Source organism: Paraflavitalea speifideaquila (assembly GCF_032395985.1).
Taxonomy (GTDB): Bacteria; Bacteroidota; Bacteroidia; order Chitinophagales; family Chitinophagaceae; genus Paraflavitalea; species Paraflavitalea speifideaquila.
The window spans coordinates 1,064,612-1,179,375 of the sequence record NZ_CP135920.1 but is presented as its reverse complement, the minus strand read 5'-3'; the positions used below and the strand labels follow the sequence as shown (position 1 = coordinate 1,179,375).

At 44.7% G+C, this 114,764-nt stretch carries 140 protein-coding genes and 8 pseudogenes (2 of these 148 running past the window's edge); 74 read left to right on the top strand and 74 right to left on the bottom strand.

What is annotated here, in order from left to right; translation table 11 throughout:
- From RS881_RS08300 to RS881_RS08280, 5 genes are all read right to left on the bottom strand, one after another.
- Positions 1-858, bottom strand: partial view of a glucosaminidase domain-containing protein gene (locus RS881_RS08300; RefSeq protein WP_315820647.1) — the 5' portion only. Its footprint begins 378 nt before the window's first position; only the first 858 of its 1,236 coding nucleotides appear in the window; the start codon lies at positions 856-858; its stop codon lies off the left edge, out of view.
- Positions 785-1,438: an O-methyltransferase gene (locus RS881_RS08295; RefSeq protein WP_315820646.1), complete on the bottom strand. Its 654-nt coding sequence runs from the start codon at positions 1,436-1,438 to the stop codon at positions 785-787. The genes RS881_RS08300 and RS881_RS08295 overlap by 74 nt, the downstream gene beginning before the upstream one ends.
- Before the next feature lie 223 nt (positions 1,439-1,661).
- Entirely contained in the window at positions 1,662-2,177 is a 516-nt protein-coding gene (locus RS881_RS08290) for an LOG family protein (protein WP_315820645.1), read from the bottom strand.
- Positions 2,174-2,359: a hypothetical protein gene (locus RS881_RS08285; RefSeq protein ID WP_315820644.1), complete on the bottom strand. Its 186-nt coding sequence runs from the start codon at positions 2,357-2,359 to the stop codon at positions 2,174-2,176. The genes RS881_RS08290 and RS881_RS08285 overlap by 4 nt, the downstream gene beginning before the upstream one ends.
- Positions 2,360-2,497: 138 nt before the next feature.
- Complete coding sequence (locus tag RS881_RS08280) at positions 2,498-3,955, bottom strand: sodium:solute symporter (protein ID WP_315820643.1); 1,458 nt, start codon at positions 3,953-3,955, stop codon at positions 2,498-2,500.
- A 181-nt stretch (positions 3,956-4,136) separates the two neighbouring features.
- Here RS881_RS08280 and RS881_RS08275 point away from each other — a divergent pair, with 181 nt between their 5' ends.
- Together RS881_RS08275 and RS881_RS08270 are read left to right on the top strand one after the other, a co-directional pair.
- Entirely contained in the window at positions 4,137-4,277 is a 141-nt protein-coding gene (locus tag RS881_RS08275; protein ID WP_315820642.1) for a hypothetical protein, read from the top strand.
- A complete protein-coding gene (locus RS881_RS08270; RefSeq protein ID WP_315820641.1) occupies positions 4,277-4,609 on the top strand; it encodes an LOG family protein in 333 nt (110 codons plus the stop codon). Before RS881_RS08275 ends, RS881_RS08270 begins: the two co-directional genes overlap by 1 nt.
- Before the next feature lie 156 nt (positions 4,610-4,765).
- Here the strand turns inward: RS881_RS08270 and RS881_RS08265 are convergent, their stop codons facing one another.
- The 23 genes and pseudogenes from RS881_RS08265 to RS881_RS08155 all read right to left on the bottom strand — a co-directional run bounded on the left by RS881_RS08265 (position 4,766) and on the right by RS881_RS08155 (position 24,537).
- Complete coding sequence (locus tag RS881_RS08265; protein WP_315820640.1) at positions 4,766-5,335, bottom strand: hypothetical protein; 570 nt, start codon at positions 5,333-5,335, stop codon at positions 4,766-4,768.
- Between the two features lie 107 nt (positions 5,336-5,442).
- Positions 5,443-6,671 (bottom strand): annotated as a pseudogene (locus RS881_RS08260) (FAD-binding oxidoreductase).
- Between the two features lie 356 nt (positions 6,672-7,027).
- Positions 7,028-7,537 (bottom strand): hypothetical protein, encoded by a 510-nt coding sequence (locus RS881_RS08255; RefSeq protein WP_315820639.1) that lies wholly within the window; start codon positions 7,535-7,537, stop codon positions 7,028-7,030.
- Positions 7,538-7,764: 227 nt separating this feature from the next.
- Positions 7,765-8,328 (bottom strand): RNA polymerase sigma factor, encoded by a 564-nt coding sequence (locus tag RS881_RS08250; RefSeq protein WP_315820638.1) that lies wholly within the window; start codon positions 8,326-8,328, stop codon positions 7,765-7,767.
- A gap of 244 nt (positions 8,329-8,572) precedes the next feature.
- Entirely contained in the window at positions 8,573-9,004 is a 432-nt protein-coding gene (locus RS881_RS08245) for a hypothetical protein (protein WP_315820637.1), read from the bottom strand.
- Complete coding sequence (locus tag RS881_RS08240) at positions 8,992-9,639, bottom strand: hypothetical protein (protein WP_315820636.1); 648 nt, start codon at positions 9,637-9,639, stop codon at positions 8,992-8,994. The genes RS881_RS08245 and RS881_RS08240 overlap by 13 nt, the downstream gene beginning before the upstream one ends.
- A 616-nt stretch (positions 9,640-10,255) precedes the next feature.
- Positions 10,256-10,987 (bottom strand): acyltransferase family protein, encoded by a 732-nt coding sequence (locus tag RS881_RS08235; RefSeq protein ID WP_315820635.1) that lies wholly within the window; start codon positions 10,985-10,987, stop codon positions 10,256-10,258.
- Positions 10,969-11,220 carry a hypothetical protein gene (locus RS881_RS08230; RefSeq protein ID WP_315820634.1) on the bottom strand — a complete coding sequence of 84 codons (252 nt, stop codon included), beginning with the start codon at positions 11,218-11,220 and terminating at the stop codon, positions 10,969-10,971. The genes RS881_RS08235 and RS881_RS08230 overlap by 19 nt, the downstream gene beginning before the upstream one ends.
- A gap of 239 nt (positions 11,221-11,459) precedes the next feature.
- Positions 11,460-11,702 (bottom strand): TolC family protein, encoded by a 243-nt coding sequence (locus RS881_RS08225; RefSeq protein WP_315820633.1) that lies wholly within the window; start codon positions 11,700-11,702, stop codon positions 11,460-11,462.
- 97 nt (positions 11,703-11,799) lie between these two features.
- Positions 11,800-12,195, bottom strand: coding sequence for a TolC family protein (locus RS881_RS08220; RefSeq protein ID WP_315820632.1), 396 nt, complete (start codon positions 12,193-12,195; stop codon positions 11,800-11,802).
- Positions 12,192-12,716: an O-antigen ligase family protein gene (locus tag RS881_RS08215; RefSeq protein WP_315820631.1), complete on the bottom strand. Its 525-nt coding sequence runs from the start codon at positions 12,714-12,716 to the stop codon at positions 12,192-12,194. Before RS881_RS08215 ends, RS881_RS08220 begins: the two co-directional genes overlap by 4 nt.
- On the bottom strand, positions 12,713-13,165 hold the full coding sequence (locus RS881_RS08210) for a hypothetical protein (RefSeq protein WP_315820630.1): 453 nt from the start codon (positions 13,163-13,165) through the stop codon (positions 12,713-12,715). Before RS881_RS08210 ends, RS881_RS08215 begins: the two co-directional genes overlap by 4 nt.
- Positions 13,162-13,686 carry a hypothetical protein gene (locus RS881_RS08205; RefSeq protein ID WP_315820629.1) on the bottom strand — a complete coding sequence of 175 codons (525 nt, stop codon included), beginning with the start codon at positions 13,684-13,686 and terminating at the stop codon, positions 13,162-13,164. Before RS881_RS08205 ends, RS881_RS08210 begins: the two co-directional genes overlap by 4 nt.
- Positions 13,687-13,823: 137 nt before the next feature.
- Positions 13,824-14,267 carry an OpgC domain-containing protein gene (locus tag RS881_RS08200; protein ID WP_315820628.1) on the bottom strand — a complete coding sequence of 148 codons (444 nt, stop codon included), beginning with the start codon at positions 14,265-14,267 and terminating at the stop codon, positions 13,824-13,826.
- 124 nt (positions 14,268-14,391) lie between these two features.
- Positions 14,392-14,988 (bottom strand): acyltransferase family protein, encoded by a 597-nt coding sequence (locus tag RS881_RS08195; RefSeq protein WP_315820627.1) that lies wholly within the window; start codon positions 14,986-14,988, stop codon positions 14,392-14,394.
- Positions 14,988-15,560: a tyrosine-protein kinase family protein gene (locus RS881_RS08190; RefSeq protein WP_315820626.1), complete on the bottom strand. Its 573-nt coding sequence runs from the start codon at positions 15,558-15,560 to the stop codon at positions 14,988-14,990. The genes RS881_RS08195 and RS881_RS08190 overlap by 1 nt, the downstream gene beginning before the upstream one ends.
- Before the next feature lie 84 nt (positions 15,561-15,644).
- A complete protein-coding gene (locus RS881_RS08185) occupies positions 15,645-15,911 on the bottom strand; it encodes a hypothetical protein (protein WP_315820625.1) in 267 nt (88 codons plus the stop codon).
- Positions 15,912-15,976: 65 nt separating this feature from the next.
- Positions 15,977-16,462: a hypothetical protein gene (locus RS881_RS08180; RefSeq protein WP_315820624.1), complete on the bottom strand. Its 486-nt coding sequence runs from the start codon at positions 16,460-16,462 to the stop codon at positions 15,977-15,979.
- A 91-nt stretch (positions 16,463-16,553) separates the two neighbouring features.
- Positions 16,554-16,751 carry a hypothetical protein gene (locus tag RS881_RS08175; RefSeq protein WP_315820623.1) on the bottom strand — a complete coding sequence of 66 codons (198 nt, stop codon included), beginning with the start codon at positions 16,749-16,751 and terminating at the stop codon, positions 16,554-16,556.
- Entirely contained in the window at positions 16,751-17,203 is a 453-nt protein-coding gene (locus RS881_RS08170) for a Wzz/FepE/Etk N-terminal domain-containing protein (protein ID WP_315820622.1), read from the bottom strand. The genes RS881_RS08175 and RS881_RS08170 overlap by 1 nt, the downstream gene beginning before the upstream one ends.
- 153 nt (positions 17,204-17,356) lie before the next feature.
- Positions 17,357-22,342 (bottom strand): fibronectin type III domain-containing protein, encoded by a 4,986-nt coding sequence (locus tag RS881_RS08165; protein WP_315820621.1) that lies wholly within the window; start codon positions 22,340-22,342, stop codon positions 17,357-17,359.
- A 188-nt stretch (positions 22,343-22,530) separates the two neighbouring features.
- A pseudogene (locus tag RS881_RS08160) lies at positions 22,531-23,637 on the bottom strand (fibronectin type III domain-containing protein); the annotation flags it as partial.
- 546 nt (positions 23,638-24,183) lie between these two features.
- Entirely contained in the window at positions 24,184-24,537 is a 354-nt protein-coding gene (locus tag RS881_RS08155) for a hypothetical protein (RefSeq protein WP_315820620.1), read from the bottom strand.
- Between the two features lie 512 nt (positions 24,538-25,049).
- On the opposite strand from RS881_RS08155, the gene RS881_RS08150 reads away from it, so the two are divergent.
- The 14 genes from RS881_RS08150 to RS881_RS08085 all read left to right on the top strand — a co-directional run bounded on the left by RS881_RS08150 (position 25,050) and on the right by RS881_RS08085 (position 41,512).
- The gene (locus tag RS881_RS08150; RefSeq protein ID WP_315820619.1) at positions 25,050-26,252 is read left to right on the top strand and encodes a glycosyltransferase family 2 protein; all 1,203 of its coding nucleotides are present in this window, start codon (positions 25,050-25,052) and stop codon (positions 26,250-26,252) included.
- Positions 26,253-26,704: 452 nt separating this feature from the next.
- Positions 26,705-27,061: a response regulator gene (locus RS881_RS08145; protein ID WP_315820618.1), complete on the top strand. Its 357-nt coding sequence runs from the start codon at positions 26,705-26,707 to the stop codon at positions 27,059-27,061.
- A gap of 39 nt (positions 27,062-27,100) precedes the next feature.
- Positions 27,101-27,712, top strand: a complete 612-nt coding sequence (locus RS881_RS08140; protein ID WP_315820617.1) for a hypothetical protein — start codon at positions 27,101-27,103, stop codon at positions 27,710-27,712.
- Complete coding sequence (locus RS881_RS08135) at positions 27,658-28,269, top strand: sugar transferase (RefSeq protein ID WP_315824397.1); 612 nt, start codon at positions 27,658-27,660, stop codon at positions 28,267-28,269. The genes RS881_RS08140 and RS881_RS08135 overlap by 55 nt, the downstream gene beginning before the upstream one ends.
- A 116-nt stretch (positions 28,270-28,385) precedes the next feature.
- The gene (locus RS881_RS08130; protein ID WP_315820616.1) at positions 28,386-29,189 is read left to right on the top strand and encodes a glycosyltransferase family 2 protein; all 804 of its coding nucleotides are present in this window, start codon (positions 28,386-28,388) and stop codon (positions 29,187-29,189) included.
- Between the two features lie 300 nt (positions 29,190-29,489).
- On the top strand, positions 29,490-29,867 hold the full coding sequence (locus tag RS881_RS08125) for a glycosyltransferase family 2 protein (RefSeq protein WP_315824396.1): 378 nt from the start codon (positions 29,490-29,492) through the stop codon (positions 29,865-29,867).
- A gap of 18 nt (positions 29,868-29,885) precedes the next feature.
- Complete coding sequence (locus RS881_RS08120) at positions 29,886-30,551, top strand: hypothetical protein (RefSeq protein ID WP_315820615.1); 666 nt, start codon at positions 29,886-29,888, stop codon at positions 30,549-30,551.
- Between the two features lie 782 nt (positions 30,552-31,333).
- Complete coding sequence (locus RS881_RS08115; RefSeq protein ID WP_315820614.1) at positions 31,334-36,739, top strand: PKD domain-containing protein; 5,406 nt, start codon at positions 31,334-31,336, stop codon at positions 36,737-36,739.
- A 518-nt stretch (positions 36,740-37,257) separates the two neighbouring features.
- The gene (locus tag RS881_RS08110; protein WP_315820613.1) at positions 37,258-38,388 is read left to right on the top strand and encodes a carboxylesterase family protein; all 1,131 of its coding nucleotides are present in this window, start codon (positions 37,258-37,260) and stop codon (positions 38,386-38,388) included.
- Positions 38,382-38,981, top strand: a complete 600-nt coding sequence (locus RS881_RS08105; RefSeq protein WP_315820612.1) for a PKD domain-containing protein — start codon at positions 38,382-38,384, stop codon at positions 38,979-38,981. Before RS881_RS08110 ends, RS881_RS08105 begins: the two co-directional genes overlap by 7 nt.
- A 50-nt stretch (positions 38,982-39,031) precedes the next feature.
- The gene (locus RS881_RS08100) at positions 39,032-40,222 is read left to right on the top strand and encodes a T9SS type A sorting domain-containing protein (protein WP_315820611.1); all 1,191 of its coding nucleotides are present in this window, start codon (positions 39,032-39,034) and stop codon (positions 40,220-40,222) included.
- 120 nt (positions 40,223-40,342) lie between these two features.
- Positions 40,343-40,555: an acyltransferase family protein gene (locus RS881_RS08095; protein ID WP_315820610.1), complete on the top strand. Its 213-nt coding sequence runs from the start codon at positions 40,343-40,345 to the stop codon at positions 40,553-40,555.
- Between the two features lie 161 nt (positions 40,556-40,716).
- The gene (locus RS881_RS08090; protein ID WP_315820609.1) at positions 40,717-41,154 is read left to right on the top strand and encodes a hypothetical protein; all 438 of its coding nucleotides are present in this window, start codon (positions 40,717-40,719) and stop codon (positions 41,152-41,154) included.
- The gene (locus RS881_RS08085) at positions 41,108-41,512 is read left to right on the top strand and encodes an acyltransferase family protein (protein WP_315820608.1); all 405 of its coding nucleotides are present in this window, start codon (positions 41,108-41,110) and stop codon (positions 41,510-41,512) included. Before RS881_RS08090 ends, RS881_RS08085 begins: the two co-directional genes overlap by 47 nt.
- Before the next feature lie 64 nt (positions 41,513-41,576).
- Here RS881_RS08085 and RS881_RS08080 read toward each other — a convergent pair whose 3' ends face one another.
- The 5 genes from RS881_RS08080 to RS881_RS61550 form a co-directional block, all read right to left on the bottom strand.
- Complete coding sequence (locus RS881_RS08080) at positions 41,577-41,990, bottom strand: hypothetical protein (RefSeq protein WP_315820607.1); 414 nt, start codon at positions 41,988-41,990, stop codon at positions 41,577-41,579.
- A gap of 369 nt (positions 41,991-42,359) precedes the next feature.
- On the bottom strand, positions 42,360-42,617 hold the full coding sequence (gene atpC / locus RS881_RS08075) for an ATP synthase F1 subunit epsilon (RefSeq protein WP_315820606.1): 258 nt from the start codon (positions 42,615-42,617) through the stop codon (positions 42,360-42,362).
- Positions 42,618-42,717: 100 nt separating this feature from the next.
- The gene (locus RS881_RS61560) at positions 42,718-43,029 is read right to left on the bottom strand and encodes an ATP synthase beta subunit C-terminal domain-containing protein (protein WP_425476375.1); all 312 of its coding nucleotides are present in this window, start codon (positions 43,027-43,029) and stop codon (positions 42,718-42,720) included.
- Between the two features lie 53 nt (positions 43,030-43,082).
- The gene (locus RS881_RS61555) at positions 43,083-43,772 is read right to left on the bottom strand and encodes a F0F1 ATP synthase subunit beta (RefSeq protein WP_315824395.1); all 690 of its coding nucleotides are present in this window, start codon (positions 43,770-43,772) and stop codon (positions 43,083-43,085) included.
- Between the two features lie 41 nt (positions 43,773-43,813).
- Positions 43,814-44,218, bottom strand: a complete 405-nt coding sequence (locus RS881_RS61550; RefSeq protein WP_315820604.1) for a F0F1 ATP synthase subunit beta — start codon at positions 44,216-44,218, stop codon at positions 43,814-43,816.
- A gap of 702 nt (positions 44,219-44,920) precedes the next feature.
- Here RS881_RS61550 and RS881_RS62540 point away from each other — a divergent pair.
- The 5 genes and pseudogenes from RS881_RS62540 (at position 44,921) to RS881_RS08010 (ending at position 50,150) form a co-directional block, all read left to right on the top strand.
- Positions 44,921-48,025: pseudogene (locus RS881_RS62540) on the top strand (DUF2135 domain-containing protein).
- Positions 48,026-48,259: 234 nt separating this feature from the next.
- Complete coding sequence (locus tag RS881_RS08025; protein ID WP_315820597.1) at positions 48,260-49,084, top strand: TolB family protein; 825 nt, start codon at positions 48,260-48,262, stop codon at positions 49,082-49,084.
- Positions 49,081-49,368 carry a hypothetical protein gene (locus tag RS881_RS08020; protein WP_315820596.1) on the top strand — a complete coding sequence of 96 codons (288 nt, stop codon included), beginning with the start codon at positions 49,081-49,083 and terminating at the stop codon, positions 49,366-49,368. Before RS881_RS08025 ends, RS881_RS08020 begins: the two co-directional genes overlap by 4 nt.
- Entirely contained in the window at positions 49,295-49,915 is a 621-nt protein-coding gene (locus tag RS881_RS08015; RefSeq protein ID WP_315820595.1) for an alpha/beta hydrolase family protein, read from the top strand. The genes RS881_RS08020 and RS881_RS08015 overlap by 74 nt, the downstream gene beginning before the upstream one ends.
- 46 nt (positions 49,916-49,961) lie before the next feature.
- Entirely contained in the window at positions 49,962-50,150 is a 189-nt protein-coding gene (locus tag RS881_RS08010) for an alpha/beta hydrolase family protein (protein WP_315820594.1), read from the top strand.
- Between the two features lie 113 nt (positions 50,151-50,263).
- Here RS881_RS08010 and RS881_RS08005 read toward each other — a convergent pair whose 3' ends face one another.
- The 11 genes and pseudogenes from RS881_RS08005 to RS881_RS07955 form a co-directional block, all read right to left on the bottom strand.
- The gene (locus RS881_RS08005; RefSeq protein WP_315820593.1) at positions 50,264-50,668 is read right to left on the bottom strand and encodes a hypothetical protein; all 405 of its coding nucleotides are present in this window, start codon (positions 50,666-50,668) and stop codon (positions 50,264-50,266) included.
- A gap of 159 nt (positions 50,669-50,827) precedes the next feature.
- Positions 50,828-51,376, bottom strand: a complete 549-nt coding sequence (locus RS881_RS08000) for a PDDEXK-like family protein (RefSeq protein WP_315820592.1) — start codon at positions 51,374-51,376, stop codon at positions 50,828-50,830.
- A gap of 599 nt (positions 51,377-51,975) precedes the next feature.
- Positions 51,976-52,889 (bottom strand): annotated as a pseudogene (locus tag RS881_RS07995) (efflux RND transporter permease subunit); the annotation flags it as partial.
- A 50-nt stretch (positions 52,890-52,939) separates the two neighbouring features.
- A pseudogene (locus RS881_RS07990) lies at positions 52,940-54,237 on the bottom strand (efflux RND transporter permease subunit).
- Positions 54,238-54,275: 38 nt separating this feature from the next.
- Positions 54,276-54,824: an efflux RND transporter permease subunit gene (locus tag RS881_RS07985; protein ID WP_315820591.1), complete on the bottom strand. Its 549-nt coding sequence runs from the start codon at positions 54,822-54,824 to the stop codon at positions 54,276-54,278.
- A 209-nt stretch (positions 54,825-55,033) separates the two neighbouring features.
- A complete protein-coding gene (locus RS881_RS07980) occupies positions 55,034-55,570 on the bottom strand; it encodes an efflux RND transporter periplasmic adaptor subunit (protein WP_315820590.1) in 537 nt (178 codons plus the stop codon).
- Complete coding sequence (locus tag RS881_RS07975; RefSeq protein WP_315820589.1) at positions 55,567-55,932, bottom strand: efflux RND transporter periplasmic adaptor subunit; 366 nt, start codon at positions 55,930-55,932, stop codon at positions 55,567-55,569. The genes RS881_RS07980 and RS881_RS07975 overlap by 4 nt, the downstream gene beginning before the upstream one ends.
- A 171-nt stretch (positions 55,933-56,103) precedes the next feature.
- Complete coding sequence (locus RS881_RS07970) at positions 56,104-56,466, bottom strand: TolC family protein (RefSeq protein ID WP_315820588.1); 363 nt, start codon at positions 56,464-56,466, stop codon at positions 56,104-56,106.
- 112 nt (positions 56,467-56,578) lie between these two features.
- Positions 56,579-57,058 (bottom strand): TolC family protein, encoded by a 480-nt coding sequence (locus RS881_RS07965; protein ID WP_484557616.1) that lies wholly within the window; start codon positions 57,056-57,058, stop codon positions 56,579-56,581.
- Positions 57,059-57,168: 110 nt separating this feature from the next.
- A complete protein-coding gene (locus tag RS881_RS07960) occupies positions 57,169-57,456 on the bottom strand; it encodes a TolC family protein (RefSeq protein WP_315820587.1) in 288 nt (95 codons plus the stop codon).
- A 64-nt stretch (positions 57,457-57,520) separates the two neighbouring features.
- Positions 57,521-58,150, bottom strand: a complete 630-nt coding sequence (locus tag RS881_RS07955; RefSeq protein ID WP_315820586.1) for a TetR/AcrR family transcriptional regulator — start codon at positions 58,148-58,150, stop codon at positions 57,521-57,523.
- Positions 58,151-58,368: 218 nt separating this feature from the next.
- Here RS881_RS07955 and dnaX point away from each other — a divergent pair, with 218 nt between their 5' ends.
- From dnaX to RS881_RS07925, 6 genes are all read left to right on the top strand, one after another.
- Positions 58,369-59,031: a DNA polymerase III subunit gamma/tau gene (dnaX, locus tag RS881_RS07950; RefSeq protein WP_315820585.1), complete on the top strand. Its 663-nt coding sequence runs from the start codon at positions 58,369-58,371 to the stop codon at positions 59,029-59,031.
- The gene (locus RS881_RS07945; protein ID WP_425476374.1) at positions 58,962-59,366 is read left to right on the top strand and encodes a hypothetical protein; all 405 of its coding nucleotides are present in this window, start codon (positions 58,962-58,964) and stop codon (positions 59,364-59,366) included. Before dnaX ends, RS881_RS07945 begins: the two co-directional genes overlap by 70 nt.
- A complete protein-coding gene (locus RS881_RS07940) occupies positions 59,336-59,509 on the top strand; it encodes a hypothetical protein (protein WP_315820583.1) in 174 nt (57 codons plus the stop codon). The genes RS881_RS07945 and RS881_RS07940 overlap by 31 nt, the downstream gene beginning before the upstream one ends.
- A 32-nt stretch (positions 59,510-59,541) precedes the next feature.
- Complete coding sequence (locus RS881_RS07935) at positions 59,542-60,273, top strand: DUF8439 domain-containing protein (protein ID WP_315820582.1); 732 nt, start codon at positions 59,542-59,544, stop codon at positions 60,271-60,273.
- A gap of 288 nt (positions 60,274-60,561) precedes the next feature.
- Positions 60,562-61,356: a biotin/lipoyl-containing protein gene (locus RS881_RS07930; protein ID WP_315820581.1), complete on the top strand. Its 795-nt coding sequence runs from the start codon at positions 60,562-60,564 to the stop codon at positions 61,354-61,356.
- A 96-nt stretch (positions 61,357-61,452) separates the two neighbouring features.
- Complete coding sequence (locus tag RS881_RS07925) at positions 61,453-62,208, top strand: dihydrolipoamide acetyltransferase family protein (protein WP_315820580.1); 756 nt, start codon at positions 61,453-61,455, stop codon at positions 62,206-62,208.
- A 299-nt stretch (positions 62,209-62,507) separates the two neighbouring features.
- Here RS881_RS07925 and RS881_RS07920 read toward each other — a convergent pair whose 3' ends face one another.
- The 3 genes from RS881_RS07920 to RS881_RS07910 all read right to left on the bottom strand — a co-directional run bounded on the left by RS881_RS07920 (position 62,508) and on the right by RS881_RS07910 (position 64,284).
- Complete coding sequence (locus RS881_RS07920) at positions 62,508-63,152, bottom strand: BamB-related PQQ repeat family beta-propellar protein (RefSeq protein ID WP_315820579.1); 645 nt, start codon at positions 63,150-63,152, stop codon at positions 62,508-62,510.
- Positions 63,143-63,874 (bottom strand): BamB-related PQQ repeat family beta-propellar protein, encoded by a 732-nt coding sequence (locus RS881_RS07915; RefSeq protein WP_315820578.1) that lies wholly within the window; start codon positions 63,872-63,874, stop codon positions 63,143-63,145. The genes RS881_RS07920 and RS881_RS07915 overlap by 10 nt, the downstream gene beginning before the upstream one ends.
- Positions 63,875-63,963: 89 nt before the next feature.
- Positions 63,964-64,284, bottom strand: a complete 321-nt coding sequence (locus RS881_RS07910) for a metallophosphoesterase family protein (RefSeq protein WP_315820577.1) — start codon at positions 64,282-64,284, stop codon at positions 63,964-63,966.
- Positions 64,285-64,467: 183 nt separating this feature from the next.
- On the opposite strand from RS881_RS07910, the gene yihA reads away from it, so the two are divergent.
- Positions 64,468-65,118 carry a ribosome biogenesis GTP-binding protein YihA/YsxC gene (yihA, locus tag RS881_RS07905; RefSeq protein ID WP_315820576.1) on the top strand — a complete coding sequence of 217 codons (651 nt, stop codon included), beginning with the start codon at positions 64,468-64,470 and terminating at the stop codon, positions 65,116-65,118.
- 196 nt (positions 65,119-65,314) lie between these two features.
- On the opposite strand, the gene RS881_RS07900 is transcribed toward yihA, so the two are convergent.
- The 5 genes from RS881_RS07900 to RS881_RS07880 form a co-directional block, all read right to left on the bottom strand.
- A complete protein-coding gene (locus RS881_RS07900; protein WP_315820575.1) occupies positions 65,315-65,788 on the bottom strand; it encodes a ribonuclease H-like YkuK family protein in 474 nt (157 codons plus the stop codon).
- Positions 65,789-66,338: 550 nt separating this feature from the next.
- Positions 66,339-66,686 carry a CoA-binding protein gene (locus RS881_RS07895; protein WP_315820574.1) on the bottom strand — a complete coding sequence of 116 codons (348 nt, stop codon included), beginning with the start codon at positions 66,684-66,686 and terminating at the stop codon, positions 66,339-66,341.
- Between the two features lie 206 nt (positions 66,687-66,892).
- Positions 66,893-67,345 (bottom strand): DUF1731 domain-containing protein, encoded by a 453-nt coding sequence (locus tag RS881_RS07890; protein WP_315820573.1) that lies wholly within the window; start codon positions 67,343-67,345, stop codon positions 66,893-66,895.
- Positions 67,346-67,463: 118 nt separating this feature from the next.
- Positions 67,464-67,940: an NAD-dependent epimerase/dehydratase family protein gene (locus tag RS881_RS07885; RefSeq protein WP_315820572.1), complete on the bottom strand. Its 477-nt coding sequence runs from the start codon at positions 67,938-67,940 to the stop codon at positions 67,464-67,466.
- 124 nt (positions 67,941-68,064) lie between these two features.
- Complete coding sequence (locus RS881_RS07880) at positions 68,065-68,292, bottom strand: hypothetical protein (protein ID WP_315820571.1); 228 nt, start codon at positions 68,290-68,292, stop codon at positions 68,065-68,067.
- 30 nt (positions 68,293-68,322) lie between these two features.
- Here RS881_RS07880 and RS881_RS07875 point away from each other — a divergent pair, with 30 nt between their 5' ends.
- Positions 68,323-68,529, top strand: a complete 207-nt coding sequence (locus tag RS881_RS07875) for a hypothetical protein (RefSeq protein WP_315820570.1) — start codon at positions 68,323-68,325, stop codon at positions 68,527-68,529.
- 392 nt (positions 68,530-68,921) lie between these two features.
- On the opposite strand, the gene RS881_RS07870 is transcribed toward RS881_RS07875, so the two are convergent.
- Positions 68,922-69,428 (bottom strand): GbsR/MarR family transcriptional regulator, encoded by a 507-nt coding sequence (locus tag RS881_RS07870; protein ID WP_315820569.1) that lies wholly within the window; start codon positions 69,426-69,428, stop codon positions 68,922-68,924.
- Between the two features lie 426 nt (positions 69,429-69,854).
- Here RS881_RS07870 and RS881_RS07865 point away from each other — a divergent pair, with 426 nt between their 5' ends.
- Together RS881_RS07865 and RS881_RS07860 are read left to right on the top strand one after the other, a co-directional pair.
- Entirely contained in the window at positions 69,855-70,034 is a 180-nt protein-coding gene (locus RS881_RS07865; RefSeq protein WP_315820568.1) for a hypothetical protein, read from the top strand.
- Positions 70,035-70,289: 255 nt separating this feature from the next.
- Positions 70,290-70,823: a hypothetical protein gene (locus tag RS881_RS07860; RefSeq protein WP_315820567.1), complete on the top strand. Its 534-nt coding sequence runs from the start codon at positions 70,290-70,292 to the stop codon at positions 70,821-70,823.
- A gap of 169 nt (positions 70,824-70,992) precedes the next feature.
- Here the strand turns inward: RS881_RS07860 and RS881_RS07855 are convergent, their stop codons facing one another.
- From RS881_RS07855 to RS881_RS07800, 12 genes are all read right to left on the bottom strand, one after another.
- On the bottom strand, positions 70,993-71,544 hold the full coding sequence (locus RS881_RS07855) for an energy transducer TonB (RefSeq protein WP_315820566.1): 552 nt from the start codon (positions 71,542-71,544) through the stop codon (positions 70,993-70,995).
- A 245-nt stretch (positions 71,545-71,789) separates the two neighbouring features.
- Complete coding sequence (locus tag RS881_RS07850; protein WP_315820565.1) at positions 71,790-72,503, bottom strand: DUF5723 family protein; 714 nt, start codon at positions 72,501-72,503, stop codon at positions 71,790-71,792.
- The gene (locus tag RS881_RS07845; protein ID WP_315820564.1) at positions 72,488-72,796 is read right to left on the bottom strand and encodes a hypothetical protein; all 309 of its coding nucleotides are present in this window, start codon (positions 72,794-72,796) and stop codon (positions 72,488-72,490) included. The genes RS881_RS07850 and RS881_RS07845 overlap by 16 nt, the downstream gene beginning before the upstream one ends.
- On the bottom strand, positions 72,796-73,212 hold the full coding sequence (locus tag RS881_RS07840) for a hypothetical protein (RefSeq protein WP_315820563.1): 417 nt from the start codon (positions 73,210-73,212) through the stop codon (positions 72,796-72,798). The genes RS881_RS07845 and RS881_RS07840 overlap by 1 nt, the downstream gene beginning before the upstream one ends.
- A 112-nt stretch (positions 73,213-73,324) precedes the next feature.
- Positions 73,325-73,561 (bottom strand): NAD(P)/FAD-dependent oxidoreductase, encoded by a 237-nt coding sequence (locus tag RS881_RS07835; RefSeq protein ID WP_315820562.1) that lies wholly within the window; start codon positions 73,559-73,561, stop codon positions 73,325-73,327.
- Positions 73,562-73,624: 63 nt separating this feature from the next.
- A complete protein-coding gene (locus RS881_RS07830) occupies positions 73,625-73,921 on the bottom strand; it encodes a hypothetical protein (RefSeq protein ID WP_315820561.1) in 297 nt (98 codons plus the stop codon).
- A 1-nt stretch (position 73,922) separates the two neighbouring features.
- The gene (locus RS881_RS07825; protein ID WP_315820560.1) at positions 73,923-74,390 is read right to left on the bottom strand and encodes an NAD(P)/FAD-dependent oxidoreductase; all 468 of its coding nucleotides are present in this window, start codon (positions 74,388-74,390) and stop codon (positions 73,923-73,925) included.
- Between the two features lie 66 nt (positions 74,391-74,456).
- A complete protein-coding gene (locus RS881_RS07820) occupies positions 74,457-74,906 on the bottom strand; it encodes a class I SAM-dependent methyltransferase (RefSeq protein ID WP_315820559.1) in 450 nt (149 codons plus the stop codon).
- Complete coding sequence (locus RS881_RS07815; RefSeq protein ID WP_315820558.1) at positions 74,897-75,112, bottom strand: hypothetical protein; 216 nt, start codon at positions 75,110-75,112, stop codon at positions 74,897-74,899. The genes RS881_RS07820 and RS881_RS07815 overlap by 10 nt, the downstream gene beginning before the upstream one ends.
- A gap of 288 nt (positions 75,113-75,400) precedes the next feature.
- Positions 75,401-76,396, bottom strand: a complete 996-nt coding sequence (locus RS881_RS07810; RefSeq protein WP_315820557.1) for a type III polyketide synthase — start codon at positions 76,394-76,396, stop codon at positions 75,401-75,403.
- Entirely contained in the window at positions 76,389-76,823 is a 435-nt protein-coding gene (locus RS881_RS07805; RefSeq protein WP_315820556.1) for a hypothetical protein, read from the bottom strand. Before RS881_RS07805 ends, RS881_RS07810 begins: the two co-directional genes overlap by 8 nt.
- The gene (locus RS881_RS07800) at positions 76,804-77,139 is read right to left on the bottom strand and encodes a UbiA family prenyltransferase (protein ID WP_315820555.1); all 336 of its coding nucleotides are present in this window, start codon (positions 77,137-77,139) and stop codon (positions 76,804-76,806) included. Before RS881_RS07800 ends, RS881_RS07805 begins: the two co-directional genes overlap by 20 nt.
- Before the next feature lie 472 nt (positions 77,140-77,611).
- Between RS881_RS07800 and ubiE the strand changes: the two genes are divergently transcribed.
- From ubiE to RS881_RS07725, 15 genes are all read left to right on the top strand, one after another.
- Positions 77,612-78,364: a bifunctional demethylmenaquinone methyltransferase/2-methoxy-6-polyprenyl-1,4-benzoquinol methylase UbiE gene (gene ubiE / locus RS881_RS07795; protein WP_315820554.1), complete on the top strand. Its 753-nt coding sequence runs from the start codon at positions 77,612-77,614 to the stop codon at positions 78,362-78,364.
- Positions 78,328-78,666, top strand: a complete 339-nt coding sequence (locus RS881_RS07790) for a hypothetical protein (RefSeq protein ID WP_315820553.1) — start codon at positions 78,328-78,330, stop codon at positions 78,664-78,666. Before ubiE ends, RS881_RS07790 begins: the two co-directional genes overlap by 37 nt.
- 133 nt (positions 78,667-78,799) lie before the next feature.
- Complete coding sequence (locus tag RS881_RS07785) at positions 78,800-79,072, top strand: hypothetical protein (protein WP_315820552.1); 273 nt, start codon at positions 78,800-78,802, stop codon at positions 79,070-79,072.
- 146 nt (positions 79,073-79,218) lie between these two features.
- Complete coding sequence (locus RS881_RS07780) at positions 79,219-80,085, top strand: cytochrome c (protein ID WP_315820551.1); 867 nt, start codon at positions 79,219-79,221, stop codon at positions 80,083-80,085.
- A 5-nt stretch (positions 80,086-80,090) separates the two neighbouring features.
- A complete protein-coding gene (locus RS881_RS07775; protein ID WP_315820550.1) occupies positions 80,091-80,651 on the top strand; it encodes a hypothetical protein in 561 nt (186 codons plus the stop codon).
- On the top strand, positions 80,621-80,812 hold the full coding sequence (locus tag RS881_RS07770) for a hypothetical protein (protein ID WP_315820549.1): 192 nt from the start codon (positions 80,621-80,623) through the stop codon (positions 80,810-80,812). Before RS881_RS07775 ends, RS881_RS07770 begins: the two co-directional genes overlap by 31 nt.
- Positions 80,813-81,081: 269 nt before the next feature.
- Positions 81,082-81,957 carry a helix-turn-helix transcriptional regulator gene (locus RS881_RS07765; protein ID WP_315820548.1) on the top strand — a complete coding sequence of 292 codons (876 nt, stop codon included), beginning with the start codon at positions 81,082-81,084 and terminating at the stop codon, positions 81,955-81,957.
- 54 nt (positions 81,958-82,011) lie between these two features.
- On the top strand, positions 82,012-82,413 hold the full coding sequence (locus tag RS881_RS07760) for a hypothetical protein (protein WP_315820547.1): 402 nt from the start codon (positions 82,012-82,014) through the stop codon (positions 82,411-82,413).
- Positions 82,404-82,685: a hypothetical protein gene (locus tag RS881_RS07755; protein ID WP_315820546.1), complete on the top strand. Its 282-nt coding sequence runs from the start codon at positions 82,404-82,406 to the stop codon at positions 82,683-82,685. Before RS881_RS07760 ends, RS881_RS07755 begins: the two co-directional genes overlap by 10 nt.
- A gap of 20 nt (positions 82,686-82,705) precedes the next feature.
- Positions 82,706-82,930 carry a hypothetical protein gene (locus tag RS881_RS07750; RefSeq protein ID WP_315820545.1) on the top strand — a complete coding sequence of 75 codons (225 nt, stop codon included), beginning with the start codon at positions 82,706-82,708 and terminating at the stop codon, positions 82,928-82,930.
- Between the two features lie 125 nt (positions 82,931-83,055).
- Positions 83,056-83,517, top strand: coding sequence for a hypothetical protein (locus tag RS881_RS07745; protein WP_315820544.1), 462 nt, complete (start codon positions 83,056-83,058; stop codon positions 83,515-83,517).
- Positions 83,433-84,446 (top strand): histidine kinase dimerization/phosphoacceptor domain -containing protein, encoded by a 1,014-nt coding sequence (locus RS881_RS07740; protein ID WP_315820543.1) that lies wholly within the window; start codon positions 83,433-83,435, stop codon positions 84,444-84,446. Before RS881_RS07745 ends, RS881_RS07740 begins: the two co-directional genes overlap by 85 nt.
- A gap of 2 nt (positions 84,447-84,448) precedes the next feature.
- Entirely contained in the window at positions 84,449-84,856 is a 408-nt protein-coding gene (locus RS881_RS07735; RefSeq protein WP_315824393.1) for a sensor histidine kinase, read from the top strand.
- A gap of 8 nt (positions 84,857-84,864) precedes the next feature.
- Positions 84,865-85,233: a response regulator gene (locus tag RS881_RS07730; protein ID WP_315820542.1), complete on the top strand. Its 369-nt coding sequence runs from the start codon at positions 84,865-84,867 to the stop codon at positions 85,231-85,233.
- A 126-nt stretch (positions 85,234-85,359) separates the two neighbouring features.
- On the top strand, positions 85,360-85,917 hold the full coding sequence (locus tag RS881_RS07725; RefSeq protein WP_315820541.1) for a LytR/AlgR family response regulator transcription factor: 558 nt from the start codon (positions 85,360-85,362) through the stop codon (positions 85,915-85,917).
- Here RS881_RS07725 and RS881_RS07720 read toward each other — a convergent pair.
- On the bottom strand, positions 85,914-87,602 hold the full coding sequence (locus tag RS881_RS07720; RefSeq protein WP_315820540.1) for a hypothetical protein: 1,689 nt from the start codon (positions 87,600-87,602) through the stop codon (positions 85,914-85,916). The two genes, RS881_RS07725 and RS881_RS07720, sit on opposite strands and share 4 nt — an antisense overlap.
- Before the next feature lie 113 nt (positions 87,603-87,715).
- Between RS881_RS07720 and RS881_RS07715 the strand changes: the two genes are divergently transcribed.
- The 9 genes and pseudogenes from RS881_RS07715 to RS881_RS59140 all read left to right on the top strand — a co-directional run bounded on the left by RS881_RS07715 (position 87,716) and on the right by RS881_RS59140 (position 93,730).
- On the top strand, positions 87,716-88,156 hold the full coding sequence (locus RS881_RS07715) for an amidohydrolase family protein (RefSeq protein ID WP_315820539.1): 441 nt from the start codon (positions 87,716-87,718) through the stop codon (positions 88,154-88,156).
- 8 nt (positions 88,157-88,164) lie between these two features.
- Positions 88,165-88,326: a hypothetical protein gene (locus tag RS881_RS07710; RefSeq protein WP_315820538.1), complete on the top strand. Its 162-nt coding sequence runs from the start codon at positions 88,165-88,167 to the stop codon at positions 88,324-88,326.
- 132 nt (positions 88,327-88,458) lie between these two features.
- Positions 88,459-89,004: an amidohydrolase family protein gene (locus tag RS881_RS07705; RefSeq protein WP_315820537.1), complete on the top strand. Its 546-nt coding sequence runs from the start codon at positions 88,459-88,461 to the stop codon at positions 89,002-89,004.
- 113 nt (positions 89,005-89,117) lie between these two features.
- Complete coding sequence (locus RS881_RS07700; protein ID WP_315820536.1) at positions 89,118-90,431, top strand: MutS-related protein; 1,314 nt, start codon at positions 89,118-89,120, stop codon at positions 90,429-90,431.
- A 64-nt stretch (positions 90,432-90,495) separates the two neighbouring features.
- On the top strand, positions 90,496-91,008 hold the full coding sequence (locus RS881_RS07695) for a gluzincin family metallopeptidase (RefSeq protein ID WP_315820535.1): 513 nt from the start codon (positions 90,496-90,498) through the stop codon (positions 91,006-91,008).
- The gene (locus RS881_RS07690; RefSeq protein WP_315820534.1) at positions 90,969-91,925 is read left to right on the top strand and encodes a M1 family metallopeptidase; all 957 of its coding nucleotides are present in this window, start codon (positions 90,969-90,971) and stop codon (positions 91,923-91,925) included. Before RS881_RS07695 ends, RS881_RS07690 begins: the two co-directional genes overlap by 40 nt.
- A 265-nt stretch (positions 91,926-92,190) precedes the next feature.
- Positions 92,191-92,784, top strand: coding sequence for a magnesium chelatase domain-containing protein (locus tag RS881_RS07685; protein WP_315820533.1), 594 nt, complete (start codon positions 92,191-92,193; stop codon positions 92,782-92,784).
- A 26-nt stretch (positions 92,785-92,810) separates the two neighbouring features.
- Positions 92,811-93,325, top strand: a pseudogene (locus RS881_RS59145) (ATP-binding protein); the annotation flags it as partial.
- Positions 93,302-93,730 (top strand): magnesium chelatase subunit ChlI family protein, encoded by a 429-nt coding sequence (locus RS881_RS59140; protein ID WP_350340196.1) that lies wholly within the window; start codon positions 93,302-93,304, stop codon positions 93,728-93,730. The pseudogene RS881_RS59145 and the gene RS881_RS59140, both read left to right, overlap by 24 nt.
- A 27-nt stretch (positions 93,731-93,757) precedes the next feature.
- Here the strand turns inward: RS881_RS59140 and RS881_RS07670 are convergent, their stop codons facing one another.
- Positions 93,758-94,564 (bottom strand): sugar transferase, encoded by an 807-nt coding sequence (locus RS881_RS07670; protein WP_315820531.1) that lies wholly within the window; start codon positions 94,562-94,564, stop codon positions 93,758-93,760.
- Between the two features lie 570 nt (positions 94,565-95,134).
- Positions 95,135-95,503, bottom strand: coding sequence for a methyltransferase domain-containing protein (locus RS881_RS07665; protein WP_315820530.1), 369 nt, complete (start codon positions 95,501-95,503; stop codon positions 95,135-95,137).
- A 555-nt stretch (positions 95,504-96,058) separates the two neighbouring features.
- On the opposite strand from RS881_RS07665, the gene RS881_RS07660 reads away from it, so the two are divergent.
- From RS881_RS07660 to RS881_RS07580, 17 genes and pseudogenes are all read left to right on the top strand, one after another.
- A complete protein-coding gene (locus RS881_RS07660; protein ID WP_315820529.1) occupies positions 96,059-96,436 on the top strand; it encodes a hypothetical protein in 378 nt (125 codons plus the stop codon).
- Positions 96,437-97,471: 1,035 nt separating this feature from the next.
- Positions 97,472-98,215 (top strand): annotated as a pseudogene (locus tag RS881_RS07655) (TylF/MycF/NovP-related O-methyltransferase).
- 813 nt (positions 98,216-99,028) lie between these two features.
- Positions 99,029-100,201, top strand: coding sequence for a hypothetical protein (locus tag RS881_RS07650; protein ID WP_315820528.1), 1,173 nt, complete (start codon positions 99,029-99,031; stop codon positions 100,199-100,201).
- 145 nt (positions 100,202-100,346) lie between these two features.
- Positions 100,347-100,604 (top strand): glycosyltransferase, encoded by a 258-nt coding sequence (locus RS881_RS59135; protein ID WP_350340195.1) that lies wholly within the window; start codon positions 100,347-100,349, stop codon positions 100,602-100,604.
- A gap of 244 nt (positions 100,605-100,848) precedes the next feature.
- Positions 100,849-101,337, top strand: a complete 489-nt coding sequence (locus tag RS881_RS07645; protein WP_315820527.1) for a glycosyltransferase — start codon at positions 100,849-100,851, stop codon at positions 101,335-101,337.
- A gap of 37 nt (positions 101,338-101,374) precedes the next feature.
- A pseudogene (locus tag RS881_RS59130) lies at positions 101,375-102,123 on the top strand (WecB/TagA/CpsF family glycosyltransferase).
- Position 102,124: 1 nt separating this feature from the next.
- Positions 102,125-103,315: an O-antigen ligase family protein gene (locus tag RS881_RS07630; RefSeq protein WP_315820524.1), complete on the top strand. Its 1,191-nt coding sequence runs from the start codon at positions 102,125-102,127 to the stop codon at positions 103,313-103,315.
- A 334-nt stretch (positions 103,316-103,649) separates the two neighbouring features.
- Positions 103,650-103,937, top strand: a complete 288-nt coding sequence (locus RS881_RS07625; protein ID WP_315820523.1) for a hypothetical protein — start codon at positions 103,650-103,652, stop codon at positions 103,935-103,937.
- A gap of 602 nt (positions 103,938-104,539) precedes the next feature.
- On the top strand, positions 104,540-104,962 hold the full coding sequence (locus RS881_RS07620; RefSeq protein WP_315820522.1) for a hypothetical protein: 423 nt from the start codon (positions 104,540-104,542) through the stop codon (positions 104,960-104,962).
- Positions 104,947-105,714 (top strand): glycosyltransferase family 4 protein, encoded by a 768-nt coding sequence (locus RS881_RS07615; protein WP_315820521.1) that lies wholly within the window; start codon positions 104,947-104,949, stop codon positions 105,712-105,714. The genes RS881_RS07620 and RS881_RS07615 overlap by 16 nt, the downstream gene beginning before the upstream one ends.
- A 143-nt stretch (positions 105,715-105,857) precedes the next feature.
- Complete coding sequence (locus RS881_RS07610) at positions 105,858-106,427, top strand: DUF1972 domain-containing protein (protein WP_315820520.1); 570 nt, start codon at positions 105,858-105,860, stop codon at positions 106,425-106,427.
- Entirely contained in the window at positions 106,391-106,750 is a 360-nt protein-coding gene (locus tag RS881_RS07605; RefSeq protein WP_315820519.1) for a hypothetical protein, read from the top strand. Before RS881_RS07610 ends, RS881_RS07605 begins: the two co-directional genes overlap by 37 nt.
- A gap of 21 nt (positions 106,751-106,771) precedes the next feature.
- Entirely contained in the window at positions 106,772-107,023 is a 252-nt protein-coding gene (locus RS881_RS07600; RefSeq protein ID WP_315820518.1) for a hypothetical protein, read from the top strand.
- Positions 107,017-107,424 (top strand): ABC transporter transmembrane domain-containing protein, encoded by a 408-nt coding sequence (locus tag RS881_RS07595; RefSeq protein ID WP_315820517.1) that lies wholly within the window; start codon positions 107,017-107,019, stop codon positions 107,422-107,424. The genes RS881_RS07600 and RS881_RS07595 overlap by 7 nt, the downstream gene beginning before the upstream one ends.
- 255 nt (positions 107,425-107,679) lie before the next feature.
- A complete protein-coding gene (locus RS881_RS07590) occupies positions 107,680-108,258 on the top strand; it encodes an ATP-binding cassette domain-containing protein (protein WP_315820516.1) in 579 nt (192 codons plus the stop codon).
- Positions 108,259-108,359: 101 nt separating this feature from the next.
- On the top strand, positions 108,360-108,560 hold the full coding sequence (locus RS881_RS07585; protein ID WP_315820515.1) for a hypothetical protein: 201 nt from the start codon (positions 108,360-108,362) through the stop codon (positions 108,558-108,560).
- A 220-nt stretch (positions 108,561-108,780) separates the two neighbouring features.
- Positions 108,781-109,101, top strand: coding sequence for a hypothetical protein (locus RS881_RS07580; protein WP_315820514.1), 321 nt, complete (start codon positions 108,781-108,783; stop codon positions 109,099-109,101).
- A gap of 1 nt (position 109,102) precedes the next feature.
- On the opposite strand, the gene RS881_RS07575 is transcribed toward RS881_RS07580, so the two are convergent.
- The gene (locus RS881_RS07575; protein WP_315824391.1) at positions 109,103-109,369 is read right to left on the bottom strand and encodes a DUF2721 domain-containing protein; all 267 of its coding nucleotides are present in this window, start codon (positions 109,367-109,369) and stop codon (positions 109,103-109,105) included.
- Positions 109,369-109,500: a DUF2721 domain-containing protein gene (locus RS881_RS59125; RefSeq protein ID WP_350340194.1), complete on the bottom strand. Its 132-nt coding sequence runs from the start codon at positions 109,498-109,500 to the stop codon at positions 109,369-109,371. Before RS881_RS59125 ends, RS881_RS07575 begins: the two co-directional genes overlap by 1 nt.
- Positions 109,501-109,740: 240 nt before the next feature.
- On the opposite strand from RS881_RS59125, the gene RS881_RS07570 reads away from it, so the two are divergent.
- Positions 109,741-110,220: a hypothetical protein gene (locus RS881_RS07570; protein WP_315820513.1), complete on the top strand. Its 480-nt coding sequence runs from the start codon at positions 109,741-109,743 to the stop codon at positions 110,218-110,220.
- A 62-nt stretch (positions 110,221-110,282) separates the two neighbouring features.
- On the top strand, positions 110,283-110,549 hold the full coding sequence (locus tag RS881_RS07565) for a hypothetical protein (protein WP_315820512.1): 267 nt from the start codon (positions 110,283-110,285) through the stop codon (positions 110,547-110,549).
- Positions 110,550-111,177: 628 nt separating this feature from the next.
- Here the strand turns inward: RS881_RS07565 and RS881_RS07560 are convergent.
- From RS881_RS07560 to RS881_RS07545, 4 genes are all read right to left on the bottom strand, one after another.
- On the bottom strand, positions 111,178-112,557 hold the full coding sequence (locus RS881_RS07560; RefSeq protein ID WP_315820511.1) for a TonB-dependent receptor domain-containing protein: 1,380 nt from the start codon (positions 112,555-112,557) through the stop codon (positions 111,178-111,180).
- 103 nt (positions 112,558-112,660) lie between these two features.
- Positions 112,661-113,194 carry a TonB-dependent receptor plug domain-containing protein gene (locus tag RS881_RS07555; RefSeq protein ID WP_315820510.1) on the bottom strand — a complete coding sequence of 178 codons (534 nt, stop codon included), beginning with the start codon at positions 113,192-113,194 and terminating at the stop codon, positions 112,661-112,663.
- Positions 113,195-113,244: 50 nt separating this feature from the next.
- Positions 113,245-113,613 carry a carboxypeptidase-like regulatory domain-containing protein gene (locus RS881_RS07550; protein ID WP_315820509.1) on the bottom strand — a complete coding sequence of 123 codons (369 nt, stop codon included), beginning with the start codon at positions 113,611-113,613 and terminating at the stop codon, positions 113,245-113,247.
- A gap of 559 nt (positions 113,614-114,172) precedes the next feature.
- Positions 114,173-114,764: the 3' portion of a sensor histidine kinase gene (locus tag RS881_RS07545; RefSeq protein ID WP_315820508.1), read on the bottom strand. The gene runs 269 nt beyond the window's last position; 592 of the gene's 861 nt are visible here — the last part of the coding sequence; its start codon lies off the right edge, out of view — the gene reads right to left on this strand; the stop codon is at positions 114,173-114,175.

Here is a 114,764-nt window from a genome sequence, read left to right as displayed (position 1 = left end):
TTTTTCACTGGCGCCCACTTTCCTTTTACGTTGAAGGAACAATAGCTGACCGTCGGTAAGCACATCCTCACGCCGAAGGTCATTAAAATCCATCAGGCGCCTTAAAGCAATATCATATTGTTGAGCCACGGCCAGCAGCGCCGTGCCCGCTTTGGCATACATTACTTTCGTATTGTTAATGGTAAACTGCCCTTCGGGCCAGGTGATCTTAGGTGTTTCTTTTACCGCTTCTTCCACTGCTGCAAATGGAGCGATAACAGCTGGGCCGGCAGCTAAGCTACCTTCCCCTTCCACCGGCCTTTTAGGATTACCGGCCAGTATCTCCTCCTGGGGAGCTATTTTGCCCAGCGCAATCAATGAATATTGCTGCAGGTTATAATCCTCTATGAGCTTGATGATGATTTGCGAGTATTTGATATTGGTAGCATACCCAGCTTTTTTCAATCCGTAGGCCCAGGCTTTATAGTCAGTGGGATCTAACTGAAACAGGAACGCGTACCTGGTACTATTCTTAAGGAAATTGGAATGATCCATATAGGAGTCCTGCGAAGAGGAATAGCTGCGGAAACATTCACCCCTGGCGTCATCATCATGGTACACTTTATCGCCCACCCAGGTATTCTTGCATTTGATGCCAAAATGGTTGTTGGACTTAAGCACCAGGTCCGATTTACCCGCCATGGTTTCATGAATACCTTGTGCCAGTTTAATAGAAGCCGGGACACCCGTGCGCACCATTTCCTGTATGGCCAGCTCCTTGTAGAGATTTATATACCCATAAATGTCATCGCTTTTCTGAGCCTTTAACCACAGGGATGCCAATAATGGGAGTACAATCAATAAACGTTTGAATGGCATGGATTTTATTTTTTCGGATCAACAGTAAACCATCGCGGATGGTAACCAAAACATTATCTACACGTTCGTCCTGCTGCACCCGTTCATTAAATGCCTGAATGGCTTTTGCGTTTTTACTGGTTATGGGCTGGTCAAATACCTGTCCATGGAACAATACATTATCTGCCAATATAACTCCACCTTGTCTTAACCTCGGCATTACCAGCTCATAATAGTCGGTATAGCCCACCTTATCGGCATCAATGAATACCAGGTCCCAGGTTTCTTGGAGGGTAGGAATGATCTCTAACGCATTTCCCGTGTGCAAAAGTATCTTTTCAGGGGCATTTGACCTATCGAAATTTGCCTGGGCAACGGCAGCCTCTTCCTCTCGTAACTCAATGGTATGCAATTGGCCATCTTTTGACAAACCTTTAACAAGACAGAGGGCGCTATACCCTGTAAATGTACCGATTTCGAGGATACGCCGTGGCTGTAACAGCGTGCTGATCATTTCCAGAAACTTGCCCTGCACCTGGCCGCTAAGCATGTGCGCCTGAGGGTGGGAGGCATAGGTTTGTTCGGCTACCTGTTTCAGCAACGCATCTTCCGGGGAGGAAAACGGTCGGCATAGGCTTGAACTAGTGAAGAGATTATGTCCATAACCTACAAAAGTACGGATTGAAGTCCGAAAAGTGGGAGGAGTCCGGAAGTCGGCACAGTCCGAAACTCAGGAAAGACGGAGACTCGGAAAGTCCGGAAGACAGAATGTAGTAGCCCAAGCCAGCACAGGCTTTCGGACTTGCGGACTTTCGGACTTTTTACTAGAAATTAGGTTCCAGGGGATGTTTGGTATAAAACTGCAGCACATGCTCTACTACCTCTTCTGGGGTATCCACCACTTTGAGGAGGTCGAGATCGGCCGCAGAGATATTATTGGACTTCTGCAGCATGGTTTCCTGCATCCAGTCCATCAGGCCGCCCCAATATTGCGACCCCACGAGGATGAGGGGTACGGGCGACATTTTTCCTGTTTGGATCAGGGTAGCCACTTCAAAAAACTCATCCATGGTGCCAAAACCTCCCGGCATCATGACAAAACCCTGTGAGTATTTGGTGAACATGACCTTGCGAACAAAAAAGTATTCAAAATGCAGGTTGGCATCCCGGTCAATAAAGGGATTGGCGTGCTGCTCGAAAGGCAATTCTATATTGAGGCCTACAGACTTGCCTCCACCCAGTTGGGCACCTTTATTGGCAGCCTCCATAATACCGGGGCCACCACCTGAAATGATACCAAAGCCTTCCTCGGCCAGCTTGCGGGCAACATCTACTGTCAATTCATAATAAGCATGGCCTGGCTGGGTCTGGCAGAGCCAAAAACAGAGATGCAAGGGCCTATTTTAGCCAATGTTTCAAAACCATCCACAAATTCGGCCATTATTTTAAAGATCTGCCAGCTAGAGTGGGCTTTGGATTCGGACCAGCGGCGTTGTTTTGAGATCTTAATGGTTCCATTCATACACTAAACGTTTAGAGGTTGGGTTTGTACGTAGCCACAAACCAGGTCTTAAAGACTATGATGCCATCCGTTTCAGCGGATGGCATTAGAGTAGGTCAACTACGTGTAACCTATATGAATAACGGGCGAATGAATAAATTAGTTTACGCCAGTTGCTGTTTTTTTTGAAATTGCTAACAAACCAAGGAAGGTGAGCAAGCCATTGATGATGAGGAGCTCAAGGCCTATTTCAAAGGAACCGAATATTTGTTTCTGGTATTTATCCAGCATGAAGCATATAACCGGTGAAGCCACGCAAATGACAGGTACTAGTTTATCGTTTACCACTCTTTTGGTGAGGATACCGAAACTGAATAATCCCAATAAAGGTCCATACGTATACGCAGCTACCTTTAGGATCACGCCGATCATGCTGGGATTGTTGACCCATTTAAATACCATGACCAACCAAAGGAAAATGGCGGCAAAGGTAAGGTGTACCCGCTGCCGGATCTTTTTCTTCTGTTGGTCATTCCAGCTCGTATTGCGTTGGATACCCAATATATCAATGCAGAAAGAGGAAGTAAGTGCGGTAATAGCCCCATCAGCACTGGGAAACAAGGCCGAAATAAGGGCAATGATAAATATAGCTGAAATGACCGGCGGCATATGCTGCAACGCAACCGTAGGGAATAAAGCATCACCGGTTACAGCTATACCTTTTTGTTCAGCAAACAGGTACAATAAACCACCCAATACCAGGAACAACAGAATTACGCCCAACATGATCAGCGAAAGGGTAACCACATTCTTCTGCGCATCTTTAAGCGTTTTAACAGAGATATTCTTCTGCATCATCTCCTGGTCCATCCCCGTCATGGTAATAGTAATAAAGGCACCCGCCGCTATTTGCTTCAGGAAGAAATACCGGCTACTGGGATCGGTAAAGAAGATCTTTGAGTACCCCTTCTCTCCCATGGCCTGCAGGCTTTGCCCCAAACTAATATCCATCGTCTTTAGAATATATACCACACATATTACCAAACCGGCCAACATACAAGTAGTTTGCAGCGTATCGGTATATACAATGGTTTTAACGCCCCCTTCATAGGTATACAGCAAGATCATGATTAAGATGATGAGCGTAGTGAGCCAGAAAGGCACACCGAAACTGCTGAGTATGGCATCCTGCAGGATCTTAACCACCAGGTAGAGACGTGCAGTAGCACCCAATGTTCTTGACAGAATAAAGAAAGAGGCGCCCGTTTTATACGACCTGAAACCTAAGCGGCTACTTAGGTAATTATAGATAGAGGTAAGGTTCAGCCGGTAATACAGTGGTAATAAAACGTAAGCAATAATCAGGTATCCTATGAGGTATCCCAAGGTGATCTGAAAATAAGCAAATGACTCTCTACCTACTGCTCCGGGTACACTTACAAAGGTTACACCACTCAATGAGGTGCCGATCATGCCAAATGCCACCAGCATCCAGTTAGAATTACGGTTACCAATAAAGAAAGAATCATTATTGGAATTGCGCGAGGTAAAATAAGCAACCACCAGTAAAACCAGGAAATAACCAATAACAAAGGAGAACAGCAATGTGGCAGACATAGATAAATATTAGTTGACAAACATACAGTAGAATCGGGGTTGAAGATAATAAAATTGTGATCAATTGCCGGCATTCCACTTATCTTAGGGGCTGCGAAACCAGCTACAGTGGCCTCTTTCCCTAGGCAAATCCCTATTTAAGGGCCTCCCGAGTATCGCATTAAAATAATAATAAACGTTTATGAAGATAGAAGCGGTAGCGGTTTTCTGCGGATCAAAGACAGGCAAAAACCCGGTATTCAATCAGCATGCGGCAGAACTTGGCAAACTGATTGCCATGCTGGAAATGAAGCTGGTATATGGCGGTGGGAAAAAGGATTGATGGGCACTATTGCAGATGCCGTATTGGCGCAGGGTGGCAAAGTAATGGGAGTGATCCCCAAACTGCTCATAGAATGGGAACATCAGCATGAAGGGCTTACCGAACTGGCCATTGTATCTGACATGCATACCCGCAAGCGTACCATGTATGAAATGTGTGATGCCGCTATCGTATTACCTGGTGGTTTTGGCACGCTGGATGAGTTGTTTGAAATGGTAACCTGGAATCAATTAAAGATACACGATAAAAAAATCTATATCCTCAACTCTGGCGGTTATTATAATCACCTCATCAATCACCTAAAGGTCATGCAAAAGAAGGTTTTTGTATGAGTCAGTAGAGGAGCGCATCATTGTATGCGGCACGCCGGTGGAGATATTTAATACAATTAGCTAATTGGATAATGTGCAAATGTGCTGATTTGAAAATGGAATACAAGTTTGCTATGCATAAGCATTCGCACATTAGTACATTAGCAAATTTTCAAATTAGAATCCGAAGTTATAACCAAAGTTGTAGAAGGCCCTGTTGCCATAGGGCGTCCGGTCGTTTTGCAGCAGGTCATACTGGACCATGATAATAAATGCACCGCCACCGGCAGGAATGGCTGCACCTGCACCTCCCAGTAAAGAAGGTACTATTTTACCATCCAGCTTCTGATCGGGTCGACCATCATAAAATTTGAACTTGCCCCAGTTGTAGTTCATCTCGGGTTGTATTTGCAGAAACAGGTACTCAATGGGGTATACCCGGCCAAAGACATTGAGACCAGCTACTCCATAATTTTCTTTGTATTGGGGATTGGTATACCTGTATTTGTAACTGGAATACAGAAAGGTTACGCCTGCACCGGCAGCCAGGTAAGGATTGAAACGATAACCTATTTGAGGTGATACATTCACCAGGGTACTATTACCGCCAAAGCCCAGACCAAAGTTTCCACCGAAGAATAGTTTATTTCTATCAAACCCCCGCTTGGGTTCATCATCCTGTGCCTGGGTGGCAACGCAAAATGTGGTAAGGAAAACAATAGCGATCAGCAGCGATTTCCTGTTCATATGGATTGAATTTGGTAAATAAAAAGCCCCTGCAAATATACAGGGGCCAAGTCATTGACCATAATTAAGGCTAAGATTTAGGCTTTTTTAGGCCCATAGGGTCCACATTAAGCCATATCAAATATTTTTCCCGCGTTGAGGATATTATTGGGATCGAATGTTTTCTTGATACCCCGCATCAGTTGGAGCTGTGTTTCATCAAAAACAATATCGATATAGTTTTTCTGCAAGAGGCCAATTCCATGCTCTCCGCTAATGGTGCCACCCAGCTCATGGACCAGCTTAAACAATGCACGGATTCCCTGGATCACTTCGGGATCATCATTACTATTGGCAATCCCTTCTTTTTTGATACGGATATGCAGGTTTCCATCACCGGCATGACCATAACATACAGCCTTGAAATTATACTGGATACCCAATTCCTTTACCCCCTGATGAGGGCAGGCAGCTCGGCCCGGGGAACTACAGTATCCTCTTCAATAGTATAACCATCGATCTTTACCGCTTCTGCCGCCCGACGACGTAATTTCCACAATTCCGCTTTCTGTTGGGCATCATCGGCAAAATAGGGCTCCCCGGCATCATAGTCAGCCAGCAGCGTTCCAATGGTTTCCATTTCTATCATCAGCGTATCCAGGTGATTGCCATCTACCTCAATGATGAGGTGGGCGGCGGTACCCTCTGTTACCGGCACTGCCGAACTGTCTACGAATGCGCTCACAATCCTGAGCGCATCTATTTCTATCAGCTCCAGTGCACTGGGTACAAAACCGCCACGGAAAATAGCACTTACTGCCTCCCCGGCTTTTTCCAGCGATTGGAAAGGCACCAGCATCAGCAGGTCGTATTTAGGCAGTGGAATCAGCTTTAAAACAATTTTCGTCACAATACCCAGGGTGCCCTCACTTCCCACTACCAGTTGAGTGAGGTTATAACCAGTAGAATTTTTCAATACATTGGCTCCCGTCCAAATAACCTCACCATTGGGTAACACCAGCTCCAGGTTAAGTACATAGTCTTTTACTACCCCATACTTCACAGCTTTGGGGCCGCCACTGTTCTCGGCAATATTGCCACCAATGAAACAGGATCCGCGGCTACTGGGGTCAGGAGGATAGAATAACCCTTTTTCTTTTACCGCATTCTGCAATACCTCGGTAATAACCCCTGGTTCGGTGATTACCTGCAAATTCCGCTCGTCGATCGTCAAAATGGAATTCATCCGGTCCGTAGAGATCAATACACCACCCAGGTGGGGCAGGGCGCCGCCACTTAACCCTGTACCAGCCCCGCGGGGAGTTACAGGTATTCTGTGTTGGTTACAGATCTTCATAATCGCACTTATTTCTTCGGTAGTACGCGGACGAACCACTACTTCCGGAGGAAATGATAAATGCTCGGTTTCATCATGCCCATAATTAGTAAGGGATTCATCATCGAGAAGAATAAAATCAGCGCCTACAATTTGTCTCAATTGTTCAATGATCGCCGTTGTCAACTTTCCCTGAATAGCCACTGTTTCCATGTTATTGTATTGAAAAGGGCCTCAAAAGTCGGATAAATGCGGGAGATGGAAAAGCAGCAGACAGAAAATATTAGCAGAAGGCAGATAATTGGGTGATTTTGTGGACTAAAGGGACATAGAAGCACTCCTAATATCAATGTTTACAATTGGGTCCGGCTAAATGGTCAAGGCGCTATAAACTCATACAAGGTGTATTGTACCTGATCCTGGGTCTCCGATTTCCTGAATCCGGCTTTCTCGGCCAGTTTTGCATACAGTTTATCTTTCTGGTGGATCTCCCATAGTATTTTGCTGGCTCCCTTATTTGAACGGAGATAAGTAATATATGTGCCGAGCAGACTGTATAATGCCCGCTTATTAAAGAGTAAAGGGTTTAATTGTAATTGTTGAATACTAAATTCATTCTTTTGTAAAACATAGGCTGTTTTTAAACGCGTAAAAGCCGATGCATAAACAGTAAGTAAACTAATACGGGGCTGTTCGTTTATAATACCTGTTATAATAACTATTTCTGAACTGCCCTTTGTTGTTTGCAGTAATAAAGATAAACTGGCATTGGTTTCTTTGACCATCCACAACAGCAGCCATGGAAAATCCTCCTCACACAAAACATGCAAAGAGATATGGTCATCACCTGACCAACCATCCTGCTGATCTTTTACTTCCTGGCCCATAAAAAGGGAGCGCTAAGCAATGCTGTTTACGTATATTATGTGAAGCCTGGTTTTTCAGGAAAATAATAAGGAGAGGGATTATATAAGTTATCACGCGTACGGGGTGATCAAATATACCAATCAATCCATAAAATAAGCAGTCTGCCTGCCCTTGGTTTCGCTGGAGAGGCCAAAAATCGCGCCCTGGCGGGCTAAATGATGCGAAAAGGAAAATATTTTGATTAATCTCAATTAAGGGAGGGGGTTATCGTGAGGCTTTTAGAGAGCGTTGTTCGCAGTATCCTGATTGCTTTAGTCTTGTGGGCCCTAACGGTTTTTACGGGAATGCCCAGCTGTGTAGCCACATCTTCGGTGGTCATTTTATTGTAGAAATAGAGTTTGAATACTTCAGCACAAGGGTCGGTTAACTTGTTTATCCCCTCATACAAGGCCAATAATTGCTCCGTGCTTAGTAAGGCCGTATTGTCGGCTGGTACCAGATCGGTGAGGGAAAGCAATTCCTTTTGAGCGGGTCGTTCCAGGTCCAAACACCTTAAATAATCATAACAACCATTCCGGATAGTAACCAATAAAAAGGTTTTGACATCATCCATCGTCTGAAAATTCCTGCGCATGGCAATCAGCTTTAAAAAAGTATTCACCACCATTTCCGCCGCCTCCTGTTGGTCATTGATCAACTGATAGGCATAGTGAACCATTGAAGTATAATATTCACGGAAAATGGTCTTTATAGCCTGGGGCTCATTTTTGTGAAAGGCGGGGATTAAGGAGCTGTCTGAAGCTGTAGTCATTGTACAGGAATTTATACTGGGTATATGTACCACTAACATTTATAGCCAGCAATTTACCGGCCACTGAAAGCAAACAAAAATACCTAGGATAAAGCCTGGTTTGGCAGGAAGATATTGGGATAACCGGAAGAAATCTTCACTATCAAAGTTACATAGTAAAGTAAGAAAATAATGAACAATTCTATCAACTGTTGAGAATTAACCCCACAGATAATAGCTTGTTTAAACAAAGCCTCGCTACAGGCTATTCTACAACTATTATGGTTGCTGTAGGGTCTGGAAATACCTTCTTCCTTGCTCCATATACATTCAGCAGGGAATCGATATAAATTGTACCCTGGGGCTGGTAATGGGTAGCTTCCGTATAGATATACAACTTCCCGCCATTGATAAGGCAATCCGTAATGGCTTTATTTACAGCTGGCTTTAACGAATCGGTTGCGGGCGCCTCATATACCTGATTTTTAGTAAAATAGTTGAGGAAGTCTTTCAATTGCCAGGCATCCTGGAGTAACACCATATCCTTTTCCCGAACTGTTGCTTTTACCTGTTCTATTTTGGCATAATACTGGTCATTTTCAAGGCTTAATAACCAACGCATGCTACCAAAAAAATTGATGGTGAATAACATGATGCTGATGGCAGCTACTATTACTACCGGCCTCACTGCCCCCACCCTTTAAAAACAGGTATGCCTTGCCCAGCATATTGCAGGGTACCCAGCAGTAATAGCCAAAGTAAGATGGTTTGAAAGATCCAAAACTCCAATATCTCGGGCATCCAGAAACAGAAAAAGACTGAGTACACAATACCAACAATCATCAGTGGGGTTACTACGTTTCCCAGTTTTGAACTGATGGTTTTATAATAACGGGCAAACCGGACTACGAGCCAAAGCATCACCCATCCAAGTAAAACACTGAGCCCGGCCAGGAAAATGGCCATGGAATGGGAAATATGACGGGCCAGGTACATTTCATCGCCCAGGGAATGGGTAGATAGAGAACTACTCAGGTATTGCTCTACGGCTGGTATGCGGAAAACGAAATGCCCTCCAATAAAAGCATGGGAATACCCCGTGGCGATTAACACCGGCATTTTACTGTTTAGCGGCTTCCAGTAATCATTGCTTTGGGTATATCCCTCAAACCAGCTGATCCATTTGGGAACACTATTATACCCCTCTATAACCCAACCTACTATGAAATAAGCGCCACCTACCAGCAGGATACCAGCAACCACATATTGCAAGAGTGAAATGGACAAATTGAGCCTTTTGCGCTGCTGCCACAATTTATATAGTATGGCCACCGCAAAAGTATATGGACCTGGTGGAAAAGGATGGCCATCACATGCAAGAGGATCACCTTCCATAGGTCGGCCTTACCAAAATCATCCTTCGTCATGATATACAAGGCCAACAGCAAAAAGAACATAGGGGGCATACACCTCAATATTTACGCTATAGAACCAAACACCAAAAGAAAAGCCGATAACTGACAAGCTTACTACCGATTGCAATACAGGCAGCCGGAAACGATTACGAAAAAACTATATAGTACAGCCATGGTGCCACTACCCCATAGTGCGGTAAATACCTCGGCCAGGTAATAATCCTTTACCCCGGAAAAATAGGTTGAACAAATACCAACCAATAATGAGTAACAAAGTGGTAGATAAGGTGATGGGGGTGAAATAAATGCTTACCCGTTACCATTCCATTCAGGTAACCGATGGAATCATGGGGGCCAGAGAAATTGGCCGCCAGGGTGCATAGAAAGAATATGAATGATCCGGTAAAAACAACTAGTTGCTCCGGAATTCCAGGACGCCGATTCATTAATGCCGTTTAAAATTGGTTGTAACCGAAAACCTGTTTGCCATACATCTCAAGCGCTTACCACACTGCGCCACAATATACATTGCATTATTTGGTAATGAAAGCGAATTTATCCTTCCATTTCAAAAACCATTTTTCAAACAAATGGTAGGAAGCCAAACTGATGACAATAGAGAGCAAGAGTGCAATAACGGCTGAGGCCACCGCTACCCATAATTTCCCTTCCTGCCAACCCAGTTTTACGACTAGCTTTACCGTTACATACATGCCCAGGAGGTGCAGGCAATAAAGGCCATACGTATAGATACCCAATTTGCTAATGAGCTTAAAGCGGCTCATTTTAAACAGGGAGTTATTGGTAAAGTTCTGTTCTGCAATAATGAGTGCGAAAAAGATCCCAATGACCAGCCTTTCAAATACAATGGGCAATCCATGAGGAAATAGATATTCTTTGCCCAGGGTTACACATAAAGTTCCAATATAAATGAAAGCAATGGCAGGTTTACTTAGCTGGGTAATAAAATCCCTGAATTTATTGGGGAAAGAAACCAGCCAGGCCAACATCGCCCCCAGGGCCATATCTCCAATCAAAGACAATGTGTGAAAATACCGCACGGCATGGTGCGCCTCGGTAGCTTCGGTATAGAATGACCGGAATACGAGTGATAGCAGAATAATGCCTGCAAACACGTATTTATAGAACTTAACTGGAATGAATTTCAGGATCACAGGCCAGGCCAGGTAAAATTGCTCTTCTACGCAAACCGACCATAGGACCGATAAAAGAATGGCATCGGGTTTCACCGGCCAGTTATGCATATAATCAAAATTACCAACGAGGAAAATATAGTACCAGGGATTAGCGCTTTCATGAGGTACTTCACCCCCATTTTCTTCAGGATGGCAAAAACGACAAACCCTATAAACAAACACAGAAAATACAAAGGCCAGATACGCAGTATCCGGCGAATATAAAAATTACCTACATGGATAGTACCCGTTACTTCTTTTTCCCGGATCAACAGGTAAGTAATGAGAAAGCCACTGAGCACAAAGAAAAATTAACCCCCAGGGTGCCATACTTGAACAGGAAAGACTGGATCTTGAAGGCTAGTGGCGACGAACTTTGCAGATAGCTGAAAAATGACAAATAGCAATGATGCAGGAATACAACCAGGAAAGAGATAAACCGCAACCCATCCAGGTTAGGGAAAAATACCTTGGTTCTGGAGGCAGGGTTTGCTGGTGGCAAGGGCTGTATTTGGGGTTGGGTCAGGGTCATTGAATGGTACTATTTTTTACCAAGCACATCATCAACACTTACACCGATCATTTGTTCCAGTTCCAGTTTGGCAATGCTGAAATTACGTTGGTAGTCTACCTTACGCATTTGCTGTTCATAGTAAGCATTTTCAGCTTTCTTGAAAACTTCGGGAGTGATCAAGCCGTCTGAAAAGTCTTTTTCGGCCAGCTTATACTCTGTGTATTCCGACTGCGTCATGCGGGTCATCAATTCCAGCTTCTCCTTGTGCATCAGATAATCTTCATAAGCCGACAGTACTGCCCGTCGAATGGCGCGGTATTGCTCATTTTTAGTGCATTGGCGATATAAATATTTTCCCGGGCAATCTTCACATCATTGGCCCTGCTGGTAAAAAGTCGAGGGGCAGGTTGAGGCTGAAATTGTATTTCGGGTAAAGTGTGGCCTGGTTAGAGGGTGCACTCTTGGGATTGATGGTATACTCATTCACGTTACCGGAAGCAGAGATCACGCCAAACCAGGTGCCTTTGGCCCTGCGTAGTTGGTAAGTTGCCACATTCACATTGCGGTCGGCAATCTCGAAACTGGGGTTCTGCATGGCCAGCTGTACCAGTTTTTCCCGGATATCTGTGATCTGGCTGGTATCCAGGTTGGCATGGTAAGTTGATACATTACGGCCAGTAGGCTGTTGGGCCTTGGCGGTAGCAGCAGTGAGTATCAGTAAGCAAATGCCTGCAATGATTCTTTTCATGGTTCTGAGGTTCATTTTGAGTTGTTTGCTTCAGCGTTTGATGAATCGTAAAGATGTAATTTCAGGAAAATGGCCAGGGCCGAATAAAAATACAACACATTGGGATACTGACCGATGGCCATTTGTGAAAACTGGGCCACCAGGAGGCTGAATACCGATACCAGGTGTGCCGCATATTGTGATTTCAGGTCAGGGTCTCGTACCCGGTAAAAATACTTGATCCCGGTGCGCAGGATAACATAGTAAAAGATCAGTAAGAGCGCCAGCCCAATGGGCCCCTGCTCCATCATGGTTTGCATATAGGCACTATCTGGCGGAATAAATGACAGGTAATGCCCGGGATTATACATTTGTCCCACCAGCCCAGCCGTATTCACCCCACCACCAATAGGATGGCTCCACACATAGGGCTGTACCAGCTTACGGTTCAAGTCCCGCACCATGGCCGAAGGTTCTTTAGAGCCTTCAAAGGTAGAACGCAGGCGGTTAATGACTGCATTGTCATAAATAGGCGCTACCAATAATGCGGTGATCATGAAGGCAAAAATACCCGAAAAATGAGCGTCCTCCGCTCATATAAAGTAAGTATACAATAAAATACAATGGCCGCTATAACCATTAACGTGGCCGTTCGTGTACCGGTATAGCTCGTTGCGAGAAAATGGACAACCGTGAGGGTATAATACAGGATACGTTTCCGCAGGTCTTTTGCCTGTAGGGCAAATACGAGCACCAGTACGGTAGAAGAGGCATACAGGATACCTGCTGTAGCAGGATCGGAAAGTAATCCAAAACGGCGCACCATACCACCATTCACAAACAGGCCCACGCGCTCAGGATCGGCCATCAGCCAACGCTCCTCCCACCCAAAAAGCCCCAGCCACTGTTGCTTACAGGCATATATCGCTTCAATAGAGCTAAGTATTACCCAAAACCTGGTAAAGAATTCAATCGCCTTACGGGAGTTGAAAAAGCAATAACTCATGTAAAAAAGGCGGCAAAGCTCACCTGCTTGCGGAAAAAATTAAACCAGCCGAGTTTACTCGTAGCTGCAGGATTAACGATCTGCAGCAGGTAATAAGCCAGCAAGACCCCAATCCAGATAGTGATCGCATGATTCCAAAACTTACTGGTGATCTCCTTTCTGTATTCCTGCCTGGTTATAACCCCCAATAAGGTAAGATAAGAAAGGTATTCCGGCACCAGCCCAGTAGGTATTACCGCAGCCGAATTTAACAGTCTCGCCGGGAACATGAGAAACAGGGTAATGACATAGGTGGCGTAATAACCTATTTTAGGATACACGATACACAGTAGGAAAATAAAGATGCCGCCCACCCCTGCTACAATACCAATGCTGATCTTTGAATCTACCAGTACAGTGATATACGATAAAGCAATGGCAATAAAGCCTAGTAAGGCTATCCCAAAAGAGGTAGCCATCTTCCTGTCCAGGAAATGATAATGCAGCCAGGGGAGTACTGATGCAGCCGCTTTATTTAGCACATTTTTATCATAGGGACTAAAAGAACAAAAACTTTACAAACATACCAGCCGTAAATGCTACAGCAAATAAGGTGCTGATGATCTCGAAGGCCTTGTATTTATTCTGTTCGTTTTCCATTTCGATCAATTGTAATTAATTAACTGCCCACTACTACACTGCCCCCAGGCTGTTCTTTATTATTCCGTTTCTTTTCTCTGGTAATAGCAGGCTTTTTAAGGGTAAACAGCCACCAGGCCCCCGCACGTTCGGCCATATTGTACAATATTACCGGTAAAATTACACCGACAGTCACACTAACGACCATTAGCATTGGTATATTCTCTATGCCAAATGATTTTGACAGGATATTCCTAATAGCCGAAGTGATCATGAGGTGCATCACATAAATATATAATGAATGGTAGCCTATTACCCGTAAAAAACGCATGATATTGAGCTTTTCCAGCAGGAAAGACACCTGTATTACAAAAGCCCCGCCAATTAGTGCCGTCACGGCAAAAATAGCAGGCTGCTGGAACTGCACATAATAATCATTCTGATGCAATAGGTTAAGGTAGGTGAAATAATGTTGCACCAGCACAAATACAGGCAGGGCAATGACCGTAGTACGCCAGGACGATAGTATCCTATGATTTTTGTATTCAACACCATATCCGAAAACACATGCCCTACTGCAAAAAACAGGTAAAAAAACAATACATCGATCAAAACCCAATATGGATATTGTTTATATGGCAATATCCCGAGATAGTATACAGGATTACCCCTAACACCAGTTGCTGCCAGGGTTTTATCTTACCATACCAGTGTACCAGTGCGTACAAAACACTTACAAAGAATAAGGCATTCAGGTACCAGAACTGCTCAATTTTTCGGGGATCGATGATCAGGTTTAAATAATCCATCGGTTCCCGTTCCGCATTGGCATACCCGGCAAATAAAAGCTGCAGTGTGACCTGTATGCTTCCCCATACCATCAATGGATAAAAGATGGTCTGGAACCTGTTTCCAATATAATCACCAATCCCCTTACGCACTAGGCTGCCACCCACAAAAATGCCCGATACAATAAAGAACAAGGGCATCCGGAAGCTGAAGAAAAAGATATTAAAGTACTTTAACCCATCATAACTTCCGGAACCCACTCCTACATTTCCCAACCCTTCAAATACATGCCGGTAAACAACCAGCAAAATAGTGATACCCCGGGCATAATCTATCCAGGGATACCTACTCCTGTTTAGTATTTTTGAGCATTGAATAAATAATTGAACATGAGCGGTATAAGGTTTATGATGCACTACAAATCCATATTCCTGGACTCCACATTATTCAGAATTGCACCTACAAATTTGTCACCAGTACTATTCAGGTACTGGATCGAATCTTTGTCAACCTGCCCTAAAGATGATTTGGCCGAAAAAACGACAATAATTCCATCTACCCAGGCAGCCAGCTCTTTACTATCCGCATGTTTATTAAGTGAAGCCCCTTCAATAAATACAAAATCATAGCTTTCAGCAATCTTGGGCAGGTTTTCCAACAAGTGGTTCTTAGGCAATACTTCGGATGGGGTATGATTACCTTCTGCACAGCCCACCAGGTTCGTATTGGGGATATTAGTCATGCTGGTAATTCCCCAAAACTTATCCATCACATTACCCTGCCCTGAAAAGGTGAATTGCTCTAGAGTAGGTTTACCTTCAAATTTCCTGGTCAATGAATTGTTAGAAAAATTGGCATCTATTACCAATACTTTCTTCCTGGTAAGGCTCAGGCTATTGGCCAGCGCTTCAATCAAGGTTGTTTTCCCTTCCTGTGGCTTTGTACTGGTAACGAGGAAGATCTTTTTTACCCGTACTGGCCAGTTCAAAACGAAGTTTACGCAGGTTTTCGACAAAAAGCCTTCCCTCTCCTTCCTTTTCTTCATCATTGCTATTGTCCTTGAAGTATTCGTTTAAAGGTTTTTCTTCAGGTTAAGCCTGTTTAAGGAGCTGAGCAACTTCATTTTGGTAGCCCGCTGGAATATGGATGGTGTTTTGAACGAAGAGTCAAAGAACTCCAGCGCCACAATAATAAAAGCCGATAGAAATAACATCAACATGCCACACAGTCCCAATACCAGCGAACGGCGAGATGGTTCAGCCGCAAATGCAGGAACAGCCACCAATATTTGCTTGAAGTTGTTTTGTGGATTGATATCGAGGTCTAGTGAAGATTGCAAACTTCTTTTCAATTGTTCATATTCCTGTGCAGCGATCCGGAGGTCCCTTTCCTGTGCATCTAAAATTACCTGGTCGCCCCCACCCGTTTTAGTGATCGCCTCATAATCTTCTTTTGCCGGCCAAATAACTTCACATTGCTCTCGGCAGCCAAAATCTGCTCTTCCAGGTCCGTTTTACGCGCTACCAACTCTTCCTGGCGTGTTTGTGCCCTCGTTTGTCTTTGTTGTCGGTCAGCACTTGAACCTCCAGTGCTTTTGTACTGGGCAATTTTGCGCACATTAGCGTCGATCTGGTCCGATAGCTTCTTGATCTCCTCTTCCGATTTGCCGTTCTTTTGTATTTCCAGTGTTTGATTTTCTTTTTCCAGGGCCAGTATGGCTGCATTATTATTGACCAAGCTTGTACCTAATCCTTGTGTTCCCAAATCTCTTAGTTGAAACTCTACGGACCGCAATTCTCCCCTCAAATTATTCAGCTTGGCCTGTTCTTGCTGGTAATTACTGGTTACCCCCTGCACAACGGTCATAGCTGCTGAGGCCCTGTCGGCCACATTGGGTGTGCCAATTTTGATCCTGAAAGCTTTCAGTGTTTCTGTAAGGCTATCTACTGTTCTTTTTTAGAGGCTGCCAGGCTATCCAGCTTTACGGCCGACTCCTGGTTACGTACCCCATAAATGCTGTTAAAAAGCGGATAAATTGCTGCCCGATGGTATTGGCAATAAAAGCCGATAATTCCGGATTTTCGGACCGGCAAAGGATCACGAGATAATCTGTACGATCGGCCCGGGAAATAAAAAGTTTGCCTTGCAGGTATTCCGGGGCATACCCGTATAGGTACATCAGGTCAAATACCTTTTTTCTTCAGGATCAAAGGGGTTGAGCAATTCCATTGCCGCCACTTTGCGGCGTAATATCTGTTTGGCCTGTTCAACATTGACCAATTTATAGGTATCGCCCCTTTTTTGTTCCTCATTGAGATTGCGGAAAGGTTTGAGGTCTTCCAGGTCATGCAGCAAAACCTTATAAGCAAGCATACCCATCACCTTGGGCGATTTGAAAGTTTCAATAACGTTATTAAAGCGCAGATCAATTTCGTAGATATTCAGTCCAGCTTCTTCCTTAATACTCACTTTTTGCTCCATCGTAAAACCTGTGGAATACTGAGCAACTGACCCATAGGTTTTAGGCTGGAAAAGCGTAAATACAAAACCCGCTACCAGGCCCAATAAAGTGCAGCCCGCAATGATCCATTTCTTACGTAGCAGCGAGTACAATAGATACAACAAATCCATAAGGTTTCTTTTTTGTGTGTTTCGAGGTGAAAAAGTAGCAAAAAAACCGGGAGACCATAATGGTTTCCCGGTTTTTGATTTAAGATGAAATGCTTTCGGGAGGCGAAGTGGGCCATCCATCGAGGCAGGCTGGCTCACCTTTTATCCATAAGGCTATTGATTAGCCTTTACCATTTTACTTACCTGTACCGGTTTTCCATTTACATTTAAAGTAATCATGTAGATACCAGCGTTCAGGTTGGCACTGCCTGTATTAACACGCAGGGTAGTATAACCTGCCGTCAATTTGCCAAATGCTTTACGGAACACCAGTTTTCCGCTAAGGTCATACACATCCACACTTACATGATTATCAGCAGCAGTATTGTTAAAATCAAGACTGATCTGATCAATGAACGGATTGGGATACATTCTTCCTTCCGATACCTCATGACCAGCTACCTGGGTATTAGCGCGGGCAGCCGCATCATTGGCCACAACTGCAGTAGATGTACCAGTTACAGGATTGGATACACTGCGATTCAGTACAGAACCACCTTCGGGAACATCATCATACGCCTCGATTACCAAACCACCATTGAAGCCATAAACTGCCTCCTGAGTAGTAGAGAAATCCAGCAACAGTTCGCCATTAGAATCGGCCTGCACATCCCCAATGAATACAATCTTGGTTGAGTTCATCCAGGAGTTCAGGTATACTGTTCTTCCATTGATCGTATAAGTACAAGTATAGTTACCTGCAAACCAACCATTGGTGCTCATACTACCAAGGAATCCGATGCGGTAGCGTTTGGCCTGGTTAAGACCCGTCAGCTTCATCTGTGATTCTTGGGTATTATCGATCCAATAGTTAGACTGAAGTACCACATCTGGTGCAATACCTGAATTGTTACCGGTGATCACGCCAAAGTTATTATCGCCATTCATTACTTTCTCTATGCTCAGGGAGATACCAGTAGGTTGATTTGACTGGTTGGGCAGGTTAGAGAAGGTGAAATTCTGAGTAGGCAATGCAGCCAGGTTATACCAGGGTGAAGATGCATTGTACTCGGTAGCGAAATTGAAGTTCACAAAGGTAATAGCTGATGGCGTAATTGTTTTACCAGCATTGCTCCAATCAGTATAGGCAGCACCAATCTTAGCACGTACACGGTACCAATATTTCGTGTTCGGGGTAAGGCCCGCACTGGTATAGGTAGTTGTATTGGCTGGCAGATTAATTTGAACTGCTGATACAAAAGCAGCATCTGTGGCACGCTCTAACTGGAAGGCATTTTCATTGTTAGTCCTGTCTGACCAGCTCAGTATCGCACTGTTTCTGTCTTTAGGTTCTACATACAAGTTAACAGGGTTCAGGTTAAGACCTGGCGTAAACTCTTCCAGTTGAACCGCCGTCATGAACATATAAGTAGCACCAGCCACCCTGCTCATATCTACCGTGATCACACCGCTGCTAGGCGTCAGGTTATTCAGGTTGGCTGTTTGATTGGTATTGTAACGGGCATTGAGTGTATCCACTTCACTACCAGCAACATACCGGGCAGAGGCATCAAGACCTTCGTTCTGGGTACCAACAATTACCACATTGTAGCGCTTGCTGTTATCCAGACCCGTAAACCGGATGGTACGGGCCGTATTGTTATTATCCCACAAACCGCTCTTCATTACCATATCATTGTATACGCCTGAGTTATTACCAGTTTGATGACCGATCGGAGAGATACCTGACCATCCATTTACCAGTTGGAAACCAATAGCTGTAGTAGCATTGTTTTCATCCTTCAGGTTATTGAGCGTCGTCCCTGCATTACCATAACCTATGATATTGTTCCAGGGAGCTGCTGCATCATCACCGTAGTTACCAAAGTTCAGGTATACTGAACGGGTGTTTTTATCAGTTACCGCAATGCTCACCTCAGTGGTCACTTCTGCACCCTTGTCATCCGTTGCTTTCAACGTGAAGGTAACATTACCCAGGTCGCTGGCAGTAGGCGCAGCAGTAAGCCTATAGTTATTACCACCTAATGATTGCAGGGTAACGTAAGAAGGCTTGTTTACAATTGTAACAGTAACAATATCACCAGGGGTATCAGTTACTGTGAAATCATCCTGATTAGTACCGTCTGTTTTCAGCGCCATGCTGGCAGCCAATCCTGCAATTACAGGTTTGTTATTAGCTGTTGTAACAGCTACTGAATCACTGGATGCACCAATACCATGATTGTTAATGGCTGTTACATAATAGTAGTATTGTGTAAATGGCGCCACAGCTTCATCGGTATAAGCGTTGGCATCAACATCCAGTGTGCTCAGTAAGGTATAAGGACCTTCTTTTGTGGCAGCACGATATACTTTATAAGCATACTCATTATAAGACTTATCTGTCCAGTTCAGTTTCACACCCACACCGGCTTCAGCTGCAGCCAACAGGTTGGCTGGTTTGGCTGGTGTTGTACCGTCATCATATTGTGCATCTATTACCAGTGCATTCAGGGTACCACCCACACCCGTATTGGCATCACCGATCATGGTAATGATCACTTCTCCGTTGGTAGCAGGCTGTACCTGATAAATGGTATCTGTAATATTAGCATTCATATAGAAAGGAATGACAGCAGTTTCATTACCGATCTTATAAGTAGTGGTTGAAGTAGGCGTGGTACCGCAGAAAGTACAATTGTTGCTACCCATGAAAATGAAATTGTATTTCTTGGTTACATCCAAACCATACACCCGCAGGCGCAGGGTATCTGCAGCTACACCACCTTGCCAGTAGAAGCCCCAGAAAATACCATCTTTCATTACATTATTGGGGAAGACGCCACCACCTTGTACACCGGCATCTGAAGCACCATAGGTACCGTTAAGCAGGCTAATACCAGCCGTAGTAGTAACACCCTTGGTGTTTTTAAGACTACCCAAATTAAAGGCCCCACCTGATGATGTTTCTACATCATTCCAACCAGCGCCGCCGGCTGTATAGTACTTCATATTCACCTGGATGGTTTCGTTGGGATCCTTCTCGGCCACGTCGATCGTAATGACTTTAGTAGCCCAGCCACCAAATCCATCATCCACCTTCAGTGTCATAGTATAAGAACCACCTGATGCCAGGTTGGGTTGCAGTGCAACAGAAGCACGACCATTTCCACTGTCTACCAGTGTAGCAAAGGAAGGTTTTTCAACGGCAGTCCATACCAGCGTTCCATTGTCGTCATCATCATTAGCAACCAACGCAATTGACCGCGTTTCACCTTCATTCATATTTACATTGGCAATGGGGCTGATCACAGGCAGGTTATTACTGTTCACCTCCATATTATAGATGATGGTGTCTTTTCCACCAAAGGCATCTTGAACATATACGGTAATGGCATAGGCGCCCTGATCGGCAATCGAAGGAACCGACACAATATCTATACTATTAGCGGAGGTTCCTTGTGCAGACACAAATTGAGGCAATGTCCCTACGGTAAATGTCATTGGATCACCATCGGGATCATTTGCTACTACTTTTAAAGTATGCACGGTATTGTACCTGATGGTAAAGTCATTGACATAAGCAAATGCAGGAGCCGTATTGGGCGTAACCACGCTGATCTCATTGCTGAAATCTGATGGTAAGGCGATACCCTTAGCCCGTACCTTGTAATAATAGGTAACATTGGCAAACAGGGTAGTATCAGAGAAACTGGCCTGGGCGCCTGCGCCAGCAGGTATGGTAGCTACCACACGATAGTTGGTATTATTAGAGGTAGACCTATATATTTCATAACCAGTTTCATTGTTTGCATTATCATTCCAGGTAAGATTTACTGTAGTAGCAGAAACCGGAGTTGCTGCTAAAGCAGTGGGGGTTGCAGGAGCCGAAGGTGTAGGCAGGGTAGTGTCGCTGGATGGCGCAAACGTTAAGTCCACCAAATGACCGATCTCCTCTGCCACCATGGCGCCATTCACCACATAGATATCATCGATCTGACCGGCGAAATAGTCATTACTGCCTGCAGCAATATTGAAGGCATTGTCGCCCGCAGCGCCTGAATAACCGATCCGTGAATTATTAGATGCAGCGGCCACAATACTTGTAATATTTATGGCATTATTAGCCGCAACCTCTACTCCATTGAGGAATACTTTCAAAGAGTTCACATTGTAAACAACCGCTACATGATTCCAGCCACCGCTAATCCAATTTGTATTAAACGCTGTATTGCTGGCAGTGGCTAAAGCTCTTACTGCATTACCAGATGTGGTGCCACTGGAAATACCAGCTTGCAAAACACCACCCGTAAAGCGTAGGGCGATACCATTCACATTGTTACCGAAATCAAAGATCACTCTATTGTTGTTGGTAGAGCTTGGTTTGATCCACATAGCAATCGTACGTTGGGTATATCCACCATCGCTGGGGAAACCACCACTACTGCTACCACTTACAGTAGCATATTGGTTATTACCGCTCAGGTTCAGCGTATGGGAACCTTCTTTGGGGCCCGTGATACTATAAGTAGCATTTGTAAGGGTAAGTGTGCGGGTAGCATTACCATTGGCATCCGCATTGCTGTTGTTCAATTTCCAGTTTGCCTCGGTATAATTGCTTTCATATATAGACTCACCGCTAAGACCAATGGCCCTTATTTTATAGAAATACTTGGTATTGGCCAATAAACCCGAATCAGTATAAGAGGTACCAGGTACGGTAGCAACCTGGGCATAGGTGCCGGTTGGGCTGGTTGAGCGTAATATCTCAAAAGCATCCTCATTGTTACTGTTATCAGTCCAGGTAAGGTTGATCTTAGCATGAGATACTGCGGTAGCTACCAGGTTGGAAGGAGCCGCCATGGAAGGAGGCACCAAACCGGGGCTGTACAATACGCTGCTCGGAATGGCTTGCTTGGAAAGACCCGCATTGTTTTGCCAGCTCCATGCTACAGAAGCACCGCTACCTCCCTGGAAGTAAGCCAACGCAATAGGATGCATACCAGCAGTCAGGGCAACACTGGCCGTTTTACAGGTAGCACCATGAGTACCATCATGGCTAATAAGAGGGGTATTTGAAAACCCATAAGCCTGGTCGATGTATAACTTACTACCATCATCCGAACATATTTCAAATGTATAAGTAGCAGTAGTAGGCACATTGATATACCCTTCCCACAGGAATCCATAATTATCATTGCGGTTCTTAAGTGCAATATCAATATTAGGTGAATTGCCAATTTTACAGGCGACAGGGTATTAAAGTTGGGCAAGTTGGTCCAGGTGCCTTCATAATATTTATATCCAATCGTATTAGATACGAGACCTGTATTGATAGTAACCTGGTTGCTTGCTACTGAAAGATTGCCTACTGCATCACGGGCTTTTACAGTAATGGTATATAGCTTATTGCTATCCAGGTTGGCTGCTGTAAAGTCTGTTCCGGTGGTAGTGTAGGTTTTAACTCCATTAAGGAAAATGTCATACTTATCTACACCCACATTATCAGTAGATCCTGTCCAGCTTAAGTTCACATAATTGCTGAAAGTACTGAGTACCCTCAGGTTGGTTGGGGCTGTGGGCGCGGTATTATCCACTTCTGTTTTAACAGCAGCTTCATTACTTACAATAGAGGCTCCGGATGCACCTACAGCACGTACAATAAAGTAGTATTGAGTATTCGCCGTTAATCCTGTATTAATATAGGTAATTACATTCGGAGCGGTTATGGTAACCAGTTGATAAGGTCCGCCTGGATTGGTACTCCGGTAAACTTCAAAACCCGTTTCATTTTCCCCGGCATTGGGGTTATCACTCCAGTCTAACTGAATGCTGGTCAAAGAAACTGCCGCAGCACTTAGGTTCTTAGCAGGTTCTGGTTTGGGGCTACCACCGGCATTGATCACGGTAAATGGATTGGAAGGCAGGGCGCCGCAACCAAATTGTTCTACCACTTTAGCCGTATAAGTTCCTGAGCTGGCCGAATAAGTAGACTCGGTACCTACAACTGTAGCTCCTTGCAACCATTGGTAAGAAACATACCCCTCGGGAAGTTTCAGGGAAACGCTGGTACTACCATCTGGAGCAGGCAATACCTTGCTCTTCACACCATTAACCTGAATATCGGGTGTTTGGGTAACAGGCTTAGAACGAATAACGGCCGGTTTGGGTGACCAAACAGACCAATTGCTTGAAGCAGTTCTTTTGAAACGAACACTGTAAGTACCAAATGAATTTACAGTGATCTCATTTCCCACATAATTTATAATAGAAGTACCATCAACGATATTATCTACTGTTGTATTGGTGGTTGTAGCAATAGTAACACCATCCTTTTGCCATTCGTAGGCATAGAAACCATCAGTAATACCCAGCTTTACACTGATAGGATCGCCCGGACAAAACTCATCACGTCCGAAGAATACCAATGGATTGGCTTTGTGGGCAGCATTCATAAATGGCAGGAAATCGGGCTCATTCCAATGTGTTGTCCAAACGCTGTGACCAAGATCAGGATATAAAGTATACCTGATATTGGCGCCTGCATCTCTCAAACCAATATATACGCTTTGAGCAAAGGCAGGATTGGGATTGGAATCTTTACCGCCAGTGGCAAACCAAATAGGAATGTGTACAAACTTACTATAGTTGGTAGACCCCGTTCCAGCAGCACTGGGAGCTACAGAGGCCACGCGATCAGGATATTCAGCGGTCATTGACCAGGCAGTAGCACCACCATTGGACAACCCGTCAACAAATACCCTGTCATTATCCATACGCGCATATTTCACCAAGGAATCCAAAGTCCTTAAAACAAGGTTATAGTAATTAGAGTAAGGAGCAACACCCCATGTACTGGAGCAGGAAGTGCCCGAGTTAACCTGGGGTAAAATAAAAATCCGTCATAACTATTATTGTCTACTCTGTCTTTAAAGAGCTTACCACCATGGGTTAGCTGCCGTTCGTTGTTATAAACGCCGCCATTAGAAGTACAACCCGGTTCACCGGCACCATGAAAAATACCATGAGGGGTATTTCTTGCTGGCACTATCGGGATTGGTGTAGCTTTTGGGGAATTTCAAACGGAAGCACATCTGAGCACCACCGATATTAATGAAATAGGCTTTATAGGATGTAACATCCCAGGAGCCGCTCCCCGTGCTGATCCCATTGGAAGCAACGCTAACCCATTTTTGCAGCCCGGCAATGCCAGGATTGGGGTTAGTAGCTGTACCTAAAGTCGCAGAAGAATTCCAGCGCACGATAGGGTCAGCGGGATCGAAGACGTTTTGTGCTTGCAGCATGGCAACACAAAACAACACACTTGTTGTGGTAAGAAGTAGTATTCGCTTCATAATACGCTATGGTTAAAAACGTTAATTCAGTTTGTAAAAAGCTGATAAACGGCTTTAAATGAGGATATGTTTCCCGGACTTGTTACAGTAAAGGAGGCATATTGGAGATGACTCTAGGATGGTTTTGTCTAAGAATAATGAGGTAAAACACAGCGGGGCTTTTCTATGGGATATTTGGTGTGAGGCTTATTGGAGGTAAGCGCAAAAGTAATAATCTTTTCTAAAAAGCGAAATTATTTAACTAATATATTGCGGACAATAACCACTTGTGGGTATTTTTGACACTTGTCAAAGATTGTTTACAAAAAGAAGATCCACCCTTATTATTACTACCCTCAAAGATATATACATAGCCTCCGGATTGCCTAATATGCCCTATATGCTTAACGACTGCATAACTTCAAACCAGTAAATTCTTATCATTTAGTTGACCAGGATTAACCCGGAATTGGAAAAAACAGAATAATATTGCGCCCTGATCCCGTATGATCTTCTAAAGTGTGGTAAAGACAATGAACATAATTTTCTGGATTAGCCTATTCCTAATTTTCTATAGTTATGTAGGCTATGGCATACTGGTGTGGATCATCGTAAAGATAAAGTCGGCAGTGAGTGATCGACAATTGGCAGTCGGCAATCTGCAGTCGGAGAATCAATACCCTGCAGTGGCGCTCGTAGTAGCCGCCTATAATGAAGAAGATTTCATACTGGAAAAAATACAGAACACGCTGGCCCTGGATTATCCCAAAGACAAGCTGGAACTGATTTTCATCACAGATGGCTCCAATGACAATACCCCGTCTATTATCGGCCAGTTTCCAGAGATATTGCTATTACATCAACCAGCCCGCCAGGGTAAGGTAGCTGCTATGAATCGTGCCATTCAGCAGGTGCAGTCACCCCTGGTTATTTTCTGTGATGCCAATACTTTATTAAATACTGCCTGCATACGGGAGATCGTAAAGCATTATGAAAACCCGCAAGTGGGTGGCGTAGCGGGTGAAAAAAAGATACTTCAGCAAGGAAAAGATGCCGCAGCGGCAGCCGGAGAGGGATTGTATTGGAAATATGAATCCTTCTTGAAACGCCTGGATTCAGATCTGTATACAACTGTAGGAGCAGCCGGCGAGCTCTTTTCGGTCCGTAAATCCCTGTTTGAAAAGGCGCCGGAAGGAACGATCATCGAGGACTTTGTACAGTCATTAAAACTGGTGATCAATGGTTATGTGGTACGCTATGAGCCCAATGCCTATGCTGCAGAAGCTCCTTCGGCCAGTATCAAAGATGAAATGAAACGTAAGGTACGCATCTGTGCCGGCGCCTTCCAGGCCATGGTACTCTTGAAAGAACTTTTTAATATGTTCAAGTATCCAGTGGCTTCTTTCCAATTCATTTCACACCGCATTCTACGGTGGACAGTTTGCCCAGTAGCCCTGATCATTTTACTCCTTAGTAATATATTGATTGTAATCATGGAAACAGGTGGCTTATTCTACCAGTTGGTACTGGTATTGCAAGTCATATTCTATACCATGGGTATTACGGGCTGGATCTATGCAAGTCGCAATATCCGTCTCAAAGCTGTCTATATCCCCTTCTATTTCCTTTTCATGAACCTCTCTGTATTCATTGATTCAGTCGTTTTCTACGCAATAAGCAAACTGTACTATGGGAAAAAGCAGCCCGTCAAAAGGTTGCGTAGTAATACGGAATAAAATAAATACCACGTAACGGGTATTTGAAATTCAACGGCAAATAGTGATTTTTGCCATATAATAAAAAGATAATAAGGGCAGAAATTTGGTTTATTAGTTTTTGTTGCTACTTTTACCGGCGAAAGTAAACCACTCCCTCTTAGTTCAACTATCCTTTGGGAAACGGCTCAAAGCCAAAATGAAACGATAGCAGCTTATTCTCGATCCCACAAATCCTTGAAATTCCCCTGTAACCTGATCTCACCATCAGATAATCCACATACCATCCTGTAAAGCTTGTTACGTGAATGCGTACAGCTTGCCTGTTAATTGAATTGTTCAATACCTCTGTGAGCCATGTTAGTCCAAAAGCATGCCTGTTGAAAAATTGCGATTTTTCTAAAGCTTAACTTATTCCCTGCATGAAAAAGCAAATACTCGCAATTGATGACAGTAAGGCAATACGTTTTTTGTTGCAAACTGTACTCGGCAAAGATTATACGGTGGTGACGGCTCCTGATGGTTGTTCAGCTATGTATTGGCTGTCCAAAAGAAACTTGCCCGATCTTATTATTACAGATGCCCAGCTTCCTGATATGCAGGATTGGGAATTAATAGAACAGCTCACTTCCAGTGGCATTTATCGTGATATTCCCTTGATGGTAATATCTGCACTGGATAAAGCACAGGCAGATGCAAAATGTCAGGAATTTGGTGTGGCAGAAAACTTTACCAAACCTTTCAATCCCGTTGACCTTATGAATGCAGTTCAGCGGATTATCAATAACGATACAAAAGTGGCTTCAGCGTATGTAGCGCACGCCAGTTAATTCGTAGTACAAGCGTTTTTAATCTCTCAACCTTACTTTATGGAACTAACATTTTTACACGGCGAAAAGACAACGAAGAGGGTTTATAAACATTTTACCATCAACTCCCTGCCTGCTGCCTCCGAAACAACGGAACAGCAGAAGTTGGAGTTTTTCTACATTGGCAAAAAGGCTGATAATATCAGCAACCTGATCAATGCTTTTGAAAGTGGTTATGCCGCTGAGTCCGTAAGTAATGCAAAATCCATGTTAAGGCGCCTCCTGAATAATGCCAGGAATATTAGCCTGCCCGATATCATCATTGTAGAAGCGCCTGTGGCTATTGAACATCTGCGCGACCTTCACCTGTTTCTGCTGATGCACAAACCACTTGCACCCATTCCGGTAGTTGTTGAGGGTTCATATGCCCAGGCAGCCGACATTGAGCGCTTCAAAAATTACAGTTTCATTGATGATATCATCTATTTGAAGAACTATGACCGCCAGCGCCTGCTGGGTAAGGTAAATTTCCTGAAACGGTTAAAACACAAACTGGTTCACGAACACAATACCAGTTCTCTCGAAACTGCGCTCCAGGTTACCTCCCAAGCAGTCCCATTCTTAAAAGAGCTTTTGATATATTCATCTCAGGCACCCTTTTACTGGCATTAAGTCCCCTGTTCTTATTGATTGCCCTGGCCATCCGCCTGGAATCGAAGGGCTCTATATTTTATATATCTAAAAGAGCGGGCCGTGGATATAAAATATTCGACTTTTTCAAGTTCAGGACGATGTTTGTAGGCGCCGATGCGAAGATCCGTGAGCTCTCACACCTGAACCAATACAATGCGGGCGAAGCGGGTGCCATGTTCTTCAAGATCAACAATGACCCCCGTATTACCAAAGTAGGCGCTTTCCTGCGCAATACCAGCCTGGATGAATTGCCACAGCTCGTCAATGTACTGATAGGCGATATGTCACTGGTAGGTAACAGACCACTGCCTTTGTATGAAGCAGCCTCGCTGACCACTGACGAATGGGCAAAACGTTTTATGGCTCCGGCCGGCATGACAGGTTTATGGCAGATCAAGAAAAGAGGAAAAGAAGATATGTCTATTGAAGAACGCCTGAACCTGGATATTGATTATGCCGACAGGTTTAGCTTCATGTATGACCTGTGGATCATGGCCAATACACCATCGGCCCTGATCCAGCGCACGAATGCCTGATGTGAATTAAACAATAGTTCCCGCCGCAGAGACGAGCGCATTTGGTATATGCTATATACTGTATGCAATGCCTCTGCGGTTATTTTTTAGTAGCTTACCACATAAAAAGAGACCACATGCGAAAGGATCAACCTTTCATATCTATTATTACCCTGAACTATAACCAAACTGATGTAACCTGCGATTTCCTGGCTTCCACCCGCAACCTGAAGTACCGGAATTTCGAAATATTGGTTTGTGATATGGCGTCAGCCATCGATCCCAGTGAAAAGATCCTCGGCGGCAACTATCCCAATACACGTTTATTATTAAGTAAAGAAAACCTGGGCTTTGCCGGCGGCAATAACTGGGGCATGCGGCAGGCTACGGGCGATTTTATGTTCATTGTGAACAATGACACTGAAGTGACGGATAACCTGCTCGATGAATTACTGAAACCCTTCTATGAGGACGACTCGATAGGCGTCACCTGCCCCAAGATCAAATACTTCGACATGCCAGATACGATACAATATGCCGGTTTTAACCCCATGAACAATTTTACGGGCCGAACTACGGGCATTGGCACGCTGGAACAAGATAGAGGGCAGCATGATATTCCCGGCATCACCTTTGGCGCCCATGGTTGTGCCATGCTGGTCAAAAAACGGGTGATTGACAAAGTGGGTATGTTCCCCGAAAAGTTCTTCTTGTATTATGAGGAATGGGACTGGTCGGCAAGGATACTAAAAGCTGGTTTCAAAATATGGTATACTCCGGCTGCGGTCATTTATCATAAAGAATCCCTGAGTGTGGGCAAGGCCAATCCCATGAAAGTATATTATCATACGAGGAACCGGATCCTTTACATGAGGCGCAATGCAGGATTTTTTTCCTTTGTTGGTATTTACGCTATATTTCAGCCTGTTTGCGCTGCCTAAGAACACGATCGGTTACCTGGCGAAAAGGCAATTTACGCACTTGAAGTTCTTTTTGAAGGGAGCTGCCTGGAATCTATACTCTTCCAGCTATTCGCAGGTTTGAGGAAGGTATTGAGGCAGCATGGCATTGAGTAATGAACATTGAAAACAGACCACAAACATGATCCAACAGCTATTACATATTATTTTTTTAATCCTATTCATCTATTTGGCTGCTTATACGGTATACTTTTTTATAGTAGCGATCATGGGCAAATTGCACCGGCCTAAAACTTACCAGCCCAATCCCGCTAAAAACGCATTGCCGTACTGATCCCCTCCTATAAGGAGGATCATATCATTATCAATACGGCCCGTAAAGCAGCAGCCCATGACTATGCTACGGGTCAATTCACGGTGTACATAGCTGCCGATCGTATACAGCCCGAAACGGTTATCCAATTAAGGGCCATCCCACAGGTAGAGGTATTGGAAGTGCATTTTGAATTGGGTTCTAAAGCCCGCTCGCTCAACAAACTCTTTAACTGGATCCCCGAAGGCAAACATGAAGTAGCCATCATCCTGGATGCAGATAATGTTATGTTGCCTGGCTGCCTGGAAAAAGTAAATGCAGCCTTTCAACAAGGGTTCCGTTCGGTACAATGCCATCGCATGGCAAAAATCTCAATACGCCGGTAGCTGTATTGGATGCTATCAGTGAAGAAACAAATAACCATCTCTTCCGCCGCGGTCAGCGCGCCTGGCTTTTCCTCCACCACGATTGGTTCAGGAATGGCTTTTGAATTTCAAAAGATCAAGGAGATCTATGATAATCCCGCCATTTTAGGCAACCCTGCTTGTGACCGTGTGGTGGATTTTGAAATGATGAAAGGCGATATCTGCATCGAGTTTATTGAAGATGCTTATGTACTGGATGAGAAAGTAGGCAATAAAAATGTATTTGAAAATCAACGTACCAGGTGGCTGGAGTCGCAGATCATCCACCTACGTTTGTTCTTCGATAAGAAAACAGGTTATCTCCCCAAAACAAAGGATTATTGGAATAAGCTTTTTTGTAATATGGCCGCTCCCCGGTCATTGTTCCTGGTAGCCCACTTCCTGGCATTTGCCTTATTTGTGGTGGAATACCTTACTGGCTTTTCCATTTTGTCACCTGCTTATAGTTGGTGGTTTGGGCTGATAGTTATTTACCTGCTCACCTTTATCATTGCCATACCGGGTAATTTCTACTCCTTTCAAACTGTACGGGCCCTCGCGCATATCCCACTAATGTTGTGGTCTATTGTAAGGGCCTTATTCAAAATGAAGGTTGATCGCAAGGAGTTTGTACATACTCCCAAAGCATTCACACAAGATCATTAAATCAATATAAGAGGCAGTAGGTACTGTCGCTTTTGATTTATAAACTGTATACAAATCCCCACAACCCAGTACCAGCAAGCCTCCCCGGAGATCTCAAAACGCATCTTCTTGAGATATGTCAACCTCCTTTATACAATTTTCTGTTTGACAATTATCAAAATATCAATCCAGGTATTATAATTTGATCTCACAGTTTTTACTGCCTGCAATTCACGCAGGTTTTCCACATTTTATCCATTAATAACCTTGAAACTCGCATTTGGCCTCTATTTTGCGTGGGTTACCTGCTTACTTACTACCCATATTCTGTACTCTGCAAAACCACTCTAAAGAACAGCTTGCTTGTCTATCCTTTAAAAAATGGGGTCTTATTATGTTTCGAAAGCTACAACACAGTTGTTTCCTGGTAGGATTATTGTATATTGTTATTCGTAATCCAAAGAGTCCAGTTAGTCCCAGATATCCTAAATCCGAAAAATCAACCTCATGAAAAACTGTACCCGCACCAGGAGAAAGTGGTATGTACACGCCACATTGATTTTCTTCTTTTCCCTTTTATCATTTACAGGATTTTCACAGTTGGCGGCCAAGGGCCTCACCGCTGCTAATGGAACGTTTATTGGTTTTACCAGTTTACGCCCTATGATTATAATCCTAACCTGCAGCCCAAGTATCCGGTCATCATCTTCCTGCATGGTATCTCCGAACGAGGAAATGGTACTACCGACCTGCCTTCTGTTTTAGGCAATGGTACACCCAGAAATGTCAATGAAGGGCATACCATGCGTTTCTTTTGGAATGGCAAATGGGAAACCTTTATTGTGCTGATTCCCCAGTTGTCCAGAAGTTATGGGTGGTGGCAGAATTTCTATGTGGAGGAAATGATCAAGTATGCCAAGGCCAACCTGAATATAGACCCCAACCGTATTACGCTCACGGGTTTAAGCCTGGGTGGTGGCGGAACATGGGCATACTCAGGCGGTTCACTGGCCAATGCCCAATCCTTAAATGCTATTGGGGTAACCTGCGGTACTTGTCCCAATGTTAACCTCTCTAATTTAACGAATGCCAACCTGCCGATATGGGCTTTCCATGCAACCGACGATGGTACGGTGGGGGTAGGTTGTACCACCAGTACTATTGGCGGTATTAACGCATTAAACCCGGCAGTTAAACCTTATATGACCATTTGGCCTGATGGCAACCACTGGATATGGGGCCGTGTATATGATACGGAATACAACTATCAAAACCCCAATATCTATGAATGGTTTCTGGGACAGGACAAAAGCAAACCAGTCAATCAACGACCGGTAGCCAATGCCGGACCGGCACAAACCATTACCACGGGGTTAGGTACAGCCACGCTCAACGCCTCGGCCTCAACCGATCCTGATGGGACTATTGTTCGTTATATATGGACTAAGAAATCGGGCCCCAATTACGGAAGTATCGCCACCTCGGTATCTACCAATGGTATTGCAACTGTAACAGGACTGATCTCTGCGGGTACCTATGAATACGAGGTAAAAGTAGTAGACGACCGGGCTGATTGGACTTTTGCTACAGTTAAGATAACGGTGGTGCCGGGCGCAGGTCCTAACCAGGCACCTACTGCCAATGCCGGTGGCGATATTGCCATCAATCAACCGGCTACTACCGCTACGCTGAATGGTTCTTCTTCCTTTGACCCCGAAGGTAAAATGGCCTCTTATGCCTGGACAAAGCTCACAGGACCTACAGGTGGTAATATTACCAGTCCTTCAGCGGCGTCGAGCCAGGTAACAGCGCTTGTACTCGGTGATTATACTTTCCGCCTGGTAGTAAAAGATACGGATGGCTTATGGGACGATGATACAGTAAAGCTTACGGTGAAGCCGCCACACCAAAATGGTGTACCCAATGCAGGTGCGGACATTGTAATTTCATTACCCAATAACAGTACTAGCCTCGATGGTTCTGCTTCTTATAGTCCCGAAGGGAACCTTGTTAAGTATGAATGGTCTAAATTGAGTGGCCCGCTCAACTTCAATATTGTAAGCCCTAATGCTGCTGTTACAGCCCTGAATGGGTTGGTACAAGGAGTATACACTTTTAAATTGACGGTATGGGACAACCTTTGGGTTCCCAAAACGGATACGGTGCAAGTAACCGTGCTGGCGGCCAGCGGTAATCTGCCTCCTGCAGCCAATGCAGGTACCGATATCACCATTACTTTACCTACCAACAATACAACATTAAATGGTTCAGCTACTGATCCCAATGGCAATAATACCATTGCTTCCTATGGCTGGACACGGATCAGTGGACCAACACAACATACTTTAGGCAATGCCAATGCTGCTTCTACCCCATTGTCCAACCTGGTGGCAGGCACTTATGCCTTCCGCCTGTTGGTGACGGATGCAGGAGGATTGACAGATGCCGACACGGTACAAGTAACGGTAAAAACGCCTGCCAATCAAGCACCCACGGCCAATGCCGGTGGCGATATTACCATTACGCTGCCCGCCAATAGCCTCACGCTGAATGGCAGTGGTTCATCTGACGCGGATGGCACCATCGCCTCCTATGCCTGGAGCCGCATCAGTGGCCCCACCCAGCATACGCTGGCCGATCCGGCGGCGGCTGCTACGGAACTGAGCAATCTTGTACAAGGTACTTATGCATTCAAGCTGGTAGTAACGGATAATGGTGGACTTACTGGTAATGATACTATTTTGGTAACGGTAAAACCAGCACCCGTCAATCAAGCACCTGTAGCCAATGCAGGGACTGATCTAACGATTACCCTACCTGTTGACAATACAACTTTAAATGGCTCGGCCTCTACCGATCCTGATGGAACGATCGTAGGGTATTCCTGGACCTGGATAAGCGGCCCCATACAATACACGCTGGCCAATTCAGGTGCTGTTTCTACAGCACTGACCAACCTGGCAGCCGGTACTTATGTATTCCAGCTTACGGTAACCGATAATGGCGGACAAACACATAGTGATAATATAAGCGTGGTTGTAAAACCAGCTGCCACGGTTAATCAACCACCGGTGGCCAATGCAGGTTCGGATATATCTATCAACCTGCCTACCACGGCCACAACGCTCAATGGATCAGGCTCCACAGATCCCGACGGCACCATCACCACCTGGTTATGGACCAAGATTAGTGGTCCTGCTAATTATACCTTGAGTGCTAACAATATTGCGTCACCGGGATTGGATAACCTGGAATTGGGTACCTATGCCTTTGAATTAATGGTGACGGATAATGAGGGAGGCAGCAGCAAAGACACGGTGACAGTATTGGTGAAACCGCAACCACCAGCCGGTAATCAAAACGCCATTGCCATTGCAGGCAATGATGTAACCATTACGCTGCCCACCAACAGTTTAACCCTGGATGGCAGTGCTTCTTATGATCCAGATGGTAATATCAATGGCTACCAGTGGTCTAAAATTTCCGGACCAGCCCAATTCAGTTTGGGTAATGCCAATGCAGCTACCACTACCTTGAGTAACCTGGCAGAAGGTACTTATAAGTTTAAATTGAGGGTTTGGGATGGTGTGTTTGTACCTACTGACGATACGATTCAGATTGTTGTAAAACCCGAACCCAACCGGCCACCGGTAGCCAATGCAGGGGCAGATATTGTAATTACCCTGCCGGCTAATAGCACCAGCCTGAATGGTTCGGCCTCTACTGATCCCAATGGCAATAATACAATTGCCAGTTATTCCTGGACAAGGATCAGCGGGCCTGCACAACATACGCTGGCCAATGCCAATGCAGCCTCTACTGCACTCACCAACCTGGTACAGGGTACTTATGCCTTCCGTTTGCTGGTAACTGACAATGGAGGACTTAGTCATGCCGACACTGTTTTAGTAACGGTGAATCCGATCCCCAACAGGGCGCCAGTGGCCAATGCGGGCAGTGATATAACCATTACGCTGCCAGTAAGCAATTCTACGCTGAATGGAACAGCTTCTTCTGATCCGGATGGCAACAACACGATCACTACTTATGCATGGACCAAATTAACCGGTCCCGCACAATTTAGCATCAGCAATAGCAATGCAGCTTCCACAGCACTGACCAACCTGGTGGAGGGAACATATACTTTTGAATTGGCCATTACTGATAATGGCGGTTTAACTGCAAAAGATACGGTATTAGTAACGGTAAACCCAAGACCCAACCAACCGCCAGTGGCCAATGCGGGTGCAGATATCAACATCCCACTGCCCAATAACAGTACAACCCTCAATGGTACGGCTTCGACTGATCCGGATGGCAACAATACCATTAGTACTTATACCTGGACCCTGGTAACTGGCCCGGCTCAATACACGCTGGCAAATGCCAATGGGGCTTCCACTGCATTGACCAACCTGGTGCAAGGCACCTACACTTTCCAATTGAAGGTGACTGATAATGGCGATTTGTCGTCTACCGACCTGGTAGTAGTTACAGTAAGCCCCATTCCCAACAGGGCGCCGGTGGCCAATGCAGGAAATGATAATACGATCGCCCTGCCTGCCAATAGTGTAACGCTCGACGGTACAGGCTCAACGGATCCTGAAGGAAACAATACCATTGTATCCTACAGCTGGAGCTGGGTTAGCGGCCCCGCCCAATATACATTGGGTAATGCCAATACAGCTACCACTACCCTGAGTAACCTGGTAGCGGGTACTTATACATTTGAATTGACAGTTACTGATAATGGCGGTTTGTCTGATGATGATATCGTGGTCATTACTGTAAGCCCCAACCCCAATAGGGCGCCGGTGGCCAATGCAGGAGCCGATATTACCCTCACCTGGCCTACCAACAATACCACCCTCAATGGAAGTGGTTCCTATGACCCTGATGGTAATAATACCTTAACCTATTCCTGGTCGAAGGTGGCAGGTCCAGGCCAGTTTCTCCTGGGCAATGCCAATGCGGCCACTACCGCACTCGAAAATCTGACAGGTGGGGAATATACTTTTGTACTCATCGTAACAGATAATTATAATATCAGTGCTAAGGATACGGTGAAAGTGACGGTGATCATGCCGGCCAATCAATTGCCTATCGCCAGGGCTGGCGATGATATCAGTGTTACCCTGCCGGCTCCTTCTATCCAATTGGATGGCAGCACTTCTTCCGATCCGGATGGTACGATAGTTTCTTATGCCTGGGTGAAAACAGGGGGCACAGGAAGTTTGACAATTATCAATTCAGCATCCAGCAAGCCTGTCATCCTCGATGCAGAAGCCGGGGAATATGAATTTGAGTTGACTGTAACTGACGACAGAGGCGGTATTGCAAAGGACAGGTTAAAGGTAACTGTTCAACTGCCGCCCAATGTGTTGCCGGTAGCTGATGCAGGAAGTGATATCAGTGTAAACCTGCCCAACCCTGTTATTGAATTGGATGGCAGTGCTTCTTATGATCCCGATGGAACGATCGTTGCCTGGACCTGGACTAAAACCAGTGGGCAAGGCGCTTTGACAATTATCAATTCCGCATCTGCCAAACCAACGATTGTAGGTGTACAAGCAGGTGAATATGAGTTTGAACTGACTGTAACCGATAACAGGGGTGGTATTGCCAGGGACAAGGTGAAACTGACTGTACTGGCTAAGGAAAATAAAAAGCCCATAGCCAATGCCGGAAAGGATGTAATGATCGCTGTGCCTGCTACTTCCGCTACCCTGAACGGTCAATTGTCTTACGATGAAGATGGCAACATTACGGCCTATACCTGGAAACAGGTAAGCGGCCCTGCTGCTGCCACCATTGGAGGTAATACGGTTATCACCACGGCTACCAACCTGCAACCCGGTGAATATGTTTTTGAACTCACCATTACAGATAATAATGGCGCAACCGGCAAGGACAGCGTGAACATTTCAGTGGTAAATAATTTACGATACGATGAAAACATCACTGTCTATCCCAATCCAACACAGGGGGCCTCACAAATTACGGTTCGATGCATTACGGATACACTGGGTATTGCAACCTTTACCCTGATGGATCAGTTTGGCAGACCAGTAGAAGTGCATAGGCGTATCAAATCGCAGGCTTACCAGGAGTTTCCATTTACGATCAGCCACCTCAGAAATGGTAATTATTATATAGAAGTACAAATTGAACGTAAGAAGAGAATGGTGACAAAATTCATTAAACGCTAAACAGAAACACTTACACGCTGTATTATTTTTGAAAGCGGGATGAAATTATTTCATCCCGCTTATATTTTATATTCCATTCAATGCGATCAACTGTTAGTTAATATTGTTTCATCATTTATCGGCTGAAACGTAGAACAGATCAACACTTCAGCATTCAACAAAAAATGTGGGCTGTTAAATAACTGTTCGTAGAAGTACTTACACAATTCTTTATTACAAAAATTAAATTATAATGTAGTTAAAAATAGCACAAGATTTTATTGAGATTGGTATAGTAATTGCGACTTTTCTTGCCGTTCAATCTTTCCCTATTTAAGCTCGGTTAGTACAATAATAAGGCGTTGCATTTTCACGCGTAACAACCCCACGGAGTGAGAGGGCGCAATTATAGTTAACCGGCTGCCATTTTTCCTTATTGCCTACAAGTTTGGATTTCAGTAATGATGATGTGAGTCATCAATGTGGTCATGTTAGTTTAACTACTAGCTGACCACAGGGGATTTTATTTCATAACCAATGTGCTAAATTTCAGAATTCTCTATGAAAAACTATTCCTGTGCCTGAGCCTGTTGATCACCTTAACTGTATCCGCTCAGCAAGTACCCAAAAGCCTGACTGCAAGTAACGGCCAGTTTATTGGCTTTTACCAGTACACGCCGACCAATTACGATGCAAATCCAAACACCAAGTATCCCGTCATTATCTTTTTACATGGCGTAGGGGAAAAAGGAAATGGAACAACTGAATTGCCCAACATTGCTGGCTTAGGCGTACCTGGCGCCATTAAGAATGGCCACACGATGACCTTCACCTGGAATGGAAAAACAGAAACCTTCCTGGTTTTATCTCCTCAATTAGACAGAAAGTATGGCGGATGGCAAAACTTCTACGTAGAAGAAATGATCAATTATGCCAAAAAGAACCTGCGGATAGATGAAAACCGTATTTTCCTTACGGGGCTTAGCCTCGGTGGTGGCGGAGTATGGTCTTATGCCGGTGCTACGCTTGACAATGCCAAAGGACTGGCCGCTATTGGCGTATGCTGCGGCACCTGCCCTGGCATCAATTTCTCCAATTTAACCAATGCCAACCTGCCTGTTTGGGCATTCCATGCTGCTGATGACAGTACCGTACTGGCATCCTGCACCAATAGCGCCATTGCCAATATCAACAAATTAAACCCTGCGGTTGCTCCCTACAAAACGATCTGGCCTACCGGCGACCACTGGATATGGGGCCGTGTTTATGATACAGAATACAGGTGGCAAAATCCCAATCTGTATGAATGGTTCCTGGGACAAAATAAAAGCCTGCCCGCAAACAAACGCCCGGTAGCTAATGCTGGTGGAGCTGTTGCAATCCTTAATAATCCTGGCACCGCTACCCTGAATGCCGGTAAATCGACTGATGCTGATGGAAAAATTGTACGCTATATATGGACAAAGATAGCCGGTCCTTATGCAGGTTCTATATCCACTAGTACTTTTAGTACAAACAGTTCTACTACTGTTACCGGATTGAACCTACCCGGCACTTACCGGTATGAACTGAAGGTAGTAGATGACCGCGCCGACTGGTCATTGGACACGGTTACGGTAACTGTAAGTCTGGCCACTCCCCTCCTGCGGGCAACAAACCGCCCGTGGTAAATGCAGGAGCTGATATTACGGTGAACCCACCTACGCGCATCGTGAACCTGAAAGGTACTGCCACCGACCCCGATGGCTATATTGTAAGCTACGAATGGACCAAGATCAGTGGACCTGCTGCCTTCCAGATCATCGACCCCAACTATGCAGCTACTCAGGTAATGGGCATTACAACAGGGACTTATGTATTCAGGCTGACAGCTATTGATGATAAATACAATACGGTATCCGACGATATTACAGTAACTGTAAACGTAACGAACCCCAACCCTGGTGATGGCAGCGGCTCTGGTGTCAATGCCGGACCCGATGTTACCATTACGTTACCCACCAATAGTGTTTCGCTTGATGGTTCGGCCTCCTCCGATCCCTATGGTGGTAATATCAATGCCTGGAAGTGGGCCAAGATCAGCGGCCCCTCACAATTCACCATTACCAACTCGGCCGTTGGCATCACCACGGCTACCAACCTGGTAGAAGGTACGTATGAATTCCAGCTTACCACCTGGAACAGTGCATGGGTACCCAAATCCGATACCAAAGTAGTAACGGTTAAAGCCGGCAACACCCCCAGAAACCAAGTGTTCAGGTAGCCAATGCCGGTGCAGATGTTACCATTACCCTGCCCACCAATAGCGCTACCTTGAATGGATCGGCCTCCGCCAATCCCAATGGTATTATCAATGGTTATAGCTGGACCAAGATCAGCGGACCAACAGCCTTCACCATTGCCAATGCGCAAATTGCAACTACAACAGTTAGCGGACTTACAGAAGGCACTTACGAGTTCAAACTTACAACCCTGGATCATCAGAGTGTACCTTCTTCCGATACGATGAAAGTGATCGTAAAACCAGCACCAGTTACCAATCCGCCGATACCTGGCCGGGTAGCCAATGCAGGAGTTGATATTACTATTACGCTACCCACCAATAGTGTAACGCTGAATGGCTCGGGTTCCACCAATCCCAATGGTCCCATCTATGCTTATACCTGGACCAAGATCAGTGGACCAGCAGCCACCATCGCCAATGCCAAAGTAGCTGTAACAACAGCCAGCGACCTGGCGGCTGGTACCTACCAGTTCCGCCTTACTGCCTGGGATCACCAGTTTGTTCCTTCCTCCGATACGATGGTGGTGATCGTAAAACCCGGTCTTACCAATCCCGGCAATGGCAACAATAATGGCGGCGGCACGGGCGGTCCAGCCGGACCTTCTGGCAATGGCACGATTACCAATGCTGGTCCCGATCAGACCCTTACGCTGCCTGTAAACAGTACTACCCTCAATGGTTCGGCTTCCAATGATCCCGCCGGCGTATTCAGGGCATGGACATGGACCAGGATAAGTGGCCCCACGCAACACACCATTGCCAATAATTTGCTACAGGTAACCACCGTCAGCAACCTGGTAGAAGGTACTTACCGGTTTAGGCTCACTGGTTGGGGCAATGACTGGAGGCCTTTCAGTGATACGATGCAAATCACGGTGGTTTCCAATGCAGCGCGAGTTGCTACCACTGCCACTACCAGCTCAGTTACTACCGAATCGTTGGCCGATGCGAAAGCTGGTATTGCGGAAAACAAACTGGTATTGTATCCCAATCCGGCACAAGGCCAGCTCCATGTGCAAACCAGCAGCAATACTACGGGCTCTTCCTTCCTGAACATTTATGATATGGCCGGAAAGTTGATCCTTAAGACAGGTTTTCAAAAAACGGTGCCACTGCACCAACAGATCATCAATGTATCATCACTGAAGTCTGGTGTATACCATGCGGAAGTAGTGATCGCTAATAGTGTACGCTTAAACAGTAAGTTCATCAAACAATAGTTCTCTTTCCAATATCCTGAGAAAAGGCATGGGCCGTCACGATTACGTTGTGACGGCCCCTTTTTTGTGCTGGCAGTATATCAAATAAAATTGTATTTTACCACGCCCTTACAAACGCCTATGACTGGAAATAGATATATCGGTTTCGACCTGATGAGAACAATGGCTGTGATGTTGGTTTTGCTGAGTCACTCCCTGGCCTTTCTGCCCTTTGCCTGGCCCAGGGAATACCTCTATAATTTTATGGGCTTTGCCGGGGTGGAGATCTTTTTTGTACTTAGCGGTTTCCTCATTGGCAATATCATGTACAAGGCTTTCCAGAAAAAAATTTGATAAGAATGGCCTCAAAGTATTCTGGGTACGCAGGTGGTTCAGAACGCTTCCCCTGTATTATATCGTTCTTGTCCTGAATATCGTACTTACCATTTTGATTGAAGGCATTCACCACGTTCCCCTTACGGCCTTCCTCTTTCCGCTTTTTTACAAAATTTCATGTGGCCCCACCCTACTTTTTTGTACCGGCCTGGAGCCTAACCATCGAAGAATATTTCTACCTGCTATTTCCCTTATTGTTGTTCTTCTTCATGAATATCCGGAGAATACCCTTCCGCAGGTCATTCCTGCTGATGATCATTCTCTTCTTTGCGATTCCCTTTATACTGAGAACCGCGGCCTTTGTATTACTCGACTCAGGATATATCCAGCAATCAAGGCCAGGCTTTAATCTCCATTGGGACCTGCACCTGCGCCGGATAACCCTTTTCCGCCTGGATGCCATCGCCATGGGCGTATTGACTGCCTATCTCATGAACAATTACAAAAGCTTTTACAAAAATACAAACAAGCCTTACTCCTGGCTTCCATTACGTTGCTTACAGCATCTATATGGATGTATTTCAAGTTTGTTCATCCCGACCAGATCAATATTGTAAGCGCCATTCTCATCTTTCCCCTGTTCAGCCTGGGCTTTGCACTTTCTATACCCTGGCTGCAGTATATGAGAACGATGGATATTTTTCAGCACCTATTACCTTCATTAGTAAAATATCCTACTCCGTTTATCTCTTACATACCGTACTGTCTGATTTCCTGTTTAAATACATTTATAAAGGCAGTTATGGGTTACCCTATCAATTAATGATCTGGTTAGCATTCATCCTAGTTTCTATAGGTATCTCTGCGTTGAGCTATCGCTATATTGAACTTCCCTTTACGCAAAAGCGTGAAAAGTATGGCAGTGAGTCAGTTACCCCTGTGCCCGTGGTGAAAGCAGTGAGAGAGCCCAAATAAAAAAGCCAATCCCTGCCTTCATGAGTGGCGGAATTGGCCAACCCTGGTACTACCAGGCAACTATTTATTCGGAAATATCATATAACCGGCATACTTCGCTATAAGTAAGTTGTGCAAAGTTGGGTTTCATCACCCGGCCCGAGGCAGGCGTACCGCCTGGAATAATAATATATCTTACCTGATTGGTGGTGCTGGGAATACCGGTAGGCACCACATCACAGATCACCCGGATGGTATTTATGAGTAGTCCATGCTGAAAGCGGTATTGGGTGGCCGCGCCTCCAACATTATAGTAAATGCTGGGCAGCAATTTGGCAATACCGACACCATCGGGATCGGCTACAAATTTCGCATAGACCAGTACAGTACCACTGTCGATAATACCTTGTGTAACCTTGGTAGAAGCGATATCGAAATAATAGGTTGCTTTACCAGAACCTGTAGAGGTAGTGGAAGCCACCCAGGGATTGGTGGGCATCCAGGCAGAGTAAATTACGTTGGCTGTACCTTTTTCTCCGGTTTCGCCTTTGGGACCAGTATCTCCTTTTTGCAGGCAAAGGAAGCCGTAAGGATCAGTAGTGCCGCTATTCGGCCCGATAAGGTTGGCATGTTATTCATTCTTGTTTTTGGGTAATGATATGCTGATAAAGTTATTGGGATAGAATACCCTGTCCAATCGCTCAAACGAGTGATTAACATGGGTATTGGCACAAAATAATCTATGGTATTAGCCCAAACACTACATGAAGATGTAGTTGTAAGGTAAAGGTGTCAACTCTTTGTATCGTATGGGCAAAAAAATCCCGCGCTGCTAGCGCGGGATATATAAAATATGCTTTTGATCTCCCTATTCTACAGTGGTGGCGCCTTCTACCAATACGGTTACTTTATTGTCCAGTACTTCAACAAAACCACTTTGAATATCGTAAAATACCTGGTCGTTGGACTTATCTTTCAACACCTTCAACCGGCCAGCTTTCAGCGCACTTACCAGTGGAGCGTGCATATTCAGTACTTCAAACAAACCAGTAATACCTGGCAGTTGAACACCATATACATCGCCGCTGAAGAGTTTACGTTCGGGAGTTAATATTTCTAAATTCATAATAAACTAATGTGCAGATTACCGATGTACCAATGTGCGGATAAGAGATAGTTTTCGGGTATCAGTCATTCGCACATTTGCCCATTTTCAAATTGGTTAATTATCCCTGCGCTTGGGCCAACAGTTTCTTACCTTTTTCGATAGCATCATCGATGGTACCTACCAGGTTGAAAGCTGCTTCAGGATATTCATCTACTTCACCGTCCATGATCATGTTGAAACCACGGATGGTTTCTTCAATTGGAACCAGTACACCTTTCAGACCAGTGAACTGCTCGGCTACGTGGAAAGGCTGAGACAAGAAACGCTGTACTTTACGTGCACGGGATACGGTTTGCTTATCTTCATCGCTCAACTCATCCAAACCAAGGATGGCAATGATATCCTGTAACTCTTTATAACGTTGTAAGATGAGCTTAACACGGTTGGCAGTATTGTAATGTGCGTCACCAACAATGGCTGGTGTTAGGATACGACTGGTAGAATCAAGGGGTCAACCGCAGGATAGATACCTAAGTCGGCAATTTTACGGCTTAATACGGTTGTTGCATCCAGGTGAGCGAAGGTGGTAGCCGGAGCGGGGTCAGTCAAGTCATCCGCAGGTACGTAAACGGCCTGTACGGAAGTGATTGAACCGTTTTTAGTAGAAGTGATACGCTCTTGCATCAATCCCATTTCAGTAGCCAGGGTGGGTTGGTAACCTACCGCGGAAGGCATACGACCCAACAGGGCCGATACTTCAGAACCTGCCTGGGTGAAACGGAAGATATTATCTACGAAGAACAGGATATCACGTCCTTTGCCCTGACCATCGCCATCACGATAGTATTCTGCAATGGTAAGACCAGATAAGGCCACACGTGCACGGGCACCTGGGGGCTCATTCATCTGACCGAATACGAAGGTAGCTTTGGAATCTTTCAGCTCGTTCATATCCACTTTGCTGAGGTCCCATCCGCCTTCTTCCATGCTGTGTTTGAAAGCATCGCCATATTTCATGATACCTGCTTCGATCATTTCACGCATCAGGTCATTTCCTTCACGGGTTCTTTCACCTACACCGGCAAATACAGATACACCACTATATGCTTTCGCGATATTGTTGATCAACTCCTGGATCAATACGGTTTTACCTACACCGGCACCACCAAACAGACCGATCTTACCACCTTTAGCGTAAGGTTCGATAAGGTCAATTACTTTAATACCGGTAAACAGTACTTCGGTAGACGTGCTAAGGTTTTCAAATGCAGGGGGCTTACTATGGATAGGACGACCACCTTTTTTTTAGATACAGCTGGTAAACCATCAATAGGATCGCCGGTTACATTGAACAAACGGCCTTTAATGGCATCACCTGTTGGCATCGCGATAGCTGCGCCGGTATCAGTTACTTCCAGGCCACGAATAAGGCCTTCTGTACCATCCATAGCGATACAGCGTACGCTGTCTTCACCCAAGTGCTGTTGTGTTTCCAGTACCAGGGTATCGCCATTTGGTCTTTTCAGTTCCAATGCGTTATAAATTTCCGGGAGCTTTCCTTCAAACTGCACATCCACTACCGCGCCGATGATCTGTTTGATCTTACCAACGTTTGCCATATGTTTTAAGAATGTATTGTTTTATTAACCACCTTTTAACAGGGGGTGTTTTCAGGCCGCAAAGGTAAGGGACAGAAAGAGAATTTGGATATAGAAAGCAAGAAATATAAAAGACCGGGGATAATTGGTGGATGAAGCAGGCGGATTAAACTTAATCGCCATTGCTTATGAATCGATTAAATTATTGATTATTAACTATTTATTTTAGTCTGGCGGGTTGGGCGAAGACCGGAAGTGAATCGCTGGTTACTCAATTTGAAAGGCAGATTACGCAGAATCGGGTTAAAGGGACCAGGGCTTGACCAGGAGCTGGTGAGAAGTTGATCAGGGTATGAGCAGGACTTACCCGGGGCTTAGGCAGGAGTTGACCAGGGAAATACCAGGCAAACACCAGGGAATGACCAGGGAAACACCAGGGAATCGCTGAATAGACGGATTTGAAAGGATTCCACGGATTATGTGGATCAGACGGCGCGCCAGGCGGCGGGCGTGCGCTTTAGGAGAAAGGGGCTGGGGCTCAACCATTTTTAAGGAAATGCGCCTTTAATAGGGAAGCGGTACCCTACGAGTACCCTTCCGGTACCTTCGGGCCGCCCTGGAGAGTCATTGAATACATAGATGTAGATGGATTTCGCTGATTAAAGGGAGCGGCCTGCTTATGTAAACGCCCCCTCCCCTGCATCTATATAGAAACGCACCTTTATGCTGAAAAGAATCCGCTTTGGCACGGCCCTGCTGCTATGGCTGGCCTGTTATACGCCTGGCCAGGCTCAACTACCGCAATTGAAGATCGGGGATAAGGAAGATCCTAAAGTGACGCTGAGCAAACTATCCATAGATGTTAAAGTAGCTGGGTCCATTGCCATTACGACCATGGAAATGACCTTCCACAATAAACATAACCGTATATTGGAAGGAGAGCTGCTATTTCCCATGCCACAGGGCATATCTGTTAGCCGCTATGCACTGGATATTAACGGACAGATGCGGGAAGCGGTGCCCGTGGAGAAAGAAAAGGCCACTCAGGTGTTTGAAGAGATCGAACGGCAGCGGGTAGACCCCGGATTGCTGGAAAGGGTGGAAGGCAATAATTTCCGCACGCGCATATATCCCCTGCCTGCCAATGGCACGCGTACGGTGATCATTGCCTATGAAGAAGAACTGGTATATACGAATAAACAATCGCTGCGCTATCACCTGCCCATGGATTATAAAAGCCCCATAGACCAATTCAAATTGAATGTGTCTGTATTGCAGCAGGCGTTTAAACCCGAACTGGAGGAGGAGCCCAACGGCGACCTGCGGTTTAAAGAATGGAATCACAATTATACGGCCTCGCTTAGCAAAGAACATTTTATACCGGAACAATCGCTTACCATCGCCATTCCCAAATCATCTGCCAATGCCGAAGTGATGATGCAGCAATCAGGCGGCAACTACTATTTCCTGGTCAATTGCTTTCCACAAAAAGACAGCAGGCCCAAAGCCAGGGTAAATGAAGCCACGATTGTATGGGATGCCTCACTCAGTGGCCTCAACAGGAACATAAAGAAAGAACTGGAACTGCTGGGCAGCTATATTCAGCACAACGACAACCTGGTGGTGCACCTCACGGTACTCAACAATACTTTCCGCAAAGCAGGCAGCTTCACCATTCGTCAGGGCAACTGGCAGGAGCTTAAAAAGCTATTGAACAATTGACTTATGATGGCGGCACGAATTATAACCAGATCAACTTTGGCGGCAGTGACGAATACCTCTTTTTCACGGATGGCCTGTCTTCTCTTAGTGCCGGCGAGGAAATCAAACTGCCCAATAAACCCGTATATACCATCAGTTCGGCACCACGTTCCGATTTCGCCAATCTCAATACATAGCCCAAAAGACAGGCGGCGCATTCATTAACCTGGATGCCTTGAAAATAAACGAGGCAGAGAAATTACTAACCCAACAGTCCTTACAATTCATCGGCGTTAAACGCAATAGACTGGTGAGTGAGACGTACCCTTCGCTGCCCGAACCAGTGATCAGCAATTTTTCGCTGGCCGGGATGGTGACGGAACCTACCGCCACCATTACCCTGCAATTTGGCTATGGCAGTACGGTAACGAGCGAAAAACGGTAACGCTGGATTACAGCAAGCAGGAAGTAAGTGCTGTAAACCTGGCCCGGGTATGGGCCCAAAAGAAGATCGGTGAACTGGATATTCAGTATGAACAGAACCAGGAACTGATCAGCTTTTTAGGCAAACAGTTTTCCATCGTTACCCGCAATACTTCTCTTATTGTATTGGAAACGGTGAACGACTATGTGCGTTATGAAATAGAGCCGCCTGCCGATCTAAGGGATCAATACGACCGGCTGATCAAGCAACAACTGGCGCAACGGGAAAGCAGGCTACAAGTTACGCTGGCCAATGCCCTGCAACAGCTCAATGGGCTGGTAACCTGGTGGAACAGGAGTTTTACAGCACAGGCAAGTCCAAAGCCCGGCAAGCCCTACCGGCCCGACAGGCCCACGCGTACAGATACGGTCAGTTTTAATAACCAGGCACCCGATCCAGCCAGGCTGGAGGCGGCAGCTGATCGGTCTGCTGCCCCAAGAGCTCAATTAGAGGAAGTAGTGGTAGTGGGTTATGGTACAAGTCGTAAAAGGGAATTAACCGGCAGCATAGCCACCGGCTCAGATGATCGCTTAATGAAGCAGCTGGCAGGACGGATTCCGGGATTACATGTTACCCAAGCAAAGCGGACAGCTATTCCGACCGCCAGCAGTCCAATTGTTGCCAAGGATGAAGAGGTAAGGTCTGGGTATGTTGGTGATGTTTCCCGGCAAGAGCGGACCTCCATTGATATCAAACAATGGACACCGGAACGCAGCTACCTGCAATCGCTGGCCAAAGAAAAGGCCGGCAATCGATATGCTGCCTACCTGGCCTTGCGCAAAGAATACCTCTATACACCCACTTTTTTACTATGATGTAGCCAATTTCTTCTTCCGGGAAAAGGACACGTTGACCGGCTTACAGATACTGACGAATATGGCCGAGATCGACCTGGAAAATCATGAATTGTACAAACTATTGGGTTATAAGCTCCGTGAGGCCGGCGCCTGTGAGGAAGCCATCACCGTTTTCAGGAAGATACTCCAATGGCGGCCGCAGGAACCACATAGTTACCGTGATTATGGCCTGGCCCTGGCCGATGCCGGCAAGTATCAGCAGGCCCTGGATACGCTGTATGCCGCCCTTAAAAGAACTACAGCGAAAGCACTTCGGGCATGTATCGCGGCATTGAAGAGATCATTGTTACCGAGATCAATCAACTGATCAGCCTGCACAGGGATCAATTAAACCTGGCCGGCATCGACCATAAACTGATCCATGCCATGCCCACGGATATACGGGTGGTATTGAACTGGAACAAAAACGATACGGATATGGACCTATGGGTAACGGACCCCAATAAAGAGACCTGTTATTACAGTCACAAGGAAACCTTAATCGGAGGCCGGATGTCCAATGATTTCACCCGTGGATATGGCCCTGAGCAGTTCCTGCTCAAGAAAGCCATCAACGGCAAATACCAGGTCAAGGTCAATTATTACGGCGACCAGCAATTTAAGTTCAGTGGGCCCACTACGGTAATGGCCGAGATCTTTACTCATTATGCCGATGGCCACCAGGAGCGCAAACTGATTACGCTTCAGATGGAAAAAGGCGGCAAACAGGAGGGGGTACTGGTGGGCGAGTTTGTGTTTGGCCCCAAAGCCAGTCACGATGACCAGGCGGTGAATGGCAAGAGGTAAGTGGCAGGTAGTGAGTGGTAAATGGCGAGTGGTGATTTTTGACTGATAACATTAATTTAAGATATAGTAACAAACCGCTTGCATTATTCCTACGTATATTAGTACAGAGTCAGTGCTTACCTTATATCGGGAGGTCCGTCCAGGCCTCCCTTTTTTTCTTCCTACCGTCCATAATTATACCCAGTCCCGGAAGCCTATATTTCATTATCTTCTGTTTTAAAACCTTCATTAGACATGAAAAGACACCTTCTCCTGATTGCCGTTGCAGGCAGTCTGGCGGCCTGTAACAACGAACAAGCCAATGAAAAAGAACCCACAGCCCGGCAAGTAGCTCAATACAGTATTGAGCAGTTTTATAAAAGCACCAATGTTGGCGGCGGCGCCATTTCATCGGACGATAAAAAGCTGCTCATCAGCAGCAATGAAAGCGGCATCTACAATGCCTATGAAATTGATATTGCCAGTGGACAGAAAAGACCATTGACCACTTCTACCAAAGAATCGGTATTTGGAAATGACTATGTACCCGGCACCACGCACTTTATTTATAGTTCCGATAAGGGCGGCAATGAGAACGACCACCTCTTCCTCGATAAAGGGGATAGCAGTATAAAAGACCTGACGCCGGGCGCCAAAGAAAAAGCCAGTTTCTATGGCTGGAGCCGCGATAATAAATGGCTCTATTACAGCAGCAATAAGCGCGATCCCCGCTACTTCGACCTGTACAAGATGGATACCACCGGCTGGAAATCGAACATGATCTATAAAAATGATAATGGATTTGATGTAGGTGCTATGTCCGACAATGAACGCTACCTGGCGTTGGTGCAAACGCTTACCACCTCCTCCACCAATATCTACCTGGCCGATCAGCAAACCAAGCAAACCAAATTGCTGAATACAGATAGTGTGTCCAGCAGCAATGCCCCGCTGCAATTTTCGATGGACAACAGTACGCTGTATTACTCAACAGATGATGGCAGCGAATTTCAGTATGTGGTAAAATATGATATCGCTACAGGCAAAAGGAAAAGCTGTACAGCACCAATTGGGATGTGATGTACATGTACCTTTCGTATAATGAAAAATACCGGGTAATAGGTGTCAATGAAGATGGCAAGAACAAGATCTACATCTTTGACCACAAAACAGGTCAGGCTATCGACTTCCCCAAGTTGGATGATGGCGATGTGCAGGGCGTCAGCATTTCCCGCAGTGAAAACAAGATGCGCCTGACGGTAGGTAACTCCAAATCGCCCAACAATATCTATGTATACGACTTTGGTACCAAGGAACTCAAAAAAGCTCACGAATACGCTGAACCCCGAGATCAAAGAAGATGAGCTGGTATCGGCCGAAATTGTACGGTACAAATCATTCGACGGGCTGGATATCCCCGCTATCTATTACAAGCCCCAGCAGGCAAGCGCCACCAATAAAGTACCTGCCCTGGTTTGGGTACATGGCGGCCCCGGCGGACAGTCAAGAGCCGGCTATTTCTCGCTGATCCAATACCTGGTAAACCATGGTTATGTTATCCTGGCCGTAAACAACCGGGGCAGTAGTGGTTATGGAAAATCTTTCTTTAAAATGGACAATCGCAACCATGGAGAGAAAGACCTGCAAGATTGTGTATGGGGTAAAAAACACCTGGCTTCCCTGCCTTACATTGACTCTACCAAGATTGGTATCATCGGCGGTTCTTATGGTGGTTATATGACGCTGGCGGCCTTGTGCTTCCAGCCGGATGAATTTAAAACCGGCGTTGACCTGTTTGGCGTAGCCAACTGGTTGCGCACCTTGAAAGAAGTACCTCCTTACTGGGAGTCGTTCAAAAGGCACTGTATGAAGAAATTGGCGATCCCAATACGGCCGACACGGTACGGTTGAAACAGTTCTCCCCGCTCCTACATGCCGGCAATATCAAAAACCTTTAATGGTATTACAGGGCGCCAATGATCCCCGTGTATTAAAAATAGAAAGTGATGAAGTAGTAGCTGCTGTAAAAAAGAATGGGGTAGCTGTAGACTATGTGGTATTCCCCGATGAAGGTCATGGCTTCCTGAAAAAGAAAATGAGATCAAAGGATATGGCCAGATCTTACAATTCCTGGACAAACACCTGAAAGGGGATACTACGAAAACGAAATTGAATTAGGCCGGCAGTCGACATTAAGAAGGTGGATCACTTATTAAGGGCGATCCACCTTCTTATTTATACGAGTAGTATTATCAGCATTTATACGGGTAAAAATATATGCTCCAACCTCTCTTTTACCATCACAAAAAGCTCCATCACCCACTTCAATAGTTCATTGATCAATTCAATTCTTTTGGACGACTGTAAACGACGTACATCAGCCATATTATTAAAATTGATGCCAGTATGATCCCATAACGGCCAATGACTGTCCAGGCCGTTCGACTTCCACCCTTCTCTTATTTCACTGATATAAGCTCTTACAAGGTCTGCCCGGGTGGTTCTAAACTGGTTATTGAGCCACACCCCATAATAGGGCGCCCCCGAAAGTTGCTCAATACAAATGGATAGTTCGGCATGATCAGGTGAACCACAAAACTCGTCTCTATATAGACAAAGCTTTGAATACCTGCTATCAATGTTTTTATCCAAAAAACTTTCCATCCGGGGTAGGTGGCCATCCTTTGCCGGAATTGACCAGCCACTTCGTTCCAGAATTCAGCAAACAGGATATCCTTTACGCTGGCAAATTGTTCCACTACATCACAGGCAGCGTCAAAGTTTTCCTCGGAAGTAAAAAATTGATATAATTCAGTTTGATACTTATTCATTACAGATAGACTTTAATAGTTGCAAATATTGTTCCACCATGACCCTGACCTTGATGGCCTTAATATTATCCATACAGTCCTCCAGCCATTCAATGATGTGCGTTTTATAAGAGATCATTTGGAAAAGGCCTTGACTTTGCCAATCCGCCAATAATGTTGCCTCAACAGAATATTCACTGGGAAAGCCACCCAATGGTTTAAGGTAAAAAATACGCTTACTACCAGCCTGAATATGCCTTAAAGAATCAAGATAATTCTTATATCTTACTAATTGCAGTTGTTGATCACCCGCATTGATCTTATTCTCAATAACAATAGCATATGGATTATGCCTGGCGCTATGATTGATAAACAGATCGATCTGACCCACACCTTCACCACACCACAGTTCATCTACTACGGATACATATGCAGGATCATAATTTTCAAAAAGTGTATCAGGCAGAAGTTTTTTAATAAAGGTTTTGAAAAACAGGGGCCCCTGGGCATGCGTACCAGCGGGGTCGAGCAGATGTGCTATAAAGGGAGTGTGCAGCTTCACTTCAGCATACCTGATCTTCAGGATATTGAAGACGTTGAAGAATTCCGCTTCAGTTTGATTGATCTCAATAAACGTGCCTTGAGTGCCTTGTGTCGGCCGAAAAGGTCCAGCACAGAAGACCGTCGCTTCACAGCCTCGGTTTGTTTCAATTGCTTATACCGATCCAGGAAGGAGTAAACGCGATCAGGGAGAGTATCCATGCCTGTAAGAGATTAAGATACGAATATATACAATCAATTACAGAAAAACAGCAGCCCGAACCAAATCCATAAAACCGGAACAATAACTCTAAAAAGCAAAGAAGCCGGCCAAATGGTTCACCATTTAACCAGCCTCTTTGCCTTATTAGCCCCTATTTACCATCGGCTATTAGCTCCTCAGGACAAACATACTCACAACTGACTACTCACTTTTCTCCACCTCCACCTTAGGCGCCAGCAACTTATAGAGCACCGGTGTTACAACCCGGGTGAGTAAGGTTGAGCTGATCAACCCGCCAATGATCACCAGGGCCAGGGGGTATACAAGGGATTGTTTTCCAATACGAGCGGCATCAAACCTCCAATAGCGGTGAGCGTGGTCAGGATGATAGGCACAAACCGGGTTTCGCCCGCTTCCTGTATCGCATCATCCAGTCCCATCCCTCCTTTGCGCAGTTGATCGGTATAATCAACGAGTAAGATGGAGTTTTGACCTCGATCCCGATCAGCGCAATAAGACCAATTACTGCTACAAAAGAAAAGGTATTGCCTGTAGCCAGTAAGATAAGTACAGCGCCGATGATACCCAGTGGCACTACGGATAGTACGATCAAAGTACCACGGAATGTTTTAAACTCCAGCACCAGGATACCCAGTATACCAAAGATGGTAATGAGCACAATGGTTCCCAGCCCGCCAAAACTATCCTGCTTACTTTCCACTTCTCCTGCTGCTACATAGTGTGTGCCGGCCGGGAACGCCATATTATCCAGGTTTTTCAATAATCCATCTGTTACCTTGGTCGTATTGTACCCACTTTGAACAAAGGCTGTCACCACGGTATAACGATCCTTATCATAGTGTTTGATGCTGGTAGGCGATGACTGAAATTGTATATCTGCTACCTGGCTCAAAGGAACAGGAGCATTGTTGGCTGTACTTACATACACCTTTTGCAAGGCATCCAACGTTTGGTGTTTGCCCCGGGGCAAGGTTACATTGATATTGTATTCATCTCCATTCTCTTTGCGGAAGGTGCCGATATTGAGGCCCGCAATAGCCATACGCACTGACCGGTCAATTTCATTCACAGCAACACCCAGCATACCGGCTTTTTCCTTGTTGACCTTGATCTTGATATCCGTTTTCAAGGTGGTGAGTTCATTGTTGACATACATAGTGCCCGGTGTTTTCTTCAATAGGTCTTCTATCCGGAATGATAAGGATCTTAAAGTATCCAGGTCTTCTCCAAATAACCGGATCGCAATGGGCGCGTCTACCGGTGGTCCTTGTTCAAAATCCTTTACCTCGATCCTGGCATTGGGATAATTCCTGAACCTGCTCCTTAACTCATCGATCAGTTTTATTTTTTTAGAGGGGGTGTTTCCTTCAACTGGATAAATAACTGGGCATAGTTACTGGCTTCATTCTGGGGTATTACATTGTAATAAATGCGCGGATTACCATGCCCCACATTGGTAGCATAATTCTTCAGGTCGGGAATGGTCTTGATTTCCTGTTCTACATACCGGGTTACTTTATCTGTAGCAGCGAGGCTGGTACCCAACGGTGTTTCAATATTTACCATGAACATGGGCTTTTCCGAGGCAGGGAATACACTGAAACCAACTATCGGCACCAAGGCCAGGCTGCCCACAAAGACCACCAGCGCCACCAGTAAGGTAATAACAGGATGAGCGATCGCGCTGTGCAATAAACGGCGGTAGGAACCTCCTATAAATCTTTTCAAACCACGCAGAAAGATATTCCCCTCCGGATTATGGTGCGGACTTAAAATACGGCTCGACAAAAACGGAACAATGGTAAGGGAAACAAATAAGGAAGCCAATACGGTAGTGACCACAGCAGCAGGCAAGCTACGGATAAAATCACCCGCCCCTTCGGGTAAAAACATCAATGGCAGGAAGGCAAATATTAGGGTAGCCGTACAACCCAATACGGCCAGCCCAATCTGTTTGGTAGCCTGCATTGCCGCCTCTTTTCTATTGTACCCCATACGCAGGTAACGCTCAATATTCTCAACCACCACAATACTGTCGTCCACCAATAAACCCAATGCTACGATCAAACCCACAATACTCAACTGGTTAATGGTAATGCCAAACATATCCAACAAAAACAAACCAATAGCCAGGGACAAAGGAATAGAGATCATGACCACCAGCGAAGCCCGGAAACCTAATGGCAGTAAGGTCAACAATACCAGGAAAATAGCGATACCAAAATCACCGGTAAAGCCACTCAGTCGTTTACGTACGCTTTCTGCATTATCAAAACTTTGTTCGTAACCGATGCTCTTAGGCAACTCCTTTTGAAATTGCTCCAGCACAGGTTTCACCTGTTCTTCGACCGCAAAAATATTGGTGCCTGCTTTGCGACTGGCTACCACAAATACACCCCGCTTTCCATTGAGGCGGGCCATATAACCTTGCTCCTCATAATCAAATCCAACTTCTGCAATATCTCTCACATACACCAACTTACCATTGGCACTGCTTACGATTGTATTTTTACCTCCTCTACGGTCTTGTAATTTCCACTCGTTTTTACATTGAACTTTTTGGCACCCATTTCAATACTGCCACCAGGAATATTTACATTCTCGCTTTGGATGGCCCCCAATACTTTATTGAGTGGTATTTTATTTTGTGCCAGCTTTTCCAGGTGTAAGGATACCCTTACCTGCTGCTGGGGAAAGCTACGTTCTCTACATTCTTCAGCGACTTGATCTTTTCCAGCCGCTCCTTTAGTTTCTTACTCCATTCTTCCAGGTCCTTGTAGGGAGCGGTTTCACTTAGCAACCCTACCTGAATAATATTCACATCAGAAGGGGTGAATTTCTGTACTTCCAAACTCAATATATCCTGTGGCAGTTTTGACCGCAAGCCATCCAGCTCTCTCACTACATCCTGGTATTTCCTTTCCGGGTCAGTTTCATATTTGAATTCTATACTTATTACTGCCAGCCCATCATCAATCTTCGTCCTCAGCTTCTTCACATCATCCAGTTCATTGAGCTTTTTTTCAATGGGGTCTACTACCAGTTCTTCCATATCCCGTGGACTGGTACCGGGGTAAATGACAATGGCCGAGAACTGCGGCGCTTCCATATCAGGGTCCTCGCCACGCGGCATATTGAACAGCGAGTTAAGACCAATGGCTATCAACATCACAAAAACGATGAGGGTGAATTGATAGTTCTTGACCGAGAAGTCAGTTATTTTCATGATTAGCTTTTTTAAAACATGTTGGGTATTCGATGCGATGCTGCCACTTCCGAGGAATGACGTTCCTCGCGGGTGGTGCGCCTACAGCGCACGAAAACCATTAATTGCGTTTTCTACAAAGCGGTAACCCCTAAAGGGGTTGGTTGAAGGCAGCTTGGATATCCCTTGCTTTGATCTACCTTTTATCACTCATCACCCATCATTCACCACTACTTGATCACCTTCACCAAAGATTTCTCTGTCAGGTACCCTACTCCCTCTGTGATCACCTGCTGCACACTGTCGAGCCCGTTCACAATAGCTACCTGGTCTTTTTCCACAAAAGCAATGGTAACAGCATGGCGCTGTACTGTTTTCTGATCGCTGTTGACTGTATACACAAAACCCGTTTTACCATCAGCTTCCGCCAATGCTTCTATGGGTATCAGTGTTACCGTTTGCAGGTTGGAAGGTTGTAATTGAACTGTAGCAAATAAGCCGGTGGCAAAACGTACACCGCCGGGCAATACTTTTACTTCAATCTGGTAAGTACCGTTGGCTATATCCGCTCCTTCGGCAATCTGGCTGATAATACCATTGAATGTTTTGTTGGGATAAGCATCCAGGGATACCACCCCTTTATTCCCTTTTCCCAATACGGCCCAATCCTTATCCGATACGCCAAAGCGCATGACCCAATCGCTGCCTGCATTGCCATTCACGTAGAATACGGGTGAGCCGGGGGCAGCCAACTCACCTTCATTCATGCTCTTTTGAGGATGGTACCATTTTCCGTAGCCCTTATCTGTGCATATTGTTGGTTAAAGCGCGCAATACGCAAGCCTTCTGCTGCCACCTGTTGTTGCGTGGTAGCATTTTGCAACTGTTCCAGCGTGGCCACCGTATCGTTGTACAGGTTCCTGGCCCTGGTCACATCACGCTGTGCTTTTTCGGATCCTTGTACAGCCTGTTGTACCTGTGCATTGATCTCTGTAAGGTCAAGTGTGGCCAACAGTTGACCTTTCGCTACATGATCGCCTTCCTTGACATATATCTTTGAAATAATGCCCCCGGTCTTGAACGACAGGGTGGCTTGGCTGGTCGAAGCGATCGTACCAGAATAGCGCAATACCGGTGCATATTGCGTTTGTGTTACCGGCTGCAGTTTTACAGCTATTGCATTGTCATCATCAGCCTTTGTACTGGCCTGGCTTTTTCGTTACAGCGGGCCACGGCAAACGCAGCGACTGTAATGAGCAGGAAGCGGAATGAATACCCTATTTTTTCATAAACAATTATTTTAAAAAGTATAAGAAGCAGTGGCGCGCTCAACTTCCGCGGCCCTTGTTAAAACAGCCAGTTGTGCCAGCGAATACCGGATCTGTGCGTTGGTCAATTGGGTGCGTATATCGATCAACTCCAGTTGCAGCGCCTGCCCTTCCCGGAAACGCCTTTCGGTAAGGCGATAAGTTTCCTGCGCACTATACACCTCATCACGCAGCGCCTGTACACTTTGTAGTGAAGAGTAGTAGTTATTGTAGGCCGTCCGTACCTGCAGGCTCAATTGCTGCTCCACCTCTTTGTATTGATTGGCCAGGGCATCCAGGTCGATCTGCGATTGTTGTATTTTATACTTGTTATCATTGGCCCGGAAAGATTCCATTTCAGTTGAAGTCCGCCCAACTGGTAAAACTGATCATTGTTAAATTTGAGCCGGAAACCCTGGAAACCGATATTGTAAAAAGCATTCAGTGTAGGCGTTAGATAGCTTTTGTTCATCCGTAGGGTAGTAGCCAATAATTTTTGGTACTCCTTAATTGCTTCAGTTCTTCCCTGCCCGCAGGTACTTCCAACGATACAGGTATGGGCGTACTAAACTGCCCGGCAATGGTACTATCTGCTATTACTGTTGTTTCCAGTGGTTGGTTCAGTAGAAAATTGAAATAAGCGGCGGCGTTTTGCTGGTTATTCGTGGCTTCAATCAATGAAGCCTGTACCTGGCTCACCTGTGTTTTGGCACGCAAGGTGCTTTCTTTGGTAGCCGTTCCATTATTGACCATCTTTTCACTTACCCGCAGGTTCTCCTGTACCAGCGAAAGTGCATTGTTATAAATAGCCACGGATTTACCAGCCTGCAGGTATTGGTAATAAGCCTGTTTGATCGTTTTCACCAATTCCCGCCTGTATACATCAATGCTGGCCTTGCGCGTATGGATCAACTCTTCTTTCACCTGCCGGTTATAGCGGAGGTCCATATTCACCACCGGTACGGTTACCTCCAGCCTGGTATCATGAAAATCATTGGGAAGGAAGGCTATGGTTTGGTTTTGGACCTGCGGAAATTTACTGGAGGAGGTGAGGTCGTTCAGTGTGGCGTATACATTATTGAGCAGGTCTCCGATGGGAATATCCTGGGTGCGCCCCCATTGGCCAGGGTATACTGGGAACTGAAATTGGCTTGCGGATAAAATAAGGTACGCGCCCGTTTCAAATCCAGTTGCGCTTTTTGCAGGTCGAATGACTGTTGTCGTAGCGCCAGGTTGCTATCGAGCCCCTTTTTCAAATAGCCCTCCAAAATGGTTTGGCTTATGGCGACCTGGGCAAAAAGCATCCCTGCCACCAGTACTCCTGTGCGGATGAATGTCCATAACATGGCTAACTGTTTATATTGTAAAGATTATTTACACTGTTAAGTGATTGGGCAAAAAAAACCACCCCTATTTCCTGATGGTCATATCAATGCTTTCCAGCAACCAATTCACAGCCTGGTTCATCATAGGGATCTCTGTTCCCGGAGGTACCAGTTTATCAAACCGGTTACGGATGGACAAGGATACCAGGCCATGGACGGTACTCCATACAGCCATGGACACCACATCTACATCTCCTTTAATAATTAGCCCCATATCCATTCCTTCGCGAACTGTATCCTTCAGCCGCCCCAATGCTACATCCCCACTCTTCCACTCACAGTCTACCATTTTTTCAATGGTTTGCATCGGCGATCGCTGGATAAACATCAGGTCATAGAATTCCGGATTGGCCAGTCCAAACTTGATATAGTTCTCTCCCATCTTATGCAAGCGCAATAAAGGATTCTTAATATCCCACAGGCCTTCATTGTATTCTGCCATTTTCTGAAAGCCCAGCTCGTGGAGACTGAACAGGATATCGTCTTTATCTTTAAAGTATAGGTATACGGTGGTAGGACTGTACTCGATCAGATCGGCGATCTTGCGGATCGACACATTCGCAAATCCTTGTTCTACAAACAATTGCATAGAAGCATCCAGGATCATCTTTCTAATCTCCGTCTTCTGCTTCTCTTTTCTTTCCGAAATGCCCATATTTCTTAATTAACGGCACAAATATACTTAACACTGTTAAGTTTCCAAACAAATCGCTGATTAATTTAAGATTTAAGGGATTTCGCGGATTAATCCCCTCGCTGCCATTTCTTTCTGGGCACAAGTTTTTCCCATTAGCTGCAGGTATTCAACCGGAGGTAGGTGAACTAGTTCGCAAACCTCTGTTAATTACATACATTTGCCGCAAGAGGATATACATGGACAAGTTTATCGTTTCAGCCAGAAAATACAGACCACAGACTTTTGACACGGTAGTGGGACAGGGACATATTACCACAACCCTGAAGAATGCCATTAAGAATCAGCAATTAGCGCATGCTTTCTTGTTTTGCGGTCCACGTGGCGTGGGCAAAACCACCTGTGCCCGTATTTTGGCCAAAACCATCAATTGCCAAAATGTAGGCGCCGATGGTGAAGCCTGCAATGAATGCCACTCCTGCCACTCCTTCAATGAGGGCACTTCCATGAACATTCATGAGCTGGATGCGGCCAGCAACAACTCGGTAGATGATATCCGGAGCCTGGTAGAGCAGGTGCGATTTGCGCCCTCTGCAGGCAGTCGTTATAAAGTATACATTATTGATGAGGTACACATGCTTAGTTCTTCGGCTTTCAATGCCTTTCTGAAAACGCTGGAAGAGCCGCCTCCTTATGCCATTTTTATCCTGGCCACCACCGAAAAACACAAGATCCTCCCTACCATCCTCAGCCGTTGCCAGATATTCGATTTCAAACGTATTACGGCCAATGATACGGTAGAGCACCTGCAGGATATTTGTAAAAAGAGGAGATCAATGCCGAGAAACCGGCCCTGCACCTCATCGCCCAAAAGAGCGAAGGTTGTATGCGTGATGCGCTGAGCATCATGGATAAAATTGTGAGCTTTACCAATGGCGTAGTTAGTTACCAGAATACGCTGGAGCACCTCAATATACTGGATGCCGATTACTATTTCAAGTTGATGCAGTGCATGCAGCAACAAGACCTTGGCGGCGCCATGTTGTTGTACGACGATATTGACCGCAAGGGTTTTGAAGGCGACCTGGTATTAAATGGCTTTGCCGAATTCATCCGCAACCTGCTGGTATGTAAGGATGAAAAAGTAGCCAACCTGCTCCAGGTGGTAGAAAGCTTCAGGATCGCTATATCAGCACCGCCAAACAAGTGTCTGTTGCCTACCTCATCAGCGCCCTGAATATTCTGAACGAAACCGAGATCAATTATAAATCGGCCCGCAACAAACGCCTGCATGTAGAACTGGCCCTTATCAAACTGGCCTACCTGCAACAAGCGGTAGACATGGCATCGGGAAGCGATGGCCAAAGTAAAAAAAACTGATTGATGAAGCAAAGCCGGTTGCTTTCAGGAGTTTGGCCGTTGTAGAAGCCAAGGCAGGAAGTCAAAAGTCAGCATCCAGCATCCAGACTAAAGAAGCAACCGCTTCTAAGCAAGCTCCTGCCCAAGAGGCTAAGCTGATCATTGAAACGAAGATCGACAGTCGGCAATCGGTCCCGCCAACGGGCGGGAGCAATCAGCAGCCTGTAGCCAATAAGCAACAGCCGACTAGCACTCCGCCACCAGCTACCAATACCCCACCAACAGCAACGGGCAACCAGCAGCCAGCCACCAATACCCAGCCTGCAGGTTCTTCCAAGTTAGGTTCACTGAACTCCTTGCGGCAGCAGTTCATTGGCAAACCCATTGAAAGCGCCGGAGCCCCTATTCCTTTGAATGAGATCAAATTAATGGAACACTGGCAACAATTTACCCAGCAGCTAAAAGACGCCAAAAACCCCGCCAACCAGTCGTTCAATATGGCCACCCTGGTGATCCAGGACCACCAGACCTTTGAAGTACAAACCAATAATAACCTGGAACAAAAGTTCATTGAGGGTGAGCGCCGCGTTTTATCTGAATTCCTCCAGCAAGCCTTTAATAACCGGCAATTACTGTTCACCATTGTGGTCAATGAAAATGCGGTGATCGCACTGGAGCCTGTTGAAAAGCCGGTTTCCTTGCGTGATAAATACCTGCAGATCGTAGAGCAATATCCCCTGGTAAAAGAATTGCGTGACCGCCTCAAGCTGGATGTAGACAATTAATACAAGAATACAGAAGACAGGAGACAGAATACAGAATGGCTTCGTGCGCCAGGGATGGTTTTCTGTGCCTGCGTTCTCCTGCCTCTGCTAAACTCTATATGTCTACTATTGACCTCTTTATTGCTGTCCTCCGACTAACCTTTATTTGCTGAATACTACCTCCCGTATTCCTGTATTTTTCTACATGCTGTATTCTATCTCCTGTATTCTGTTTCTCACCATTTTGCCGTAATTTCGGCCCTCAATTAGTAACCTGAGGTATTAACTTTCAAATTATTAATAAAGATTATGGCTGAAGCGATCTTAATGCCCCGCCTGAGTGACACGATGACAGAAGGCGTAATTGCGGCCTGGCATAAAAAGGTAGGGGATACGGTAAAGAAAGGCGACCTGTTAGCTGAAGTGGAGACTGATAAAGCGACCATGGAACTGGAAAGTTATAAAGATGGCACCCTTTTACATATTGGTACAGATAAAGGTGGTAAACTACAGGTTAATGACCTGCTGGCCATCATTGGTGCACCCGGCGAAGACATTAGCTCTCTGGTAGCTGGTGGTGGCGCACAAGCTGCCGCTCCTGCACCTGCTCCTACAGCAGCAGCACCTGCCCAACCGACCGCCGATAGCAAACCAGCACCCGCTCCTGCTCCTGCCGCATCCGGCGAATCGCTCGACCTGGCCAATATGCAGGAAGTGATCCTGATGCCCCGCCTGAGTGATACGATGACAGAAGGCGTAATAGCCGCCTGGCATAAGAAAGTAGGCGATACAGTAAATAAAGGCGACCTGCTGGCCGATGTGGAAACCGATAAGGCTACCATGGAACTGGAAAGCTACAAGCAAGGTAAATTACTATACATCGGCGCTCAACAGGGCGATAAAGTACCCGTTAATGCCTTACTGTGCATCATCGGCGAAGAAGGTAAAGTAGATGTCAATAAAATAGTAGCTGCCGCCAAAGGTGGTGGTACCGCGAGCACTACCAGCAGCCAGCCTGCCCAGCAAGCTGCTGCCGCACAACCTGCCGTCCAGCAAAGCGCTGCCAGCGCACCCGCAGCTTCAATACAGAAAATGGTCGCGTAAAGCTTCTCCCCTGGCCAAAAACTAGCCAGTGAAAAAGGCATCGACCTTTCACAGGTACCAGGCAGTGGCGATGGCGGTCGTATTGTAAAGAAAGATGTGGACGACTTTAAAGCAACTGCCGCACCTGCTGCCACTGCCGGCAAACAAGGTACTGCCGCACCAGCACAAGCTACTGTAGCCGGTCAGGTAAGCTTTACCGATGTGCCGGTTTCACAGATGCGCAAAACGATCGCTAAGCGCCTGTCGGAGGTTAAATTCTCGGCTCCTGAGTTTTACCTTACCATGGAGATCAACATGGACAAAGCCGTGGCCAGCCGTGGCAAACTGAACGAAATAGCGCCCAATAAAATATCCTTCAATGACATGGTGCTGAAAGCCTGCGCCGTAGCATTGAAGAAACACCCCGCCATCAACAGCAGCTGGCTGGGCGATACTATCCGCGTTAATCACCATATCAGCATTGGCGTAGCAGTAGCCGTAGAAGATGGATTGCTGGTGCCCGTTGTACGGTTTGCCGACCTGAAATCACTGTCGCAGATTGCCGGAGAAGTGAAAGACTTTGCTCAAAAAGCCAAGAGCAAGAAGTTACAGCCCTCCGATTGGGAAGGCAATACCTTCACCATTTCTAACCTGGGCATGTTTGGCATAGAAGAATTTACTGCCATCATCAATCCCCCGGCCTCCTGTATCCTGGCCATTGGCGCCATCAACCAGGTACCGGTAGTGAAAGACGGTCAAATTGTAATTGGCAATATCATGAAGGTTACTCTCACTTGTGACCACCGTGTAGTAGACGGCGCCACGGGTGCAGCCTTCCTCAAACCCTGCAAGGTTTACTGGAAGAACCACTGACCATGCTGGTATAAACATTACAGGTTTATCACTATCATATTGAAGCCGCCGGATAATCCAGCGGCTTCTTTTTTTAACTCAAAGGTGGGTCACCCTGCTGCCCGGCATAGCAGCGCTGCAGGGTGGCTCACCTTTAACAGCGGAATTTTTCTTTATCATCATACCTTTTCTTCTGTATTCTATCTCCTGTATTCTGTATTCTGTATTCTAACTTCTAACTTCTTCCCCTCACTTCACTTCCAGCAAAGCCACCTTCCCATCCATGGTGGATGCTATTATATGCTTACTGTCCAATACCCTTACCGTATTGACCATGGAGTTATCAATTTTATGCGCCCATAGTACCTTTTGCTGGGCAGGGTTGATGGCATATACCACGCCGCTGCGCGTACCAAAAATACCTGTCCCTCTTTCTCTATCAGCATGGAGGGCACATGTTCATATCCAAAACCAGCATGCATTGTCCAGGCAGGGCGTTGGGCTTCCCGGCTGGCAGCATACGCAACGATGGTATCCTGCATGGTTTTACCATACACCCATTTACCGTCGTTAGATATCCCAATCGATTCCCGTACACGCGTTTCATTATTGCGCCATAAAGCCAGGCCCGTTTGTGCATCAATGGCGGTGATCACCCGATCGGGAGCCACCACATATACCACGCCATTCACGGCCACGGGTATACAGGCAGCCGGCGAGAAATTGATCACAGAAGAGCCGTTGTTCCATTTCCACAACAACTTTCCCTCCTGCTTGTCCAGCGCATATAGATTCCGGTCCCAGGCCCCAAAGATCAGCTTCCCTTCATACAACAAAGGGGTACTTACCACCGGCCCGTTTAACCCGTCAAACTTCCAAAGCAGCTTGCCATCATTCAAACCGAGGGCTATGAAAGCGTGATCACTGCCGCCAATAAAGACTGTATCACCGGCAATCAGGGGCATCCCAATACCGACGCACCTGTAGTATACGCCCAAAGTAATTTTCCATTGCGGGCATCCAGGCAATACACTTTTCCATCGCCCGAACCCAGCACCACTTTATCATCCTTAACCGCAGGCGAGGAAAAGATAGAACCGCTGGTAGTAAATGACCATTGCCGTTTTCCATTCTTGAGCGAAAGGGAAACCACCTCCCCATTCTGGTTTCCGACAATCACGCCCTCTTTATACACGGCAGGGGTGGAGATCACATTGGCATCTGAAGCAATGGTCCATTTGGCCTTTACCTGTGCATATTGTTGGTTTACCTTATAATCAGGCCTTTCAAATTGTTTGGAAGGCGTTGTATAGTTGTGTTTTTGAACAGCCAGTTTAGTCCAGGGCTGCAGGGTTTCTACTCCGGGCCGGCGCTCTGTATAGATCACTGAATCGGCACGTACATCCACCAGGTTATACCCTCCTACAGTGGCCTTTGCCCGCAGGTTGGACCGCCCCATCACAGCAGGTATATCTTCAAAATTCATCGCCTTGTTATTATGCCCATGACCGCAAATGGCCAGGATGGTATTGTACTGTTTTAACCGGTTGGTAGCTTCATACCAGTTATCCAGTCCATTGTCAAGCGGGTAATGATTACAAAATACAATGGGTTGCTGCTTGTCTGTTTTCTTCAACACCTCATCCAACCATACCACCGCATTGCGTGGAATATGCCCATCACTCATACGTACATAGGGCCCCGACGCACAACCAATAAAACGAACCCCATTATAATCAAATTGAAACTTATCATACCCAAAAAGCGTGGTAAAACTTACTCCCCACTTTCACTCCAGCCACTATCATGATTACCGGGAATGATATAGTATTTGATCTGCAGGCTATCCAATATTTGTTTGGCCAGTTTCAGTTGACTATCCGTTCCCAGCTCTGTTATATCACCGGTGATAATTACAAAAGCAATATCCTTCATATCATTAATATCCCGTACTGTACGACGCAGGTCTTCCTCTGCACTTCCATTGGGCGAACCAATATGCGTATCGCTGATATGAACAAAACGAAAGGGTTTGATCTGTGCAGGCAACAGGTAAGCCACAGCTAATAAACAACAAAGCAGGGTAATCTTTTTCATGCTGCCAATATAGTGTTTTTTGTACCCCGCCATCGGCAGTTACAAGGCAGATAAGGTACGATTAACAATTAAATTTCTTTAATTGCCGGTTTGTGCCTGCAGGCCATTTTATGGATAGCCATTCAGTAGTGCACTATGCAGAAATGCCCATTGGAGATGGATTCCGTATCTTGCGGCCCTATCATGATTATTAAATCTGCCAAATACCTCATCAGCAGTCCGGATTATACACAATGCCCTAAGGCCGACAGGCCGGAATATGCTTTCATTGGCCGCAGTAATGTGGGCAAATCGTCACTCATCAATATGCTGTGCGATAACCATAAACTGGCCAAAACATCGGGCTCTCCTGGTAAAACCCAGCTCATTAACCATTTTGAAATTGAGAGCCTGCCCGATAAAGTAGTACCCGGTAAAACCATCGCTACCCCCTGGTACCTGGTCGATCTGCCGGGTTATGGTTTTGCCAAAGTATCACAAAGCCAGCGCAAGCAATGGGAAACGATGATCGAGAATTACCTGCGCAAGCGGGAAAACCTCACCAATATATTTGTGCTGATCGATAGCCGGCACTCACCTCAAAAAGTAGACCTCGACTTTATCAATCAATTGGGTGAATGGGAACTGCCCTTTACCATTGTATTTACAAAAGCCGATAAGGAATCTCAGCGTGAGGTAAGTAAAAATGTAAAATCGTTCCTGGATGCCATGCGTAAAACCTGGCAATTCCTGCCACAGAGTTTTGTAACCAGTGCCATCAAGAAAATGGGAAGGGATAAAATATTGCAGTTCATTGATCAGTGCAATAAGGCTATCGCTGAAAATGAACATTGATCTTTCAATGTCATTTAGTTCAAGGTTGCTTCCTCTTTAAGGTAATCACTCTGCCGCCCGGCAGGTGCAGCGTTGCAGAGTGGCCCACCTTGTACCGGATTAAATTTTCGGTGTTCATTTGGAGGAGACGAAGCCCTTAGCTGTGAGCAGGTCACAACTTTAAATCAAAAACCCCCGACTGTAACAGCGAGGGTTTTTAGTTTACTACTTTGTTGGCGCAGCTACTGCTGGCAAAGGCCTCCGGTTTGGCTTTGAAGGCAAAGCCCATACCCAGTATATAGCCCATGGCCTCTTTCAACGCATCATTGCTCTTGAAGTGCGGATTGGTATTAATATCTGCATGTACTTCCATATCCACATCATACTGCGTAAAAAGATGACACAGGTCATACGCTATCTCAATGCTTTTAGCCACCTCCACCAACATACGTTCTTTAATTGAATACTGCTGTTTTGTTTTCTCATTGTGAATGAACATGAAACCTCCATGTCCTTCACGCAGGAAAACAATAACGGTAGCAAATTCAGTTTCGGAACCTTTTACTTGTGAGTCGGTGCCAATACACACTTTGAGGTGATAGCCTTTGTCGCTTTCGCGTTTGATGGCTGCTTCAACAGCATCAAAAATGGGTAGATCGAGCGGATCGCCGTTAAACTTTCTCCAGATCATAATGAAATGGGTTTTCGAATTTACCGAAAAATCACTGCTTTACCAAAAAGGAGTATTGTTAACCTACTGTTACCTTTCCCATCACGTATAAAGATGGCCGTCATAACAAATCAAAAAAGGAGTACGGAAGTCCTTGTTTTCATAGAACGGAGGGCATTGTAAAGGGCGGCGTTAAAAGGGCTTTAAAAAAGGGATGGGCCATTCCACATTGAAGGAACAGCCCACCCTGCAGGGTAGGGATTCCGTGTTCTAACCGGTTGTAAGCCGGTTGTATAATATGGGGTTAGTAAACAGTATAGAAAAATGGAATGATGAGCACCTTGGAGTGTAAAGGTTTTTCATACAAGTTATTAATTTAACGATCAGGAATTGGACAGCGGGGTACGATCAACAAGGAAATACGTAGCAGGGTCTGCATTATAAACGGACAGGAGAAACAGTTATTTTATAGGGTTGTTAAAATTATTTTACCCCCGTACAAGACGCTGATTCATAAACGACTTGCCCATCAGCGAACCCAATTGCCGATTGACGATTCACGATTGCCGTATTAAAACTGTCCCGTACTCAATAGAACCAGCGTACAGGCTTCCATGGGCTGGATGCCTTTTTCTTTGGCCAGGGTAGCCAACTCCTCATTTTCGGCGCCAGGATTGAAGATAATGCGCTTAGGATGCAGGGAAAAGATATAGTCGTAGTATTCCTTTTGATTGGTAGGGTTCAGGTACATGCTAACAGTGTCAACATCACTAATAGGCGTTGGAGCTGTCCCTACTTCTACATCTGCCACTTTGGTTGCTTTACGGCCAATAGCTACCACAGGATGGTTATTGGCACGTAGCCGGTTAATTGCCAGGAAACTATAACGTTCCGGATTATCTGATGCGCCCAATACCACCGTCTTTTAGCTGTGCCCATACCAAATGATTTATATAATAACGAATGTACCGGTTATTTGGTTGTGAGATGGCGAATGGTGAGTGGCGGGTGAGAGATCGCCAGGCGCTGGCCCAGGCAAAAGGTGAGTCACCCGGCATCCCGGAATAGCAGCGCGGCAGGGTGGCCCACCTTTGCCCCCTTCTACAAACGACCAGACATGCTATTTCAGAACAAATGATATTTACGCCGTGGTGTTTTGCTCACAATGTCTTGCAAGGCCTCATCGGCCTGTTGGTATTTAAACCGGAATCCCGATTTGAGCAACCTGCCAGGCAATACCCAGCGGCTTTTCAATACCAGTTCCGATTCCGTTCCTATCAACCTGGCCCCCAACTCCAACATCCAGGTAAAAGCAGGCAACCCAAACTTATGGCCCGTTGCCTTGCGTAAAGTGCGCATAAAAACCGTATTGGTTACGGGGTTGGGCGCTGCACAATTGTATACGCCTGTTGCTTCGGGTTGTTCATAACACCATTCCACTACCCGGCAAAGATCTTCTTCATGTATCCAGCTATACATTTGCTGGCCATTGCCCTGGTAGCCTCCCAAGCCTGCCTTCAGCAAGTTGAAATAAGGCACCATTACCCCGCCTGCACCCAATGTAATAGCTGCCCGCAAAGCGATCTTCCGGGTACCGGGTGTATGCTCCTCAAAAAACGTTTGCTCCCATTGCTGGCAAATACCTACCGAAAAATCTTTGTCCAGCAGTTTGACCTGCTCGAGTCCTTACCATGCTTTAAGCCAGCCCTGGCTTTTTCCACCGGAAGCGTAAACGGTCCAGCAAAGAATAAGGCATATTATCCTGCTTCCGGTCGCTGATCTCTCCATTATCTTCCTCCTGTGGCCTGTCGAGCGCATGGCGGTAAATAGTGGCCGAAGCTGCATTGATCCATAACCGGGGAGGATGCCTGGCATGCCTGATGGCCTGTCCAATAGCCTGGGTAGCATCTACCCTGCTTTCCAGCACCTCCTTCTTATTGCGGTCGTTGTACCGGCAATTCACTGATCTGCCCGCCAGGTTGATCACGATATCGGCCCCTTCTATATCATTGAGCCAATGCTTTTCTACATGCCGGCCATCCCAACGCCAATAAGTAATATTATACCCATCCGCCGCTTTTACCAATTGGCTATTATAGTTATTGTTGTGACTGGTGACTGATTGCCGGGTAAGGATCACCACATGATTGTCCTTTCCAAAATATTGCGCCATCGCCTGGCCAATAAAGCCAGTTCCGCCTGCAATGACTATTTTTTGTTTCTCATATTTTCAGAAATAACTGAAATAATACGGTATAAAAAGAACCGGTTTCCCGGTTTATGATCTAGTAGCCTGTTCAGCCCACCTGTTTCTCGGGATTCACGGGATTTACAGTGACAGACTGCGCCATGATCTGTGACAGTTTTTGGGTTTCATTAATACAAGTGATCAGGTAATACAATGCCAAAACAGGCGAAATGATCAGGAGTACAAACAGCATCATCAGGATCCCATCTCCGGTTGGAATAGAAATCAATAGCGCAAGTATTAACACGCCCAATAAGATGAGGTAGATCTTACGCATCCTGGTATTATAGGGTGCCGCATAAAAGAAATGTACGATGGCACTGATCAATTGCCAGCCGCCTACCAGGAAATAAGCGGTGAAAAAGTGGGATCACTCAACTTGTCTTCCGACCAAAGCACCATCAATAAACCCACTACGATCAATAAACTCTGTAAAGCACAGTCTATACGCTTAAATGTTTTCATTACGCTGTTATTTAAAGAACTTCATGAGGCTGCCTACAAACCAATTTAATGCATTTCTGATGCCTGGCCTACCACTTCCACCATTCTATCCAATCGTTTGGTTTCAATTATACAGGTAGCCATGTAATAAATGGCCATAAACGGTGAAACGAACAGGAGTCCAAGCAAAGCATACAACGATAAACTTACAGCCGATAATAGTAACAACCCTATTACACTAGCCAGTGTGATCAAATATATCCTGCGCAGTAAACTTTTGTGGGTAGGTGTATAAATGAAGGCATGGACAATTACACTCAATATCTGCCCCCACCTACCACAAAATAGCATCCTAAAAAAACATCTTCATTATGCTGGAAGCTAATAACCCCAACTATAAACCCTCCAAGGACCAGCAAAATCTGAACAATAGCATCTATTACCTTGAAAGTACGCATAGTATTATTTAAAGAATTTCATGAGGCTGCCTACAAACCAGTTCTCATCGGCTTTTACCAATACATCCAGCATTTTATCGGCCTGGTTGCCAAAACGTTTAATGCCCTGCATGGTTTCCACAAACTGCTTCACCTCCTTATCTTTCTTATCGCCTTCCACAGCCGCCAACTGGTCCATTAGTTTCAACATGGGATCAAGCTCCCGGCGCTTACGTTCTTTAATGATGGTGGTAGCTACTTTCCAGATATCTTTTTCAGCTATAAAATACTCCTTGCGCTCACCGGGAATACTGGTACGTTCTACCAGGCCCCAGTCGATCAGGTCCCTGATGTTCATGTTCACATTACCCCGGCTTACGCTCAGCTGTTCCATGATATCATCCTGGCTCAGCGGGTCGGGACTAACCAGCAACAGGGCATGTATTTGCGCCATGGTGCGGTTAATGCCCCAATGTGTTCCAAAGGAACCCCAGGAATCAATAAACTTTAGCTTGGCATCGCTTAATTTCATAGACTACTGTTTCAGGTATAAAGATATACCCATTTACTGAATTTTCAAATATTATTGAAAATAAGAAACCCTGCCGGCAGCAGGGTAATGAAATTCAATTATATACGAGTAGGGACAGCGGGTAAGTTAATAGCAATGAAGCGAGTAGAACAATGGAGGAGGGGGATTACTTCTTTTCTTGGCAGCCTTTTCAATGGTGTTTCCTGCTTACCTGGAGTTACAGATACATTCAATACATCTGCAAGGGTGCCTCTGTACCGGTAATATATGAAACCATTAAGTCCGGATCTATTACGGTATCAGATAAACAACATTTTCAAAAAGCAGTAGGGCCTAAATACTTCCACGTAAGCGTTAACCATATACAGGGCGAATACGTACGTGGTGCATTTCATACCAAAGGCGTAGAGAACTGTTGAGGCCTCCTTGAAGGGTATCTATGGCATCTGCCATAAAGTAAGCGTAAGCACTTACAAAGTATATTGTGATGAGTTTAAAGCCCGGTATAATACCCGTGATATTAAAGACCACGAACGCTTTGAATGGACTATCCAGCAAAGCAACGGAAGGTTAAAGTATAACCAACCAATAGGGAAAGAGGATTAATCCTCTTTCTTTTTGTATAAAGGTTTTATACATTTGAGGCGATAACAATATTGCGTTAGCTCTCCTCGTCTCCGAAAACGACCAATTTTAAGGGTAGTACAAAGGCCAGCGAAGCGCCACGCCAACTTTGGGTGCTTTGTCTTGTTATGTACTATAGGCGCTTGGTCGTGCCTCGGAGACAGGTAAGAACTAAAGTCCCACGCTTTTTATTCCTTTACCTGCCTGTCGGGACCAAGGCTACTATTAACATCTGCAATGAAAAATGTATTGTTTGCTCTTTTGGTATTCCTATGCCTACAATCTGCTTGGGGTCAATCGGTCGGAGATTTCAACAAAAGTACTCGCGTATATGAATCCGATGGAAGCGGAAAGTTCTTGGGGCTAAAGGTTAAACTTACTATCCCAACAGCTTGGACTCAAAAAGAGGGACAACATCCTCATATCCCTGTGAAGTTCACCTATAACTTCAATGATACGACCTCAATAAGTTCGAATATCACCATTAAGAAAATCCCTAAAGAGTATACAGCAGAAATAAGGAAAGGCATTACCTCTGAAAAATATATGAGGGATGTGGCTAAGGACATGGGCGCTTTTCTTTCATATCGAAAAGTAAAAATAGATGGAGAAGACGCTGCTGAAATGAAACTGAAAATTGTAAAAAATACTCCTGCCGCTACAGTCGTGGCCTATGCTATCTATTATCACATTGTCTATAAAGATTACTCAATAGTACTGATGTATATGAATGGATCTACAGAGGATGCTAAATCAAAACAATATTTTTAATGTATACACCTCTGTATAACCTACTGGCTACCAAAATGATAATATTAAATAAATGGGAATAAGCGATGTTATATCCCCTTCCAGTTCAGGGGCTTTTATTTGGATGGTCTTGTCTCAACTAATATATAATTGCCTAATAAAAATCAAGCAATAAGAAGCAATAAACGGATCACCTCATTATCTCCGCCCGGTACCGGAAAGGTTGTATTTTATAACTCTTTACCCGGTGCCCATCTTTAACAGCAGGCGTCCACAGGGGCGACTTTCTCATCAGCCGCATACTTTCTTCATCCAGTGAGCGTTCCACCGATTTGACGAGCCACACATCCTGTATGGCTCCTTTATCATCTACTAAAAATGCCACCCGTACATCGCCCTGTACCCCTCCCATGATAGCCTCCCGCGGGTAACGCATGTTCTTAATCAGGTACAGTTGCCAGCCTTTGGCCCCACCCTCAAACGTTGATTCAGTCTCACCTTCTACAGGTGCTGGGTCTTTCCCGGAAGTAGTATCCTCCTCATGCAATTTTTGACTTTTCACAACCCCCATTTCATACTCCCTGGACAACATCACTTTGCCTTTGTTATGGTAAAAATACCAGGTGCCATTGCGCTGCCCATCCAGGTAAAAACCGGCTGAATCAACCCAGCCCTTTTCATCATAAAAGGCAAAGCGGCCATGAGGCGTCAATTTCCGCCGGTCTTTATAGGATTCGATCATAACAAGCGGCCCCCTCGCAAATAATAGTTTACCCGCCAGCAGGTATCGTTCACCTTATCTGAATAGTCTTTTAAACGATCCTGGCTGTACAGGTTGAAAACAGCTAATAAGAGCAGGGGAGTAATTAAAAGGCGTACTAACATAGTAGGATGGGTTAGCTGCAAGATGCACAATCTTTCGGGTTTACACAATCGAAACCAGCATAATTTTCCCGGCCCTGCTACCTACCCACCAGCATCCCTGGCTTAATATGGCGGACAATCATACTTACGGCTTCGTTTCTCCCGGCTGTCTCTGCCTGCCCGGATCACCAGGGCCAGGTAGCCACCACCATTTTGCATCCGGTTCCTGGCAAACAGGGTGGCCCAGTTGTGGATGCCTAACAATAAGGGACCTGCCTTAAATGCGCCGCCTACCCGCAATTGCTTTTCTGTATTGTACAATACCGGCAGGTAAAAACCCAGGTTGCGCGTTTCCCAGCGTGGTGTTACTGCCAGCAAGTTGGTTTCGCGCACATATAACCGCTTATCTCCCGCCAGCTGAGAAAGATTAATGGATATATCAGCATTCACATAAAAATTATCGAACAAATACCGGTCTACATTGATCACCAGCCGGGTAGGATTCAGCACATTGAAGTTGCCGGTTAATCCCGATATACTATTTACAATAGTAGCCAGGCTGTCATTAAACCCCTCAATCCCATCCAGGTTCCTGAACTTCTTATCCAGGTCAATATCCCTTACCTCGCCTTTAAATCCACTTACGGTACGGCTGTTGATGCTGTGCTTGTATTGGTTGAAGCCGATATCTAATAATGAAATACCGATCTTCCATTCATAATCATAGTAATGTTCCAGCGGATCATTGAAATCGGCAATGATGGGTGGTTTTATCAGGTATTCCAATCCAATATCAAAGGAAGCCCCGCCTTCGGTAGTGTTTACAAAATCGCGCACATTTTGCCCTGTACTTTTTCTTTCTTCCAGCCGTCAATATTGGAGGAGTACCCATAGCGTGCAGCAGCATTTTTGAGTACATAGACCTCCTGCCCATTTTCAATGACCCGCTCTACCTCCCCACTGCTTAGTTTGGCATGCCCGCCGGCCAGGCCACGCGAAACCTTTACTGTAATACCGGCATTCAACCGTTGGCGGTCATCCTCGAAGATCGTTTGCGCATAACTGCCAAATAACTCTATCCAGCTGCTGGAAGTGAGCTCTGCATTATAGTTGGTATTTCCTCCATTCATTATGAAAATGACCGGGCACTGGACAAGGTATCCGCAAAAGCATAGGGACTTGTTTTAACGCTGGTATAACTCCGGATATTGATACCCCCTGCAATGGCGGCCCGGCGGTTAAGCGCAATACGGGCATTGAGCAAATTCACATTGGCATTGGCCCTGGCAAAACGGCTATAGAAGCCTTTATCAAACTGGTATTCGGAGCTACCGCCAGCAGAAAGGAGGGAATAGTTGTGCAGTGTGAGGGCATTGGTGGCCGGCTTTACCTGTACGGAAAATACATCTATATCCCAGGCAAAGGGGGTATTGACCATGGAGGCAGGATTATTACCTATGCCCAGGCTGCCCGCAAAGGAGGAGCCATTCACTGCATGATAATTTTGTGCAATAACTGCCAACTGAGCCATTAACAGCCCAGCCAAAAAGGTAAGGTTCTGAACATGCTACTAAAAAAAGGTTGCTACTAAAAAGGTTTACCATGCGTTTGCCCTATTAAAAAGGCAACGAACTTTGGAAAAGGTTTTACGAGGGTTATCAGGATATTGGATAGAGAAGCATTACCAAAAAACGTTGCATAATGCGTCCAATTTGTAAGCGGCGGCCAAACTGTTTTTCCCATTGCTGTGTGTATTGCAGCTCCATTTCATACCGTGTAATACGGCCATTCATAAACTGGCTGATCTCTTCAAAGGCCAGCATACTGCCGTGTAAAGCCATACTCATACCATTGCCGCAAAGCGGGGTGATCATCCCTGCGGCATCGCCAATCATCAGCACATGGTTCTCTACCTGGTTTTTCTATTGAAGGATATCCGGGAAATCGTCAGCGGCTCGCTATACAGAAACCGGGCATTGGAAAATATTTTTCAAGGAAAGGGTTCTTTTGAGGATGTTCTTTTCCATCGCCTGGATGTCGTTGTGACTTTTACGCAAATTCCTGGCGGTGGTAAGATAACAAAGGCAATATTTATTGTTCTCTATGCGGGATATACCGCAATAACCATTCTCGAAATTATGCAGGGCAATCATATCCTCCGGGAAAAAGGTCTCGATATGATATTTTACGCCCACAAAATGGTTGAGCTTATTGGGCTTTACCTGCGTAAAAGGCCTTTTCCATTTGGCATCCAAATTACTCCTTTTCCCATAAGTTCCTGCTGCAATGGTGACCTCTGTTTCGCCCCTTGACGAAAAAAATAACAAAAGCATTATTCCGGTATACCACATTCACCACCTTCGTTTCTTCCAATAGCACCACCCCTTCGCGGCGGGCAATATTGGCCAGCAATTGGTCGAGCAGATACCGGCTGATGCCAAACCCGCCCAGGGGCAGGGCACTTTCAATGTACTTCCCATTGGGCGCACTGACCTGTAAACGGGTAATGGCCGGCAATTGCATATCACTCAGGGGTACACCCAGTTCTTCCAGGAAATTCCAGCTTTCTAAACTGATGTACTCTCCGCAAACCTTATGAAAGGGGTATTTCTCCCGTTCAAATACAATGGTACGATAGCCCGCCCGCACGCACTGTATAGACAAGGCAAGGCCTGCCAATCCACCTCCAATGATGGCAATATCGTATTTGGGATCAAGACTCAAACAGTGCTATTAATGATGTATTATTTTTCAGGTACGAACTGCCGGTAATAAACTGCGAGCCACCTCTCACGTCTCCCGTCTCACTACAATCAGCCACCTGAACGCCCATTTCCATTGGATCGAAAAGGTAGTAATTCCTGCGCTATCAATAAGTTGTTCCCAATCATTTTTAACAAATCCTCTGGCAACCGATAAAGGCGCATCGTTTTTCACGAGATAACTTTTAGAGAACAACCGGGTAAGCCATTGAATAGAATAATACGCCAATGGATGCCGGTGCAGGTCGTTGATGAAAAAACCCAGTCCCGCATGATGGTTCATCCACTGCAATTGCGTGGTTAATTCCCGTTCCGGGAAATGGTGGCAGAATAAGGAAGAAAAGATAAGATCTGGTTTGTTGTCAAATACCACATCTTTATAATCGGCCGTTATCCATTGGCAATAGGGCAACCCTTTTTCCTGCGCTACTGCAATACAATCCGGATTTTTGTCGACCCCTATACAGGTTACTGCCATGCCTTTTTTTCGCACCATTGCCGGATGGCCACCAGGTTATCGCCTCCACCGCAGCCTATTTCACAAACAACAATAGCCTGTTGACCCTTTACCAACTGCCGAAGGCCTGCCAGGGTAATAGCATGCCCACCCAGCCAGGTATTGATAAAATCAAGTTCCTGCATATTCCGTTTGATATCGGCAAAGGGAATATCATCCCTGTCCAATAATTCAAGTTGGTATGAGCGGTGGCGAAAATTCAAGGGGTTGAAGTTATTACTTTATATTCACGGCAGTCGGCAATCGGCAGTTCAAGTTGCTGCAAAAGCCGGCTTGCTGCCTTTTTCAGCGATTTACTTTTTACGCCCCATTCATCCCGCATACTTGCGGAACCGACTGACGATTCACGATTCACATCGAAGCTACAAACGTTTCCATCGTCAATCCCGGTCCAAAGGCCGCACCAAAAACAGTTTGCTTATTTTCCTGTTGAGGAGTAGCGGCCATTTGCAACATCAGTTTTTCAATACAAACAGGATGGTAGGGGAAGACATATTGCCATAGTTTTTCAGCACTTCGGCACAGGTATGCAAAGCTGCTTTGTCCAGTTGCAAACTTTCCGTTACCGCCTCCAATATCTTTTTCCCGCCGGGATGAATACACCATTGCGTTACCTGCTCCTGGCCAATACCTGCCTGCGCCAATGCCCGGCCCGTCAGGGCCCCAAAATCCGCCCCCACCAGGTCCGGAATATAACTACTCAACGTCATCAGGAATCCGGAAGAAGACAACTCCCATGACATATCCCCTTTGCCTTTTGGAATTATTTCTGAATAAAAGCTATCTATCTCCAATCCCTTATGCGCGTCATCACTATGCGTAACAAGGGCAGCAGCACTGCCATCGGCAAACAGGAGGCTGGAGGCGATATTATCTACCGAAGCCTCGCGCTGAAAATGCAGGGTGCAAAGCTCTGTACACACGATCAACACTTTTGCCTTTTTATCGGCCTTACAAAGGGCGTCGGCTATTTTAAGCGCATGTACTGCCGCATAACACCCCATAAAGTTGATGGAACTGCGCCAGGCGTTCCGGGGCAATTCCAGCAATTCAACCAATTGCAGGTCCAGCCCCGGTGCACTCATGCCCGTACAACTTACGGTAATAAGGTGTGTTATGTCGGCCTGCTTTATTTTTCCATCCAGGCAATCCCTTACCGCATGAATGGATAAAGGAGCGGCATATTTATGGTACCAGGTCATACGCTGTTCCAGCGAGGGAAAAGGCTCCAGGTTCTCCGTGGATGGATAGAATTTCCATTCAGCCGCAGGGCGACTATAATCAGGAATGACCGAATAGCGGGTATCGATACTACTTTGGTGATACAGGAACCTGATCTTGCGCTGATCGGCTTCTGTAAGGGCATATACCGACTGCATAAACTGCATAATATCCTGTTGCCGGTGCCTGAACGCCGGTACAGCGGTGCCTATAGAGATGATCTTACTCAAATAAATGCCAGGTTAATAATATGAGGAAACCTAAATTGGTACACATTGATGCCAATAAATTCATGCGCATGGTATGGGTAAAATCGGCTACGTTTTCATTTTTCCATACCCTGGCAGCCCACCAGAAGAAATATACGAGAATAGGAAGCATGCAAGTTGCCAAAACCCCGAATTTTATGAATTGCCCATTGCTCATAAACAGCCAGGCCAATAAACCCATCGCCACGGAATAGATGATGGCCGTAAAAATAAAAGTACCCCGGTAGCCCAATAACGCACTAATGGTTTGCACCCCATCCTTCCTATCGGCCACATGCTGGTAGATCTGCGTCAGTGGATAAAATCCACCTATGAGTAAACTGGCTGCCGCCATACCCGTTAACGGCACATCCGTTGTTTTGTTTACACTACTGCCATGGTACACCATAAAAAGGTAACCGCCCCCTGAAAAGGATCACGGTGAGGTATCCAATAAAAGGGTATTGTTTTAACCGGATACCCCGGTAACTATAGGCCCGGGAAGCCAGGATATAAGCAATCATGCACAGGGTAAATAAATAGCCAACCACAAAGCTCAAAAGTACAGCCAGGCAATCCATGGCCACACTTACCAGGAACAGTTGCCGGGTAGGCTGTAAGGGATTCCGGACCCCGCCAATACTCCCCTCATCCCTGTCCATATAAGAGTTGTACCCATTACTGGCCGGGTAGACCAGGAAATGGAGAATAAAAAAGATCAGCAAGGCGTGGCTGGTTTGATGGCTGGTGCCTGCCCCAGGGCAAACAGGTACACCGGCAGGAGGAAGAAAGAAAATGAAAGCGGAGCAATTGTATCGTGGAGCGCAGCAGCAAGCAGTAGAAATTGATTTAAGGGTAAATATACCGATAAGCGGGTGAGATTGGGGAAGGGTTCTCAGGCTGACAGGTAAAACCGCTATCACCTTACCTGCCGCACCAGGTAGGGGCCATCCTGCTACCAAATAAGGGGATAACCTGTATATAAGCCGTATATAAGCTGTACATAAGCCGTAGATAAGCCGTCCTTATATAAATACGGCTTATCTACGGCTTACTATCAACTTAATGGCAGGTTAATAATAACTTATTCCAAATTCTATCCATAATATGGGGTGAAGTAACTCCGAACAAGAAGGCGGGAAGGGTTGGCGCCCACAGGAACTGAAAACCAGCAACTTTACCCTAACTTTGCGTTCCATGTCCAATCATTCACATGATACCATAGTGCCCTTCCAGGGGTCGGAGCAAAGCAAGAAAGAGCAGGTGGCCAGCATGTTTGACCAGATCGCTTTCCGGTACGATTTCATGAACCGCGTACTTTCGGGCGGTATTGATGTATATTGGCGTAAGCGGGCGATCAAAGAATTAGTAGATTTGAAACCCCAGGAGGTGCTGGATGTAGCTACGGGCACAGCCGATCTGGCCATCGCTACCTGGAAATACTTACAACCAAGGAAGATAATTGGCATAGATATTTCTGAAGGAATGCTCCAATTGGGCCGGCAGAAGATTGCCAAGCTGTTGTTAAATAATCATATAGAATTGCAACAAGGCGATAGTGAAGCAATAAATTTCCCGGACAATTCGTTTGATGCCATTACCGCTGGTTTTGGGGTCAGGAATTTTCAAAACCTGGAGAAAGGATTGGGAGAGATGTTCCGGGTGATGAAACCAGGCGGGAAATTGGTGATATTGGAGTTTTCAAAGCCGCGAAAGATTTGGTTTAAAGGGCTTTACAACCTGTACATGAATATCGTAGCACCCCAGGCGGGGCGCTGGCTGTCCAAGAATAAAGACGCGTATCAATATTTAAATAAATCAGTTAAAGCATTTCCTGAAGGCGAAACATTTCTACACATTTTACAACAAGTTGGGTTTTCGGATACCTCACTAAAAAGGCTGAGCTTAGGAATATGTACTATTTATTGCGGCAGAAAAAGCGCCAGTTGATACGATTGGCTTATGTGTTTACTTTATTGGCAGCCTGCTCACGCAGCTGGGCGCAGGAAGTGGAATTGAATCTTCCCAATCACGATGATAAGAAGTACTTTTTAGGCATCGCCCTGATCTATAATACCTCACGTTTTAGTATTGCCCATCACCCCAGCTTCCTTCAACAGGATAGTATACAGTCTATTGAATCACAAGGTCAAGGGGGCTTTGGACTGGCCGGCATGCATACTTATCGCCTGTCGCCCCGTTTTGAAATAAGGGCCATTTTCCCCAGTTATTGTTCTCTTATAAAAACCTGACCTATACGCTAAAAACACCCGATGCTGCTAAAGAAGAGCAAAAGGTGATGAGCAAACGGGTAGAATCGATCCTGGTGGGATTTCCCATCCACCTTAAATTCAGGTCCGATAGAATCGGCAATTTCCGGTATACATGTTTGGCGGCGCCAAATTTGAATATGACCTGGCCTCCAATTCCACCGCCCGCCGGGCCGAAGGATTGGTAAAACTATCCAAGTACGACTTTGGGATAGAAGCCGGCATTGGGTTTAGTTTCTACTTCCCCGTATTTATTCTTTCGCCGGAAATCAAATTCAGCAATGGCCTCATGAACACTCATTCACGCGATGTGAACCTGAAATTCTCCAATACCATCGACAAGCTCAACTCAAGAATGGTTTTATTCTCTTTAATTTTCGAGGGATAAACAAAAAGGTATCACTGTCCGTTATGGCATAAAGCGACGACCTGATTGCTTTGTGATAAGCAGGTCTTGTAGCGACAGTAATAAAGTGGGTATATCACTATAGCAATCCTGATTGCTATATTATCTTACATACAAAACCCCGCTTTATGAAAAAGGTCCTTATCGTAGGGAGCTTACTTGCTATTATTATCTTTGGCTGCCAGCTCCCGGCCCCGGTTTTAAATTCTTTTCTTAGCACTTCCCGGTTAACTTCCCAATTGTTCACCATTGATATTTCCAAAGACACGTTCCTTCTAACTCCTAAGGGAGCTGTTATTAAACTGCCTGCAGGAACCCTGGAAGCAGCAGGAGGCAATATTGTACAACTGGAAATAAAAGAAGCCTACACGATGCAGGATATCATTACTGCAGGACTTGCTACACAAAGTAATGGGCAACCTTTAAGCAGTGGCGGTATGATCTACATCAATGCCGTGAGCGAAAACAAGGTCAAAATAACAAAGGCCATTGCCATATCCATCCCCACTCCTTTTATAGAACCTGGTATGCAGTTGTTTAAGGGAACGATGAATAAGGACAGTACGATCAACTGGACCGATCCGGAACCCCTGCCAGCAAATCCCTTACAAGCGCAATTGGGGCAGGGCAAGCAACTATTTAATGATCTTTGCGCTTCCTGCCACAGGATTGATAAAGACCTCGCGGCACCTGCACTGGCGCATATAATGAAACGGCTTGGTCCTTATACGGGAGAGGGAGGTATTGCCCACCCCTACGACTTTACCAGGAATAACGCACGGATCCTTATCGATGACTGTTATTACCAGGAATTGTACCACCAATGGAATAAGATCCCTATGAATGTTTTCCCAACCTCACCCGAAATGAGCTTGACAACCTCTATGGATATATTGAAAATGAATCGGACCGCTTGCATTTACCCGTTCCCGATAATGGGATCATGCGGCGCCTGGATAGTTGTAAGGTTTACCATGAAGTGGCAGGAAATCTGATTGTATTGAAACAACAACTGGAGCAGGACAGTACAAAAATGGTGAACGACTTTCGAGGCAGCTTACCACTTATTACTAACAATACCACTTTACCAACTGTACCAGTTGAGATACCTGAAAACCTGGTTGAAATTATACCCGGCAAATCACTGTATTACCAATTTACCATTGAAGCATTCGGCTGGTATAACGTTGATATTTTATTAAAGAACTTGCCCGGCTTGAAAGAAAGTACCCTCATCGTTAGGATGCAGGGCATGTACCGTAAAAACTTTGAACTTTACCTTGCCATACCTGATATGAAAGTGCTTACACAAGCCGGGGAATTACAAGACACAGCAGACACCTATGGCTTTCTTACAGATGATGGAAAGATCAACTTGCCGCAAAATACCAAAGCCTGGATATTTGCAGTAGGCGAGGAAAGCGAACAAATATTGTTTGCCAGCACCTCCTTCACTACTTCCACCAAACAGGAGCTTACGTTAACCTTATCGGCTGTTACACAGGAAATATTTCAACTGGAGATCAAAAAATGGGCATCCCCGACATTCAATTACAGGTAGCAGCCACACAAACAGGTATTGAATTACGCAAGGTCATAAAGGAGCTTAAAAGTGCTGCGCAACTAAAACCAGTCAACATGAATTGCGATTGCTGGCCAGTGGTTGGACCGAAAGGTGTAAGTAGTGATCTATCAACACCCATTAAAAATGACAAGAAGTGACAGCTTTCGTTTTCGTCGCAAGTGAAAGCTGACCCCTCTGGGATATCTATAATCGCTAAAAATTCACTATCCACACAAATACTTAAATAAGCACATATTATGCACAAGCCATTGAAATGGCTAATATTTTATATATCTTTATATCATCATAGGATAAGGTTTAATGGTTAATGCATTTTGATTAGTGCACCTCCCGCGAGAACGGGAGGTTTTTTATAACCTGCTACAAGCGTGGCCTTTATTACCTTTGGGCCTCAATACTTTTTACTGTGTATCCAAGATTTCCCCGCGAGTTTAACAATGCGCCTTCCAATGTAGTGACCTATCATGCCGGTAAGTCGGTACTCGCCTTCTATAAGATCAGCCAAATGGTACCTAAAACCGAAGGCTTCTTAACCGAACATACACTCATATTCATCATTCGCGGCACCAAGAAAATACACCTGGGCGATCAGGCCATTGATGCCAAAGTCAATGAGCTTATACTGCTAAAACGGGGCGCTTATTTTATGTCCACTTTCCTGGCCGAAAAAGATGGATTTGCGGCCCTGATGCTTTGTATGGACGACGATTTCCTGAAACAGTTTGTAGCGGAACATACGGACCTCCAGGCCATCACTTCTTCCACTGAACATGCCCGTATGCTGGTATCCTGCTCAAAAGAAATAACCAGTGTTCGTGATAACATCCTGCATTATATACAGCACCCGCATGAAAATACAACGAAACTATTGCAGTTAAAACTGGAAGAACTATTTCTGCTATTGCTGGCAGGTGAATACAAACTGCTCTTCCTCCATTTTCTGCAGCAATTGTTTGATAAAAGTGATGATGCCATGGAAATAACCATCAAGGCCAACCTGCTAAAACCCTTTGCCCTGCAGGATTATGCCAAATTGTGCGGATTGAGCTTATCGTCGTTTAAACGCGAATTTGCGCGGTTATTCAATACGGCTCCCAAAGAATGGATCAATAACGAGCGCCTGCTGCACGCCAACCGGTTATTGGAAACAACCTCCAAAAACGTGAATGAGGTAGCGGATGAGTGCGGTTTTGAGAATGTGTCCTACTTCATTAAATGTTACAAGGCCCGGTTTGGCAATACCCCAAAAGAAGCTACCAGGGCTAAAACTGCTAATTTTTGAACTGATTTTGCTACCTCCCCGGGCACTTACTGAATAGTTTTGTAAAAAACATTTATGCGCCCATTCTTATTCCTTTGCTTATTAATTGTCTTCTGTTTCGCACTTACTCCCTTACAGGCTCAACGCAAGATCAATACGGGCCACTTTGTACAAACACCAGAAAGTGTAGCTACTGATGGCCGCTATTACTATATAGCAGATATTGGTAAGGAACTGAAAGCCGGTGATAAAGATGGCGATGGTACAATCTGGAAAATGGACAAAGCAGGCCGGCCCTACGGCGACAGTGCTTTTGTGAAGGGCCTGAATGCCCCTAAAGGAGCTGTTATCAACAATGACATACTATTCTTAAGCGATATAGACCATGTATTGGGCTTTGACCTTGGCACAGGAAAAAGGTATATGATATTGATTGCAGGAGTACAGGCAGTGTATTCCTCAACGATGTGGCAGTAAAAGACAAACAAACCTTGTTTGTATCGGCCATGGACATCGATAAGATCTTCATCATTCACTTATCTGCCAAACCCACCATTGAGGAACTGGTACTTACCAACCCGCTTAAAGGACCTAATGGGCTGGTATACAGTGCCCGTCAAAATAAACTGTATGCCTGTAGTTTTATTTTTGGGGATACGCCTGCAGGTGAATTGGGCTTTATTGATCTAACCGCTACTTCCCCCATTTTACCCGCCTCATTGACCGCCCGGGAAGTTATGATGGCATAGCCCTTGCCGGCGATTCAATAGTGGTGGTATCAGACTGGGTAGCTTTTGAGAAGAAAGGATTGGTATTGGCTGTAGACCCTGCAACCAAAAATGTAACCACCATCAATCAGGAGTTGATAGCAGGCCCGGCCGATTTTGCGCTTACACCCAATGGCGAGTTGGTTGTTCCGGCCATGCTGGAAGCAGGTATCTTACAATATGTATACAAGCCCAAGAACCTGAAAAAGACGGCAGCAGGCAAGTGAAAAAAAGCTAATATACCGCTTACTAAAGCGATTATGTAATAGGGGATTTCTCTATTAGCTTCGTGGCAGGAAACCCACCATCCCTGCCTAAAAAAACACGATATGTTACAAGCATCGCTGCTTTGATGCTTGTTTTTGTCTGCCTGTCAACGATAGCGCAGGAACCTGTTGCCTGGAAAGACAGTATTCAAAAAGTATTATTAACCCACCAGGCCGATACGGCCAGGGTGAACCTGCTGAATAAACTGGCAGCTCATTACATTCAGACCAATTTGGACAGTACGGCCGGTATTGCCGGGCGGGCCAAAGCACTGGCAAAGCAGTTGCACTATGACCAGGGTATAGCGGATGCTACTATACAACTGGCAATAGCCAGTCGCAATAAAGGGAATTATACGGCTGCCCTGGAAGAGTTTCAACAAGCCATCAACTTGTATGAGCAATTAAAAGCTACCAGCCCCAGGCAGGAGCCCATCTTCAGGTGGCCCAGGTATACAAGGATATGTCGGGCCATAACCTCACCGAAGAATACCTGGACAAAGGAATTGCCTATAGCCTGCAGTCGTATCAACTATACCGGTCCGTAGCCGATACCGCCGGCATGGTCAATACCTTTAATATGCTGGGGGTTGTTTACCGCGATAAAGGCAAAATAAAAGGCCAGGACCATTACTATGATACTGCCAGGCAAGCTTATGACCAGGCGCTGCAATTGATCCATCAATCGGGCAAGGGAGGCGAATATGCCGGCAAGTTGTACAACAATATGAGTCAGGTATACCTGGAATATAAGAAGAATTATACCCAGGCATTGGAATACCTGTTCAAGGCAGTTGAGTTCAATAAAAGCCGTCATAATTTATCCAGCTTATCCTTTAATTACGGCAATATTTCCAATGCCTACGTAAAACTGCACAACAATACCCAAGCCCTGCTATATGCCCGGAAAATGGAAGCCACTGCATTGGAACTAAAACGCCCGGAACGGCTGGTCAATGCCTACCGGCAATTGTATGAATCATTCAAAGCTGGCGGCAAGGCTGATTCGGCCCTTTTGTATTATGTACGGGCGGATAAACTGGACGACTCACTCAACAATGTGGCCAAGACCAATGAAGTAGTAGCGCTACAAACGAAATACGAAACGGTCAAGAAAGAATCACAAATACAAAAGCTACAAACCGAAGGCAGTATAAAGAACCGCCGGATCGCCTGGCTGGCAACTGGTATCCTGCTCTTTGCCGGGCTGGCAGCCTGCATGATATGGCTCTACCGCCGGGTAAAAAATCAACGGCAGCAGATCGCTATCCAGTCGAACCACCTGGAAATGATGATGAAGGAATTGCACCACCGGGTAAAGAACAACCTGCAAATCGTAAGCAGTTTACTAAGCCTGCAAACCTATAAGATACAGGATGCGGGAGCCGTATCGGTATTACGGGAAAGCCAGCAGCGGGTACAAGCCATGAGCTTTATCCACCAGCGCCTCTATAAAAAGAAGAGCTCACGGCCGTGAATATGAAAGAATACCTGACGGACCTGGCCGAATCATTGCTTGCCTCCTATGGTTTTGACCGTGACCATTTTGACCTGCAAATAAAGATGGACCATGAAATGATGGATATCGACAAGGCACTGCCCATTGGTTTGATCATTAATGAAATGATCACCAACTCCCTCAAATACGCCTACCAGGATATACAATACCCTTCGCTGTTGATCAGTTTAACAGAAGACATCCACTACCTCACCTTTGTGATCAGGGACAATGGTATAGGCATCAATGAGGAACATTGGAAGCAAAAGAGCAATTCCTTTGGCAAGCAACTGATCGGCGCCTTATGCAAACAAATGCGGGCCAAACAAAGCCTGGTGGTCAATAGAGGTACCGAGTTTACCATTACCATACCCAGGCAGGTGGTTTAACCCGGAAGATGAACCTGAAAAACAAATTCATGTTGTCTGAAAAAATAAACATACTAATAGTAGAAGATGAATCGATTGTAGCCTTGGACCTGGCAGCAGGATTGGAAAATGACGGCTACCATATTGCCGGCATTGCCGACAATGCGATAGAAGCCCGGGAATTGTTCACCGCCCACAAAGTAGATATACTATTGATGGATGTAAACATCATAGGAGATAAGGATGGCATTGATACAGCCATTGAATTGCTTCAACAAAGAACGGTACCTGTTATTTTTCTCACGGCTTTCACCGATCCCGCTACCATAAGCCGGGTAAAACATATTCAGGCAGCTGCCTTCTTACCAAACCTTACAGTGTTATCAACGTACGGATAGCCATAGAACTGGCCATCAATAATTTTGCCATAGCCCGGCAGCAGGAAACAGCCGGTAAGGTTATTCCCTGGGAAAAATACTGATCGCCCCATACCCGACACGGCCGATAAAGAGACGGTACTGCAAATGAATGACTACATCTTTGTCAAGAACAATTATGTATTTGTAAAGATCAAACTGGCCGACCTACTGTACATGGAGGCCGACAACAATTATGTGCATGTTATTACCCTCGATAGAAAGCTGGTGCTTCGTTTGTCATTGAGCCAGCTATTGGAAAAGATCAATTACAAACCCCTTGTGCGCATACACCGGTCTTACGCCGTTAATATCAATGCCATTCAGTCTTTCAATGACCAGGAGGTGCAGATCAATAAAGCCGGGTTGCCTATTGGCCGCAACTACAAAGAAGCGTTTCTAAAAATTTCGACTTCAGGTAATTCACCTTCACCCGCTCATTTCTTACATTCACATACAATATACTGTTCCTCACATACAGCAAGGGGCCGTGTGGCCCCTTGCTGTATTTTAGCTATTCGGGATTTAGTCAGTCCTATATGGTGGTTTCCTACGGGTATTACCCTTAGACCCCGCGTCGGGGAAATATCTATTACAACAAGCAGGGTGTCAGGAGTGCCCCTGCTTTTGTATTATAGGGATGCACGATTCCCCAACCTGCATTAATAATCATACTCCCGGCGGAACATATTCATACGAACGCCCAGGGTAAATAAAGAGGTATTGCGATCGGCTACCACATCCGAGGTCAGGCGTCGTATCAGGATGGAGGCATCCAGGTGCAGGTTTTCTTTTAGCTCATAAGAGGCCAGCAACTGGGCATTAATGCCGGTAGATTTAGGACCATTGGGCAATTTGTAACCATAATCGCTTGCCCTGGTATTATTCGTCACAAAAATATTGCTGCCTACATTGCTATTGGCCGTATCGGTACCCTGCTGCCAAAGTATCAGGCGGGCCGAGGTAGTCCATTTGGGATGCGGCTGGTAGCGGATAATACCAATGGCCTCTATAAAATTAGCTCCCAGGGGATGCGCCAGGGGTTGATTATAATGGGTATAATTGGCCAGTGAATCGAAGTGGGAATAGCTGAATGGGCGTACCAGGTTCACCTCACCCTGCAAGTCCAGGTTCCTTATACTAAAGGCATCAATATATTTGGCGCCGGCTTGTATGCCAAACTTATTAGCCCACCATCCTTTACCACCCTTGATCTCTTTCAGCTTAAATTCATCCAACATCAACTGTCCGTAAAACTGGAATCGCTTGGCTACATTGGCTTTTACATCAAGTCCAATGATGGCATTATCGGCGCTGCCGGCCTGCTGTTCAGAAGCCCGCAGGAAAATAATGGGGTTCAGGTACAGCAGATCAAAATGATTTTTACGCCCAAAAGTAACGGCTTCAAATACCCCAATATTAAGCCACCTGGTCATTTGCATACTCAGGTGGTGAATCGCTGTATACTTCCGGTCCAACAATTTATTGCCGGCACTGATATCAACCGTCTGCGGCACCAATTCCATAAACAGGTTCATATAATCCAACTTCCAGATGCGGGTATTGATCTTCAGGAACAGGTAACTATTGCCAAAATCACTAAGGAATAAGCTGCGGTAACCATTGCCTATAAAGTTCTTATCATAGCCAAACTGGAAATCAAGGTATTTAGCCGCCGTGAAGTTGATAGAGCCCCGGGCATCAATATAATCAGTGGCCGTGGTTTTAAAATCTTTGTAAAAGCCCACGCCCGGTACTGCATCCATGGCCTTGATACGCTGTTGTACAAACAAAGGCCCTCTTTCCTGGTTGTCGGTAAAATAAGCCGAAAAGCCCAGTCGTTTGGCTATCATACCCCGTATTGCAATCCCCTTGGCGTTTAAAAATATCCGTTGGTCCGTATTATCACTTTCTATGGATTGTTGTTGCTGTATGACCGGGTTCACCGCCAGGAAAAAATCCTTTTCATTTACTTCCAGAAAATTGGCCTTCGTTTTATAAAAGGTATTCCAGATAGGTCGCTTACTGGCAAAACCCGTTGTATCGCCTTGCACCCATTCTGAATTATTCATGAACAGGCTTCTTAGTTTGTACTGGTCCACAGCCGATAACAGGGTACCCCCTGCTTTTTGCAGGGAATCGGCATATTCGCCCGCTCTTACTGCCAACCGCCGGCTCAATGGTTTAAGGGTCGAAACATTGAGGTCCGTATTATTCTGCAGCTTGATTTCCAGCCTGTCCAATATAGCCTGGTGCTTATTTCCCTGTGGCAGGTAACCAGACTGTGCCAATGAAATAGCAGGAAACAATAAAACGGATAGCCGGAGAATGGATTTTGCGATAAATTGCATGTTCGATTGTTTAAAATAGGTGCGTTTAGGGGCGCATGCCCCGGAGCCGTGTTATCAAGAGAATTTCACGGAACTATAAGTTAGCAAAAAACATACTATTCAGAATTCAAGATATGCAAAATTACCTGATTAAGAATATTACAGTAGTCAACGAGGGCAAGTCGGTAGTCAATGATGTATTGATTAAGGACGGACGAATTGAAAAGATTGGCAGCTCTATTCAGCCCGGCTTCGCTGTTACAGAAATAAACGGCGAAGGAAAACATTTATTACCTGGCGTTATCGACGACCAGGTGCATTTCCGGGAACCAGGCCTTACCCATAAAGCCAGGATCTATACCGAATCCAAAGCCGCAGTAGCCGGCGGCATTACCAGCTTTATGGAAATGCCCAATACCATGCCCCCGGTATTTACCCAGCAATTGCTGGAGGATAAGTACAACATTGGTGCCAACACCTCCCTGGCCAACTATTCGTTTTTATGGGCACCAGCAATGACAATACGGAAGAGGTGCTTAGAACAAACGACCGTAAAAAGGATATCTGTGGTGTAAAGATTTTCATGGGCTCCTCTACAGGTGGCCTGCTGGTTGACAATTACCTGACGTTGGATAAGATCTTCGGCGGTAGTGAAGTGTTGATCGCTACCCATTGTGAAGATGAGAAGATCATCAAGGCCAACCTGGAACGCATCAAAAGAAAAAAGCACGCTGGAGCCTGCTGATCATCCACTGATCCGTGATGAGAATGCCTGCTTTGAATCGTCCTTAACAGCTATCCAGTTTGCCAAAAACACAATAGCCGCCTGCACATACTTCATATCAGCACCGAAAAGGAGTTACAGCTTTTCACCAATATGATACCCCTCGACCAGAAGCGTATCACCACCGAAGTATGCGTACATCACCTTCATTTTACCAGTGATGATTATGCTACCCTGGGCAATCGCATTAAATGCAACCCGGCTATCAAAGCTCCCCATAACCGCAAAGCCTTATGGGAAGCCCTGCTGGACGACCGGTTGGACGTTATTGCCACCGATCATGCCCCGCATACGCTGGAAGAAAAATGGTTAGAGCGCCTACCTGATGGTAGTTTACAACCCCTGGCCGGCCATGGTTATGAAAAATCACATGCTGGCCTGCCATTGGTACAGCACTCCCTGCTTATGATGTTGCATTACGTGCAACAAGGCGCTATCTCTATCGAAAAAGTAGTAGAGAAAATGAGCCATGCCGTGGCTACCTGTTTTCAGATTGCTGACCGTGGTTATATACGGGTAGGCTACCGGGCCGACCTGGTGATTGTAGACCTGCAACAACCTTCTACCGTTACCCCCGCCAATCTATTGTATAAATGCGGCTGGAGCCCCTGGAAGGCGTTACTTTCCCGGCTACAGTAACCAATACTTTTTGTGAATGGCCACCAGGTTTATGGAAATGGGGTATGGGATGAATCTAAGAAGGGACAACGTTTATCATTTGATCGATAAATAACTTAAATTGTCCGGGCACTATGGAATTAGACAACACCACCTACAACGACCTATCCATTTTTCAGCATGAAGAAGAGTTCTCTATTTTTCACAAGCTGAATTTTACCCGTACTACCGAAGGCCGGGAGTGGCTGTTGAAATTCTTCAGTAATCCCTTTAGTGAGCTGCGCCAGATCCAGGAAACCCAGCAGATCATCCGCACCATTTACAACAATATCAATGACTGGCCACTCACCATTACCAATGGTACTGTAATGGTTATTGAGCGGTTTTACGACAGCAATATTGATGCAATGCCCGGGGCCAACTTATTAAATGCCCTGACCTATAAAGTATTTCATGCGGCCGACTTTTCACTGGTGCGGTACTCTCTTTCCCATTTTGCCGATTTTGTCCGGGGCCTGCACCAATTGATTGAATTGTTCGAGAAAAATGAGGCCCCGGTACTGATCCGCTCCTACCTCCATCGCGCCAAAGACCTGATGAACAGGAAGGAGATCCATGAATTGCGCCAGGTACCGGCAGGCACTAAATTCACCCCCACTCAAACGATCTATTTCGGCGCCTATATCAGGGATCATTTTAAAGCCCAGGTATTTGAACTGGTCAATATCTATGGCCGCTTTGATGCCTGGTATTCCATGGCCACTGCTATGCAGCGTTATCAGCTTTCTTTCCCGGATTTTGTGGTTCAGGAACAACCGCTGATCGACGCCAAACAACTGTACCATATCCTGCTGCCCACCCCGGTACCGTATGATGTGCAGATGAGTAAAGAAAGCAATTTCGTTTTCCTTACCGGGGCCAATATGGCCGGCAAAAGTACTTTCATCAAGGCGGTAGGTACCGCCGTATTCCTGGCACACCTGGGCATGGGTGTACCCGCCGCGGCTATGCGGTTAACCACCTTTGATGGCTTGCTGAGCAATATCAATGTTGTTGACAATATCGTAAAGGGAGAAAGCTATTTCTTTAATGAGGTACAGCGCATCCGCAATACCATTGTCAAGATCAATGATGGCCGTAAATGGCTGGTACTGATCGACGAGCTATTCAAAGGCACCAATGTACAGGATGCCATGAAGTGCTCCTATACGGTGATCCAGGGATTGATCAAAATAAAGAGTGCCCTCTTTATCCTCTCGACCCACCTGTATGAAATAGGTGAAGAACTTAGAAAGTATCCCAATATCTCATTCCGGTATTTTGAAACCACGGTGAATGGAGACCAATTGTATTTCAGCTACCAACTAAAAGAAGGCATCAGTAATGACCGCCTGGGCTACCTGATCCTGAAACGGGAGAAAGTAGTGGAATTGTTGGAACGGTTGTGACCGCTCTTCACTATGCCATCCGATATTTCAGGTTTTCCTATATCTTCATCAACAAATCCCCGGCATGAAGAAAATTGGTATCCTGGTACTGGTATTGGCAGCTATGCATCATTCCCTGGCACAAATGCCCGGCGCTCCTATTGATGTACAGCATTATACGTTTGCAGTTACTGTAAATGACGACAACAACAGCATACAAGGCAAAGCAAGCATTGAAGTACTGGTACTAAAAAATATTCCTGCCCTCACCTTTGAATTGGTATCCAAACGCGCTGATGGAAAAGGAATGACGGTACAGCAAGTGACGGAAAACGATAAGCCCATTACCTTTCGTCAATCCGGCGATTCCATCCACCTTGATCTGATAGCAAAAGCAGGAGAAAAGCGAGTGGTAGCCATTACGTACGAAGGTATCCCCGCCGATGGCCTCATCATTGCCAACAATAAATACAAGCACCGGGGCTTTTTGCCGACAATTGGCCCAACCGCGCACGTAACTGGCTGCCCTGCATTGACCATCCTGCCGATAAAGCCCCTGTGGATTTCCTGGTTACAGCCCCCAACCATTACCAGGTAGTGGCCAATGGCATACAGGTAGAAGAAACATCGCTTCCCAATAACCTTAAGCTCACCCATTATAAAGAGACTACTCCCCTGCCCATGAAGATCATGGTTATTGGGGTGGCGGATTTTGCCGTACAGTATGCCGGAGATGTACAATGTATTCCTGTATACAGCTGGGTATACCCGGAGAACAAAGACAAGGGCTTTTACGATTATGCACAGGCCACGGAAATACTGCCCTTCTTTATCAAAAATGTAGGCCCCTATGGCTATAAAAAGCTGGCCAATGTGCAGTCCAAGACCATGTTTGGCGGCTTGGAAAATGCAGGCGCTATCTTCTATTCCGAAAATTCTGTAACGGGTACCCGTAAATCGGAATCCCTGCTGACACATGAAATAGCCCACCAATGGTTTGGCGATATGGCCACAGAAACTGAATGGGCGCATATATGGCTTAGCGAAGGCTTTGCCACCTATATGACCATCCTGTATTTTGAAAATAAATACGGACAAGATACGGCCCGTAAGATGTTATTGGAAGACCGTAGCCAGGTGATAGCCTATACCAGGAAAACGAAGAAACCGATCGTCGATTCATCTGTTAAAGACTATATGGCCTTGCTCAATCCCAACTCCTACCAAAAGGGAGGATGGGTATTACATATGCTACGTGACCAGTTGGGTGATGAGATGTTTTGGAAAGGCATCCGTGCCTATTATGCCAAGTTCAGTGGTAAAAATGCCAGCACAGACGACCTGCGCAAAAGCATGGAAGAGGTTTCGGGTCGCAATCTTAAGCCCTTTTTTCAACAATGGTTGTATACACCCGGCCACCCGGTACTGGCTATGAACTGGCAATACAATAAGGATAAAAAAGCAGTATCGTTTACTGTTCGCCAGGAGCAGGATACGCCTTTTCAATTCCCCTGAGCTATCCTTTTATGGAAAAGACCATACTTTCCTTTTAATAAAACGATATCCATAAAAGATAAAGAAACCACCCTACAGCTACCCGTCAACAGCCAGGTAGAAGAGATACTACCCGACCCAGGTACCAAGCTATTGTATGAAGGGGCCATAAAAATTAATTGCCTACTGCGGCTGTTTCCTGCATTTGATACCTAACCGCTGCACCATGTATTATTTATTTTATTTATCTTTCTGCTCCAACCAGTAAGATAAATAGCCAATATTCATGCTTGTAAAAACCTTTGGAAGCGCCGTGTATGGCGTTGAAGCCATTACTATTACTATAGAAGTAAATGAAATGAGTGGGGCCGAATATTATATTGTAGGTCTCCCCGACAATGCAGTAAAAGAAAGTCTCCAACGCGTGGAAAGCGCTCTCAAAACCAACAATTACTTTATGCCCAGGCGCAAACTGGTGGTCAACCTTTCGCCTGCCGACATTAAAAAGACCGGCTCCGCCTTCGATCTGGCCATCGCTGTTGGCACCCTGGCAGCTTCAGAACAATTACTTCATCCTGAAAAATTAAAAGAGTATGTGATCATGGGAGAGTTGAACCTCGATGGTTCTATACAACCCATCAAAGGAGCATTGCCCATTGCCATCACTACCCGCAAAGAAGGTTTCAAAGGGCTTCTATTACCCCGGCAAAATTGCCGGGAAGCAGCCATTGTTGATGGCCTGACTGTATATGGTGTGAGCCATATCAATGAGGTCATTCAATTTTTCCAGGATGAACAATCCTTACAGCCTGTCATAGTGGATACTCGGGACAGCTTTTTACTGACCAGCATAATTTTGATTTTGACTTCACCGATGTAAAGGGACAGGAAAACATCAAACGGGCCATGGAAATCACCGCTGCAGGTGGCCACAATGCTATTTTAGTAGGGCCACCGGGTGCAGGCAAAACCATGTTGGCAAAACGATTGCCCACCATATTGCCACCACTGTCTTTACAAGAAGCCCTGAAACCACCAAGATCCATTCGGTAGCAGGTAAGCTGCCTCATAACGCCATGTTAATTGCTAAACGCCCTTTTCGCTCCCCACATCATACAGTGAGTGATGTAGCCCTGGTAGGCGGTGGCGGCGTACCCCAGCCTGGTGAAATATCGCTGGCCCATAATGGAGTCTTATTCCTGGATGAATTGCCCGAATTCAAAAGAACGGTATTAGAAGTAATGCGGCAACCTATTGAAGAACGGAGGGTAACCATCTCCCGGGCAAAAATGGTGGTTGATTTTCCGGCGAGCTTTATTCTCGTAGCTGCTATGAACCCTTGTTTATGCGGTTTTTATAACCATCCAACCAGAGAATGTACTTGCCCTCCAGGGCATATTCAAAAATACCTAAGCAAAATATCTGGCCCCTTATTAGACAGGATTGACCTTCATGTAGAAGTTACACCCGTAGCCTTTTCAGAGCTAACGGTTCAAAAGAATGGAGAGACATCTGCCATTATCAGAGCGCGCGTTATCAAGGCCAGGGAAATTCAGGCTGCCCGTTTTAAAGCCTCCACAGGTATATATTGTAATGCACAGATGAGCAGCAGGCAATTAAAACAAATATGTACAATCAACACGTTAGGGTTACACTTACTTAAGACAGCTATGGAGAAGCTTCATTTATCTGCCCGTGCTTATGACCGGATACTAAAGGTAAGCCGTACCATTGCCGACCTGGCCGGCGCTACAGATATTAAACCCGAGCATATTGCCGAAGCTATCCAATACCGAGGTCTGGACAGGGATGGATGGGGAAAATAACCGGAACCGTCTCTTGTGAATGAAAGATTAATTCAAGCTTCTGAAAGATGTAGCCCATTTTTTAGGTGCTTCTACCTCTTCAGTTTTAATGTCATCAGGGAAGAATTTGGAGAAGAGCATCTTAAAGGTTTGCCCTGCTGTTTTGCGTACAATACGCATATCCAGCCAAAAGTTGGCATTGCGGATGTAGAAGGCGTCAAACTGGTAACGATGAAAGATGCTTTCAAAGTTCTTGGTAGGGCCGCGATAACCTTTTACCTGAGCTAAGCCGGTAATACCAGGTTTAACTGTATTTCTGAATTTATAGTTGTGAACCACATCAGAAAAGGTTTTGCAGTCCGAGTGCATATGGGGTCTGGGACCTACAATGCTCATATTTCCAATAAGTACATTAAAGAACTGTGGAAATTCGTCCAGGTTTGATTTACGCAGGAAGTTACCTACCCGGGTAATACGGTTGTCATGTTCCGTAGCCTGCTTTACATTGGCCTGGTCATTTACAACCATTGTCCTGAATTTCAGGCATTTAAAGCTTTTTCCCCAACGGCCAACGCGGCGCTGAACAAAGAAAACAGGCCCTGATGAGTCGAGTTTTATCAGTAAAGCAATAATGGGAAATAACCAGCTTAAAAGGAATATAATAACCAGAGAAGAAAGTACAATATCAAATATACGCTTGATTAAGAAGTAATTACGCTTCTCAGTAAGATAAGTTCTTAAGGCGGTAGTGTCAACAAAAGGCCCTGTCTTTTTTTCAAAGGACTGGACTTTGGAAAAGGTCGTTATCATCATCGTTAATAGTGCTTTTCCTCCCCAAAAGGGAAGGCCATTCAATAATAATTTGTTTCTACTTACGCCTTTCTAGCTGCAAAGAAAGCAAATTTTGCTAACATTCAAGACTACGTATCCATTAGATTTGTTAAAAATTTAAGAAACCCCGGATAACCCGAATATTTACTAACTGACAACGGGCTGAATATAAACGTTGCGCTTCAGAATTTATTTTTGGCCCGCAATTTATTAGGATATGCCCACCGGATAGAATACAAGGCATATAGCAGTTGCCCATTGATACATTGCTTTCAAATTGCATGCCTTGTAAAAGGGATCCCATGCACTTAGTTGTTCTTGTATAATACGATTGATTTGGTCAGAAAAAGAGCTTTTCTCTCCAAACGCTACCAGTTGAAAAGAGACGCTTCATTTCTGATGGAGTTAACAGTCTAACCTCTGCAACCCTGCGTTGGGCACGGATCTTATCCTTTAACCTTGGATAATGCCCCAATGAAAAATTGTTGGTGAGAAACACTTTCAGTTTCGTTGGAAAATACTGGAAAAATGGAAACAACCAATGTGGCTCAAAAGGGAAATAATAATTGGGTGTTTGAACATAATATGCCTTACCTACCCGCTGTATCTCATCTGCCATCTTTTTTGATTCTCCAGGGTAAATAGATGCTCAATTACAGAATTTGAAAACACAATATCGAATGACTTATCCTTAAACTCTTTCAAATCTGTAGCATCGCCAACCACACTCGAAAAACCTGGCAATACTACCGGCTCGGCTTCAAGGTTTAAAAGCGTAATATGTATGTCCTTGTTATTAATGAAGCCCATTTGCTCCCAATATGACTGATGTCCACCAATATCCAAAATTTGCAAGGGCTTAGGCACCCTTTCTATTAGATCGGAGAAAAATTTAAATCTCTTTCGCCTGAAATATTGGTTGATAGAAGCACTGTTCCGTGGATCAAATTTTTTGATTAACATTTTAAACATATTAGGGAGAGGTTTTAGGAAATACTTAAAGCCTGGGTTGGAGCGGCAAGGCTATTTGCTAATATTTTTTTAAATATGTATCACCAAAATCAGTGTTTATAACGGAATACTAATTTTGCCTATTGATCAGCATAAAGACACTGACCAACACATGGAAGAAATAATACTTATTTCATCAAACAACTGATAAATAGATAATTAAAAAGCTGCTAGCACAAGTTGCGAAGCATACAGCAGGGAGGATGCGCCTGCTTTTTCCAGGAAACTGAATACGAGAAAAGGCTGTTCTACTCATAATAAAATAGGTACTTGTCCTTCCCTCAATAAGGAAAGAATGTTAAAAAGATTTCACCTTTCGCCTTTCTATGCCGCAAAGAAAATGAATTTTACAATATGCAAAATCAATCTCCAGAAATTTCATATCCCTGTAAATCACATGCCAATAAATCATTATGCCTACAAGACCTTAATTGACCATTTTATGCTGTTTCTTAAATGTTTGATGTTACTTTTGTCCCCATTTTAAAGGCGCACGCATAAAATCTGATGATGTTAAAGAGGTTACTGTATATAGCTGTTTTTACTGGTTTGGGGCAATTACTGACCATCTTTACGCTTAAGTATATAGGGCAGCAGGGTTACTCAACACAACTAAAAGCTATTGCTGAAATAGATTCCCTGTTCTTTTTCATTATTACCGTAATTGGCTTAGGGCTGCAGTCTACTGCCATGCGCGATCTGGCACTATCAGAGGATTGGAAAGAGAAATACCATAAAACCCAATCAGCCCGTTTTATGTTGGGTATTCTTCTGATGAGCCTCTCATTTTTAGCTTTCTTTAATAAATTTTACCTGATCTTTCTGCTGTCTCCCTGCTGGCATGGAATGGTGATTATGCCCTGTACTCCAAAGGGTATTCAGTAACGGCCGCTTTTATCGCTTTTCTACGATTACTCATTCCCTTCACCCTATTAGTCATCTTTTCATATAAATCACCAGAACTCCTTCCGCTGGTATACATAGCAGCTTTAATAGTCATTTACCTTGTTAGCAATATTTATATTTCGAAGATCCTTAACGCCCCTGTTTTTTCTTTCCCTCACCTCAAAGATCTTTGGCTATACGCCCAAAGCCTACCCCTTGGAATAGTGGTACTATCGCTGTATTTTATTGGGTTAGGGCTCATTTTAGTCATCCCGTATTTTTATACCATTGAAGTAGTTGCCGTTGCTTTTGCAGGCCTTAAGTTTTATATGATTTTCAAAGGCGTATTAAGGATAATTCATCAAACCTTTATTAAGGAAATGATGGATTATGATATATGCTTCAAGGTAGATCAACTATCAAGCATTATCGGACTCGCATTCTGTTGCTTTATAATTTGTTATCCAACCACATTTATAAGCCTCTTTTTTGGAAATAAATACATCCCTCATAAGGCCTTTTTATACTATTGGGGATTGCAGGCCTCGTTTACTCCATGTTTTCAAGTTTAATAATCAAGGCTATGCTTGAAAAGAAGGATATACCTTACGCCGTAATATCATTATGTTCTGCCTTGTTTACCATTCTAATTTCCATAATTTTCTCCTACTTCTGGCAGGCCCCTTTGCTATTGGTATTAGCCTGGTAACTGGTGAAATTGCCTTTGCAATTGGCATGCTGGTGCTAATTAAACGTCCCGTAATATTAACAGAGCGGGTAGTCTTTTTACTGAAAAATCTGTTATTTGTCGGAGTTCCGGTTTTATTACGATTTTTGGTGGGCGATGCCCCCGTTTCTTTGTAATAGCCCTTGTCCTATTTTCATGCCTGGTAGCAATTATTCATTACAAATCATTCAATGCTTCATTACAAGTCTAAACCCAAACCGGGCTCCTATAAAGCCTCAATTCAATATTCACAGCTTTAATCCTCAAGTACATTATATTTGCTCTGAAAAATAATTCAATTAACCTATATGTTAGTCCAAATTGCTAATAGAATTGCAGGGAAATTCGGATACAAGATTAAAATAGAAAAAAAGAAGTCTCCTCCCGATATATATGGCGATGCCCGGTTTTTACGGTTATATGAACAATGTAGCGGGTATACGATGACAAGTATTGAGAGGATGTATAGCTTGTATCAGTCTCTAAATTATGTTCTTGACAATAATATTCCAGGCGACTTGGTTGAGTGTGGCGTTTGGAAAGGCGGCAGCTCAAGGTTAATGGCGCTTTTACTAAAAGAACGCAATGTAACAAACAGGAAACTGCATTTATATGACACTTTTGAAGGAATGAGTGAACCTGGTAAATTTGACACCTCGATCAAAGGAGATTCAGCCAATGAATTGATGGCCAAGGAAAAAAAAAGATGACTCAAAAGATTCAATTTGGTGCTACTCTCAATAGAAGAGGTAATGGATAATCTATACTCGACAGGATATCCCAAAGAAAACTTATTTTTTATTAAAGGCAAAGTAGAAGATACCTTAAGCAGTAATATGCCCGGAAAACTGGCATTGTTGCGTCTGGACACTGATTGGTACGAATCAACAAAAATTGAATTGGAACTCCTTTACCCACTTTTAATAGAAAAAGGGGTATTAATTATAGATGACTTTGGCCACTGGGATGGAGCCAAAAGGCAGTTGTGGAATACTTTGAAAAAGCAAATTATATATACTTTCACCGCATTGATTATACTGGAAGACTTATAATCAAATAACCCGGAGCATATACCCCAGGCCACGAGAACAATGCTTCTTCAGCTTAGTTAAATTCAACTCTTTAGATTGGCTAATCCATATATCAATGCAAAATAGTCGACTAGCAAAATACCTCCGGCACCAAAGCTTCCACCCCGGACTGATAAGCATTTTTATCAATCCTTTTTATTTTATACGGCGTAACCTGAACCATGGAATAAAAGTTTCTCTTCCCGCCTAACAGGCAGGTTATTGGATTTTGGATGTGGTCAAAAACCCTTTGAAAATCTATTCACTGTATCAGAATACATTGGCCTCGATATAGAACAAACCGGGCATGACCACAAGTATTCAAAGGTTGATTTTTATTACGATGGCAAGCATATTCCTTTCCCGAATGAAACCTTCGATTCAGTTTTTGTAGCGAAGTAATAGAGCATGTATTCAATCCGGACGAAATACTGCCGGAAATAAATCGTGTATTGAAAAAGATGCGCTGGCCCTGATAACCGTCCCATTTTGCTGGAATGAACATGAAGTTCCGTTTGATTATGCCCGCTATAGTTCTTTTGGAATTACAAGCCTACTTAATAAGAATGGCTTTGAAGTGATAGAACTCAAGAAAAGTGGCTCCTTTGTCCGGGTAATCTTCCAGCTTTGGGCTTTATACTTTTTCGAATTATTTAAAAAGTGTGGGCGCGTTGGATATGCTTTATCCCTGCTATTTATTATTCCTATAAACATCTTCGGCAGTATCCTTATTCCATTATTCCCATCCAATCATACATTATATTTTAACAACATAATACTGGCAAAGAAAGTGTCATGATAAAAAAATCTATCATAGCACATGGTATTTTATCACTCGCCTTATGCTATATACTATGGCCCTGGTTCCTGGAAAAAAAGCTCCTGTTCAATGAACTGCTTTCTGCAATAGGCCTTTTTCTATTAATATATAAAAGGTTTCGTATTGGGAATGACACCATTAGCCTTTGCATGTTGTTTTTATTACTGTGGGGGATTCATGCTGTAGTATCCCTCCTGCGGATGGATACTTTTTATTTCTACCTGAGAAATATGGTTATTGTCTATTCAATGATGTGCTTTTTCATTGGATTTTATTGCTACAAATATCTCAGTAGTTTTCTTACGAAAACAAGGCCAACGCTTCGCAAACTGTCACTGCTGATTTTTATTCCCTTGCCTCGTCTTTTGCTGGAACGTTTTAATATGACAGTCGTTTTTCCAGCTCTATTTGGCAAGGCCAACAAGCGTTGGGTACCGCTGCTATTACTCGTACTGACCACTATTTATGGGTTCGTTTATGATGCATTTACCACACTTGTATTAACAGGTTTTTATCTCTTCCTCTTTGTTTCACCAGGCTACAAATTTTTCAAACAAACAGTATTGACCGGCCTCCTTGGCTTCACAATCATATTCATTTACCTGCAGCCTTATCTGGCCATTATCACCCATAACTTCGATCCGCATTCCTATAATGCCATTTTTAATGTCATGAAATCTCACCCCATACTGGCCCTGGATGGAAACAGTACGTGGAGATTAATATTATGGAAACAGGTGATCGTCGATAATTTCCCAGGCAATCTTTTCGGCTATGGTTTTGGAACGCCTCTAATTCACTATTACCCTGTTGAGGACTTTAGTAAGTTGTCGACACTTCCCTACATAATAGGAGCACACAACTCATTTGTATATCTGTTTGGCCGGTTAGGGATTGTTTATGCCATTCTTATTGTACTTATTTACAGGACAATATTCAGGGAATATTTCTACTATAAAAGTTACTACTATAGCAACAACGAAATATTTGTTTTCTGGAGCTTTTTCGCCACAACCGTTATTGCGCTTTTTAATCCAGTGCTCGAATCACCCATTTACTCTGGTGGGTATTGGCTGCTTTTAGGGCTTGTCGCCAAAGTTATCAGTAACCGGACCCATTTATCATTCAAAGCCTACGCCAACCCATGAGAATTTTATTCATCCATAACAAGTATCAACATCGTGGAGGCGAGGATGTAGCAGTCGAACAAGAAACCGCTATTCTGATAGAAAAAGGCCATATTGTCGAAACATTGATTTTTGACAATAAAACTCTTCCCGGCATGTTCAATAAATTAAAAGCCGGGGTTCAGGCTATTTACAATACCAGTTCGGCAAAAATGGTAAAAAATATGTCCAGGATTTCAAGCCCGATCTCATCCATGTACATAACCTATTCTTTGTAGCTTCGCCCGCCGTTTTATTCGCCGCCCATAAACTCCATATTCCCGTTATCATCACTTTGCATAATTACAGACTAATTTGCGCAAATGCTTTGTTGCTGCGAGAAAATCAGGTTTGCGAATTATGCGTATCCCAAAAATCCCTTTAGCTGGAATAAAGTATAAATGCTATCGCGATTCAACAGTGGAAAGTGCCTTGGTTACAACCATTACCAGCATACACAAATTATTGCACACCTGGCAAAATAAGGTAACCTCCTATATTGTTCTCAATGAGTTTTCGAAGTCCCGGTTACTTGACTCGTCATTGAACTTGCCAGCTAATAAATTCTTGATTAAGCCCAATTTTATTCCCGACCCCAGGAAGGACAGTGGCCAAGAGAAGGCTACTTTTTGTTCATTGGCAGGCTTTCCAGAGAAAAAGGTGGACATATCATGTTGGAAGCATTTGCAAATATGCCTCAGCACAATCTGCTAATTATTGGAGAGGGTCCAGAGAAGGAAGCATTGCAGTCAAAATACCACAACTGCTCTAATATTACCTTCATGGGTAGCATGCAATCCATGGATGTACTATCATTTTTGAAAAAAAGCCAGGCGCTCATATTTCCATCCATTTGGTATGAAGGATTACCATTTACAATTCTAGAAGCATTTGCAACGGGAACTCCTGTTATTGCTTCAAAACTAGGAAGCATGGAAAGTATGGTAAGCAACGGATATAACGGGTTTCATTTTCACAAATCGAATATTGAAGACTTACAGAAGAAAGTCACCCAATTTGCCGAACTCACCGATCCAGCTAAAAAGCATTATCAGCAAATGCCCGTAAGTCGTATCTGGAAAACTATCATCCGGAAGTCCATTATAGCTCAATTTTAAAATTTATAAAGACGCAATTAGCCAAATAAACAGTTAGATGTCCGAAAAACTTCAAATAATTAGCCTTAGCGTAAACCATATATCATTCAATGAGAGTTTGTCTACTGTTGTAGACTGGGGGCTTGCACATAAACCTTCCTTTGTGTGTTTTGCAAATGCACACATGACCATAGAGGCTTATAAAGACCCGTCATTCAATAACCAATTGAAGGATGCCGCTCTTCTATTGGCTGATGGCAAGCCCTTGTCCATTGCTTGCCAGTTGCTGTATAAAAAAAAGCAGGACCGTATAGCCGGAATGGACTTCATGCCCCGATCACTGGAAGCCCTTAATGAGGCAGGTGGCACTGTTTTCTTTTATGGATCTTCCCTGAAGTGCTTGCTACGCTTAAAACCAAAGTGGCCTCGCTCTACCCTAATCTGAAAATAGGTGGTGCCATATCTCCTCCCTTCGGAGTGACGCTAACACCACAGGAGCTACAGCATCACATTGACATGATCAACCAGTCCAGTTCGCATGTAGTGTATGTAGCCCTCGGGTGCCCAAAACAAGAAAAGTGGATGGCCAACAACTATAACAAAATAAATGCCGTATTACTTGGTATTGGCGGGGCACTCCCAGTATTGGCAGGCGTTCAGACACGCGCCCCCAAATGGATGCAGGATATGTCATTAGAATGGTTGTTCCGCCTCCTTCAGGAACCCCGCAGAATGTTCAGAAGGTATTTATATACCAATAGCTATTTCATCTGGTTATTAACAAAAGCATGGCTAAAAAAAGGATAATATGAAAAAGTGGCACCAACTAAGAGCATTCGTTCGGCAATATGAACAACCCATCTATACTTACCTATGTATAGGGATCGCCTATACTTTAGTCTTTTGGACACTACTCAATTCACTCCTTTGTATCGCCCTCGCGGGTTTCTGGCTATTGTTTGGCAGGAAGAATAAAGAGATTGCTGGCACAAGGAAAGGCTTCATACTACTTTTTACCTCTCTATACCTGATGGCTGTGGCAGGGCTGCTGTATACCACTAATATGAAAGAGGGGATGACCATACTACAGCAAAAATCGGCCTTATTACTTTTCCCAGTTATTTTTGGAACTACCCAATTTTTAACTTCACAAACAACAAGAGCAATTTTACTGCATTTCCTCATAGCTACCTCATTGGCTAGTGGAACTGGCTTTATTTACGGCTTGGTCAAAGCTATAATGTCAAGGAATATTAAAATGCTGACCAACGAAAACCTGATTCTTTTCCCAGACATTTATCCATACGTAATGGGTATATTTTGTTTGTTGTCAATAATAATATTATTTCAATTACTTCCCAGTTTTTCCAAGAACAAACAACGCTTACTCTATTTTCTTGCAATTTTCCTTTCCCTGATCATTATTCTACTTAGCATCCGCCTTGTTATAGCATGCTGGTTCATTATCATTCTGTTAATGACCTTCAAGAATTACATTAAAGGTCTTTATGCCCGTTTAGCTGTTATCCTCTTCCTGGTAGCTATATTGATCGGTTCATTCATCACGATTCCCTCCTTACAAGCCCAATGGAAAGACCTTAAAGACTTTTCAACCACTAACACCATACAACTGGATCAGGATGCATCTTTGGGTAAAAGCTGGGGAGGAAAAGCCATAAGGTTGGCCATCTGGAAGTGCAGCAAGGACCTGATCCAAAAACATTGGTTGGCAGGCGTAGGCACGGGCGATGTGCAAGATAGCCTTCAGGTAGCCTATGAAGATCGCCAGTTCTATTTTGCATCAAGATATAACCGGTACAATACACATAATCAATATCTTCAGGCATGGTTAACGAATGGGATAGTGGGACTGGTGCTATTAATTCTTTGCATCTTTATTCCTTTTACATTTTATAAAAAAAGACATTTGACAAAATGTATTTCCTCTTTCTTTTTTATTTTGCGCCATCTGCTTTACAGAAGCCACTTTAGAAGCTAATAAAGGGATCATATGGTACTCCTTTTTTAATTCGATACTTGCATTCAGCGACCCTTTGGACAGCTGATCATATTAAAACATTTAAACAATTACCTTAAAAGACAACCCATATTATGGAAGAAAAACAGCCCGCTTCATCACCGGAAATTGATCTAGCTTATTTTTTTCAACCGCTGAAAAGAGGATTAAAAACAATAAGGAAATGGATCAACAATTACTATTTCCGAATCACTAATAATGGATTACTCTTTTTAGCATTATTATTTTAATTTCTGGTGCGGCCTACTCGTTGCGTTACTTTATGAAGCCTTCCTACAAAACTGAAGGCATATTTATGTCAAGGGTATTACCTGGCAAGTATTGCAAAATTTTAATCGAAAACCTCAACGATTTAAAAGGTAGTGCAAATCTCCCATTATTAGCCCAGAAGCTACAAATCAGTCAGGAAGCTGTTAGCAGCATCAATAGTATCAAACTTGATCCGGTACAGGATACAATTGCAATTGATAAAAATGATACCTCCATGTCTATTTTCACAATTGAATTGATACTCAACAATATGGGATACATTGATTCTGCTCAAAAGGAATCGTTTATTACCTCGAGAATATTCCTTATGTAATTAGACGTAAAGAAGCTAAAATTCAAACCTTACAGTCCTTCAAAGCTTCTCTTGATACAAAATTGAAAAGCCTTGACAGCTTGCAAGGCATTGTATCCCAAAGCATAATACCACGCAGCCAAGGACAGGGAATCATATTAGGTGAACCCATTAATCCTGTTTCGATTTACCAGGCAGAGGTATCCTATATCAGGGAGCAATTGGATATCGACCAAAACCTGAAGTTAATGGATAACATCGAAGTCATACAACCCTTCTTAAGGCTCAACAAAACCAACTATCCAAACTATGGCCAGATGTTTATCTACGGCTTCCTGCTCTCCCTGCTTGCAACATTGATAATTACCCCTGTTTTTGGGAAAAACCTAAATCTTAGTTTTCTACTCGTTTAGCATGCCAGCTTAGTTAAAATCAGTCTGTAGTAAAGGTTGCCCCTAGTAAGTTTGTACTATAGGCAACCTTTGTTTATTTTATTGCGAATAGGAGGAATGTAGCGTTATGAATGTAGCCATCATCACCCGTTCCACACTATTCAACTCCCTGGGGGAGATACTATCCAGGCGATCAATATTGCCAGGCACCTGAAGCGTGCAGGTATTTCGGTGGATATTAAGCCTACTAATAGTCCTATAGATTATGCCAGGTACGATCTACTGCACTTCTTTAATCTCACCCGGCCTGCAGATACCCTAATCCATCTTTCAAAAACCACCATCCCTTGTATCCTGTCACCAATATGGATCGACTACAGCCTGTACGATAAAAGCTACCGTCATGGTATTGCAGGAATTCTCTTTAAACTTCTATCAGCCAATAAAGTAGAATATAGTAAACGGATTGCCCGATGGCTATTTCTAAAGGAGCAGTTCCCTGGTTGGTCCTACCTATGGAGGGGACAAAAGAAAAGCATAGAGCATATCCTGGCTCAAACCACTTTTATACTGCCGAACTCTGCTCTTGAGTATAATCGACTGGCAGAGCACCATCATCATCTCCCCCTCATTTCATTGTGCCCAATGGCATAGATTCAAAGTTGTTTTTCTTTAACGACCATATCCCCAAAGATCCACTACTTGTTCTTTGTGTTGCCAGAGTGGAGGGACTTAAAAATCAACAAAACCTCATAAAGGCCCTAAATAATACCCATTATAAATTGGTGATCATCGGTGCGGCCGCTCCAAATCAAAGTCAGTATTATAACAATTCCCGTAAACTGGCAGCCCCAAACATTACTTTTATCGACTACCTGCCCCAAGAGGAATTAGCATCCTATTATCAGAAAGCCAAAGTACATATACTACCCAGTTGGTTCGAAACCTGCGGTCTGTCTTCACTGGAAGCTGCCGCCATGGGATGCAACATTGTCATTACTGATAAAGGATACACCCGGGAATACTTTGAAGATTACGCCTTTTATTGCGATCCTGCGTCCCCAGAATCCATCCGGCGGGCCATTGACCAGGCAGCCAATGCTCCATATCCAGATCAACTTGGAGATAAGATATTAAACAACTATACCTGGCAGCAAGCGGCAGAAAAACCCTTACAGCTTATAAACTGGTACTGCAAAAAAATGAACCTACGCATTGGTATATTAGGTACACGAGGCATTCCCAATAATTATGGTGGGTTTGAATATTTTGCAGAACACCTGTCACAGGGATTGGTAAAAAGGGCCATGAAGTATATGTTTATTGCTCGCATAATCACCCCAACCAGCAATCGAATTGGAATGGCGTACATATTTTACACTGCTATGATCCCGAGCATTTATTAGGCACTTCCGGTCAATTTATCTATGATCTTAACTGTATTGTTGATGCCAGGAAACGAAACTATGATGTATTATTATTCCTTGGCTATACCAGTAGTGCCATATGGGGGCCATTATACCCTTCCAACACAACCATTATATCTAATATGGATGGATTGGAATGGAAGCGTACCAAATACCCACCTGCTATACAGCGATTTCTCCATTATTCAGAAAAGCTAGCCATCAAATACAGTGATTTCTTTGTGGCAGATTCAATTTACATACAAACCTACCTGAAGGAGAAATATCAGGTAAACCCAACCTATATTGCCTATGGTGCAACTGTCTTCAATATGCCCGATGCAACTCTTTTGTTGAACTATGACCTCCATTCTAAAGGTTACAACATGCTGATGGCCCGTATGGAACCGGAAAACAATATTGAAATGATCCTTGATGGATATCATCTTTCACAATCACCACGTGATTTTATTGTGATAGGCAATACCAATAATAAGTTTGGAAGCTACCTTATAAAAAAATTCAGCGCCGACAAAGGATACGTTTCCTTGGTTCTGTATATAACCAACAACACATTAATAACCTCATATACTTCTCCAATCTTTATTTTCATGGGCACTCCGTTGGGGGCACTAATCCTTCTCTACTGGAAGCCATGGGCAGCCAGGCACTCATTGTGGCACAGGACAATGTTTTTAACAAAGCTGTTTTAGAGGAGCATGGTTACTATTTTAGCACAGCCACAGAAGTAAAACAATATGCCGAAACATTATCAAAAGACCCAGCTGCTGCCAGTCGCCTAATTGCTAATAGCCTGAAAATAGAACAATTATACAATTGGGATAAGATCATCAATGCCTACCAATCATTGTTCACGCGTTGCTACCTTGAAAAAAACTATCGCGTTCCGTCTGTTCTGCTATCCGGCCTTCCAAGCATCCAGGATGATTTGTTGATTTCATACTGCCATCTTGCCATTTTTAACGAAATTGTACGGAATTTGAACATTCCTAGACCATTTCCGGTTAATTCCTAATTCCCCAAGTAATAGTTAGCTATGAAAATATTAATAAATTATCTCAAGCCATATAAATGGCTGGTTTTCCTTGTATTACTATTGGCTGCCATTAATATTGGCTTCTCTCTCCTGGATCCCATCATCTTCGGTAAACTGGTCAATTTTGCTACCTATTATAAAGACCAGACCCAAACCAGCACCAATACATTTAACTGGCATAGGTTCCTGTTCAACAATAACCCCTGGGGGTCGTTCCCCTGTTACTGGCCTCCATCTCTGTGGCCATGGTGAGCCGGATAGCCAAAAGTTTCCAGGACTATTTCATGACCGTCGTTGTACAAAAGTTTGGAGCCAAAGTATTTACAGATGGCCTTAAGCAGGCCATGGGCCTCCCTTACCAGGAATTTGAAGACCAGCGCAGCGGTGAAACCCTTTCTGTACTTACCAAAGTAAGGGCCGATACCGAAAAATTCATTGGTTACTTTGTCAATATCCTCTTTACAGTAGTAGTGGGCATCGTCGTGGTATCCGTATTTGCCGCAAGGATACACTGGTCACTTCCCTTAGTATACTTTGGAGGAATTGGCGTACTTATGTTCATATCTAACCTGCTAAGCAAAAGGTCAAAACCATCCAAAAAAGCATTGTCAAAGAAACAACCTCTCTGGCTGGGGCTACTACTGAATCACTAAGGAATATTGAGCTGGTCAAAAGCCTGGGACTAACCGAACAGGAGGTAGGCCGCCTTAACCGCAATACCTATAAAATTCTGGGGCTGGAAGTAAAAAAGTAAAGCGCATCCGTAGTGTAGCTTTTGTACAAGGAACCTTTGTCAACACCCTGCGTCAGGTGATCCTTTTCATTATGATGTGGCTGGTTTTTAGAAAAGAAATGAATGGTGGCGAATTGGTAACCATGCAGATCTTCTCCTTTTCATCTTTGGCCCCTTGCAAGAAATAGGGAATATCATCCTCTCCTACCGCGAAGCTGAAGTATCCCTCAACAACTTTGAAAACCTGATGAAGAAGCAGCCCGAACCAGAGCCTGCAGAGCCTAAACACCTGGGCCATATACAAACACTCGAATTCCAGTTTGTGGGCTTCAAACATCAAACGGCTCAACAGAAAGCCATCGACAATATAAACTTCTCTGCCAAAACGGGAGAAACCATTGCTTTTGTTGGCCCTTCCGGCTCAGGCAAAACCACCCTGATGAAATTATTGGTAGGCCTATATCGCCCCCAGGAAGGTAAAATACTATATAACGGCATTGATGAAACAGCCATCAAGTATGATGACCTGCGCAGCCAGATAGGTTTTGTAACCCAGGATACCCAATTATTTTCCGGTACTATCAAAGAAAATCTACTGTTTGTTAATCCCGCTGCTTCTGACGATGACCTGCTGGATGCTTTGCAGAAAGCCGCTTGTACCAACCTCCTGGCCCGGGCCGAAAAAGGAATAGATACCATGATCGGAGAAGGGGGCTTAAGCTATCAGGGGGCGAAAAACAGCGTTTATCCATAGCCAGGGCCCTCTTACGCAAACCTCACCTCCTCATATTTGATGAGGCTACCTCTTCCCTTGATTCACTCACCGAAGAGGAGATCACCAATACCATCAAACAGGTGTCTTCACAACGTAATCAGATCACTGTCCTCATTGCACACCGCCTATCTACTATCATGCATGCCGACCGCATCTTTGTTTTGGAAAAAGGGGATATTGTAGAAACGGGTACCCATGAAGAATTGCTGGAAGACAAAGGCCTTTATTATGCCATGTGGCGTCAGCAGATCGGAGAAAGAAAGAAAACGCTGGCAGCTTAACTGTTTAGCTCATCATTGTCAGTTTGGTTTATTCCCGCTGCAAAGCGGGCGGGGTTTGTCATGCCTTGCAACTGGTAACAGATAGCGTATCTTTGCTGCCATGCCAGCATCATCCAAACCAAATTATTTCTGGAGCATTTTTACCATGAAATGCCCTCGTTGCCGCAGGGGACTCATGTTCAACAACAACAATCCATGGAGGCTCAAGAAAGTCTTTGATATGCCCGAAAGCTGCCCCGAATGCAAACAACCCTATGAGTTGGAACCAGGCTTTTGGTATGGAACGGCCTATGTGAGCTATGCACTCTCCGTAGCGCTTTCGGTAACCACATTCGTAGCCTGGTATGTCCTCATTGGCATGTCCACTACCGATAATCGTTTTTCTTCTGGCTGGGCATCAACGTATTCCTCCTTATTTTTCTACAGCCCTGGCTCATGCGCCTCAGCAGGGTCATCTACCTGTACTTTTTTGTACAATATGATCCTGATTATAAGGGCAAGACCACAGAAAAAATACCCAACAATAACTTATTACCAATAATTTACTCCTGCTCCCTGCCATCCCGTACCCCCAAAATATTGGTAAAGAAATTAACCCTGGTTTCTTTTTCCATATCACTTAATTCAAGTTCCAGTGCTTTTGTACTGAGGAAAATTTCCAACAATGATATGATCAGGGAAGCCATAAATGCAGCTGTGCTAATAGCGAAAATGATATAACTGGCATCCGTCCAATTCCTGAAAATACAATACATACAAACTACACAAAATAGGAAACTGATCACGCCCAGGGCCTGCATGGAACGGATTAACCTGATCCTTGTCCGGAGATTGCGTATTTGTTGAACGATATGTTTCTGATCAGGGTCTTTTTATATTTATCGTGCAGATTACGGATCAAACTTGCCAAAGCCAGGAACCGGTTCGTATAGGCCAGCATTAATAGAGATATAGCAGGGAATAACAAAGCAGGGGTTGTAATGGATAACTCCATGTCCATATTTTGCTACTAAAATACAATCTTAGCTGCAAAACAGGACGGTAATTCATAATACAGCCCCTGTAATTCCGTTTTACCTTCGCTGAAAAACAGCCTCAAATGAAATGATAAACACTTAATTTACATAAGAATCAATTCTCATTGAACAAATACCTACTTCTTGTTGCAATTGGAGGGTTCATGATTGACCTGCTGGCATTCTATCCTGGTTTTATGTACATAGATACAGTAGATCAATACACACAAGCCATTACCTTCAGGTATACCGATTGGCATCCGCCTGTTATGGCTGGTTTCTGGAGCCTGCTAAATTTCATACATAAAGGCCCCCAGGTAATGTTGATATTCCAGCTATTACTCCTTTGGAGCAGTTTTTACCTGATAGCCACCACCTGGTGCAAAAAGCGAGTGCCCTTAATTTGCCTGCTGGTATTATTCGGCTGCGCACCTTATATACAAAACTTTGCAGGCCTTATCGTAAAAGATGCTCAAATGGCCTTGTGCTGGCTATTGGCTGTAGCCATCATGCTCCGGGCTATTTATTACAAAAGGAAAATGACTGCCTGGGAAGCAACTTTTACTTTTTTACTCCTCACTTATGGCACTATGGTACGCATCAATGCATTGCCTGGCGCCATCCCCTTTATTACCTATGGGTAGAGGATATTTATGACGGTTCCATTACCCGCAAAGCAGGATTACTGGCACTGGTTTTAACTGGCTTGCTCATTGCCAATTTATCCATCAATAAGTTTGTATTGAAACCACAACGATCTTATGCCGAATATAAATTAATGGCCCACGATATAGCCGGCATTTATGTCGCTACAGGCAAATCCTATTTCCCGGCATTTATTACCCGGCATCCGGGGTTTGATTCCAATTATATTAGCAGCCATTTTACCACCGCTACCCTCGATAATATCTGGTGGAACAATGAACATAAGAAGATCTTCCCCCTCTCAATGAACAAACCCGGAAAGAATTAATAAAGGCCTGGAAAAAGAGCCTTCATGAAAACACCTTTACCTACCTTAAAAACCGGTCTGATGGGTTCCTATACTATTTACAGATCAAACAAAGACCAGATACCACCTTTTACTATTATTACCCCTACATATATCACAATGATTACGGATTTAGCTTGAAGAAAGGCTGGCTGTTTTCAACCATTTCTGGTTTGATTTCCGCCAACAAGAACATGCCCTACATGAAGCCCTGGTTTTGGCTACTCCTACCCTTCCTGCAATTGATCATTTCCCTACGCCTGCCATCTACCATTTTCAGGAAGGCAGGCCTTTGCCTTGCCATTTCAGCTTTACTATACCTGTTGCCACAATTTTTCATCTACCAGGCAGATACCGAGTTTAGATACTTTTACTGGTGTTGTATGGCCACCTCACTCCATACAGTACTTTTACTTACCAATTACTTTTCCCAAAAGCTGCCATTCATTTCCTATAGGCAACAAATAACAAAGGCCCGGCCTGCTTCAACCCGACAAAGCAAGCCATAAAAAACCCTCCGCAACAACGAAGGGCTTTCAAATCCTATGAAAATGGGTTAGTACTACCCATTTATAACGATCCGTTTTAAATATTATTATGTATTGCGTGATTACAGCCCGGTAAATGACAAGGGTACGTTCAGCTTGATACTAAAGTTCCTGCCCATATTGAACACCCCGGCGCGGCCTGTTACATTGTTTACAGCCGTGTATTTCAACCTGCTTAGGTGGTTTTGATAAGCCACGTCTGTAATATTATTAGCCGCAATATACAAGCTGAATAAAGTCTTCCCTTTACTGACAAATTCTCCACCCAGCCCCGCATTGAGCAGGCTATAACCCGATGTTTTCGTTTCTGTATTATAACCGATAAAGGGATTATTCTGTGCAAAGGTATTGTCCAGTTCCGCCTTTATATATACATGACGTACCACTTTTCCCTTGGCAGCAAATTCTGCTTTTACATCATTGATCAAACGGGCAGCGGGTATAAAAGGAAGGTTCTTACTGCCATCCTGCTCCTGACTCAAAGTACCCCGTACCACCGAAAAAGTGTTCTCAATATGCAGCCAATCCAGCGGGTGCGGGTGAATATCCAGGTTCACTTCTGCTCCATACAAACGCGCATTGTGCTGGTCAAAACGAAAAGCAAAAAACTCATCTGTTCCATCTACCACTAACGAATCTCCACCACCTTCCGATTGCAGCTTGCGGTAATAAATGAAATTCTTCACCGCATTGTAGAATATATTGGCCGCCAATGATACGTGTTCAGTATTCAACTCAATTCCCCCATCCACCTGGAAGCTCGTTTCTGACTTCAGGTCCTGCTCACCGTATTCATAACGATTAGTACCTTCATGGGCTCCATTACTGGCCAGCTCAGGAATGCTGGGCGCCCGGAAGCCACGGGCTATATTCAATTTAAAAGTGACTGCTTTACTCGCTTCATAGCTCAATCCTGCACTGCCCGATACGTTGGAGAAACTCTTTGTAAAGCCCTCGAACTTAACATCCCCGCCATCTTCCAGCTTTTTAGAATCCAACGAACGGTTATCAAATCGTACACCACCACTTAAAGTAAGGTTATTGATCCTTTTCTGCGTGTATACAAAACCGCCAATATCAAATAAGGAGTATTCAGGTATCAGTACCTCAGCCCCTTTATTCTTGTTGCTTTGCTGCATGCCATTCACCCCAATCGTGGTTTTCCAGTTGTCCTTCTCTGCAAAATGGTACTGCACATTGTAGTTGACCGTATTCAGGTCAAAATAAAGTTCTTTTTCTCCTGGGTCCAGTACATTGCCAAACTCCTGCCGCTGGTTACGTTGATAACCTACCAGCACCGTCAGCCGGTCTTTTCCTATATTAAAACTATTGTCTGTAGCAACCTTAAAATGCTGGATGCGCTGACGGGGTATAAATGGATCCGTTGAAGTAAAATCCTTGCCGCCAGCTATCACTTCTTCAGCCGCACCATTATTATCCACAGGCTTTAAAATTGACCCGTCGCATCGTCCCGCTCTCCTTCTACCAGCCCCACTCGTTGGTCAAAATTGCTCACATAGAGGTGGCTGAACCCCCACTGCTTATTCAACCCAATATAACCTCCAAAGTTGCGCTCATTGAATTTGGAGTTGAAAACATAACCATCATATTTGTTCTTATAATCTGCAGCTCCTTTATAAGAGCCATAGGCCCCCAAATAAAACCGTTGTGGTTGCCTCCAATATCGGCATGCATGCCCCGCTGCCTGTTATTCGTTTGATAAGTACCAAATACATTTCCCCGGATACTTCCTTCCGGAGCAGGCAAAATCGAAATGATATTCACAACCCCTGCCAGCGCATCACTACCGTACATCAGCGAGGCAGGTCCTTTTAGTATTTCGGCCTTCGTTACATTGTATTCGTCTATCTCAATGCCATGCTCATCACCCCATTGCTGTCCTTCCTGACGGATACCATCGTTTACCACCACTACCCGGTTATAACCCAGTCCCCGGATGGAAGGTTTTGAAATAGCAGGCCCTGTTGAAATTTGAGCAACCCCTGGTGTTTTGCTCAAGGCATCGATCAGGTTGGTGCTTACTCCGCGCAACAATTCTTCCTTTTTCAGGATGTTCACCGGTACAGGCGTTCTCCGTACCGAAGTGGCAGATGATACACCGGTAACCGTTACAGCTTCATTTTCAGCATAAGAGCGCGAAAGCGCAAAATCCTTTCCGTATTGCCATTCAGTGTTATTGATTCAACAATGGAAGCATATCCTGCAAAACTTACTTCTACCAGGTATTTACCAGAAGGAATATTCTGAAGTTTGAATACCCCCTGTTGGTTCGTAGTACCCCCTACTTTAACATCAGGAAAAAGGATCGAGGCACCAGCCAAAATTTCACCTGTCTTAGCATCCGTTACTTTTCCGGTAAAGAATACATTCAACACTACATTATTTGGGGTAGGGGCAGTATGCAGGGCAGCGGATTGCGCCCGGGCACCCAGGCAGCTTGTTATAACCAGGACTATATAAATAGAAAGCTGTTTCATAGTTTGTTTTATCAGTCAATATAGAAATCGTAGATACCGTTACCGGTAAATGCCAATCGTTCCACCAGCCATGATAGCTGATGAATTACATGATATTAACAAACAGCGGGAGGGCCTCGTAAGGAGTAAGAGAATAAGGTAGTTGAATGAACCTGACTGGAAAAGGAGCAAGGTACTACGGTATGGTCCTGATGAAATACCAGGTTAATGCGAGTGCTTTCGGCCGTAAAGGGCGATTCTGCTACCAGGTTCTGGCATTCACAATTAAACCCTGTTTTGCCAACTTGCGTCAGGGTCGATTTTGCCTGCGTACTTATCCCGTCTGTATGACTAACGATCCAGTCATGCAGCACTTTTTTGGGCATATTACTGAAAGCAAAAAGCACCAGTAATATACCTGCCAGTGAACGTCTTAATATGGGATGTTGAAGGCTCAATCTTATTGCTACTGCGTTGCAAATTAAAGCAATTACTGTACAACAAGCATATTATTTTCCTAATGAATGGTTATCGGTACCCTAACCAGCTACCAAACAATTCGTTATAGTAACCAGGAGGCTTATTTTTTAAGTACCACCGTAAACAATGACCCTTTACCGGGTTCACTCTCACAAAAGATCTTACCATTTATCTCCTGCACGATACGCTTTACGATCGAAAGCCCCAGTCCTGTCGAAGCTTCGCCATCAGTAGGTTGAGAGGATATTTTACTGTATTTGGAGAATAGATAAGGCATTTCATTTTTTTCTATACCCACCCCTTCATCACGCACCTTGATGCTCACCGCATCCTGCTCATCGCTGATGCTGATCCATACATTTTTACCATGTGGTGTATACTTGATGGCATTCGACAGCAGGTTTTCACAAATACGGGCCACCAATTGCTTATCACTAAGCAGAAAGAGATTTTTACCGGGCATCTCGGCATGTAAGTTAATCGCTTTCCGGGCAGCCACCGGCCTGAAACTGTCAATTACCTCCTCTGCAAAAATGGTCAGATCAAAACTCTCCAGTTGCATCCTGTGTTCGGCAATATCCTTTTTTTCTACATCCAGGATACGGCGGATCATCTCTTCTCCATTATTACTGGCCTGCATGATCTTACTCAAAGCCTTTTGCTGGTCCTCCGTCAATTGCCCCGGCTCCGAT

What these genes read in the sequence shown, in the direction of transcription:
- RS881_RS07665 (WP_315820530.1), bottom strand. Translation starts at nt 95,503, where the DNA reads ATGTTAATCAAAAAATTTGATCCACGGAACAGTGCTTCTATCAACCAA.
- RS881_RS08270 (WP_315820641.1), top strand. Translation starts at nt 4,277, where the DNA reads ATGGGCACTATTGCAGATGCCGTATTGGCGCAGGGTGGCAAAGTAATG.
- RS881_RS07965 (WP_484557616.1), bottom strand. Translation starts at nt 57,058, where the DNA reads ATGGACCTCCGCTATAACCGGCAGGTGAAAGAAGAGTTGATCCATACG.
- RS881_RS07725 (WP_315820541.1), top strand. Translation starts at nt 85,360, where the DNA reads ATGAATGACTACATCTTTGTCAAGAACAATTATGTATTTGTAAAGATC.
- RS881_RS08080 (WP_315820607.1), bottom strand. Translation starts at nt 41,990, where the DNA reads ATGCCCACCAATCCCTGGGTGGCTTCCACTACCTCTACAGGTTCTGGT.
- RS881_RS07790 (WP_315820553.1), top strand. Translation starts at nt 78,328, where the DNA reads ATGTACTATTTATTGCGGCAGAAAAAGCGCCAGTTGATACGATTGGCT.
- RS881_RS07660 (WP_315820529.1), top strand. Translation starts at nt 96,059, where the DNA reads ATGATGTTAAAGAGGTTACTGTATATAGCTGTTTTTACTGGTTTGGGG.
- RS881_RS07720 (WP_315820540.1), bottom strand. Translation starts at nt 87,602, where the DNA reads ATGCAATTTATCGCAAAATCCATTCTCCGGCTATCCGTTTTATTGTTT.
- RS881_RS07740 (WP_315820543.1), top strand. Translation starts at nt 83,433, where the DNA reads ATGTCGGGCCATAACCTCACCGAAGAATACCTGGACAAAGGAATTGCC.
- RS881_RS08005 (WP_315820593.1), bottom strand. Translation starts at nt 50,668, where the DNA reads ATGGAAAGTTTTTTGGATAAAAACATTGATAGCAGGTATTCAAAGCTT.
- RS881_RS07730 (WP_315820542.1), top strand. Translation starts at nt 84,865, where the DNA reads ATGAACCTGAAAAACAAATTCATGTTGTCTGAAAAAATAAACATACTA.
- RS881_RS07920 (WP_315820579.1), bottom strand. Translation starts at nt 63,152, where the DNA reads ATGCCCCTGATTGCCGGTGATACAGTCTTTATTGGCGGCAGTGATCAC.
- RS881_RS07715 (WP_315820539.1), top strand. Translation starts at nt 87,716, where the DNA reads ATGCAAAATTACCTGATTAAGAATATTACAGTAGTCAACGAGGGCAAG.
- RS881_RS08010 (WP_315820594.1), top strand. Translation starts at nt 49,962, where the DNA reads ATGGTATTACAGGGCGCCAATGATCCCCGTGTATTAAAAATAGAAAGT.
- RS881_RS08085 (WP_315820608.1), top strand. Translation starts at nt 41,108, where the DNA reads ATGGATGTATTTCAAGTTTGTTCATCCCGACCAGATCAATATTGTAAG.
- RS881_RS07710 (WP_315820538.1), top strand. Translation starts at nt 88,165, where the DNA reads ATGGGCTCCTCTACAGGTGGCCTGCTGGTTGACAATTACCTGACGTTG.
- RS881_RS07630 (WP_315820524.1), top strand. Translation starts at nt 102,125, where the DNA reads ATGAAAAAGTGGCACCAACTAAGAGCATTCGTTCGGCAATATGAACAA.
- RS881_RS08275 (WP_315820642.1), top strand. Translation starts at nt 4,137, where the DNA reads ATGAAGATAGAAGCGGTAGCGGTTTTCTGCGGATCAAAGACAGGCAAA.
- RS881_RS08095 (WP_315820610.1), top strand. Translation starts at nt 40,343, where the DNA reads ATGACTGGAAATAGATATATCGGTTTCGACCTGATGAGAACAATGGCT.
- RS881_RS08250 (WP_315820638.1), bottom strand. Translation starts at nt 8,328, where the DNA reads ATGACTACAGCTTCAGACAGCTCCTTAATCCCCGCCTTTCACAAAAAT.
- RS881_RS07785 (WP_315820552.1), top strand. Translation starts at nt 78,800, where the DNA reads ATGTTTGGCGGCGCCAAATTTGAATATGACCTGGCCTCCAATTCCACC.
- RS881_RS08280 (WP_315820643.1), bottom strand. Translation starts at nt 3,955, where the DNA reads ATGTCTGCCACATTGCTGTTCTCCTTTGTTATTGGTTATTTCCTGGTT.
- RS881_RS07970 (WP_315820588.1), bottom strand. Translation starts at nt 56,466, where the DNA reads ATGGAATCTTTCCGGGCCAATGATAACAAGTATAAAATACAACAATCG.
- RS881_RS07695 (WP_315820535.1), top strand. Translation starts at nt 90,496, where the DNA reads ATGAAGAAAATTGGTATCCTGGTACTGGTATTGGCAGCTATGCATCAT.
- RS881_RS07685 (WP_315820533.1), top strand. Translation starts at nt 92,191, where the DNA reads ATGCTTGTAAAAACCTTTGGAAGCGCCGTGTATGGCGTTGAAGCCATT.
- RS881_RS07980 (WP_315820590.1), bottom strand. Translation starts at nt 55,570, where the DNA reads ATGAATGAAGGTGAGTTGGCTGCCCCCGGCTCACCCGTATTCTACGTG.
- RS881_RS08015 (WP_315820595.1), top strand. Translation starts at nt 49,295, where the DNA reads ATGTATACGACTTTGGTACCAAGGAACTCAAAAAAGCTCACGAATACG.
- RS881_RS08170 (WP_315820622.1), bottom strand. Translation starts at nt 17,203, where the DNA reads ATGGATTTGTTGTATCTATTGTACTCGCTGCTACGTAAGAAATGGATC.
- RS881_RS08265 (WP_315820640.1), bottom strand. Translation starts at nt 5,335, where the DNA reads ATGAACAGGAAATCGCTGCTGATCGCTATTGTTTTCCTTACCACATTT.
- RS881_RS07705 (WP_315820537.1), top strand. Translation starts at nt 88,459, where the DNA reads ATGATACCCCTCGACCAGAAGCGTATCACCACCGAAGTATGCGTACAT.
- RS881_RS08285 (WP_315820644.1), bottom strand. Translation starts at nt 2,359, where the DNA reads ATGAATGGAACCATTAAGATCTCAAAACAACGCCGCTGGTCCGAATCC.
- RS881_RS61550 (WP_315820604.1), bottom strand. Translation starts at nt 44,218, where the DNA reads ATGGCAAACGTTGGTAAGATCAAACAGATCATCGGCGCGGTAGTGGAT.
- RS881_RS07955 (WP_315820586.1), bottom strand. Translation starts at nt 58,150, where the DNA reads ATGGGCATTTCGGAAAGAAAAGAGAAGCAGAAGACGGAGATTAGAAAG.
- RS881_RS08235 (WP_315820635.1), bottom strand. Translation starts at nt 10,987, where the DNA reads ATGCATAACTGGCCGGTGAAACCCGATGCCATTCTTTTATCGGTCCTA.
- RS881_RS07870 (WP_315820569.1), bottom strand. Translation starts at nt 69,428, where the DNA reads ATGAAATTAAGCGATGCCAAGCTAAAGTTTATTGATTCCTGGGGTTCC.
- RS881_RS07910 (WP_315820577.1), bottom strand. Translation starts at nt 64,284, where the DNA reads ATGAAAAAGATTACCCTGCTTTGTTGTTTATTAGCTGTGGCTTACCTG.
- RS881_RS07900 (WP_315820575.1), bottom strand. Translation starts at nt 65,788, where the DNA reads ATGATCTGGAGAAAGTTTAACGGCGATCCGCTCGATCTACCCATTTTT.
- RS881_RS07700 (WP_315820536.1), top strand. Translation starts at nt 89,118, where the DNA reads ATGGAATTAGACAACACCACCTACAACGACCTATCCATTTTTCAGCAT.
- RS881_RS07770 (WP_315820549.1), top strand. Translation starts at nt 80,621, where the DNA reads ATGGGCATCCCCGACATTCAATTACAGGTAGCAGCCACACAAACAGGT.
- RS881_RS08155 (WP_315820620.1), bottom strand. Translation starts at nt 24,537, where the DNA reads ATGAAGCGAATACTACTTCTTACCACAACAAGTGTGTTGTTTTGTGTT.
- RS881_RS08215 (WP_315820631.1), bottom strand. Translation starts at nt 12,716, where the DNA reads ATGATCACCGCATTATTGGTAGCGCCTATTTATGACAATGCAGTCATT.
- RS881_RS07550 (WP_315820509.1), bottom strand. Translation starts at nt 113,613, where the DNA reads ATGAAACAGCTTTCTATTTATATAGTCCTGGTTATAACAAGCTGCCTG.
- RS881_RS07915 (WP_315820578.1), bottom strand. Translation starts at nt 63,874, where the DNA reads ATGAGTGATGGGCATATTCCACGCAATGCGGTGGTATGGTTGGATGAG.
- yihA (WP_315820576.1), top strand. Translation starts at nt 64,468, where the DNA reads ATGATTATTAAATCTGCCAAATACCTCATCAGCAGTCCGGATTATACA.
- RS881_RS07835 (WP_315820562.1), bottom strand. Translation starts at nt 73,561, where the DNA reads ATGATTGGCGATGCCGCAGGGATGATCACCCCGCTTTGCGGCAATGGT.
- RS881_RS08025 (WP_315820597.1), top strand. Translation starts at nt 48,260, where the DNA reads ATGAAAAGACACCTTCTCCTGATTGCCGTTGCAGGCAGTCTGGCGGCC.
- RS881_RS08255 (WP_315820639.1), bottom strand. Translation starts at nt 7,537, where the DNA reads ATGGGCCAGGAAGTAAAAGATCAGCAGGATGGTTGGTCAGGTGATGAC.
- RS881_RS07805 (WP_315820556.1), bottom strand. Translation starts at nt 76,823, where the DNA reads ATGGTGTACCATGGCAGTAGTGTAAACAAAACAACGGATGTGCCGTTA.
- RS881_RS59125 (WP_350340194.1), bottom strand. Translation starts at nt 109,500, where the DNA reads ATGCTGGCCTATACGAACCGGTTCCTGGCTTTGGCAAGTTTGATCCGT.
- RS881_RS07595 (WP_315820517.1), top strand. Translation starts at nt 107,017, where the DNA reads ATGGTGAGCCGGATAGCCAAAAGTTTCCAGGACTATTTCATGACCGTC.
- atpC (WP_315820606.1), bottom strand. Translation starts at nt 42,617, where the DNA reads ATGAATTTAGAAATATTAACTCCCGAACGTAAACTCTTCAGCGGCGAT.
- RS881_RS08225 (WP_315820633.1), bottom strand. Translation starts at nt 11,702, where the DNA reads ATGCACAAGGAGAAGCTGGAATTGATGACCCGCATGACGCAGTCGGAA.
- RS881_RS07985 (WP_315820591.1), bottom strand. Translation starts at nt 54,824, where the DNA reads ATGAAAATAACTGACTTCTCGGTCAAGAACTATCAATTCACCCTCATC.
- RS881_RS07625 (WP_315820523.1), top strand. Translation starts at nt 103,650, where the DNA reads ATGTCAAGGGTATTACCTGGCAAGTATTGCAAAATTTTAATCGAAAAC.
- RS881_RS07880 (WP_315820571.1), bottom strand. Translation starts at nt 68,292, where the DNA reads ATGCGTAAGATCTACCTCATCTTATTGGGCGTGTTAATACTTGCGCTA.
- dnaX (WP_315820585.1), top strand. Translation starts at nt 58,369, where the DNA reads ATGGACAAGTTTATCGTTTCAGCCAGAAAATACAGACCACAGACTTTT.
- RS881_RS08130 (WP_315820616.1), top strand. Translation starts at nt 28,386, where the DNA reads ATGCGAAAGGATCAACCTTTCATATCTATTATTACCCTGAACTATAAC.
- RS881_RS07600 (WP_315820518.1), top strand. Translation starts at nt 106,772, where the DNA reads ATGAAAATATTAATAAATTATCTCAAGCCATATAAATGGCTGGTTTTC.
- RS881_RS07960 (WP_315820587.1), bottom strand. Translation starts at nt 57,456, where the DNA reads ATGTTATGGACATTCATCCGCACAGGAGTACTGGTGGCAGGGATGCTT.
- RS881_RS07580 (WP_315820514.1), top strand. Translation starts at nt 108,781, where the DNA reads ATGCCCGAAAGCTGCCCCGAATGCAAACAACCCTATGAGTTGGAACCA.
- RS881_RS07735 (WP_315824393.1), top strand. Translation starts at nt 84,449, where the DNA reads ATGAAAGAATACCTGACGGACCTGGCCGAATCATTGCTTGCCTCCTAT.
- RS881_RS07930 (WP_315820581.1), top strand. Translation starts at nt 60,562, where the DNA reads ATGGCTGAAGCGATCTTAATGCCCCGCCTGAGTGACACGATGACAGAA.
- ubiE (WP_315820554.1), top strand. Translation starts at nt 77,612, where the DNA reads ATGTCCAATCATTCACATGATACCATAGTGCCCTTCCAGGGGTCGGAG.
- RS881_RS08150 (WP_315820619.1), top strand. Translation starts at nt 25,050, where the DNA reads ATGAACATAATTTTCTGGATTAGCCTATTCCTAATTTTCTATAGTTAT.
- RS881_RS08210 (WP_315820630.1), bottom strand. Translation starts at nt 13,165, where the DNA reads ATGAGTTATTGCTTTTTCAACTCCCGTAAGGCGATTGAATTCTTTACC.
- RS881_RS07780 (WP_315820551.1), top strand. Translation starts at nt 79,219, where the DNA reads ATGAAAAAGGTCCTTATCGTAGGGAGCTTACTTGCTATTATTATCTTT.
- RS881_RS07570 (WP_315820513.1), top strand. Translation starts at nt 109,741, where the DNA reads ATGATTGACCTGCTGGCATTCTATCCTGGTTTTATGTACATAGATACA.
- RS881_RS07650 (WP_315820528.1), top strand. Translation starts at nt 99,029, where the DNA reads ATGATAAAAAAATCTATCATAGCACATGGTATTTTATCACTCGCCTTA.
- RS881_RS07885 (WP_315820572.1), bottom strand. Translation starts at nt 67,940, where the DNA reads ATGGCGCAATATTTTGGAAAGGACAATCATGTGGTGATCCTTACCCGG.
- RS881_RS07845 (WP_315820564.1), bottom strand. Translation starts at nt 72,796, where the DNA reads ATGAATGGAGGAAATACCAACTATAATGCAGAGCTCACTTCCAGCAGC.
- RS881_RS07760 (WP_315820547.1), top strand. Translation starts at nt 82,012, where the DNA reads ATGCGCCCATTCTTATTCCTTTGCTTATTAATTGTCTTCTGTTTCGCA.
- RS881_RS08115 (WP_315820614.1), top strand. Translation starts at nt 31,334, where the DNA reads ATGCGTTTCTTTTGGAATGGCAAATGGGAAACCTTTATTGTGCTGATT.
- RS881_RS07820 (WP_315820559.1), bottom strand. Translation starts at nt 74,906, where the DNA reads ATGGCAGTAACCTGTATAGGGGTCGACAAAAATCCGGATTGTATTGCA.
- RS881_RS08220 (WP_315820632.1), bottom strand. Translation starts at nt 12,195, where the DNA reads ATGAACCTCAGAACCATGAAAAGAATCATTGCAGGCATTTGCTTACTG.
- RS881_RS07875 (WP_315820570.1), top strand. Translation starts at nt 68,323, where the DNA reads ATGTACGATGGCACTGATCAATTGCCAGCCGCCTACCAGGAAATAAGC.
- RS881_RS07855 (WP_315820566.1), bottom strand. Translation starts at nt 71,544, where the DNA reads ATGATCGAATCCTATAAAGACCGGCGGAAATTGACGCCTCATGGCCGC.
- RS881_RS08140 (WP_315820617.1), top strand. Translation starts at nt 27,101, where the DNA reads ATGGAACTAACATTTTTACACGGCGAAAAGACAACGAAGAGGGTTTAT.
- RS881_RS07610 (WP_315820520.1), top strand. Translation starts at nt 105,858, where the DNA reads ATGGATGGATTGGAATGGAAGCGTACCAAATACCCACCTGCTATACAG.
- RS881_RS07860 (WP_315820567.1), top strand. Translation starts at nt 70,290, where the DNA reads ATGAAAAATGTATTGTTTGCTCTTTTGGTATTCCTATGCCTACAATCT.
- RS881_RS08175 (WP_315820623.1), bottom strand. Translation starts at nt 16,751, where the DNA reads ATGTACCTATACGGGTATGCCCCGGAATACCTGCAAGGCAAACTTTTT.
- RS881_RS07745 (WP_315820544.1), top strand. Translation starts at nt 83,056, where the DNA reads ATGCTTGTTTTTGTCTGCCTGTCAACGATAGCGCAGGAACCTGTTGCC.